Raw genomic sequence first — 106494 nt, forward strand, 5'->3', positions numbered from 1 at the left:
GTTCTACGACAAGCACGGCGGTAAAACCGTGACCCTGGCGCGTTTCCTGCCGATTCTGCGCACCTTCGCGCCCTTCGTCGCCGGCATCGCCAAAATGCCTTACCCGCGCTTCTTCGGGTTCAGCGTGTTCGGCACCGTGCTGTGGGTCGGCGGCCTGGTGACCCTGGGTTACTTCTTCGGCAATGTGCCGTTCATCAAGAAGAACCTGTCGCTGCTGGTGGTCTTTATTATCCTGCTGTCGCTGATCCCGATGATCATCGGTGTGTTCCGCAGTCGCTTTGGCCGCTCGTCCTCCGAAGCCAAACCGCAGTAACCGGCGATGTGGTCCCTCAGCGCCTGGCGTCGCCGGCGCCTGCTGGCCAAGCACCCGATTGCCGACGACACCTGGCAACGGGTGCGCCACCACCTGAGCTTTCTCGACGGCATCAGCGCCGAGCAAGACCAGTGGCTGCGCGAAGCCTGCGTAGTCTTTCTCGCCGAAAAACACCTCACCGCCCTGCCCGGCGTCGAGCTGCATCAGGAACAGCGCCTGCTGCTTGCCGCCCAGGCGCAATTGCCGTTGATGAACCTGGGCGACCTCGACTGGTACCAGGGCTTCCACGAAATCGTGCTGTACCCCGACGACTTCGTCAGCCCGCAACGCCATCGCGACGCCAGCGGCGTGGAGCATGAGTGGGACGGCGAACACAGCGGCGAAGCCTGGCAGCAAGGCCCGGTGATTCTCGCCTGGCCCGGCGTCCTGGCCAGCGGCCAGTGGGAAGGCTACAACCTGGTGATCCACGAGCTGGCGCACAAACTCGACATGCTCAACGGCGACGCTAATGGCCTGCCGCCGCTGCACCACGACATGCGCGTGCAGGAATGGGCCAGCGTGATGCAAAGCGCCTTTGATGACCTCAATCGCCAGCTGGACGCCCACCCGGACGCCGACACCGAGATCGACCCCTACGCCGCCGAAAACCCGGCGGAGTTCTTTGCCGTCACCAGCGAATATTTTTTCAGCGCCCCGGATTTACTGGTCAGCACTTATCCACAGGTGTACGCGCAACTGAGCCGCTTTTATCGCCAGGATCCCCTGGCCCGCCTGCATCAACTGCAGGCCAGCGATGCGCGCTATCAGACGGAACGCCACGCGCCGTACGACGTCTGACGCATGGCATCGGCGTCAGAATATGCCTATAATCGCCGCCACTTTTAGGCCAATCCGGCCATGTTCCATGGCCAACTACGGGGGCACCGCCCAATGAGCTACAGCAAGATTCCGGCTGGCAAAGACCTGCCGAACGACATCTACGTCGCCATCGAAATTCCGGCCAACCACGCGCCGATCAAATACGAAATCGACAAAGACAGCGACTGCCTGTTCGTTGACCGTTTCATGGCCACCCCAATGTTCTATCCGGCCAACTACGGTTTCATCCCCAACACCCTGGCTGACGACGGTGACCCCCTCGACGTGCTGGTCGTAACCCCTTACCCGGTTACCCCAGGCTCGGTTATCCGCGCGCGCCCAGTCGGCATCCTGAACATGACCGACGACGGCGGCGGCGATGCCAAAGTTATCGCGGTACCCCACGACAAGCTGTCCCAGCTGTACGTGGACGTGAAGGAATACACCGACCTGCCGCCACTGCTGCTGGAACAGATCAAGCACTTTTTCGAGAACTACAAAGACCTCGAAAAAGGCAAATGGGTGAAGATCGACGGTTGGGGCAATGCAGACGCCGCCCGCGCCGAGATCATGAAGTCGGTGGCTGCCTACAAAGGCTGATACCCGCTCCTCATTGCCTAGGCAATCAAAAAAGCCCCGACTATTCGGGGCTTTTTTTGTGGGAAAAATTAAACTCCAAGTGCAATGTTTAATGCGCCATGTTTAACAGCATTAAGACACTGACATATCGACCTACAACTAAGTAAATCCCTACACGCGCAATTCAACGCATAGTTTATTTGATGTCTTTTTTCGGCCAGTAAACTCTGCGTTTATGAATACATCAGGTGATCGACTAAAAGCGTTATTACGGGAAGTTCATCTTTCCGCCTCCGACTTCGCCAAAAACCGCGGCGTCACGCCTCAACACGTGAACAACTGGTTCAAACGCGGCGTGCCCATGGGCCGACTCAACGAGATCGCAGAACTGCTCTGCGTCTCCAGCCGTTGGCTGCGCACCGGCGAAGGCCTCAAACACCCACCGGCCAACTTCCTGCTGGAAGGCCCCGGTACCACCAAAGGACTGCCTACCCGCGAAGACAGCGGCAAGTACCTCACCGGCCCCACCCGCCTCCCGGAAAAAATCGACGTGGAGATTGCCCTCCACCCCACCTTCACCTTAAGCGAACGCATCCGCGTCTCCCTGCACACTCTGGAAACCCTCAACGTAAACCCCGACCGCGCCATAGGCGCCTACATGGTCGACAACAGCATGATCGACATCATCCAGCAAGGCGCCACCCTCGCCATCGACCGCGGCCGCAGCCAAATCACCGACGGGGAAATCTACGCCGTCGAACACGACGGCATGCTGCGCATCAAATACCTCTACAACCGCCCCGGCGGCGGCCTGCGCATGCGCAGCCACAACGCCAGCGAACACCCCGACGAATACCTCACCCACGAGCAACGCTTCGAACAGAACTTTCAGATCGTGGGCTGGGTGTTCTGGTGGTCCACCCTCAACAACCGCCGACCGGTCCCACTGGACGAACACCTGCTGGGCTGGGAAGGCTCTAAATCGGACCCGGAGGTAGGCATTTGAGGTGAATGTGGGTATCATCCGCCGCACATTTGGCAGGGGATGGCTTTGCGCTATCTATCCTGCCTGGCGATGCGGAGGAGTTCCCGCTGATGCCCCTACTATTCAGCCCGACGTGATGTGGGCTGAGCGATTTGAAGGCTGGTGAGGTTTGTCAAAAACAAGCTGAAGCGGTCCCCGAGAAGCCGGCCACAAGCCGGCTTTTTAAACCCATTAATTATTGATTTTATTGGATATTTTTTAGGGCGGCATGCCCAGCCCATATTACAGCCCACAACCAGGTCATCCCTAAGGTAGCGTCTGTTAAACTGCTGTTATGGATAGGCTTACTCCCGAACGCCGAAGCCGGCTCATGAGCCAGGTGGGCTCCAAAAATACCAAACCCGAACTCGTCGTAAGACGCTTGGTCTTTTCTATGGGTTACCGGTATCGTCTGCACTGCAAGACCTTGCCGGGCACACCTGACCTTGTCTTTCATGGTCGAAAAAAGGTTATTTTTGTCAACGGCTGCTTTTGGCATGGTCACTCAGGCTGTCGATACGGCCGTCTTGCAAAATCTCGCATCGCATTCTGGCAGGCGAAAATCGACCGTAATCGTGAGCGAGATGCCGAAAATATCGAAAAGCTTCAAACCATCGGTTGGCGAGTGCTTACCGTGTGGGGATGCGAGCTGAAAGAAATCGAAACGATGATGAGTAGGTTAAATGAATTCATACAAAGCGACTAACAAACGCCCTATAGGCATAGACCTTTTTGCTGGAGCTGGCGGCTTGTCTCTGGGCTTCGAGCAAGCCGGTTTCGACGTCGCGGCGGCAGTGGAAATCGACCCTATCCACTGTGCTACTCACGAATTTAACTTCCCCAAATGCGCGACGATCTGCGCAAGCGTCACCGACCTTAGCGGAGAGGAAATCCGGCAACGGGCGGGGATAGGTTCGAGCGATATCGATGTGGTGTTTGGCGGGGCTCCCTGCCAGGGTTTCTCCATGATAGGCAAACGTGCGCTGGACGATTCTCGTAATCAACTTGTTTTTCACTACGTTCGTATCGTCGAAGAGCTGCAACCTAAATATTGCGTATTTGAAAACGTGAAGGGCCTAACCCTTGGTAAGCATGCCGAGTTTCTAAAAGAGCTGATTGCGGCCCTAGCAGAAGCAGGCTATGACGTCACCCTGCCCTATAAGGTACTTAATGCTGCGGATTACGGGGTTCCTCAAGATCGAAAACGCCTTTTTCTCCTCGGAACGCGCCGGGGGCTTAACACCCCAACGTATCCAGAGCCATTGGCTGAACGCGTGACTGTAGCGGAGGCCATCGCAGATCTGCCTGATGCTAATGCGTTTGATGTGTTACGTGACAGCGATCAAGTTGAAGTGCGGTGGAATACTAAAGCGACCTACGCACGCCGATTAAGAGGTCTGGAGTTGGATAACCAAGACTTTGGTTACGAACGGCAATATGCAAGAAATTTGCTTACTTCAAGTGCCCGTACAGAGCACACTGCTCTCTCGCAGAGCCGTTTCCTCGCCACCGAGCCTGGAAGAACCGAGGAAATCAGTCGTTTTCGAAAGCTGCCAATGGACGGCCTCTGCAATACTCTTCGTGCTGGCACCGACAGCGCGCGTGGAGCTTTTACTTCGCCCAGACCTATTCATCCTAACCTGCCAAGGGTGATCACGGTTAGAGAGGCGGCGCGCTTGCACTCTTTTCCGGACTGGTTCCGTTTTCACGCGACTAAATGGCATGGATTCCGTCAGATTGGCAACAGTGTTCCTCCACTCTTGGGGCGAGCGGTAGCTAGCTCAATCATCGCGGCGCTGGGGTTGACACCGAGCAAGCCACTAGAGTCTCTACAGCTCGGTAATCCTAAGCAGCTTAATTTAGATATGAGTAGGGCAGCTCTATATTTTGAGGTGCCTCATGACACTATCGCGCAGCGCACCCGAAAAGCTGTAGATAAGAACGTGTTTCTGGAAGTGCTAGATGTCTGACGTCAAGGTAGCTCGGAAGGCCAACCGTTATTCCGCGATCATTGAAAGTATCTTTTTCGCCCACTACAAACCAGGCGATAGAGAGTTTCAGTTTGCTCGAGATGAGATCGTGCAGGTCGCCCAGAAGCTAGAAATAGAATTGCCAAAGAACATTGGCGATCTTATCTATTCGTTCAGGTATCGGTATGATCTACCAAGTCGTATTCTCGAGACTGCGGAGGGCGGGCTTGAGTGGATTATCGAAGGGGGCGGCCAAGCCCTTTATCGATTTCGCCTAGCTAAACTAAGTCGCATCATCCCTAACGAAAACCTGGTAACAGTCAAAATTCCAGACTCGACGCCAGAGATTATTACTGCGTACGCTTTGAGTGATGAACAGGCGCTACTTGCAAAGGTCCGCTATAACAGGTTGATTGATATTTTTTTAGGGGTCACGGCGTACTCCTTACAAAACCACCTACGCACCAATCTCAAAGGTATCGGTCAGCTCGAAATTGACGAGGTTTACGTCGGAGTGGACCGCCACGGCCGCCAGTATGTAATACCTGTGCAGGCTAAAGGTGGGTCGGACAAACATGGGGTTGTTCAAACGCATCAGGATATAGCCTTCTCAAGAGCGAAATATCCCGACTTGCTATGCCGTGCTGTTTCTGCACAGTTCATGAGCGATGAGCGGATCGCGATGTTTGAACTTACTATTCAAGATGGAGAGGTAAAGGTAGTGGAAGAAAAGCATTACCGCCTTGTACCTGCAAGCGATATAAAAGCTTCAGACCTAGCTATCTATAATCTTCGCGACGACTGACGCCATGCCTAACGATAACCAGATGCATCCGTTCACGGCGTAGGGAAAGTTATTCTTTAAAAGAGGCGGCGAGCCGCCGCCCTCGCTTTTATCAACTAGCATCGCGCCCTCAAAATGAATTTTGCCAGACCAATGTTAGAGCCTCATACAGAACATTCATTTCCCCCTCGAATGATTCTCGGCTAATCTCGTCGCCCACAAGCTTTGACATTTGTTTTTTCTGATAGCCGGATAAGTCCTTTGTTTCGGCTTCGGTCTTTTTCCAGGGTGACGGATAACACTCTTCCAGGCTACCATGAGGAAGAACAATTATTTGGTTACGCTCCGTAAGATCTGCGTTGGCCGCAATGAAATGGTCAAATCCAGCTTGGGCTTTAGCGGTTGGTCTGTCACAAAGAATGATGACCTTGTTTCCATATATGCTGGTCCCCATTGGCGAGTACGCCTTTGAGATCGCATTTATAGAGCGCTTAGCTTGGTGGGTATCGCCCTCTGCTGAAATTATCTGAATCGGCGGCTTATCGCGGTAATGCCTTTTTATAACCCGGGTTAGCAATTCGAATTCACTAGGCCCTTCTACAATCAAGAAGTTACGCGGAAGCAGCAAATCTGCCGGGCTACCCCCAAGCAGCTCATAAATTATGTAAGGCTTATCTACTTCATCGGTACGGAATATCTCAGTTCGGCAATCATTTTTCTCAGTTTTGAAAACGCTCTCACCCTCACTTGTATCTGCGACAAACACCGACGAGTGCGTACTTATAAAAACCTGATCGAGTTGCGTACTGAGTTCCAGAAGGACGTCCTTAAGCTTCCTCTGAGCAGTCGGATGTAAATGAAGCTCAGCTTCATCAATAAAAAATAAAAATGACTTTCCTGCGTCTTCTCTTGCTTTCCTGTACTCCGCGTACGCTTGTATGATTGCAAGCATGAGTGCTCTTTGCATCCCATCGCCTTTCTCGCTCGCATATGTTTCGATCCCATCATCAACCACTGTCTCAAATTTTTTCAGCAGATCGTTAAACTCAGGCGAAAGCACTTCAAAATAAACTTTTGAACATTCGGAAAACTGTTTTTCCAAGTGAATCTTCACGGACTCGCCAAGAGCCCTGAAATGACCACTCACGGCAGAGTCTTCCGAATTAAACAAATCTTCAAAGGTATTTCTAAACGCCCGATACTTGGGATCATCATTTAAGATCTCTTCAATCACTGAAGAAAGCATAATCCCCACCGCACTCTTTTGGTTGTACTTCGTAAAGTCTTCGAAATATTGCCTTGTATGGATATATTCAAATTTTGGTAAAAAGTCATTGAGCGCAGTGTCAAATCCAGTTGGATTCTTTATCGCCTCACCACCGATGCTTACAACTCTCTTTTTTAGATCGTTGCTTCGACGAGTCACCTTGATAACGTCAGACCCTTTGAGTACATTTTGGATTTTGGTCCTATTGCCCTCGTTGATCATATTTTCAGCGCCGTGCTGTGCTCCATAGAACTCGACACTTACAATAATTTCTCGATTTGGATCTCGCTGAAACCTCATATCCTGCGATAAGCCTGAGCCTGTATAGAACCAGTCAAGCGCCTCAAAAAAGTTAGTCTTCCCTGTATTATTTTGACCTATCAGAATGTTGAAATCAGTGAATTCGAGAGTGGCCTCTTCAATTGAGCGGAAATTCACGACATGTACGCTTGCGATTTTCATATGAGCCTCCTTGCGGTTAGATAAATGCTGCTCACCCACTATAGCCTCGTGAGCGCATTCGGCCAGCGTTCCACGCCTGCGCAATGTGAACGTTGATCTGCCGCAGTGTGCCCTTGAAAGAGATAAGAACGACAAATCCATTCGGGGCTGGAAAAAGATGATGAAGGAGCAACCCGAACTGGCCAAACGGGAAACGACTTGATCATCAAGAACACGTACCGGACCTTGATGACTCGAGGAATGAAGGGCTGCTATCTCTACTGCACAGATCCTGAAACTGCTCAGTACTTTGCGGGCCGGCTTACAAATCAAAGCCACGATTGATAGCTCGTTTGCGCTTGCTTCAATTACATGAAGCAAGCGCCTCGTATCACCTCAGCTGCAAACACTCCACAGCCCGATCCGCCACCATCTTCGCCATCTCCACCAAATGCATCACTGCCCTATGCGGCGCCCCCAGCGGTTCACCAAGCACTTGCGACGTGGCCACCGCACACTGCAGCAACTCCGCAACACGCACCCAGGCATCTTCAAAGCTCAGCTCTTCGTTAACAGTAAATGGCTTAGTCGCAGCCGATGATGGCAAATCCGAAACAACGTTATCCATAGAAAACCTCTAGCGGTAAGTGATTACCACCGTCCTTTCGCGACTAAACGAGCAGAGGTGGCGGCTGTACGCAGGTTAGTCGACCGGCCGCTAGGCACCGGCGCACCCGAAGGTGCCCTGCGCACAGCCACCATAAAGTGCAGGTGAGGAGACACCTGGCTTTGGGATGGCGCGTGCGCCTAGCGAAGTCCGGGCGACTAAACCCGATCACTGAAAATGCAGTGACGGTCCGCAGCCTAGTCGCGGGATTTTGCTGGCGCAAGCCGCTGGGATTCTCTAGGAAACGTCCTGCAAATGAAAGGGACCGGTACTGCTGGCCCTTAAACAATTGTCACCTTTGGGTTGACAGTATTACCCCTCCCACCCGATTTATCCCCCACGCCCCACCCATTAATCTGTGCCCATGTTGAACGCAACGCCCAACCCAACCTAAACAAAAAGGATTTCAACCATGAGCACTCCAACCCTCAGCCGCTTGAACAAAGACGACGCCGTAGTTCTGCTGGTCGACCACCAAACCGGCCTGATCTCGCTGGTGCAGGACTTCTCCCCCAACGAGTTCAAGAACAACGTGCTGGCCCTGGCCGACCTGGCGAAGTTCTTCAACCTGCCGACGATCCTTACCACCAGTTTCGAGCAAGGCCCTAACGGCCCGTTGGTGCCGGAGCTGAAGGAGATGTTCCCGGAGGCGCCCTATATCGCTCGCCCGGGTCAGATTAATGCGTGGGATAACGAGGATTTCGTTAAGGCGGTCAAGGCGACTGGGCGCAAGCAGATCATCATTGCGGGTGTGGTGACGGATGTGTGCGTGGCGTTCCCGACGTTGTCGGCGCTGGCGGAGGGGTTTGAGGTGTTTGTGGTGACGGATGCGTCGGGCACGTTCAATACCACGGTGCAGCAGGCGGCGTGGAGCCGGATGACGCAGGCCGGTGCGCAGTTGATGAATTGGTTTTCGGTGGCGTGTGAGTTGCAGGGCGACTGGCGCAATGACATGGAAGGGTTGGGGAGTTTGTTGTCCCAGCGGATTCCTAACTATCGGAATTTGATGAATGGGTATGCGGCGGTGACGGCGCGTCAGGGCTGAGGTTGACGGGATTTCCCCAAAAACCTGTGGGAGCGGGCTTGCCCGCGATGACGGTGAATCAGTCGATATATTCGGTGACTGATACACCATCTTCGCGGGCAAGCCCGCTCCCACATTTGATCTTCGCTGCCTTGAGTATTGGTGCAGACCCGCTCACCACAGAGGCGCTGTTTGCCCTTACTCAGTCGAGGATCAGGTGCGGCAAGAACCGGCTTGAGTCTTTGGTGATCAAGCTATTGTCTTCTCGCACGCCAATCCCCGCGGCTTGATCGCCAATCACCCACGACCCGATCAGCGTGTAGCTGTCGCCAAAGCGCGGCAGCGGCGCGAACTCCTGGAGGATGAACGGCGCGTCGGTGTAGGGGCCGTCTTCTTTTACGATCAGGCCGTCGGCGGTTTGCAGTTCGATGTTGGCGCCTTCGCGGGAGAAGAACGGTTTGCGCACCCAGCCCTTTGGCACGGCTTTGCCGGGGTCGGTATCCAGGTGGGACGCGAGCAGGTTGGGGTGGCCTTGGTTGAATTCCCACAGCAGCGGCAGGACGCCTTTGTTGGAGAGGATGGATTTCCAGGCGGGCTCGAAGAACTGGGTATCGCACTCGGCAATCGCGGCGCCGAAGGGCTCGTGGAAGATGAATTCCCAGGCGTGCAGTTTGAACAGGTGCGCAATCCAGCGATCTTCGAGGTCGACGAAACGGCCTTCGCTGGTGAGGCCAATGTCTTCGATGTCGATGTGGCGCGATTCGATGCCGACTTTTTCCGCGACCAGGCGCAGGTAGTCGGTGGTGCCTTTGTCTTCGACCGAGTCTTTCATCGAGGCGAAGTAGAACGGCTGGTTGACCTGCAATTGGGCGAAGGCCTGGTGCAGTTTGGTGTCGATGCTGTTGAACTGGTCGGCATGCTTGGGCAGCAGGCCGCGTTCGATGCATTGTTCCAGCCAGCCCCATTGAAACGCCGCCGCCTCGTAGAGGCTGGTCGGTGTGTCGTAGTTGAGTTCCAGCAGCTTGGCGGGCCCGGTGCCGTTGTAGGAGAAGTCCATGCGCCCGTACAGGTGCGGGTGGCCTTCGAGCCATGAGGTTCGGATCATGTCGAAGAACGACGCGGGAATGCTCAGCCGTTCCAGCAGCTCTTCGCTCTGCACTACACGGGCCACGAGGTCCATGCACATGTCATGGATCTCGGTGGTCGGGTCTTCGAGGTCGCGCTCGATTTGCTTGAGCGTGAACTGGTAGTAGGCGCTCTCGTCCCAGTAGGGTTCGTCGTCGATGGTGTGGAACAGAAAGCCGAGGCTGTCGGCGGTCTGTTTCCAGTCATGACGCTCTGCGCAGTGGATCTTTTTCATGGCCCGGTTTCCTTAACTGCTCGACCCGCCGCCGCCCCAGCCGCTGCGGGCGCTGGCTTTGCTGCCAAAGCCACCACGGGAGGTCGAGGACGCCACGGACACCGGCTTGCTGGAGGAGCGCAGCGTGTTCGTGTAGTTGCTGCTGCCGTACCTGGCCTGGTTGGACCGGCCAAACGTCGCCCCATTCGAGACCCGCTGGTTGAGCGTCGAAGAGCCGTAATCGCCGCGATCATCGCGGTAGCGGTAGACCGGCTCGGAGCGGTAGCTGTTGCGATTGTTGCTAAGCATGTTGCCGATCAGCAGGCCGGTGAGCAGGCTGCTGGTGGAGAAGCCTGAGCCGCCACTGTTCGCTTGGGCGCCGCCGGCTTGCGCGTTGGCCGCATCGACCTGGGATTGCGTCACCTGGCCGGCGGCGGTCAGTTCGAAACCGCCCAGTTTGGGGATGAACTTGCCGTTGGAGTCCTGCTGACACCAGTTGGCGACAAAGTCGGCATCGCAATCGGCTTGGCTGTCGTACACCGGGGCAATGCGCCGATGCTCGGCCATGGCCGTCATGTAGGCGTCCGAGCACACGTCCACCGGCAGTTTTTCATCGGCGCATTGCTGAACCGACTGGAAGTTGTACTTCTTTTGCAAATCGTAGGTTTTTTCGGTCGGCCCGCAGCCGGATATCGCCATCGCGACCGACGCTGCCAGCGACAACTGGACGTACTTGCTTCGTTTCATCGGGAGCTCCGTGCGCGATCAGTTCTGGGTAGGCGTCATGCACGCGGCATTCAACATGCCGACGCTGATGGACACGGCGGCCACGTAGATACCGGCGGCGAGTTCGCCATTCTTGATGCGCTCGGACGTGCCTTTGAGCACCAGGCTGGTCAGCAGAAACGCCAACAATTGGACGACGGCGGCGATCACCGCCCAGACGACGAAGTCGAGGAGGCTGATCGAATAGGCAATCACATTGCTGGCCGGAATGGCGAAGCCGATGATGGCGCCGCCCAGGGCGACCGCAGCCGACACGTTGCCCGCGCGGATCAGTTCGAACTCCTTGTGCGGCGTGATGCGGGTGTAGATGAACTGGAACAGTGCGAACAGCACGGCCGCACCGAGGATGTAGGTGACAAAGCCAAACACAGCGGCTTTGTTCAGAGAGATAGAGAGCGCTTCCAGCATGGGGTTTTCCTTTTTTTAAAGCGTAGTCAGGTCGGTTGTGTACAGCGAAATGCCCAGCGACGTACTCAGGCTGACGGTCCCCTCTGCGTCTTCTTCGACGGAAAACAGCAGAAACTCGCGTCGATCAGTCAGACCCGTGTCGCGGGCGTACAACATCGAACGGTGCTCGACGCTGTAGGCGTCCTCGGGGTTTACAACCTGTTCGGTCATCGCCACCAGCTCTGTCTGGCCAGCCTCGCTGCCCCACACACGGGCGTATTCGACGCCGTTGTGGGTGTAGGTTGGCAGCCCGATCAGACTCTGTGGCCCGGCCAGTCGACGCAGTTCCGCTTCACTGCTGATGGTGACGACACTGAGGTAGTTGAACAGGATCACCGACTCGACCTGCCCGGCGATCTCGCCGGTGGTGTGCACCTGCAGCCAGTAATCTTCGTCGTTCATGTAATAGCGCGACAGCCAGGTCGACTGGCCGAGGTCTACAGTGCCGTTGGCCCAGATTTCCTGGGAGCCGGGGATCACCACCGTGGTTTTTTCATCGAGCAACAATTTCAGGCTCGCGTCGAACATCACGCCTTTGCCGGGTGCCAGGCCTAGTGGCCCGGTGGCCGGCTGGGTGTTGCCGGCTGTCCATTGCGGCGCTGTATTCGCTTTCGGGGCCTCAAGCCCCATCAATTGTTTAAACCATCCCATTGGAGATTTCCTTGAGGCGAGCGGAGGCGATGCAGAAGCGGGGGAAAGAGGGAGGCGGCGCGCAGGCGCAACAAAAGAAACATCGACATTTGGCCCCTGACTCCCTGGGTATTTGATTGCGAATGACAAGATCGCCTCGGCGTGCGGAGGCTCAAGCGCGTTCACCGGGCATTAAACCTGCTGCGCGGCGAGGATAGAAGTACCTTGGCTGCAATAAACCCGGCGAACGCGCCAAAGAAGTGCCCCTCGAACGAGATTCCCTGACGAGGCAGGAAACCCACGACCAGGCCACCATACAGCACCGCTACAACACCGGCCGTTATCAGGTTGCTCCAGCTTCTGTGAAACCAGGCGCGAGACAGCAGGTAGGCCCAGAGCCCGAATACCCAGCCGCTGGCACCGATGTGTACGCCGCTGAAACCGAACAGCCAGACCAGCGAACCGCCCAGCAGAATAATGATCGCACTGACGGCAATGAACCGATGGACTCCTTCGACAATGACCAAGGTGCCCAGGACCAAAAAGGCGATCAGGTTTGCGCTCAGATGAGCAAACGACGCGTGCAAAAACGGTGAGGTGAGGATGCCGAGCAGCCCCTGCACCGTTCTCGGGATCAGGCCGAATGCCATGAGGCTGTAACCGGTCGCCACATTGACCAGTTGCAGCGCAACCATCAACAGGGCAAGGCCTGCGATTGTCTTGAAACCCTTCAGGGCATCCATCCTGACCTCGATGTAAAAAAAGAAGGGCAGAGCCTGCCCTTCTTGCTTCGGCGCGGCTTACTCGGCCGACTTTTGCTTCAGGCGTTCCAGAATCGCATTGGCGCTGCCTGTGTCCGGCGTGATGCCGGCGTCGCGCAGCTTGCGCTCCAGGTCGGTGCCCGTGGATGCCTCAGCCAGTTCATCCTGGGCTTGCAGCTCAGCGGCACGTTGCTGCTGTTTGGCCTGCAAGCGATTCAGGGTACCGACGGCGGTTTCCAGCTTGCCGTTGGCGCCACCACTGGCGATGGACGCGCTGACCTGGGCCTTCTGTACGCTTTCGCGCGCCTTGGCCATGTCCACTTGCTGGCGCAGGCTTTTAATCCGGCTTTCGGCTTTAGTGATGTCCTTGCGCATGCCGTCGGCGTACCCGCCAAACTCCGTGGCCTGCTTTTGCTCGACGTCACGTTCGTTGGTCAGGGTCGAAATGGCTTCGGCCACTTCCATGGCCAGGTCTTCACGATTGGCCTGGATAGCGGCCATGGCCTTGGACTCCAGGTCCTTGATCTTGGCGTCGTACTCACCGACGCGATCAGCCGCCAGTTTGTGCTTGGCCATGATGCTCACCAGCTCACGCTTGGCGTTGGCCAGCGCCGTGTCGGCGTCGCGAATTTCCTGGTCGAGGATGCGCAGGGCTTGTTGGTCGACGATCGATTCGCCGACTTCGCTGGCACCGCCACGCAGCGCGGTGAACAATTTGCTCCAGATGGACTGAGTCATTGGATACTCCCGAATACTTAATTGAAGAAACGTTCGAAGGCTTCGCTGGCGCGCTGCACGTTGTCGACCAGGGTTTTCACCTCAGTCACGATGTTGGTCAGGCTGGAGTCGGAGCTCAACGCACCGAACATGTTGTAAACAACTTGGCCGTTAGGCATGGACTCGATGCCGATCGAAGAAAGCGGGAACATCTCCCGGCTGCGCAGCACCGCATCATTGAAAGCCGTTACGTCATTGATGGACTCGACGTCGACCAGCACGGTGTCCACGATGATCTGTTCGCCGACCACCGCGATGTAAATCGGCAAGCCCCCGAAGTCGTTCATTTCCAGCTTGATGCTGGACTCGGCGCCCTGAACGAGAGAAAGCGTAATGTCGTTGGAAACCACTTCATCCAGAGCCTGAAGCGCTGTGAAGAGGCGATCGATATTCCAGTTAGTACCTGCGCTCATGAAATTCTCCGACATGAATGAGCCAGCCAGAATCGGTTGGCGAAGCTGTTTCTCCATTTGCTTGAGCAGGCTTCGGTTTTCGGGAAGCACCCAAGTCTCGTGTTTCACATAACCGGCGGCTGCCAGGCCCGCGCGCATCTGCTTCATGTAAAAGCTCGATGGTTTTTTCGCGGGCGACTTCAAGCGCTCTCCCTTGCGGCTTGCTGAATCAGGATCGGGCCCTGCTGGCGGGCTCGATGGAGAGCTGCTTTTCATGGTGCTGACCTCGTTGTGAAAAACTCACGCGTGAGAAAATCTACAGGCAATGTTGGCGATGCTCAATAGCTCACGCGTGAGATTTTTTCTGGTTCGTCGCACCTGTCAAAAAGCACCCTCTGCTTAAGACTGTCTCTGCCGTCATTGAAATCTGATGAACGGTTCTTCGACGGGAGCGGTGTACCACCACCCAGCTCGACGCGCTCTACGATAAGCCCGCGTTGAACGTCAGGCTATTTTGCCTATACGCGCCCTACTCCATAAATGTTCCGAAATAACCTCGCCGTTGTGAATTGTTGTGAAGGCTTTGCGAATTGACTAAAAGTCCGTGCTAAGTTCCGTCACGTCATCTTTCACAGCAGCAACGCCCAGCGGCCAACCAACTAAGGCCGCCCTCTCGTTATTCAATAAACCGCCTCGGGTAAGTTACCTAGGAAGTTGTCCGGCCCTGCGCGTTTTAAAAGGGGCAGGCGTAATAATTAGATCAGGAGAAGTACCATGGTAGCGAAGGTAGAAACGACCCCAAAGGACGCAGCGGTCACTCAAAAAAGCTCCGTCGCTGCCTGGGAAAAATCCGTCGAAAAAGCGTCTGCACCCAAAGACGAGTTGGGTAAAGGGCAGAAACGCCCCGAAGGTGATACCCGCTCAGCCCAGCAAATTATTGATGACACCCCGCTGCTCGCCCAGCTCGGCAATCAAAGTGGCGTGAAAGACAACCTTAAAAAGCAGGTCGGCGATTTTGAGAAAGACGCGGACGCAGCCTATCGCGCCTCGAAAGTGCTGGAGCATGTCGAATACATCGACGAAAACGGCAAGCTGACCGATGGCAAAGATGTGGGCAATAGCAGCATCGACGGCTTCACCAAGGATGGCGAGGCGCGGCATGGCACTGAGGCGGGCCGGCTGCAGGATTTTGGCAAGTATGGCTATTCCAGCCTGCGCGGCGAGGTGATGAAGTCGGACTTGGGTGACCAGCAGAAGCGCCCCGACGGTGACACGCGCTCGGCCAAGGAGATTATCGACGCCACACCGCTGCTGAAAAACCTCGGCAACCAGAGCGACGTGAAGGACAACCTCAAAAAGCAAGTGGGCGATTTCGAGAACGACGCCGACGCCGCGTACCGCGCCACCCAGGTGCTGGAACATGTGGTGAGCATCGATGAAAACGGCAATTTGCTCACTGGCATCGACGCCAGGAATAAAGACAACGACAGCATCGACGGTTTCACCAAAGACAAGGAAGCCCGCCATGGCACCGAGGCCGGGCGCTTGCAGGATTTCGGCAAGTACGGCTATTCGAGCCTCAAAGGCGACCTGATGCACGTCAAAGACGCGACGCACACCGACAAGGCCGCGCCGCCCGATGAGCCCGAAGACGTGCAGGCCCTGCGCGACAAATACAACATCCCGACCTTCGGTGCCGAAGGGCTGATGGACATGGAGTTGCCCAACGACAAGACCGTGGGCGGCCAGACGGCCGAGAACTTTGTGCAGGGCATTCGCGATGACATCAAGAGTGGCAAGCTGGCCGAAGACTCGGATGAAGCCAAGATCGTCAAGCTGATGGACGCCCAGGCCGCGCTGGACAACGGCTACGACCTGTACGGCTACGCGGAGAGCATCAACCTGGGCAGCGGCACATACCGTGAGACGGATAAGACCCCGACCCAGTTGAACGGCAAAGACGTCAAAGAGATGGTCGACGAGGACAAACTTGCCAAAGAAATTTCCACGTTGATGGGCAAGGAAGGGATTAAGGACCGCTACGACGCAGAACTAAAGAAAAGTGTCGGTAATTTATCGGAAGATCGGTTGAATGAAGTTCGCGAACAAGTATTCCCGGCCCTCTTCAAAGACGGCACCCGTGATGCCAACTTGAACTTCGAAGAATATGTGATCGCGATGAATGACTCGGGTGATCCGAAGAAATCGGAAATGGCCGAGTTGGACGTCGACCGCTATTTCGAGTCGCTGCGTATTCTCGAACCGGACAGCTACACCGCGCGCAAACAGACGTTCGACCAGAACATGATGACGCACCAGCTCAACACGTACATGGAAAACCCCGACAAGGTCTCGCCGGAAAATACCGAAAGTGGGCTGAAGGCCTCGTTCACGATGATCAAGGGCGGTATCAACGCCGCCCTGGGTGGCCTGGACAAGGGCGACAAAGCCTACGACATGTACAAAAAGATGAAGGATGAGATCGACATCCTCGACGGCCATATCAAAGGGCTGACACCGGCAGAGAACAAACAGATCGCAGCGGCCATTCGTCTCGCGGCTGCCAGCGGCGACCCGAAAGCCATCGACAAGGTGGTCGACACCCAATTGAAGGGCCTGGGCGCCAATCGCGAAGCGGCCGCCGGTTCCTTGAAGACAGTGCTGCACACCGCCAGCTCCACCGGCGGGCTCAGTGCCATGGCGGGCACCATGAACCTGGTCAGCGGCGCGCTGCAGCTCGCCAATGGCGGCGGCAACATGACCGACGACCAGAAGATCGCCGCCGCGAAAGACTTGGTCGCCGGCTTGAGCTTCACCAACGATTTCCTCAAGTTCGGTTCGAACATTGTGGAAACCCTGGGTGGCACTAAACCCTATGAACCTGACGTGGACAAAGACGGTAAAGGCCCGGCAAAAATCAAAGCCACTGAATGGCTCGGCTTGATCGATGAGAACCTCCCGGACATCTGGGGCAAGAAAACCACAGAAAAATCTGACGCGCTGGCCGCATCCATCAGCACCCGCGTCAAGGAAGCTTCCGACACCCTCAAGAAACTCGACGTGGGCAACCTGTCGGCCGATGAGGTGAAGGAGTACGACAGCGCCGCCAAAACCCTGGGCGAGCACATGGGCGTCAAGGACCTTCCCGGCAAAGGTACGCCAGCGTCCAAATCCGAAATTGCGATCGCCTCGGGGCGTTCGTTTCTGCGGTTTATGGGCGGCTCCGGCCTGGACTTGACCGGCGGCGTGATGGACATCGTTTCCGGCGCGCGCAAACTGAAAAACGCCAAGACCGCGCTGGAAAAAACTGACGCGGCCTTCACGCTGGGCGGGGGTGCGTCCGGTACCGGCATGGCGATCGCCAATACCATCGCGATGTTCGCCCCCAAAGGTGCTCACCTGGCAGGCAAACTGGCCGGTGATGTTGCCGCGACGGTCATACGCGGGCTCGCCATCGGCGCGCGCGTGGCGGGTCCGATTTTCGCCGTGGCGGGTGTGATCTTCGGGGTCGCAGGCACCCTGATTGCCGAGGCGGTCGAGCATGCCAAAATGCAAAAACTCACCGATTCCCAAGGCAAGTTCTTCAAAGACCTCGCCGACGCCGGCGTGACCAAGGACGACTGGGGCGACAAGCTCGAATACGCGCGTTATGCCACCTACATGTACGGCGGCCGCGACACGCCGGACGACAAGTCGATGTTCGAGTATCAGTCGGATGAGTGGAAACACTTCCAGGAAACCGCAGACAAAAAAGGCAGCTCGCTCGCGCGACTGGCGCCCTATCTGCACAAAGACAGCGACCCGGACAGCAAAAACCTGTGGGAAAAATTCCTCGCGGGCGGCACCAGCTCCAGCGGGCCGCATGGCAGTGAACGGCACACCGACGATTGGCGGCCTTGGGGCAGCACGGACATGGAGACGGGGAGCAAGCACACGGCTTGATGTTGCGTAGGCATTTATCAGGCGACCCCATGCTGTTCAGTCAAGCGTAAATCCCTGTGGGAGCGGGCTTGCCCGCGAAAGCGGTGGTTCAGTCAACATCAATGTTTGCTGGGCTGACGTCTTCGCGGACAAGCTCGCTCCCACAGTTGATCTTCGATGCGTGGCGTATTGCGTTCGCTTAACTGCGCGGCCTTGAGGCGCGGCATGGTCCGGCGCTTGACTCTCCCCTATACGGCACACCCTACCCTGAAAGCCCCCTTTTCAGGACCTCATCCCATGCCCCAGCGTATCCTGGTCATCCTCGGCCACCCTTGCGGCACGAGCTTCTGCTCAGCCTTGGCCGATGCCTACATCCACAGTGCAAACCTCGCCGGCCACCAGGTACGCGTCCTACCCTTGGGCGACCTCTCTTTCGACCCTGTGCTTCACCACGGCTACACACAGATCCAAGCATTGGAACCTGACTTGCTCAGCGCCCAGTCCGACATCCTCTGGGCCACCCATCTGGCATTCGTTTTCCCGATCTGGTGGGGGGGTATCCCGGCGTTATTGAAAGGGTTCATCGACCGTATTTTCCTACCCGGCTTTGCCTTTAAATACCGCGAAGGCAAGTCATTTCCTGACAAGCTGCTGCTCGGCCGAACCGCGCACGTGTTGGTGACCCTGGACACGCCGCCGTGGTATTACCGTTGGTTCTACCGCATGCCCGGCATTCATCAGTTGCGCAGCACCACACTGGCGTTTTGCGGCATCAAGCCGACCAAGACGTTGATGTTCGGGCCGGTGTTGGCCTCTACGCCAGCGCAGCGGGCAAAGTGGCTGACTCAGGCTGGCGGACTAATGGGAAAAGGGAGTTTTCATGTACATCGGCAAAGCCGCGCAACTGTCGGGCACGACCATCAAGGCGATTCGTCACTATGAGGCGATAGGCCTGTTGCCTGCGCCGCAGCGGGAAGGGCGTTACCGGGTCTATTCGGTGCAAAGTGTCGAGCTGCTGGCATTGATCAAGTGCGCCCAGCAGTTGGGGTTCAAGCTCAAGGAGTTGCAGGGAATTCTGCACGGGCACGAGGGCGATGCCTTGCCTTGGGAGCGTGCAGACCAGGCCATCGCCAGCAAGAAGCGCGAACTGGCCGGGAAAATTGCCGGGTTGCAGCAGATGCAGGCGGAGTTGATGGCGTTTGAAGCGCAGCTCAAGGACGCGCAGGGGCAGTGCCCGTCAATAAGCATTTTCGCCAGTTAAGGTAGCCTTTAGCCTCAAATTGACACCGATTTTTTCGTTCTCTACGCCGTCCCTTTCTGATTTTTCCAGCCGTTCATCCAGGCGCTTTTTCCTGCGGCATGCTCCGACGCCTTGCCATTTTGCCGAGACGTCACGGATGACCCACGCCGCCCACATTGCCTTTATCGAACATGAGCTCAATGGCTTCCATCAGAGCCTGGCGGAATATCGCCAGCAGATGGGCGCCTGGTATGCGCGGGCGCTGGACTCGGTCAGCCATGCGGCGGACATGCCGTCGTTGCTGGGGATGGATCGGGTGCTGCGGGTGGGGGATTCGCAACGTTCCTTCAGCATTTCCGATGCGGATTTTTCCACCGTTGCGCGCTGCCCAGCGGGTGGCGAGCTGAAGATCGAGAGCAAGTTCGAGTCGGTGTACGACGTGCCGATCGGCGAAATCCCGGTTGAGGTGATTCGCCTGGAAGACGGCAGTTCTACGCGGGTCATGCTGGATGAACATGGCAAGGCCTCCCACACCTGCGTGGCCGGTGGGCGCTATCAAGTGCGGGTACAAGGCGGCGTTTCCACGCAGCAGGTAGACGCGTTGTTTGCCTCCTACGCCGGGCTGACGGCGGACCTGGAGCAATGGCTGCGCGAGCAATGGAACGGCTTCAAACCGTCTTGGCAGCAATCCACCGCCAGCGCGATTGGCAGCGGCGTGCTCGCGGGCAGTTGGGCGGCAATCAAGGAGGTCTGGGACAGCATCAAGCTGGTCCAGGCGATTCTTGCAGACCCCATGAAGTTCGGCGAGCAACTGGGTGCCGAGGCCGCCAAGTTGGCGCAGTTGGCCACCGATGCGCCGCAGGTCATGGAAAAGGCCATGTTGCTGGCCAGTGACGAGGCGGCGCTGTACCTGATGGTGCGCACGGCGATGCTATGGCTCGACGCACTGCCGCCCGGCGATATTGCCGAGGCGGCGGCGGGGCTTATGGTGTCGCTGCTGATCGACTTGGTGATTGGCGCGGTGTTGATGATCGCGCTGCCGGCGGCGGGTGTGGCGTATCTGAGCTTGCGGTTGGTCAAGTATGGCGCGCGCATATTGAATGCCGCGGTTGGCTTTGTGCGTGGCCTGCTCGGGATTCTGACCAAGTTCATGCAGGCGGTGGATCGCTACAAGGCCGTGGCGGTTCGCGGCGTCGTCGGTGGGCTGAAGCAAGGCACGATGCAGATGCGCTGGCGGGCGCGGCAGAACGCGGTGCTGAAGCAGAAAGAACATGTGGATGATGTGCCGGCCTCTGCGAAGAACCCTCGTGGAGACGCGGCGGCGCCTGCGGATAAAACAGCCACCCATGGCTGCCCGGTGTCGATGGTTACCGGGGAAGAATTGCTCACCCTCACTGATGGCGCGCTGGACGGGATATTGCCGTTTGAGTGGACGCGGTTGTATCGCACCAGTGCGGTGGAAGTGGATTGTGGGTTGGGGTTTGGCTGGAGTCATGCGCTGGCGCAGCGGTTGGTGGTGACGGGTGATGTGGTGGTTTGGACGGATCATGAAAATCGATCGACTGCCCTGCCCTTGCCTACCGCCGCTCGACCGGCGATCACCAACAGCTTGGCCGAAGCGGCAATCTATTTGGGGGCTCTGCCCGATGAGTTGGTGCTGGCGCAGGCGTCGCGTTTCTACCATTTCCGCGACGGTGTGCTGACGGCGATCAGCGATGCGTATGACAACCGGCTGCGGGTTATTCGTGATCGTTTGGGGCGGATTGAGCGGCTGGATAACGGCGCGGGTCGGTCGCTGTTTTTGCGCTATGAACTCGGTCGCATTGTGGCGGTTGACTATCAGGTTCATCGCGCCAAAAGCCGTGAGCCCTACGTCTGGGTAACGGAGCAGAACGTCGTTTCCTACGCCTATGACGACGCTGGCCGATTGGTTTCGGCGACCAATGCTGTAGGTGAAAGCGAGGTTTATCGGTACGACGAACAGCACGTCATTCTTGAGCGGCAGTTGGCCGGTGGGGCGAGTTTCTTTTGGGCGTGGGAACGGGCTGGCAAGGCGGCGCGCTGTGTTCGGCATTGGGCCAGTTTTTCGCAGGTGGACACGCGCTATGTCTGGGATGACAACGGCAAAGTCACGGTTCACAACGCTGATGGCAGTCAGGAAGTGTATGTCCACGATCAGCGCGCGCGGCTGGTGCAGCGGATTGATCCGGACGGCGCGGAGCATTTCAAATCCTACGATGACAAGGGCCGGCTGACGGTTGAGCAGGATCCGCTAGGGGCGGTGACGGCGTATCAGTACGACGAAGCCGGACGTTTGGTGGCGCTGTTTCCGGGGGACGATGAGCCGACTTCCTACGAGCATGACAACGGGTTCGTACGGGTTGTTCGGCGGGGAGAGGCAGTTTGGAAGTATGAGCGCAATGACCAAGGCGACGTTACGCGTCAGACAGATCCTGACAGCCACGTTACGGACTACACCTACAACAAGCACGGGCAGTTGATTGGGGTTTGGTATCCGGATAACGGTTGTCATCGGCTGGTTTGGAATGAGCGTGGGCAGCTTGTCAAAGAGCAACTGCCGAATGGCGGGGTTAAGCGTTATCGCTATGACGACTTAGGGCGGCAAGTTGCGCGTGAGGATGAGCATGGCGCGCTGACGCAGTATCAGTGGGACGGTGTGGGTCGGTTGGTTCGTGTCGTACTTCCAGGCGGTGCCACGCGGGAATTCAGCCACAACCCCTACGGAAAAATCACCTCTGAACGTAATGAACTGGGCCACGTCACCCGCTACGAATACGCCGACGGCCTGCACCTGATCAGCCGTCGCATAAATGCTGATGGCACCCAGGTCAACTACCGCTACGACAACGTGCGGTTACTACTGACCGAGATCGAAAACGAAGTCGGCGAGACCTACCGACTTGATTACCACCCCAACGGGCTGATCCAGCAGGAAATCGGCTTTGACGGTCAGCGCACGACTTACGTGTATGACCTCAGCGGCAACTTACTGGAGAAAACCGAACACGGCGATGACGGCAGTCAGCTAGTCACCCGCTACGAGCGAGACCCTTCCGGCCGCCTCGTACGAAAAACTCTTCCAGACGGTGGAGTGGTCGATTACGCCTACGACCGCCAAGGCAACCTCCTCAGCGTCGACGACGGCCACTGGGCGTTAGCCTACGAATACGACAGCCAAAACCGCCTCATCGCCGACCACCAAGGCTGGGGCACCCTGCGCTACGGCTACGATGCCTGCGGCCAACTGAAAAACCTGCGCCTGCCGGACAACAACAACCGCCTCACCTTCAACCACGACAAAAGCGGCCACCTCGCCACCGTCGAGCTGAACGGCAAAACCCTCACCTCTCACCTGTTCAAAACCGGCAGAGAGCGCCAACGCCAACAAGGCCAACTGCTCAGCCATTACGACTACGACGACCAAAACCGCCTGCACGCCCACGCGGTGACGCAAGAGGAACACAAGCTCTACCGCCGTCACTACGACTACGACAAATCCGGCAACCTCACCCGCCTGCTCGATACGCGCAAAGGTGAACACCACTACCACTACGATCCCCTCGCCCGCCTGACTCGAGCGGATCACTCGCAAGACGTGCAAGAGCGCTTCGGCCACGACCCGGCCGGCAACCTGCTGATGCAGGACCGACCCGGTCCGGACATCGTGGCGGGAAATCGGTTGGTGATTCAGGGCGATCATCATTATGACTATGACGCGTTCGGCAACCTGATCCGTCAACGGCGCGGTAAAGACCACCAACTCGTCACCGAGTATCGCTACGACTGCCAGCACCGGCTTATCGGCATTACCCAGCCGAACGGGCAAACGGCCAGCTATCGCTATGACCCGTTCGGTCGGCGGATCAGCAAAACCGTTGATGGGATAACCACTGAGTTTTTCTGGCAAGGCGACAAGCTGGTTGCCGAACATCACGCGGACAGGCATCGCAGTTATATCTACGAGCCGGACAGTTTCCGCCCGCTGGTCCTGCTGGAGGGCTTTGGTCCAAAAAATACCCAGCCGTTCCACTACCAACTCGACCACCTCGGCACCCCGCAGGAACTCACCGCCCCCGACGGCGAAATCGTCTGGTCCGCGCATTACCGCGCCTACGGCCAGATCAGCCGCCTAGACATCAACAAAATCGACAACCCGCTACGTTTCCAAGGCCAGTACTTCGACCAAGAAAGCGGGCTGCACTACAACCGCCATCGCTACTACAATCCAGATATTGGTCGTTACCTGACACCCGACCCGGTGAAGCTGGCCGGTGGGATCAACACATACCAGTACGTGCCCAACCCTACGGGGTGGGTGGACCCTCAGGGCTTGCATAGCTGCCCGGGTGAGAACGGTTGCAAGCCCCAAACAGGTGCGGACGATACAGCCCAAATTAACCGGGTAGATGAAGGGCTCCCTCCCGCTCCTCTTATCCATGGAGTTGATGCAGAAACGTTGAGTCGGACACACAGCATTGAAGGGAAGCGTTCAACCAAAAAGGTTGAGGAGATTTCTGGCAATATGCGAAGCAATGGATACGATATTAACCAACCCATTGAAGTGCTTGAGCATAACGAACGGCGCTACATTATAGACGGCCACCATCGAGCTGCAGCCGCCAGACGAACACATACGATGGTCACCATAAAACTGATTGAAAATATAGAAAGCCACGAAAGCGTGTTTAATAACACCAAGGAAGTGGTGGATGCGTCAAATACAGCTGGGCTGGATAGGTTAAATAGGCCAAGACGATGAAAGCTCATACGCTTGAAAATTTGATCGCAGAGTATTTAGAGCACGTAAAGAAGGCAACTGATTTGCTTGAGTGCTCATTCGGCACTAAAAATATTCTCCGACTGTGGCGAACCAACAAAATCCCGCGGTGCGGGAAGGTTAATGGTGATGTAACCTACGAACTGCACGGAATTGGTTGCTGTGTTTACCTATCCGAAATATGTATCGACTTTGATTATGGCCCTGACGGAAGAGTCGACGGCTTCGACGCATGGCGGCTGTACATGTACGCATGTGAGTTACCATGCAAATACAAAAAATACACCAACAAAGAATCTTTGGAACGCGAATTCAACGAGTACCTAAAAAAGGGAAAAGCCAAGAAAATCGAAGGTTCCACATCTAATTTATACTTTATACAGCCTTGAAAGGTGTTGAAAGACTACCTCTAAATAGACCATTCGATCTTTAGCTGTGGCGAGCGAGCTTGCTCGCGCTGCGCAGAAACCCCAATAAGGGCAACGCGCTTTGAAAGCCAAAACCGCGCCGCCAGTTTCGAGGCTGCTGCGCAGCCGAACCCAGGGCAAGCCTGCTAATCACAATAAACCTACTCACTAGATACCAAGGTTCAACCTCAAAAAATGAGTGAACCCGGCGCCCCAATCAACTCGTCACCGAATATCGCTACGACTGTCAGCGCCGGCTAATTAGCATCACCCGACCCAACGGGCAAACAGCCAGCTACCGTTACCCATTTGGTCGACGCAGCAGTAAAACCGTCGACGACATAACGACGGAGTTTTTCTGGCAAGGCGACAAGCTGGTTGCGGAGCATCACGCGGATCGTCATCGCAGTTACCTCTACGAACCGGACAGATTTCGTCCGTTAGCACTGCTGGATGGCTTTGGTCCAAAAGACATTCAGCCGTTCCACTACCAACTCGACCACTTGGGCACGCCACAGCCCCCGTCAACCGCTCCAGGATTGGTATTGCACAATGAGTTACCTAGAAGCAGAGATCGACGAAAGCTTAGAAAACCTGGGTATTCAGAGTAGAAAACTTGCCCCCGAAGACCTAGATATATTAATCGCATCTCTTGGCAACGTGTTTTTCTGCGAGAGTGCCAACCCTCTTGATCCAATTCAATCACGGGTTAACCGCACGGAGTACAACCCTGATTTCTGGCAAGAGGTATCAAAACACATTGAAAGTGATCAGTTGATTTTCGTTGTGTTCGACACGTCCTATAGAGCATGGGAAATCGCCTCTCCCCAACACCTCGAGCGTATTTTATCTGATACCACTGGATACCCATTCTGGGTGACGGACATGAGCTTTAGATTTTTGATCTATATGGACGACCATAATTGCGTTAGCTGGGCTTATCCCTGAAAAAAAACTTCCCTCACGCGGCCATCAACAAACCCGACAACGAGCAAAACGGCTAATGAAAACACGTATCCAACCGCACCAACCTCCACCCGCCCAGTTTTTTAAACACCTCACCAGCACCGAATCGCTGTTCGCTCAGGCAAACATCAGCACTCCTATCGCGCGGCCCGCCAGCGCAGGGTTCATATGAGAACCGGCGAGAAATAAAACCGCCCGTATCCCCCTCCGTATGCCTAAAAGACTTCTGAAGGACGACAAATGATTACTCTACTGAAAAAGTCATCAGACCCTATAACAAACCACTATAAAAAAGGAAAAGTAATAGCACTCAACAAGCATGCAAATGATGATGTGATATTGCTCATTGAGGGAACAGCTGTAAACTGTTTGTCAGCTACTGCCCCTACACTATCGAAATTGGAGAAACCTACGACATAGAACTCACCCTAAACCTTTCCGACGACTACGAGATTGAACGGGTTAAACCGAGGAAAATACTGATTGAAAAGGCGAATTATGGTTATTGCTACTTCCTCTACGGAGAGCTACTCAATGAGACTTTTCTTACTTTCACTTCTCTGAGCGATGAAGATATACACTACGAACACCCCGAATGTAACGAGCACTTTATTAAATTAAAAGTTCAAAGAATTGACGCTAGCTTTCGCTGAGCCTGACAGTAAGATCAGCCCCCATCGCCTTTTTGTATTCATAAAAAAGCGTCCAGCGCAAAGCTCTAGATTTTGAAGCATATCCACGCCGAGGCTTGGAGCAAGCGGTCGATGACTCTCTCGAATAGTTTGAAAACAGCATAATCGGTCAGCGCCGGCCAACGTCGGTGCATGCCGGAGTCACCGGCGGTGAAAAGGACTCGGGTAGGCGATCAGCGCGCGCCGGTTACTGCAACGCATTGGAATCCAGCCAGAAGGCCACACTGGGTATCACCGATTGGCTGGAATGGTTCCTGAAAACCTTGCTGCTCAGCCTGGAGCAGGCGATGGCGCGAATTGACTGAGTTCTGGCCAAGACCCGGTTTTGGCAGCAGCACCGCGACCTCTCGTTATCTGTCGAACAGATCAAGGTACTCACCGGCCTGCCCGACGGCGGTGAAAAAGGCTTCGAACACGGCATCAACGCCGCGCAGTACCAGGCAGAGGCGAAGGTGTCCAAGGCGACCACAACTCGGCATCTTACTGATCTGCTGGAAAAAACTGCCTGGTCCGTTTCCCTGGCGGAGGCCGTAGTACCCGCTATCAAATCAAAGGCTGAAGCGACTGAGGCCACCCGCTCATTTGCCCACAATCCCCATGTCTGCTAGTGTCGCGCCGGTTTACCGTCTACCGGAATAGCCGCCATGGCCCGCAAAAAAGTTGCACTCGATTTCGAACAATCCCTCGCCGACCTGCAAACTCTGGTCGAGCGTCTGGAGAACGGCGAGTTGTCGCTGGAAGACTCGTTGACGGCGTTCGAGCAAGGCATCGGCCTGACGCGCGACTGCCAGAGCGCGTTGGCGCAGGCTGAGCAGAAAGTGCAAGTGCTGCTGGAACGGGACGGGGAGTTGGCCGAAGAACCTTTCGATGCGGAACAGCCGGAATGATCGACGCGTATCAGGCCAGTAGCCAAGCCCGGGTCAACGCGGCGCTCGAGCCCTTGTTTGTTGCGCCAAGCCCGGAAATGAAGCGTCTCTACGAAGCCATGCGCTACAGCGTGATGAATGGCGGCAAGCGTGTGCGCCCGTTGCTGGCGTATGCGGCGTGTGAAGCGCTGGGCGCGCCGGCCGAGCAGGCCAATGGTGCGGCGTGTGCGGTGGAGCTGATTCACGCCTATTCCCTGGTGCATGACGATTTGCCGGCGATGGACGACGACGATTTGCGTCGCGGCCAGCCGACTACTCATAAAGCCTTTGATGAAGCCTACGCCATTTTGGCCGGCGATGGCCTGCAGAGCCTGGCGTTCAGCGCCCTGCTGGACCCACGTTTAAATAGCGTGAACGCAGAAAACAGCCTGCGCATGGTGACCGCCCTCGCCCTGGCCGCAGGCCCGGCCGGTATGGTCGGCGGGCAAGCGATCGACATGGGTTCGGTCAGCCTCAAGCTGGATCAACAGGCCCTGGAACATATGCATCGCCACAAGACCGGCGCGCTGATCGAAGCCGCCGTGCACCTGGGTGCGTTGGCCAGTGGCCGTGCCGAAGCTGCGCAATTGGCCGCCCTGCAGACCTATTCCCGGGCTGTCGGCCTGGCGTTTCAGGTGCAGGACGACATTCTCGACGTCGAAAGTGACACCGCGACCCTGGGCAAACGCCAAGGCGCGGATGCCGCACGCGATAAACCGACCTATCCGGCCCTGCTTGGCCTTGAAGCGGCCAAGGCGTATGCCCTGGAACTGCGCGACCAAGCCCTGGATGCCCTGCGACCTTTCGACGCAGCGGCCGAGCCTCTGCGCGACCTGGCGCGGTATATCGTCGAACGCCGCCACTGATAATGGCGGCCATTGCAGCCGCATATCGGCCAAGTTCGGCGCTCTGCGTGGGCAGTTTGCACCGCTTGAGGTAAACTGCCGCCTCTTCTATACCTATAACGATTCGCCTGATGCCCACGACGTTTCAAGAGATTCCCCGCAAACGCCCGTCCACGCCACTGCTCGACCGTGCTGCCACGCCGGACGGCCTGCGTCGACTGGGTGAAGCCGAGCTGGAAACCCTGGCCGATGAGTTGCGCCTGGAATTGCTCTACACGGTCGGTCAGACCGGTGGGCATTTTGGTGCCGGCCTGGGTGTCATCGAGCTGACCATCGCCCTGCATTACGTGTTCGATACCCCGGATGACCGGTTGGTGTGGGACGTGGGCCACCAGGCGTATCCGCATAAAATCCTTACCGGCCGTCGCGAGCGCATGGGCACCCTGCGCCAGAAGGACGGTCTGGCCGCCTTCCCGCGTCGCGCCGAAAGCGAGTACGACACCTTTGGCGTCGGCCACTCCAGCACCTCTATCAGCGCAGCGCTGGGCATGGCGATTGCCGCCCGCCTGCAAGGCAGTGATCGCAAGGCGATCGCAGTGATTGGTGATGGCGCGTTGACCGCCGGCATGGCTTTCGAAGCCCTGAACCACGCGCCAGAGGTGAACGCCAACATGTTGGTGATCCTCAACGACAACGACATGTCGATTTCGCGCAATGTCGGTGGCCTGTCGAATTACCTGGCAAAAATTCTTTCCAGCCGCACCTATGCCAGCATGCGCGAAGGCAGCAAAAAAGTGCTCTCGCGTCTGCCCGGCGCATGGGAAATTGCCCGCCGCACCGAAGAATACGCCAAGGGCATGCTGGTACCCGGCACCCTGTTCGAAGAACTGGGCTGGAACTATATCGGCCCGATCGACGGCCATGACCTGCCAACCCTGATCGCCACGCTGCGCAACATGCGTGACCTCAAGGGCCCGCAGTTCCTGCACATCGTCACCAAGAAAGGCAAAGGCTTCGCCCCGGCTGAAGTTGACCCGATCGGCTATCACGCGATCACCAAACTCGAACCGCTCAACGCCCCCGCCGCCGCGCCGAAAAAGGCCAGCGGGCCGAAGTATTCCGGTGTGTTTGGCGAATGGCTGTGCGACATGGCTGCCGCCGACTCGCGCCTGGTGGGTATTACCCCGGCGATGAAGGAAGGCTCCGACCTGGTGGCGTTCAGCGAGCGTTTCCCGCTGCGCTATTTCGACGTGGCGATTGCCGAGCAGCACGCCGTGACGTTCGCCGCCGGCATGGCCTGTGAAGGCGCCAAGCCGGTGGTCGCGATCTACTCCACCTTCCTGCAGCGCGGTTATGACCAACTGGTTCACGACGTGGCGGTGCAGAACCTCGACGTGCTGTTTGCCATCGACCGCGCCGGCCTGGTCGGCGAAGACGGCCCGACCCACGCCGGTAGTTTCGATTTGTCCTACTTGCGCTGCATCCCCGGCATGCTGGTGATGACGCCGAGTGATGAGAACGAACTGCGCAAGATGCTCAGCACTGGCCACCTGTACAACGGCCCGGCGGCCGTGCGTTACCCGCGTGGTAACGGCCCGAACGCAGTGATCGAGAAAGACCTGGAGCCGATCGAGATCGGTAAAGGGATCGTGCGACGCCAAGGCAGCAAAACCGCGTTCCTGGTGTTCGGCGTGCAATTGGCCGAAGCGCTGAAAGTCGCTGAGAAGATCGACGCCACCGTGGTCGACATGCGGTTCGTCAAACCGCTGGACGAAGCCCTCGTACGCGACATCGCTGGCAGCCATGAGCTGCTGGTGACCGTCGAAGAAAACGCCATCATGGGCGGTGCCGGTGCGGCGGTCAGCGAGTTCCTGGCGCGGGAGAACATCCTCAAGTCGGTGCTGCACCTGGGCTTGCCGGATGTGTACGTCGAACACGCCAAGCCGGCGCAGATGCTGGCAGAGTGTGGGCTGGACGAGGCGGGTATCGAAGCGTCGGTGCGCGCGCGCATGGCGCTGCTCGGCCTGTAGAAACCGGCTCAAAAATGTGGGAGCTGGCTTGCCTGCGATAGCATCACCTCGGTCTTACTGACAAACCGATGTGCCTGCATCGCAGGCAAGCCAGCTCCCACATTGGTTTTGTATTGCTGATAAATGCTATGGACAGCCCATGAACCACCTTCGCTTTGCCCTGCCCTTGCTGCTGCTCCCCGCCACTGACCTGCTGGCCGACAGCTTCGAGCGCGACGACGCACTGAAACTTCCCGACGTGGTGATCAGCGCCAACCGCCAGGTCCAGGCGCGCAACGACAGTAGCGCCGCCAATACCGTATTCACCCGCGACGACATCGACCGCCTGCAACCCACCAGCGTGACGGACCTGCTCAGCCGCGTACCCGGCGTACAAGTGGCACCCACCGGCGGCCGTGGCAGTTTGCCGGGCATCTATATTCGTGGCACCAAATCCGCGCAAAGCCTGGTGTTGGTCGACGGCCAGCGCATCGCCAATACCACCTCTGGCGACAGCGGGCTGCAATACCTGAACATCGACCAGATTGAACGTGTGGAAGTACTGCGCGGCTCGCGCTCGGTGATCTACGGCAGTGATGCGATTGGCGGCGTGATCCAGATATTCACTCGGCGTAATGCCGAGCAAGGCCTGCAGCCACGCTTGAAACTGGGGTTTGGCAGCCACCAGACCTGGGAGCGCAGCATCGGTCTTTCCGGCGGCGATGAGCACACGCGCTTCAACCTTGGGGCGAGCCTGGATGACACGGCGGGAATCAACGCCACGCATGAGTCGTTTCAAAGCGATAGCGACCATGATGCCTATCGCAATCAGTCCATCAGCCTCAATCTCAGTCATGCGTTCAGCGATGAACTGGAGGTTGGTTTCAATCTGTTGGATAACCGTGGCAAGTCAGCGTACGACAACAGCTTTGGCCGCTACGACGCCGCTTCCGGGCAAACGGTCGGGCAGAAACCCTACACCGATTACACCGTGAGCAGCGCCAGCGGTTATGTCGACGCCCAACTCAATGAGCGCTGGCAATCGCGCCTGGAAGTGGGCCACAGCGAGAATCTCGACACCAAGCGCGATAAGCTCAGTGATGATTTCAGCGTGTTCAACACCTACCGCGACTCGATCAACTGGCAGAACGACCTGACGCTCAACGACCAGAACAGCCTGATTCTGGGCGGCGACTGGTACGAAGACCGCTTCCACGGCAGCACTACTTTTACCGAAAACAGCCGCTGGAACCGCGCCGCCTTTGTGCAGCATCGCTTCCATGGCGAGTGGTTCTCCACAGAACTGGGCCTACGCCGCGACCAGAACCAGCAATTTGGTGGGCAAAACAGCTGGAGCGGTACCCTCACCGTGCCGATCAACCCTGACAATGACGTGCTGCTCAGCTACAGCGAAGGCTTCCGCGCGCCGACTTTCAACGACCTCTATTACCCTGACACGAAGTACAGCAACCCCAACTTGCAGCCCGAAACGTCAAAGAGCTACGAGCTGCAATGGCGCAGCCAACTGAGTGACAGCACGCGCCTGGAAGCCTCGCTGTATCGCACCCAGTTAAGCAACGCGATCATCCTCGACAGCACCAGCAAGCCGCAAAACGTGGCGTCGGCGCGTGTCGATGGGTTTGAAGCGGCGCTCAAGCAGGAGCTGTTTGGTTGGCAGAGTAACCTGGGCGCCGCCTTCATCAACCCGCGCGACCGTGACACGGGCCACACCCTGGCCCGTCGTGCACGCCGCACGTTGAACCTGGACCTGGATCGACAATTTGACAAGTTGGGACTGGGGACCAGTTGGCAGGTCATCAGCAGCAGCTACGACGACGAAAAAAACCGCAACCGCCTGGGTGGATACGCACTGCTGGGGTTGCGCAGCAGTTGGGCGGTGAGCCGTGAAATCCAAATTTCACTAAAGGTCGACAACCTGCTGGACCGCCAATACGCCCGCGCCCGCTACAGCTATAACGCGTCGGACTTTTCCAACAATCAGGACTACCGCGAAGCGGGACAGACCTGGATGCTCGGGCTGACCTGGACCCCGACGCTGTAACCAACGCCCCGGCGCCTCGACCTATCGATTGACCTTTCAGGCAATGGCTCGCTGCCGGAACGAGCATTGCAGTGGCAGGGTCATGTGCGCCGCACCCCTTGGCGCCTCAACGACGCTCGCGCATGGGCTCATTCGTACTCAGATACCCGGCCTTGATGGCCTCGGCGCAGTCTATAAACCCATAGGCGTTAACACGGCCGGCCTCGGTAAAGCCGACGTAGAAGTCCTTTTTTTTGCCTTGGTTTTCCAGTTCAAAATCAAAACACTGTGAGCTGCCACTACGAATCGGGGTGATGCGCTTGGGCTGCTGGATAGCGAGAATGTCCTGCTTGGAGGTCCTTTCGCCTCGGCCAGCCTTCTCTACCAGCGGATCAGCCCAGAAATTCATCAACGTTGAGACACCTTCCAGCGTCGTGCAGCCGGTCAGCAAAAGGGCAGTAGAAACACCGATGATCAAACGACGCATGGCCACCTCCTGTAGTGGAATATCGCCATGCGGCACGCATCGCGGGCCATAGAGTAATCCGCTGCTGGCCGAGCCACTCAACGGAAGAATCTTATTAATCGGTAGGACAACACGCCTCTCGCACGCTAGCGTTGCGGGGCAATCAACGCGCAGAGCTTGGCCACCGCCTCGACCATCTGGCCGCTGGGCCGCTCCAGGCCTTTGTCCGGCACCAACAGCAAGCGTCCCTGCGCCACGGCGGCGATCTGCGGCCAGGCTTTCCAGGCCTCCAACTGCGGCTGATCCCCGGCCAGAATCACTTCGGGATTGCGCTGCAACACGGACTCGATGCTCACCTGCGGCGCAGGCAGCTTCAAATCAGCGAACACATTGCGTGCGCCGCACACGCTCAGCGCATCGCTGATGATCTGCCCGCCGCCTACGGTGTACAGCGGCTGGTTCCATACCTGGTAAAACACCCGCAGCGGCTCGGCGCGCTGATAGCGCTGGCGCAGTTCGGCCAGGCGCTGACGTAACTGCGCGGCTAAGTGTCGACCGGCGTCTTCGCGCCCCACTTGTTGAGCAATGGCTTGGACCTGGGCCGCCAACTGTTCAAGGCTATGAGGTTCAGCGACGTAGACGGGGATATTCAGGCGCTGTAACTGCTCGCGCTGGGCAGGGCCGACACTGCCGGGCCACAGCAGAATGAGGTCGGGCTTGAGGCTGAGCAGACGCTCCATGTTCAATTGGCCGTAATGCCCCACTGACGGCACGTTCGCCAATGCAGCTGGCCGCTCACCACCGTCGAGCACACCCACCAGCAGGTCGGTGGCGCCCAGTTCCACCACGATCTCAGAGAGTGAAGGCGCCAGACTGACCACGCGCTCGACCGCCATCGCCTGGGCACTCAATACCAGCAGCAGAAGCGTCAGCCAGCGACTTATCATCCCAACTGACGCGGGATGCGATAGAGGTAAAACAGCACCAACGTCGACAATGCCAGCAGAAACAGCGGCACCGCTTCCAGGCCGACAAACACCGCCAGCGCGCCGATCCAGGCTGGCAGGGCCGCCACCAGCAGCGCCGTACGCCGACGTGCCGCGAGGGTGATCCAAGCCGCCGGTTCTTCGGGCGTATCAAGGGCTTTGGCGGTGGCGATCAGTGCGTGTTTATAGCCGTGAAAATAACGCAGGCTCAGAAACATCGAGGCCACGCCGGCGATAAACAGTGGCATGGCCAAGACGGGAAGCAGGGATTGGGCCTGGCCGAATACCAGGTTGATCACAAATAGCGGCAGCAATGCCAGGGCCAGGTGCTGCCACCAGTTAAAGGACAGTCGCCGTTTCACCTGGCCACGGGTCACGCGCGGTCGACCTCGCCCTGATGCTCGTTGCCCATCATGTGGTCGAGCTTGCTGGCTTTGGTGGCCAGGTAGAGCTTGTTGTGCGGGTTTTGCCCGGTGTGCAGCGGCACGCGCTCGGCCACGGTGATGCCCATCTCGGTCAAGGCTTTGACCTTGCGCGGGTTATTGGTCATCAGGCGCAGGGATTTCACGCCCAGGTGCTGCAGCATTGGCAGGCAGATCGCATAGTCACGCTGGTCGGCGGCAAAGCCCAGGCGCTCGTTGGCCTCGACGGTATCGGCGCCGCCGTCTTGCAGCTCGTAGGCGCGGATCTTGTTCATCAGGCCGATGCCACGGCCTTCCTGGCGCAGGTACAGCAGCACGCCACGGCCTTCGCGGGCGATGGCGCGCATGGCGGCTTCCAGTTGCGAACCGCAGTCACAGCGTTGGCTGAACAATGCATCGCCGGTCAGGCACTCGGAGTGCACGCGGCCAAGCACCGGCGCGCCGTCGGCGATGTCACCCAGGCTGAGCACTACGTGCTCGCGGCCGGTGGCCTCTTCAAGAAAGCCGTTCATGGTGAACGTGGCAAAAGGAGTAGGCAGCTTGGAAGCAGCGACGAAAACGACGGGCACCGTGTGCTCCTGATTTCAGATTTCACAGAGGGCGCCATTGTAACAGCAGGTTCCTACAGACGCTTAAGCTGAATTATCGCTGATAAAGATCAATAGGTTCGATTGGCCTTCGTCCCGGTTCTATGCAGGTCAGAACGGATAAGGCTGTTTCCAGTGTTCGAAAATCGGCTTCAGTTCGCCACTCTTGACCAAAGCCGCCATGCGCTGGTCATACACCGCCATCAAGGCCCGGCCGCGCTCAGTGTCGGCAAAGCCTATGTAAAGCGGCAGCTCGGCGATAGGCGTGAGCCTGAACTGCGAAGGATCGTGCGCCTGGCCCAGCACGTACCTGGCTTCGGTGAGGGAGTCGATGTAGAAGTCGGCGCGGGCGTGCTGCAGCATCGGCAGGATGCCATCTCGGCGTTCGATATGGTTGAAGTGGTGCAGGTTGGGCAAGTACTCCTCGTACTTGTAGCCGCGTACCCAGGCCAGGCGGTAATTGCCCAGCGTGGCAAGGCTTGGCGTCGGCGTCGTTGCCAGCCCGAGGGCGTAGATGTGGTCTGAATCGAAATGCCAGTACGGGTACAACACGCCGCTGGCCTCATCGCGATAGGAACCGACCCAGCCATCCACCTCGCCGCGCTGGGCCAGGCCGACCGAGCGGGTATAGGGCTCGCTGCGGGTTTGCAGCGTGATGCCGGCGGGTTCGAAGACTTGGCGCAATACATCCCAGGCCAGACCGCTGCCATCTTTGTTGGTGTAGTCGTTCCATTCCTCACTGGCCAGCGTGATTTTGCCAGGCACCGGGGCTTGATCCGCTTGCACCAGCAATGCAACGGCGCACAGCATACCCAGCAACCCTAGGCGCACATCCATGGTGGCAGCTTCCTACACGGTGAGAACCGTATAGAGGGTAGCGTAGGTGGCCGGCTTACGGCGTCTCGCGAAAATGCTGATAGCCGCGCACGGCCGGGGTGATGTCTTGCCCAGTGGCGTCGAGCAAGGTGACGCCATGCCCCGCCTCGACCCGACCGATCACGTGGATCGGCCAACCAGCAGCCTGCAACGGCGCCAGCTCGGCCGGCGGCAAGGTGAACGCCAATACGTAGTCGTCGCCACCGCTCAGGGCCGCCACGCGCGCCTGGTCATCACCCAGAAACGCCAGCAAGGCCGCGGACAACGGCAAGTGCTGACGCTCAATCACCAGGCTGACAGCCGACGCCTTGGCGATATGCCCGCAATCAGCCAACAGCCCGTCGGAGATATCCATGGCCGATGTAGCCTTTGCCCGCAGCGCCAGGCCCAACGCCAGTTGCGGTTGTGGCGACCAGTAGTGCGCCAGCAGCGGCTCGGCGATAGCAGCGTCGGCCGTGCGTTGGCCCAGCACCAGCGGCAAGGCACCTGCAGCATTGCCCAGCTCACCGCCTACACACAGCAAATCGCCCGGTTGCGCACCGCTGCGCGTCAACGCCTGCCCGGCCGGCACACGGCCAAACACGGTCAGGGTCAGGCTCAGCGGCCCGCGCGTGGTATCGCCGCCCACCAGGCCCACGCCGCAGCTTTGCGCCATGGCGTTCAAACCCTGGGCATAGCGTTGCAGCCAATCGGCATCGACCGTCGGCGTTGTCAGGGCAAGGGTAAAGGCAAGGGGATGGGCGCCCATGGCGGCCAAGTCGCTCACTGCCACGGCCAGCGAGCGCTGGCCGAGCAGGAACGGGTCACACGGGTCGGCAAAATGCACGCCGGCCACCAAGGTATCGGTGGAGATTGCCAACTGCTCCCCGGCGGGGAGCGCCAGCAAGGCGCAGTCGTCGCCGATCCCAAGAGCAATGCCTTCGCCGCCCTGCGCACAGGGCGCGGCGGCGAAGTAGTTGCGGATCAGCTCGAACTCACCCATTGGGAAGGTAAGCGCGACTTAGCGCTTGTGTTCCTTCACTTCGGCTTCACGCAGGCGCGGGGCCAGCTTGTCGAGCACGCCGTTGACGAACTTGTGGCCGTCGGTCGAACCGTAGACTTTGGCCAGCTCGATCCCTTCGTTGATCACCACGCGGTACGGCACGTCAACGCGCTTGAGCAGTTCCCAGGTGGACAGGCGCATAACGCACAGTTCAACCGGGTCCAGCTCTTCGATCGTCAGGTCCAGGCAAGGCGCCAGCGCCGTGTCGATCTCGGTCAGGTTGGCATGCACACCGTGCAGGATGTCGTGGAAGTAGCTCTGGTCGGCAAACGTGAAGTCGTTGTCGACGCGGAACTGCGCTTCGATTTCGTTCAACGAAGCGCCGGCCATCAAACGCTGGTACAGCGCCTGAGTCGCGAGTTGACGCGCTTTACGGCGCTTCTCGCTTTTGGACGGCTTGCCGGCATCCGCAGGGCGCGGGTCTTGAGGGTTGAACTGATCGCTCTCGTCGGAAATCACTTGGCCTCCAACTGCGACAGCAGGCTGACCATTTCCAGCGCGGACAGGGCAGCTTCAGCGCCTTTGTTACCGGCCTTGGTGCCGGAACGCTCGATGGCTTGCTCGATGGAATCTACGGTCAGCACGCCGAAAGCGACGGGCACGCCGAACTCCATGGACACTTGGGCCAGGCCCTTGGTGCATTCGCCGGCCACGTATTCGAAGTGCGGAGTACCGCCACGAATGACCGCGCCCAGGGCGATGATCGCCGCGTATTCACCCTGCTGAGCAACTTTTTGCGCAACCAGTGGAATTTCGAAGGCGCCAGGGGCACGGATGAGAGTGATGTCGCTCTCGCTCACACCGTGGCGAACCAGGGCGTCAACGGCACCGCTTACCAGGCTTTCAACCACGAAGCTGTTGAAGCGGCCAACCACCAGGGCATAGCGGCCTTTGGGGGCGATGAAGGTACCTTCGATGGTCTTCAGGGTCATTCGACAAATCTCTTAAAGAGCCGGGACGCGAAAAGTGCGTCCCTCAGTGATGATTTAACCGCGAACAAGGGGCAAAAATCGCCAGCCTTTATTCGGAGGGCACGTATTCTACAACTTCCAGATCGAAACCGGATATCGCATTAAATTTCATTGGCGCGCTCATCAGGCGCATTTTGCGTACGCCCAAGTCACGCAGGATCTGCGAACCGGCACCGACGATGCTGTAGGTGGTCGGTTTTTTCACCGGCACGTGGTCGGCGGTTTCGCGGATATGCGCCAGCAATACATCGCCGTCCAACGGGTGACCGAGCAACAGCACCACACCGCTGCCTGCCTCGGAGACCGCAGCCATGGCGGCGCGCAGGCTCCAGCGGCCCGGCTGCTTGACCATCAACAGGTCACGCAACGGGTCCATGTTGTGCACACGCACCAGGGTCGGTTCTTCAGCACAGATTTTGCCCAGGGTCAGGGCCATGTGCACGTCGCCCTCCACTGAATCACGGTAGGTCACCAAATTGAATTGGCCCAGTTCGCTGTCCAGCGGCTGCTCGGCAATCCGCTGAACGGTACGTTCGTGGATCATGCGGTAATGAATCAGGTCGGCAATGGTGCCGATCTTGATGCCGTGTTCGGCGGCAAACGCTTCAAGTTCAGTGCGACGGGCCATGGTGCCGTCGTCGTTCATCACTTCGCAGATCACCCCGCTCGGCTCGAAACCGGCCATGCGCGCCAGGTCGCAGGCGGCTTCGGTGTGGCCGGCACGCGCGAGGGTGCCGCCCGGCTGGGCCATCAGCGGGAAGATATGGCCGGGGCTGACGATGTCTTCGGCCTTGGCGTCTTTGGCGGCGGCGGCTTGCACGGTGCGCGCGCGGTCGGCCGCAGAAATACCGGTGGTCACGCCGGTGGTCGCTTCAATCGATACGGTGAACTTGGTGCCGAAACCCGACCCATTGCGCGGCGCCATCAAGGGCAGCTTGAGCAGCTCGCAGCGTTCGCGGCTCATGGGCATGCAGATCAGCCCGCGAGCGTGCTTGGCCATGAAGTTGATGTGCTCAGCCTTGCAGGCCTCGGCGGCCATGATGATGTCGCCTTCGTTCTCGCGGTCTTCGTCATCCATCAGGATGACCATCTTGCCTTGGCGGATGTCTTCAACCAGTTCTTCGATGCTATTGAGCGCCACGTGGCACCCCCTTGGTCAGGATTTAAGGTAGCCGTTAGCGGCTAAAAAACTTTCAGTGATGTTCCCGGCAGTAGGCTCTGCGGCCTTATCGCCCAACAGCAGGCGCTCCAGGTAACGGGCAAGCAAGTCGACTTCCAGATTCACCCGGCGACCTGGCTGGTACGAGGCCATGATGGTTTCGCTCAGGGTGTGGGGAATGATGGTCAGTTCGAATTCGGCGCCATTGACGGCGTTCACGGTCAGGCTGGTGCCATCGACGGTGATCGAGCCTTTGTGGGCAATGTACTTGGCCAGCTCTTTGGGTGCGCGGATGCGAAATTCCACGGCCCGTGCGTTTTCGCTGCGGGACACTACTTCGCCGACGCCATCAACATGGCCGCTGACCAGGTGGCCGCCCAGGCGCGTGGTCGGGGTCAGGGCTTTTTCCAGGTTGACCGGACTGCCGGCCTTGAGGTCGTTCATCGCGGTGCAGTCCAGGGTTTCCCGGCTGACATCGGCAGCAAAGCCGTTGCCAGGCAGCTCGATGACGGTCAGGCACACGCCGCTGACGGCGATGCTGTCGCCCAGCTTGACGTCGCCCAGGTCCAGCTTGCCGGTTTCAACCAGCAGGCGTACGTCGCCGCCTTTGGGAGTCATTGCACGGATGCTGCCGATGGATTCGATAATGCCGGTGAACATTTCGTTCTCCTGAAAACGAGGGGCTGTCGCTCAAGCGCGGGCCGGGAATTATACGCTCGCTGCTGGCATAGGGATGGCAGTGACTCGCCAGTCGTCGCCTACAGCGCGCATGTCAGTGATCTTGAGTTGGGGGGCGTCGGCCAGTTTCTCAAGCGGCCAGTCCAGCAGAGGCCGGGCGGCGGAGCCAAGGAACTTGCCGGCGACGAATATCACGTACTCGTCCACCAGCCCTTGCTGGGCAAACGCACCGGCCAGGCTCGGGCCGGCTTCCACCAGCACTTCGTTGACGCCACGGGCGGCCAGGGCCACCAGGGCCGAGCGCAGGTCGACCTGACCATCAACGCCCGGCACCACCAGGCATTCGGGGCCACGGGGGAATTGGTTTTCCGCCGTCACGCAGGTGATGACCAACGCCGGGCCGGCCTTGAAGAACGGCGCGTTGAGCGGCACCCGCAGGCGCCCGTCGATCAGCACGCGCAAGGGCGGGCGGGACATGGCAAGTGCGGTGGTTTCATCGTCCAGGCCCAACTCGGCGGCGCGTACAGTCAGACGCGCGCCATCGGCCAGCACCGTGTCGGCGCCGGTCAGCACCACACTGGCCTCGGCACGCAGGCGCTGTCCGGCGGCGCGGGCGGCCGGGCCGGTGATCCATTGGCTTTCGCCACTGGCCATCGCGGTACGGCCGTCCAGGCTCATCGCCAGCTTGACCCGCACAAACGGCAGACCGTGCTCCATGCGCTTGAGAAAGCCCGGGTTCAGCGCGCGCGCTTCGCTTTCCAGCACGCCGCTGCGGGTTTGGATACCGGCTTGCGCCAAGCGCTGCATGCCACGCCCGGCCACTTCCGGGTTCGGGTCCTGCATCCCGGCCACCACGCGCGCAACACCGGCCGTTACCAGTGCATCGGCACACGGCGGCGTGCGCCCGTGGTGGCTGCACGGCTCCAGCGTGACATACACCGTGGCGCCACGCGCCTTGGCACCGGCGGCGCGCAGGGCATTCGGCTCGGCATGCGGTTCGCCGGTGCGCTCGTGCCAGCCTTCGCCGACAATCTGCCCGTCACGCACAATCACGCAGCCCACACGCGGGTTGGGGTGGGTGGTGTACACGCCCTTGCGCGCCAATTCGAGGGCGCGGGCCATGTAATGGGCGTCGAGGACAGCTTGTTCGGCAGACGGAGGGTTCATTTTTTGGCAGGCTCACGGGCCAGGCGGTCGATTTCTTCGCGGAACTCATTGAGGTCCTGGAAGCGTCGATACACCGAGGCGAAACGGATATAGGCGACTTCGTCGAGCTTTTGCAGCTCGCCCATCACCAGCTCTCCAACCACCAGGCTCTTGACCTCGCGCTCGCCGGTCGCACGCAGCTTGTGCTTGATGTGCACCAGCGCCGCCTCCAGCCGCTCGACACTCACCGGGCGTTTTTCCAGCGCGCGCTGCATACCGGCGCGCAATTTGTCTTCGTCAAAAGGCTGGCGACTGCCGTCGGACTTGATCAGACGTGGCAATACCAGTTCGGCGGTTTCGAAGGTGGTGAAACGTTCACCGCAGCCAGAGGCCAGGCATTCGCGCCGGCGACGTACTTGATCGCCCTCGGCGACCAGACGCGAGTCAATGACCTTGGTGTCGTTGGCACCGCAGAAGGGACAGTGCATGGTGGCAGGCAACAAAAAAAGGGAGGGCCATGGTAGCGCATCCCTGTGGCAAGACAAGCCATAGCCTTTACGGTATATAGGCAGGCTTATATGTTTCTTTATTTTAAAGCCACGGATTTTGCCCTTTCTGGAGCCGTACATGCAGTTACGACCACTTGTTTTACTCACCCTGTTCAGTTTTCTGGTCGCCTGCAGCAGCGAAGCCCCCAAGCCTTCGGTGCCTCAACCGACGCCCGCCCAAGAGAAAAAAGTGCCCGGCATTGAAGACCTCGGCCCGCTGCCGGCTTACCAGCGCGAAATCAACGGCACCCTCAACGGCGTGCCGGCCAACGCCGAAGTCGAACTGGCCCTGCTGGTGATTGACGAGCGCAACCGCCCGCAACAACTGCTCGCCAGCAGCGTATTGACCGGTAACGGCAAGCCCCTGGCCTTCCGCCTGCGCTTTAACCCGGAAGCGTTCCCGGCCGGTGCGCGGGTTGAATTGCGCGGTCGCGCCAGCCAGTCCGGCCAGTTGATCCTGCACCTGCCCGCCGTGCGTATCACCCAGGCGATTACCCAGGCCACGGGCCCGCTGCAGCTCGTCCCGGCGCCATGACACCACCGCTGGACCTGCAACGCGCCCTGAGCGCGCTGATCGGCGACGCGCAACTGGTGCCCTGCCCGCTGCCGGGCACCGAGCTGTCGTTGTGGCTGCTGGACGCGGACAATATGGACCGCGCCTTCAGCCAGGAAGAAACCCGGCGCATCCTGCATGAACCGCCCTACTGGAGTTTTTGCTGGGCCAGCGGCCTGGCGCTGGCGCGTTACCTGGCGGCGAACCCTGAGTGGGTCGCCGGCAAGCGCGTGCTGGATTTTGGCGCAGGCTCTGGCGTCGCCGCAATTGCCGCCGTCAAGGCGGGCGCGCTGGAAGTGGTCGCGTGTGATTTAGACCCGCTGGCGTTGGCATCCTGCAGGGCGAATGCCGAACTCAACGGCGTGGAACTGCGTTATTCAGCCGACTTTTTCGCCGAAGCCGATCGCTTTGACCTGATCCTGGTGGCCGACGTGCTTTACGACCGCGCCAACCTGCCGCTGCTTGATCAATTCCTGACGCGCGGCCGTGAAGCACTGGTAGCAGACTCGCGCGTGCGCGACTTCCAGCACCCGGCTTATCAGCGCCTGGAAGTCCTTGATGCGCTGACCCTGCCAGACCTGGCCGAGCCTTGGGAGTTTCGCAAGGTGAGCCTGTACCATTCGCGGCGCGCTTGAGGCCATCGCGGGCAAGCCCGCGCCCACAAGGGAATGCGATCAAGTGTGGAAGCGGGCTTGCCCGCGATAGCGATCTGGACTCCATCACCTTATAGTTGCCCCATTCCCGCTTTATTCGAGACGCCCCATGAGTGAGCCCACGCCGTACATCTTCGACGTCACCACCGCCAACTTCGACCAGGCAGTGATCCAGAACTCCTTCGAGAAACCCGTGCTGGTGGATTTCTGGGCGGAGTGGTGCGCGCCGTGCAAGGCGCTGATGCCAATGTTGGCGAAAATTGCCGAGAGTTATCAGGGTGAGTTGCTGCTGGCCAAGGTCGATTGCGAGGCTGAGCAGGATATCGTCGCGCGCTTTGGCATTCAGAGCTTGCCCACCGTGGTGCTGTTCAAGGACGGCCAACCGGTGGACGGGTTTGCCGGCGCGCAGCCGGAGTCGGCGGTGCGCGCAATGCTGGAGCCGCACGTGCAGATGCCACCACCGGCGGCGGCTGATCCGCTGGAGCAGGCCCAGGCGCTGTTTGCCGAAGGCCGCATCAGCGATGCCGAAGCGGTGCTGGTGACGCTGCTGGGTGAAGACAACACCAACGCCGGCGCGCTGATCCTGTACGCGCGCTGCCTGGCCGAACGCGGTGAACTGAGCGAAGCCCAGGCCGTGCTCGACGCCGTGAAAAGCGACGACCACAAGGCCGCCCTCGCCGGCGCCAAGGCGCAAATCACGTTCCTGCGCCAGGCCGCCGAGCTGCCGGACGCCGCCGACTTGAAAAGCCGCCTGGCGCAAAACCCGCAGGATGACGAGGCGGCCTATCAGCTGGCAATTCAGCAATTGGCACGCCAGCAATACGACGCGGCGCTGGAAGGCCTGCTCAAGCTGTTTATCCGCAACCGCAGCTACAGCGAAGGCTTGCCGCACAAGACTTTGCTGCAGGTGTTCGAACTGCTCGGCAATGACCACCCGCTGGTCACCGCGTACCGCCGCAAGTTGTTTGCTGCGCTGTACTAATCGCCGATCCAGCTGTACAGCGGCGTATCCCCGCCGCTGGTCACTTTCACGCGGGCGCTATGGCGCAAACGCACCAGCAGGCGCTTGCCTGATGCGGCGTCACCGGCCAAGCCTTCCAGCTGATCGAGCAATTCCAGCCCGTTGAGTTGCCCGGCCTTGCGCAACAGGTCCTGGGCGTTCTGCCACAGATCATCAGTGTGTTTGACCGGCGCGACAGCGGGCGCGCTCGGCGTGGGCGCGGCCTGCAACTGGGCGCCCAATCGCGCCCAATCGCCGTCGTCCAGCTCCAGGGTCAAGTCCACCGGCATGTCGCCGACAGTTCCACGAATTCGCAACATCGTCCTTACTCCTGCACTTTTCTGACGGGCATGCTCCCACGCGGCTTGCGCAACGCCAAGCGGGCGGTCAAACTCTGGCACTATTGTTATAAGATCACATAACAAAACTTTCATGTTCTGGAGCCTTCTCATGCGCCGTCTGCTGCTTGCTTTGCCGTTTGCCCTGCTGCCACTGGCAGTTGCCCATGCTCACGATGATCACGAACATGAGCACGGCAGCCTCGGCGCCCACGAGCATGGCGTTGGGCGTCTCAATGCGGTACTCGACGGTCAGGCACTTGAGCTGGAATTTGACAGCCCGGCCATGAACCTCGTGGGTTTTGAACACCAGGCCAGCACGCCCGCCGACAAAGCCAAGGTTGCCGCAGCCCGCAAGTCACTGGAAAACCCACTGGCCCTGTTCAATGTGCCCAAGGCCGCCGGTTGCGTGATCAGCACCCAGGAACTCAACAGCCCGCTGTTCGGCGACAAGCCGGAAGCCGACCATGACGACGATGATGATGATGATGACCACGCCACCGACGGCAAAGGCGCAGCCGCCCACGAACATCATCATGACCACAGCGAAATCCACGCCCACTACCAGTTCACCTGCGCCACGCCGACGGCCTTGAGCAACCTCGACCTGACCCAGGTGTTCAAGACCTTCCCCGCCACTCAGAAGATTCAGGTACAACTGATCGGCCCAAGCGGCCAGCAAGGTGTGGAAGCCACGGCACAGGCAGCTACCCTGACATTCTGATTTGAAAACCCAATCACTGTGGGAGCTGGCTTGCCTGCGATGCAGACGACTCGGTCAGTCAGATGCACCGCGTTGATGCCATCGCAGGCAAGCCAGCTCCCACATTGGATCGGCGCCACGCTCCACAACCAGGCGATATTGATTTCACATGACCCAAGCACTGATCGAACTGTCTGACCTGGGCTTCAACTGGCCCGGTCACCCACAGTTATTGGACATCCCCGCGTTTAGCCTGCAAGCAGGCGAAACCCTGTTTCTCAAAGGCCCGAGCGGCAGCGGCAAAACCACGTTGCTCGGCCTGCTTGGCGGCGTGCAGAAACCCAGCCGGGGCAGCATCCGCCTGCTCGGCCAGGAGCTGACCGAACTCTCGGCAGGCGCCCGCGACCGCTTTCGCGTGGACCACACCGGCTACATCTTCCAGCAGTTCAACCTGCTGCCGTTTCTGTCAGTGCGCGAGAACGTCGAGTTGCCTTGCCACTTTTCCAAGCTGCGCGCGCAACGCGCGGTTCAGCGCCACGGCAGCGTCGACCAAGCCGCCGCGACCTTGCTGGCGCATTTGGGCTTGAAGGACAAAGACCTGCTGGAACGCCGCGCCGACTCACTGTCCATCGGCCAACAACAACGCGTCGCCGCCGCCCGCGCGCTGATCGGCCAACCGGAACTGGTGATCGCCGACGAACCCACCTCGGCGCTGGACTACGACGCCCGCGAGGCTTTCATTCAATTGCTGTTCGCCGAATGCCGCGACGCTGGCGCCAGCCTGCTGTTTGTCAGCCATGACCAGAGCCTCGCGCCGCTGTTCGACCGCCACCTGTCGCTGGCCGAACTCAATCGCGCCGCCACGCCCGCAGAGGTTTGAGATGTATTTGTTTCGTCTAGCCATGGCCAGCCTGGCTAACCGCCGCTTTACCGCGATCCTCACCGCCTTTGCCATCGCGCTGTCAGTCTGTTTGTTGCTCGCGGTGGAACGCGTGCGGGTTGAGGCGCGCAACAGTTTTGCCAGCACCATCAGCGGCACCGACCTGATCGTCGGCGCGCGTTCGGGCTCGGTCAACTTGCTGCTGTACTCGGTGTTCCGTATCGGCAATGCCACCAACAACATCCGTTGGGACAGCTACGAGCACTTCGCCGCCAGCCCGCAGGTGAAATGGGCGATCCCGATTTCCCTCGGCGACTCGCACCGCGGCTATCGGGTGATGGGCACCAACCAATCCTACTTCGAGCATTACCAATACGGTCGCAAACAGAACCTCGAACTGGCCAGCGGCCGCGCCTTTGCCACCGACCCGTTTGAAGTGGTGCTCGGTGCCGAAGTCGCCGAGGCGCTGCATTACACGCTGGGCGACAAGCTGGTGCTGGCCCACGGTGTCGCGGTGGTCAGCCTGGTCAAACACGATGACAAACCGTTCACCGTGGTCGGTATTTTGAAACGCACCGGCACGCCGGTGGACCGCACGCTGCACATCAGCCTGGGCGGCATGGAAGCCATTCACATCGACTGGCACAACGGCGTGCCGGCCCAGGGCAAAGGCCGCATCAGTGCCGATCAGGCGCGCAACATGGACCTCACGCCACAGGCCATCACCGCGTTTATGCTCGGCCTGAACAACAAGATTTCCACCTTCGCCCTGCAACGCGAAATCAATGAATTCCGTGGCGAGCCGATGCTGGCGATATTGCCGGGCGTGGCCCTGCAAGAGTTGTGGAGCATGATGGGCACCGCCGAAAAAGCGCTGTTCGTGATCTCGCTGTTCGTGGTGCTGACCGGTTTGATCGGCATGCTCACAGCGATCCTCACCAGCCTCAACGAGCGCCGCCGTGAAATGGCAATTTTGCGCTCGGTGGGCGCGCGGCCGTGGCACATCGCAACGCTGCTGATCTTTGAAGCCTTCGCCCTGGCCTTGTCCGGCGTGGTCGCTGGCGTCGGCTTGTTGTACGTGTGCATCGCCGCCTCGCGCGGGTATTTGCAGGCCAATTACGGCCTGGACCTGCCGATGTCATGGCCGAGCGAATATGAATGGACCTTGCTCGCCGGCATCCTCGCGGCGGCGCTGTTAATGGGCAGCGTGCCCGCGTGGCGCGCCTATCGACAATCACTGGCCGATGGCCTGTCCATACGTTTATGAGGAAGGCTTCGATGCGTCGCGCCCTGTTTGCAATGTTGCTGTTGGTGGCAGTGCCCGTCTGGGCCGAAGACCAGCCCAAGGATCTGTCATGGCAGGAGATGATCCCCCCGGACGCGCCGCCGGAAATCCCCAACATGAAACCGCTGCACGACCTGTCGAACATGGCCGATGCGCTGTCGGTCGAGTCGGCGCCGGCCGCCAAGCAGGATTTGCCCAATGCGCCGGTGGTGCAAAGCCTGGACGGCAAGCACATCCGTTTGCCGGGTTACATCGTGCCGCTGGAAGTCAGCGAAGAAGGCCGCACCACCGAGTTTTTGCTGGTGCCGTATTTCGGCGCGTGCATCCACGTACCGCCGCCGCCCTCGAACCAGATCGTGCATGTGAAAAGCGAAGTCGGGGTGAAACTCGATGAGTTGTATCAGCCGTACTGGATCGAAGGCGCAATGCGGGTCAAGCCGTCATCCAGCGAACTGGCCGACGCCGGTTATCAAATGGATGCCGACAAGATTTATGTCTACGAGCTGCAGGAATAGGGGCTTATCGCCCTTTCATTGAGCTGAGTCAAAGGATCGAACGGAACGATCTTTACCATTGGACGTACAACTTTTAACGTCCTTTTGGAGCTCCCATGAACAAGTCTCTGCTCGGCGCGTCCCTCTTCGCGCTCGCCCTCGCCGCCCCTGCCGTCCACGCTCACGAAGCGGGCGACATTCTGATTCGCGCCGGTGCAATTACCGTGAATCCGAAAGCTGACAGCGGCCATGTGAAGGTTGATCAGGGCCCATTGGCGGGCACCAACCTGGGCGGCAAGGCGACCATGAGCAGCGACACCCAACTGGGTTTGAACTTCGCCTACATGCTGACCAACCACGTCGGTATCGAGCTGCTGGCGGCCACGCCGTTCGAGCACGATGTGAAGATCAAGAACACCGCCCTCGGCGCCGCCAATGGCAAGCTCGGCACCCTCAAGCACTTGCCGCCAACCTTGAGCGTCGTGTACTACCCGCTGGATAGCAAATCCGCCTTTCAGCCGTACGTGGGCGCCGGCATCAACTACACCTGGATCTACGACGAGCACGTCGGCAGCCGCGCCGAACAAGCCGGTTTCAGCAACTTCAAGGCCGAAAACTCCTGGGGCTGGGCCGCGCAGATCGGCGCCGACTACATGATCAATGACAAGTGGATGATCAACGCCCAGGCGCGCTACATCGACATCAGCACCAAGGCCACCGTCGATAACAACGCGCTGGGCCAAGGCACACGCGCCAAGGTCAATGTGGACGTCGACCCGATGGTTTACATGGTGGGTATCGGCTACAAGTTCTAAGTCACACGGCATAACCCATGTGGGAGCGGGCTTGCTCGCGAAAGTGCAGGGTCAGTCGACTGATGTATTGACTGACCTTGCGCATTCGCGAGCAAGCCCGCTCCCACATCTGGTTTTATAGCGTGTCAGCCGTGGCGGTAGAACCTGTCGGGCATCGCAGGCAGGCCAGCTCCCACACAAAACCGGCTCCCACATTCCGGTTTTGTGTGGTGTCAGCTGTGGCGGTAGAACCGATCCAGCAACGCCGGTAACCCGGCCCGCCACGCCCGAGGCTTGATGCCAAAGGTGTGCAGGATTTTCTTGCAGGCCAGCACCGCGTGTTGCGGTTCATCTGCCGCATCCGGGCGTGCCGCGTGAGCCTGGGCGGTAGGCGACTCGATCGCCAGCGGGTGGAAATTACGCGCTTCGGTAAGGATCGCCTGGCCCAGCGCCAACGGTGTGGTCGCCTCGTGCCCGGCGTAGTGATACGTGCCCCACAGCGGCGCCGCGCAATCAAGTTGCTTGAGCACCGAGATGATCACCCGCGCGGCATCGTCCACGGGCGTCGGGTTGCCCCGGCGATCATCGGCCATCAGCAACTCGTCCGGCTTCTCGGCCCGCGCCAAAAAGCGCCCGAGCGTGCCGTCGACGCTGTCATCCAGCAGCCAACCAAAACGCAGCAGCACATGCTGCGGGCAGGTGGCGCGCACGCTTTGTTCGATGCGCCACAACGCCTGGCCGCGCAGGCCCAGGGGCACCGGCTCGTCTTTCTCGCTGTAGGCGGTGGCGCGGGAGCCATCGAACACGCGGTAGCTGGACGGTTGCAGCAAGGTGATGTTGTGGTGCTGGCACAGCTCGGCCAGGCGCTCGATGGCGAATTCCTGAGCGGCCAAACGGCTTTCGCTGACCGCTTCGGCCTGAAACCAGTCGAAATAGTAGGCGAGGTTGATCAACGCATCGGGACGGGTGTCGTCGAGCAATTGGGTCAGGCTCGCGGCATCCCAGCCGTCTTGGGGCGGTTTGGGTGCGAGGAAACCGATGTCTTCCTCTGCACCGAGGCGAATCAGCGCTTGCCCGAGGGCATTCCCGCCGCCCAGTAACATAAGGCGCATTCGCATAGAGTGTGCAGGCCCGGTCTGTTTGGAACGATGGTTATTGTCGGCAGGCGGATGAAGCCGGCCGTAGGTTTATTCCAGAATCGTTGCATTTTGCGGGTTTGTAGCGCAACCGTCACGGATAAAGTGCGGGGTTGCAACTTGGCACCGCCGGTTGCATATAAGGGGTATGAACCTTCCTGAAACCACGGACACGGTCTTGAACGGCTTTCACCCCGCTGTCAGCGCCTGGTTCCGCAGCTCTTTCCCTTCGGTCACCAGCGCCCAGGCCCAGGCGTGGCCGCTGATTCGCCAGCGCCGCTCCACCCTGATCGCCGCGCCCACCGGTTCGGGCAAGACCCTGACGGCGTTCCTCGCCGTGCTGGATGACCTGGTGCACCAGGGCCTGGCGAATGGCGGGCAACTGCCGGATGAGACGCTGGTGGTGTATGTCTCGCCGCTCAAGGCACTGTCCAACGACATCCAGATCAACCTGCAAAACCCGCTCACCGGCATCACCGAGCAGCTGCAGGCGATGGGCTTGCCGCCCTTGGTGATCCGCACCGCCGTGCGCACCGGCGACACCCCGCAAAAAGACCGTGCGCAGATGCGCAAGCGCCCGCCGCATATCCTGGTGACCACCCCGGAATCGCTCTACGTGCTGCTGGGATCGGACTCCGGTCGGCACATGCTCGCCAGCACGCGCACGGTGATCGTCGACGAAATCCACGCCATCGCCGCCAGCAAGCGCGGCAGCCATATGGCCCTGAGCCTGGAACGCTTGCAAGGCTTGTGCGCCGAACCGCTGACCCGCATTGGCCTGTCTGCCACGCAAAAGCCCATCGAGGCGGTGTCGCGCTTTTTGGTCGGCACCGACCGCCCCTGCGCAATTGTCGATATCGGCCACGCCCGCCCGCGTGACCTGGATATCGAAGTGCCGCCGGTGCCGCTCTCGGCGGTCATGGCCAACGACGTGTGGGAACTGGTCTACAACCGCCTCGCCGACCTGGCGCGCGAACACCGCACCACGCTGATTTTCGTCAACACCCGGCGCCTGGCCGAACGCCTGGCGCGGCACTTGAGCGAGCGCCTGGGCAAAACCGCCGTGGCCGCGCACCACGGCAGCCTGGCCAAAGAGCTGCGCCTGGACGCCGAACAACGGCTCAAGGCCGGCGAGCTGCAAGTGCTGATCGCCACTGCGTCCCTGGAGCTGGGGATTGATATCGGTGACGTCGACCTGGTGTGTCAGATCGGCTCACCCGGCTCCATCAATGGTTTTCTGCAACGCGTCGGCCGTTCCGGGCACCAGGTCGGCGGCACGCCCAAGGGGCGCTTGTTCGCCACCACCCGCGATGACCTGATCGAGTGCGCCGCCCTGCTCGACTGCGTGCGCCGGGGTGAGCTGGACACCTTGCAGATCCCGGTCGCGCCGCTGGATGTACTGGCCCAGCAGATCATCGCCGAGGTGAGCGCCCAGGAATGGTCGGAACCGGCATTGCTCGATCTCATTCGCCGCGCCTCGCCCTACGCCGCGCTGGATGTGCGCCATTACCAGGCGCTGTTGCAGATGCTCGCCGAGGGCTATAACGGCCGCCAGGGCATCCGTAGCGCCTACCTGCACCGCGACGCCGTGACCCACACCCTGCGCGGGCGTCGTGGCGCCAAGCTGACGGCCGTGACCAGCGGCGGCACCATCCCCGACAACGCCGACTACAGCGTGCTGCTCGAGCCCCAGAGCCTGAACATCGGCAGCGTCAACGAAGACTTCGCGGTGGAAAGCATCGCCGGGGATATCTTCCAGCTCGGTAATACCTCCTACAGAATCTTGCGGGTCGAAGCCGGCAAGGTGCGGGTTGAGGACGCCCATGGCCAGCCGCCGACCATTCCGTTCTGGCTGGGCGAAGCGCCAGGGCGCAGCAACGAATTGTCGGCGGCGGTGGCGCGGTTCCAAGGCCAGCTCGACGCGCTGCTCAGCGCCACGCCCGGCGACTTGCAAGCGGCCCTCGACTGGCTCACCGGCACCCTTGGCCTGAACCACGCCAGCGCCGAGCAGATCCTCGATTACCTGGCCCGCGCACGCCTGGCCTTGAGCGCGCTGCCGTCCCAGGACACGTTGATCATGGAGCGGTTTTTCGACGAGTCCGGCGGCACCCAACTGATCATTCACACGCCGTTCGGCAGCCGTATCAATCGCGCCTGGGGCCTGGCGTTGCGCAAGCGTTTTTGCCGCACGTTCAATGTCGAATTGCAGGCGGCGGCCAGTGAAAATGCAATTGTGCTGTCGCTGTCGACCAGCCACAGTTTCGAGCTGGATGACGTGTGGCGTTACCTGAACAGCAACAGTGCCGAGCACGTCCTGATCCAGGCCGTGCTGGACGCGCCGTTGTTCGGCGTGCGCTGGCGCTGGAACGCCGGTGTGGCACTGGCGTTGCCGCGTTATACCGGCGGGCGCAAAGTGGCGCCGCAGATCCAGCGGATGAAAAGCGAAGACCTGATCGCCAATGTGTTTCCCGACCAGATCGCCTGCCTGGAAAACCTCGCCGGCGAGCGCGAAGTGCCCGAGCACCCCTTGGTGGAGCAGACCCTCGACGACTGCCTGCACGACGCCATGGACAGCAACGCCTGGCTGGCGCTGCTGCGGCGCATGGAAAGCGGCGAAGTGCGGCTGATCAGCCGCGACCTGCCGGCGCCCTCGCCCATGGCCGCGGAAATTCTCAGCGCGCGCCCCTACACCTTTCTCGACGACGCCCCCTTGGAAGAACGCCGTACCCAAGCCGTGCTCAACCGGCGCTGGAGCGACCCGCACAGCACCGACGACCTCGGCGCACTGGATGCCGAGGCCATCGCCGGCGTGCGCGAGGAAGCCTGGCCGGCGCCCAATGGCGTGGACGAAATGCACGAAGCGCTGATGAGCCTGGCCTGCATTGCCACTCATGAGGTCACGCCGCAATGGGCCGAGTGGCTGCAGGCCTTGGCCAAGGGCGGGCGCGCCTATGCATTGAGCAATGGCCTGTGGGTGGCGGTGGAACGCTTGAGCTGTTTGCAGGCTATCTATCCCAACGACTTGCCGTTGCTGCCGGGCTTCGATGAACCCTGGACCGTTGATGATGCGCTGGTGGAAGTGCTGCGCGCCCGCCTCGGCGGGTTCGGCCCGCTGAGCCTGATCGAGATCGCCGCGCCGTTGGCCCTGCCGGTGGCAGACGTAACCCAGGCACTCGCTCGCCTGGAGCAGGAAGGCTACGTGCTGCGCGGCCGTTTCAGCCCTGGCGCCAGCGAAGAACAGTGGTGCGAACGGCATTTGCTCGCGCGCATTCATCGCTACACGGTCAAGCGCCTGCGCCGCGAAATCGAGCCCGTGGCGCTGCAGGATTTCATGCGCTTCCTGTTCGATTGGCAGCACCTGTCCGACGGCACACGCGGCCAGGACAGCGCCATGTTGCCGCAGATTGTCGCGCAGTTTGAGGGCTACGCCGCCGCCACCTCGGCCTGGGACAGTGACTTGCTCAGCGCGCGCCTGAAGGATTACTCATCCACCTGGCTTGACGACCTGTGCCGCAGCGGCAAGCTGGTGTGGACGCGGCTGAGCAACAAGGCCGGCGCGATGGCCCTGCGCAGCACACCGGTGGTGTTGCTGCCGCGCAGCCAAGTGCCGCTGTGGAGCGGGCTGACCGAGATGACCGACAGCACCACGCTGTCGCCCAAGGCGCAGAAAGTCCACGTGGCGCTGCGTGAACATGGCGCGCTGTTTTTCGACGAACTGGTGCACGAAGCCCATCTGCTGCGCAGCGAACTGGAGACGGCGCTGCAGGAACTGGTGGGCGCAGGGCTGGTGAATGCCGACAGCTTCGCCGGCCTGCGCGCGCTGACCACACCGGCCAGCAAACGCCAGGCGCGCAGCAGCCGACGCGGACGCGGGGCGTTTGTCGGCGGCATGGACGACGCCGGGCGCTGGGCTTTGCTGCGCCGTTCACCGAGCGCCGCCGGGCCACATTCGGCCGAGACGCTGGAGCATGTGGCGATGACCTTGCTGCGCCGCTATGGCGTGGTGTTCTGGCGATTGCTGGAGCGTGAGGCGGATTGGTTACCGAGCTGGCGCGAGTTGCTGCGCACTTTCCATCGGCTCGAAGCGCGCGGGGAGATCCGCGGCGGGCGGTTCGTCAGTGGGCTGGCGGGCGAGCAGTTTGCGTTGCCGGAGGCAATTGGGTTATTGCGCGAAGTCCGCCGCCGGCCGCATGACGGCAGTTTGATTGCGGTGTGCGGGGCTGATCCGCTGAACCTGGTGGGCACGCTGCTGCCGGGCAGCAAAGTGCCGGCGGTGAGTGGCAATCGGGTTGTGTACCGCGATGGGCTGCCGGCGGCGGTGATGGCCGCTGGCAAGCAACAGGTATTGCTGGAGGTGGATCAGTTGGCGGTGCAGGAGAAGTTGATCAGGCATTGACGCCTGGATTGACCTCACCGGCCTCATCGCGGGCAAGCCCGGCTCCCACATGGGAACGCACTCCCACCGTGGGAGCGGGCTTGCCTACGATGAGGCCCACACAGCCACGCAAATTATTGAGGCCTGGGCTGTTCCGTCAACACCACCGACGCCGGCACTTCCTCATCCGGCTCATCCACATGCGCCGTGCGTTTGGGCAGCCAGATCTGCTGTGGATAAGTTTGCGCGAAGTGCACCTCATCACAGTTATCCACAAGCTTTTTCAAGCGCTGGTTGAACGCGCGGCTCACCGCGTACTGCCCGCCTGACACCGTGCGGAATTGCGCGGTCAGCACCACGCCGTTGAGGTCCATCTTGTCGACGCCAAACACCTCCAGCGGCCCTTGCAGGTTGTACTTGAGGAACACATCGTCGCGAATCGATTGCCCGGCCTCGCGGATCAGGTCCACGGCCTTGTCCACATCGGTGTCGTAGGTGAACTGCACCGAGAAGAACGCATAGGCAAATTGCCGCGACTGGTTGGTGACCGCCTTGATCTGCCCGAACGGCACCGAGTGCACAAAACCCTTGCCGTCGCGCAGGCGCAACGTCCGGATGGTCAGGCCCTCTACGGTACCGGCGTGGCCAGAGTCGAGCACGACCCAATCGCCGATGGACAGCGTGTCCTCGATGATGATGAACAGGCCAGTGATCACGTCCTGCACCAATTGCTGCGAGCCAAAACCGATGGCCAAACCGACCACACCGGCACCGGCCAGCAGCGGCGCGACATTGATGCCAAGGTTGGCCATGGTGGTGATCGCGCAGATCACCACTAGGATGATTTTCACCGCGTTACGCAGCAGCGGCAGAATGGTTTTGACCCGCGTACTCGGCTGACGGCTGGAGCGCTTATTGACCGGTGGTTTCAGCGCTTCCTGAATCGCGGTGTCGAGCACCACCCAGAACAGCCAGGTCACCAGCAGGATCAGGCCGATGCTGCTCAGGGAGTCGCTGATCGCGCGGCCCACCGAGTTGCGCTGGGCAAATTCGAACAGCGAGACGCCCCAGATACGCCCCAGGATTTCGATAAACGCGATGGCCATGGCGATGCGCAAGATCGCGTGCAACAGGCTGAGGAAGCGCTCCTTGTAGGCGCTGCTGCGCTGGATCGCCACCTGGCTGCGGGACTTGAACAGGTGTTGCAGCACGGTGCTGAGAAACACCGTGCCGATCAGCAAAATCGTGGTGAACAGCGCGCAGCGCAGCGCCTTCTGGTTATCGTCGCCCGCGCCGATCAGGTTGATCGCCGAGACCAGCACCATCAACAGAATGGGCCAGTACCACAGCCCGGAAAACACCCGCAGCGATTGCTGCAGCGCAGGGTGTTTGAGGCGCTGGGCCAGTGGCCGATTGCGGATCAAATGCGCCACCGGCCGGCGCAGGCGCACCACCAATACACCGAAAATCACCGCCGCGAACAGGCCGGTGAAAACCGCAATGCTGCTGGTGATATTGCCACCCAACTGTCGGGCGATCTGCGGACTGGTCAGCGCGTCGCTGAGGGCGGCCAGGAAGCCGATCAGGAACAGCGGCTTGGGGCAGTAGTCGCGAATGATCTGCACCGCCGGACGCTTGTGGCCCAGATTGAACATGACGATCACGCACAACAACATCGACGTAGAAAAGATGCCGCTGCTGGTGGCGTAGGCAAAACACAGCGCCAGCGCGCGGCCTACCGACGAGGCCAGGAAGTGGCTGACGTAGAGGGTCAGCGGCAGACAGATGAGCGCGGGGATTGTGTAGGGCACCACGTACCCCAAGACTGCCAGCAAGCGTTCGCGCCGTTCGACGAACGGCCGACGACTCAAGCGCTGCACAACAAAGCGCCCCAGCAGGGTCAACACCACAAAGGCGCCAACCCAGACGCCGGACAGCAACAGGAAGTCGCCGGCCACGCTCCACGGCGACCGTTCGGCCGTCTGGTCGACCAGGCGCCCCACTTCGTCCGCCGCGCGATCGGCACGCAAGCGCCAGGCGTCGATGAGGTTCTGGTTAAGGTCGAGCTTGTCTTGTACATCGTCAATGCTGGAACTGATGGCGCCCAGCAGGCCGCCCTCGACCAGCAACTCCGGCTTAGCGGGCGCCGCCGCTGCGGCAGGCGCGGCCGGCGCTGCGGCGGCCGCCGGCGTAGCAGCTTGCAATGCGCCATTGCCACACAACAGCAGCGCACCAAGCAGTAATGCAGTCTTTAAATTCAGCAAAACACCGGGCTCCATCAGCAGGGTCTGTAAGGAACTGACGGGTTTGAGCCTTGATCGTTCCCCGCCATTGGGCATCTTTGCCTCCCGGTCAAATATCAAATGCCGATCACTGTCTTTTTCCGCACAAGCAAAATCCCGACACTGCGCTCCTGAATCACACCCATCGGAGTTGCAGCCATGCCCATTGCCCTGCTCGCGCTGACCCTCAGCGCTTTTGCCATCGGGACGACCGAGTTCGTCATCGTTGGCCTGTTACCCACCATCGGCGCCGACCTGGGCGTCGACCTGCCGTCCGCCGGTTTGCTGGTCAGCCTGTACGCCTTGGGCGTTGCCATTGGCGCGCCGGTGCTCACCGCCCTCACCGGCAAAGTGCCGCGCAAACTGCTGCTGTTGTCGCTGATGGTGCTGTTCACCCTCGGCAACCTGTTGGCCTGGCAGGCGCCGAGTTATGAATCGCTGGTGCTGGCGCGGATCGTCACCGGCCTGGCCCACGGGGTGTTTTTCTCGATTGGCTCGACCATCGCCACCAGCCTGGTGCCCAAGGAAAAAGCTGCCAGCGCGATTGCGATCATGTTTACCGGCTTGACCGTTGCACTGGTCACCGGCGTGCCGCTGGGCACGTTTATCGGCCAGCACTTCGGCTGGCGGGAAACGTTCCTCGCCGTCTCGGCCCTGGGGGTGATCGCGTTTATCGGCAGCCTGATCTATGTGCCGAACAGCATCGCCCACAGCAAACCCGCCTCGTTGCTGCAACAACTGCAAGTGCTCAAGCAGCCGCGCTTGCTGCTTGTGTACGCCATGACCGCCATCGGCTACGGCGGCTCGTTCATCGCGTTTACCTTTCTGGCGCCGATCCTTCAGGACATTTCCGGCTTCAGCGCCGGCACCGTCAGCCTGGTGCTGCTGGTGTACGGCATCTCGGTGGCGGCGGGGAATATCTGGGGCGGCAAGCTGGCCGATAAACGCGGCCCGATCAGCGCGTTGAAAATCATCTTCGCCCTGCTCGCGGCGGTGCTGTTCATCCTTACCCTGACCGCCAGCAACCCCTGGCTGGCGCTGGCCACCGTGCTGGTGTGGGGCGCGGTTGCCTTCGGCAATGTGCCGGGCCTGCAGGTGTACGTGGTGCGCCAGGCTGAACATCACACCCCGCAGGCGGTGGATGTGGCGTCGGGCTTGAACATTGCGGCGTTCAACCTCGGAATCGCCGGCGGCGCCTGGGCCGGGGGCTTGATCGTGGCGCACATGGGCTTGATCCATACCGCGTGGATCGGCGGCTCAGTGGTGTTGGTGGCCCTGGCGCTGACGGCGTGGAGTGGCCGATTGGACCGGTTGGGGCCGGTGTATGCCGACAGCTCGACGCGCACGGCAGTCGGACACTGATTCGGCCCCGACGCACATCCAATGTGGACGCTGGCTTGCCTGCGATTGCGGTACGCCAGCGTCGCATTCAGCGCCGGCCCCATCGCTATCGCAGGCAGCACGCTCCCACATTCCTTACCTTGTACCGTCTGTAGGAACGGCGAAACTTTCCGACAAAAACCGCAGTCATCCCAAAACGGAGGTCACTTGGCCCTACATCCACGGGAGTAATCATGGCGGCGATTTACATCGGCATTTCCGGCTGGCGCTACACGCCCTGGCGGGGGGATTTCTACCCCGAGGGCCTGACCCAGAAACGCGAATTGCAATTTGCGTCACGCGCCGTCAACAGCATCGAAATCAACGGCTCGTTCTACGCCCTGCAAACACCCAAGCGTTATGCCGAGTGGTACGCCGACACGCCTGAGCATTTCGTGTTCAGCGTGAAGGCACCGCGCTACATCACCCACATTCTGCGCTTGCGCGATGTGCACAAGCCGATGGCCAATTTCTTTGCTTCCGGGGTGCTGGAACTGAAAGAAAAGCTCGGGCCGATCCTCTGGCAATTCCCGCCCAGCTTCACATTCGACCCGCCGCTGTTTGAAGCCTTTCTTCAACAACTCCCCACCGAAACTCAACAGGCCGCCGCCCTCGCCCGCGAGCACGAGCCGCGCCTGAACGGCAAGGCGAGCATGCAAGCCCATGGCAAAAAGCCGCTGCGTCATGCGGTGGAAATTCGCCACAAGAGTTTCGCAGTACCGGAGTTTGTGCAGATGCTGGACAAGCACGGTGTGGCACTGGTGGTCGCCGATACCGCCGGCAAGTGGCCGTATATCGAAGACGTCACCGCCAACTTCCTGTACCTGCGCCTGCACGGTGACAAAAAGCTCTACGCCAGCGGCTACACCGCCGAGGCGATCAAGCGTTGGGGTGACCGCATCGATCGCTGGCGCCAGGGCAAACAGCCGGAGGATGCGCATTTGGTCGACCCGAAACACACGCCACGCGCGCGCAAGCAACGCGATATTTTTTGCTATTTCGACAACGACATCAAAGTGCGCGCGCCCTTCGATGCGCGCCAACTGTTGCAGCGCTTCGAGCTGGATAAACACTTGGCCACCGAGCCCGGCACGTTGCCAGCACCCGGGGTGCTGCCATGACCCATCCGGAATTGATCCCCGCCACGCCCACTACCGCCATCACGCGCTTCAAAGTGCTGACGGTGAATATCCACAAGGGTTTCACCGCGCTGAATCGACGCTTCATCCTGCCCGAACTGCGTGAAGCGGTGCGCAGCGTGGGCGCCGACATGGTGTTCTTGCAGGAAATCCACGGCACTCACGAACGCCATCCCCAGCGCTACCAGGACTGGCCGAAGATGCCGCAATACGAGTTCCTGGCCGACAGCATCTGGCCGCAGTTCGCTTACGGGCGCAACGCGGTCTACCCGCACGGCGACCACGGCAACGCGTTGCTGTCCAAATTCCAGATCGTGCGCTACGACAACCTCGACATCTCGCAAAGCGGCCATGAAAGCCGCGGGCTGCTGCATTGCGTATTGCGCCTGCCAGGCACCGGCCAAGAGGTGCATGCGATCTGCATGCACTTGGGCCTGCGCGAGGTGCATCGTCAGCAGCAATTGCGTTTGCTGGAACAGCGCATCAGCGAAATCCCGGCCGACGCGCCGCTGGTGGTGGCCGGTGATTTCAACGACTGGCGCCAAAAGGCCGACCTGAGCCAGAGCGGTCTCAGAGAAGTGTTTGTTGAAGCCACTGGTAAGCCCGCGCGCACGTTTCCGGCGCGCCTGCCGCTGTTACCGCTGGACCGCATCTATGTGCGCAACCTGAAAATTCACAACCCCAAGGTACTGACTACCCGGCCGTGGTCGCATCTGTCAGACCATGTGCCGTTGTCGGTGGAGATCGAGTTATGACCGTCGCGGTAGAGCACATTGCCACCGACCAGCCGCCAGATGACGCCAAGGCGCGTGATGTCGATTACGGCTGGCAGAGCGGCAACCGTCTTGAGTTGCTGGAGAACGGCGAGGCTTACTTCCCCAGGGTGTTTGAAGCGATGCGCGAGGCCCAGCGGGAGATTTTGCTGGAGACCTTTATTCTGTTCGAAGACAAGGTCGGCCATGAGCTCAAAGGCATCTTGATTGAGGCGGCGCAGCGCGGCGTCAAGGTGGTGGTCAGCCTCGACGGGTTTGGCTGCGGCGAGCTGAGCCCGGCGTTTCTGGGTGAGCTGGCCGAGGCTGGCGTGCTGGTGCAGATGTTTGACCCGGCGTCGAAAATGCTGGGGATTCGCACCAACTGGTTCCGTCGCCTGCACCGCAAGATCGTGGTGGTGGACGCCACCGTGGCGTTTATCGGCGGGATCAATTTTTCTGCCGACCATCTGGGCGATTTCGGCCCCGAAGCCAAGCAGGATTACGCCGTGCGAGTGACCGGCCCTGCGGTCGCCGACCTGCATCATTTTGCCCTCGCCCAAAGCGGCCGCCAGGTGCGCACGCGGCGGGGCTGGCGACGACGCCAGCAACGACCGTCCCTGTGGACAACGGCCAATGAGGAAGGTCTGGTTCGCCTGATTTACCGCGACAACGTGCAGCACCGCGACGATATCGAAGAGGCCTATATCCACGCCTTGAGCAAGGCGCAAAAACGCGTGGTGATAGCCAACGCCTACTTCTTCCCCGGCTACCGCCTGCTGCGCGAGATTCGCAATGCCGCGCGCCGTGGCGTGCACGTGCAACTGATCATGCAAGGCCAGCCCGACGTGCTGTTGGCCAAGCTGGCGGCGCGCATGCTCTATGACTATTTGCTCAAGGACGGCGTGGTGATCCATGAGTATTGCCAGCGCCCGCTACACGGCAAAGTCGCGTTGGTGGATGACGAGTGGAGCACCGTAGGCTCAAGCAACCTGGACCCATTGAGCCTGTCCCTGAACCTGGAAGCCAATGTGTTGATTCGCGACCGCGCGTTCAACCAGCAGCTGTACGAACGCCTGGAACTGCTCGCCCGCGAGCACTGCCGGACCATGCCGGAAAACCGCAAGCCCCGCCTGTGGCTATGGCGGTTGACCGTGGGTTTTTTGGTGTTTCATGTGATGCGCCACTTCCCCGTGCTGACGGGCTGGCTGCCCGCGCACAAACCGCGTTTGAAACCCTTCGAGAGCCAGGCCCATGACCTCTGAAGCCGGTGGTTCACGACTCAAACGCTGGAAGAAGCCGCTGACCGTTGTCTTCTTCCTGGTGTTGATCGCGCTGTTCACCCTGCTGGCACGGCGCATCGACTGGAGCGAAGTGCTGCAGACGCTCGGCGACTTCAAGCTGCGCACGTTGCTGATCGCCAGCGCGCTGACCCTGTGCAGTTTTCTCGTCTACGCCAGTTTCGACCTCATCGGCCGCACTTACATTCGCCAACCGCTGGGTTGGAAGCAAATCCTGCCGGTGGGGATCATCAGCTACGCGTTCAACCTTAACCTGAGCGCGTGGGTCGGCGGGATTGCCATGCGTTACCGGCTGTATTCGCGGCTTGGGGTGAGCACCGGCAATATCGCCAAGATCCTTGGGCTGAGCCTGGCCACCAATTGGTTCGGCTATATGGCGCTGGCCGGTGTGGTGTTCAGCAGCGGTTTGGTGACGATGCCGCCCGGGTGGAAAGTCAGCACCCTGGCGTTGCAGGGCATTGGCGTGGTGCTGGTGTTGGCCAGCCTCGGCTACTTGGCGGCGTGCCGGTTCTCGAAGAAGCGTGCGTGGTCGATCAAGGGCATCGAGATCAATCTGCCGTCGTTGCGCATGGCGTGTTTGCAGTTGGCCCTGGGCGCGTTGAACTGGTCGTTGATGGCAGCGGTGATTTTTACCTTGTTGCCGGCCAAGTTGGACTATCCACTGGTGCTGGGGGTGTTGCTGATCAGCGCGATTGCCGGTGTGGTTACGCATATTCCAGCGGGGCTTGGGGTGTTGGAGGCGGTGTTTATTGGCTTGCTGCAGCATGAGGCGTCGCGCGGGAGTTTGCTGGCCGGGTTGATTGCCTATCGGGCGGTGTACTTTATTTTGCCGCTGGTGATTGCGTTGGTGATGTACCTCGCGGTGGAGGCCAAGGCCAAGGCGTTGCGGGTTAAAAAGACACCGGCTTGATGCAGGTTGGCAGGACCGGCGCCATCGCGGGCAAGCCCGCTCCCACCGTTGGAATGCATTCCACTGTGGAAGCCGGACTTGCCTGTGATGGCGCTTGAGGGGGCAACGCTTTATCGGGCCTGGATGATGCTCAGCCGTTCGCCCACCACCATCTCGGTAATCCAGTCCACCAGGATTGAGGTGTAGGCCTGCTGCGACACCGGGTCGCTCAACGAGTGGTCGGCGCCGTCGATGATGCGGTGGGTCAAGGAGTGAGTCTGCTGGCACGCCGCGCGGTAACTCATGATGGTGGCGTGGGGCACATGGTCGTCGGTTTCCGATTCGACAATCAGCACATCGCCGGTGAATTTCGCGCAGGCATGCAGGGCGCGGTTGGTTTCGGCGTGCACCAGGGTGCTGCGGTAATCCATCAGGTCGACCTTATCCAGATCGCGTTTGGGCTTGAGCCATTCCTGGTCGCGGTACAGCGCCGGCACGCGCAGCGCCAGCCAGCGCACCGGGCGCAATGAGGTGAGGATCGCCGCCAGGTAACCGCCGTAGCTGGTGCCCACCACCGCCACGGCCGAGGTGTCGATGGCCGGGTGCGACAGCAAGCGGTCGTAGGCCGCCAGCAAGTCGCGCAGGTTGTCTTCGCGGGTAACGCGCGACAACGGAATACCGGTGCCGGCGTGGCCGCGCAAATCAAAAGTCAGGCATACGCAGCCCAGGCCGGCAATGCCTTTGGCGCGCTCAAGGTCGCGCTCCTGGCTACCGCCCCAGCCGTGCACAAACAACACGCCTGGCACTTTGGATTTGGGGCTCAGGAATGTCCCGCTCATTTGCTCGTCGTCGATGTCGATCGCAATGCTTTCACTTCTAGCCGTCATAAGATTTAACCGTCACGTACTTGAGAAGAAAGTCGCTGTTGTCTGCAGGGCCGCGGTACACCTCGATGGCGTCCGCCGGCAGCGGTTGGTCCATGTACGTTCCACAGATGAAACGTGGATGGCACGCAGGCTCGGGTTATTGATGAAGCTTTGCAGCGCAGCGACTTCCGCGCTGCTGGCGCCGCCCATGCGCCAGGATTGTTCGAGCACGCCGCTGCGGCGTTGGCCGTCACTGTCCAGGCCTTGGGCAATGTCGTAGTTGCGGCGCGAAGCGTAGAAACCAGGGTAGGCCCCATCGGCGGCCGTGTCGAAAACCTGGGCTTGTTCGATGGCCTCACGCACATCGTCGGGCAGGTCGAGCTTCAACAGGTCGGCGTAGTGGCCAGGCACGACGAGTAAGTCGGAGCCGCCGTAGACCGCTTCGCCCTGCCCGTCCTCAGTGAGGTACTGCTGGCCGCAATAGCTGATGACGTGTTCGCCGATAAAACTCTGGCCCACGCTGTGGGTGATCACCTCGTGCAAGTCCTGCTCAAGCACCACGCCTTCCGTAAACAGCGTCGCCATGTCGGGTCGCGCCAGCAGCGCTTCGAACTCATCGAGACTGTGGATAACTTCCTGTCCCCGACCGGCGCAGGCATGCACAGGCTTCAGGCGGATCGGCCCGCTGTAGAGCAAGCGCGTGGCGGCGGGCAATGCGTCTTTAAAGGCAAAGACGCTAAGGCCATCGAGGACGACCGGGCGCACCCGCTCGGCAAACGCCGACGACCAGCCTTGCGGCGCCGTCGCTTCGGGGCTCAACAGGCCATGAGTGATGGCTTTGGTGCAGATGAAATCGTAGTCGACGTAACCGCCCCACACATCCTCTGGGCCCTTAACCTTCAGCGCCAGCGCCTGGGCGGCGCCCACCAGGGTTTGCGTTGGCAGCACATACACGTCACGCCCGGCATGTTGCTGCGGGTCGTAACTGCCGCCGAATTTCAGCCCCAGAATCTGTGCCAGCCACCGCGCCAGCGCCCGGTTAGTTTCAACCTCGTGCTGCGGCGCGCCCGCTCGCGTGGAATGTGCAACCACCAGCTTCTTGCGTTGAGTTGGGGTCATGCGTCCCCCTTGGCTATCCCGCCATGTGTGTACACCAATGGTTGCAGGGATCAGGCCAAGACGATTTCAGGAAAGAGCGTCTCTAAATCAATCAGTTGCTTAAAAAGCGATGGCAGTTGGCCTGTCTTATTCTGCACGACAGGCCGTTGAACAGGCGGCGTTCTGCACGATTCCTCCCGCCGCTGCGGCTGGCGCCAGCTAAGATACGGGGCCCTTCACTCTGCAACGAGACATCACCCATGGCCAAGCAAGCGCTCATCCTGATCGACATTCAGAACGACTACTTCCCTGGGGGCAAGTGGCCGCTCGACGGCGTGGACGCGGCGGCCAACAAGGCCGCGCAGGTGCTGCAGGCCTTTCGCCAGGCGGGCGACGCGGTGATTCACGTTCGCCATGAGTTCACCTCCGAGGACGCACCCTTCTTTACACCGGGTTCCGAGGGCGCGCACTTGCATGCCAAGACCGTGAACGAGGCGAATGAACCGGTGGTGCTCAAGCACGTCGTGAATGCATTTCGCGGGACGGATCTGCGGGCGTTGCTGGAGCAACGGGCCATCACCGAAGTGGTTGTGGTGGGCAACATGAGCCACATGTGCATCGACGCCGTGGTGCGGGCTGCGGCGGACCTGGGCTACAAGGTCACGCTGTTGCATGACGCGTGTGCGACACGGGACCTGGAATTTAACGGGCAAGTGATTCCGGCAGCCCAAGTGCATGGGGCCTATATGGCTTCACTGGCTTTTGCCTACGCGGACGTGGTGTCGACGGCGGAGTACTTGAAGGCACAAGCGGCAGCGGCATGACCGCCACTTGTGTAACGAGCGTTAACGGGTCGCGATGATGAAAAGGCGAGGGAACGGCAGCAACACAGTGCCATCGCCCAGTGCTGGATACGCCTGGGTAATCCGCGTCTGATATTCATGCAGGAAGGCGACTTTTTCGCGCTCGGTCAACGGTGCGAGGAAGGGCCGTAATGCCGACCCCTTGAACCATTCCACCACGGCGCCGTGATCCGCCAGCGGGTGCAGGTAGGTGGTGCGCCACACATCGACAGTGCTGCAGTGCTTGCTCAACAGCTCGTAGTAATAGCTCGCCGTGTGCCGTTCATTGTGTTTGACCGAACCGATCTTCGCCGCCCATGGGCCCTGGGCAGCGACTTCGCGCGCCAGCCGGTGGGCTGGTTCGTCGAGGTTATCCGGGGTCTGCACCGCCAGCGTACCGCCAGGCGTCAGTTGGCTGACCAGGTGCGGATACAGCGTGGCGTGGTCCGGCAACCATTGCAGCGAAGCGTTGGCCAGAATCACATCACATGGCTGTGCCGGTGCCCAGGTGCCGATGTCGGCCAATTCGAAATTCAGCGCCGGCAGGCGTTTGCGTGCGTCGATCAGCATGTCGCCGGAACTGTCCATGCCGGTGACATGCGCCTTAGGGAAACGTTCGGCCAGCACTTCGGTGGAGTTACCGGGGCCACAACCGAGGTCCACCGCCGTGTTTACCGGGCGATCTGGAATGGCCGCGACCAGGTCACGAACCGGACGGGTGCGCTGCTGTTCAAACATCGTGTACTGCTTGGCTGACCAGGTCATCACGGCTTTCCTTCTTTTTCGAGAGTGGCCACAGCCTAAATCTTGTGAGCCATGAGAACAAATGCCAGGATTGGCGACCTCCCATACCTTGAAAGTATCCCTATGCTGGAACTTCGCCAACTCAGAGCCTTCGTGGCGATTGCCGAGGAAGGCTATATCACTCGCGCGGCGCAACGCTTGGGCATGCAACAACCGCCGCTGACCCGAATGTTGCAAAGCCTTGAGGCCGAGCTAGGCGTGACATTGATGGAGCGCCTGCCGCGCGGCGTGCGCCCCACGACTGCCGGCCTGGCGTTGCTGGATGAAGCACGAGAAGTCTTGGCGCGTGCCGATGGTATCGCCGATATCGTGCGGCGCGCCGCCCGCGGTGAGCGTGGCCGGCTGGCTATCGGTTTTACCAGTTCGGCGGCATTGCACCCGTTCGTGCCCAGCGTTTTGCGCGTGTTTCGCGAAACATTTGTCGGCGTCTTGGTGGCCCTGGAAGAAGCGGGTACCGGCGAGCTGCTGGACGCGCTGGCCCATGAAAGACTCGACGCAGCGTTTATCCGCTCGCCGCTCAGCGGCAGTCAAACGTTGCAGGACCAGCCCATTCTGGTGGAGCCAATGCTGCTGGCGCTGCCTACCGATCACCCGCTGGCAAATGACGCCGCAACTCCCCTGCCCCTGGCGGCACTGGCCACCGAAGCCTTCGTGCTTTATCGGCGTCGCGTCGGTCTGGGTTTGTATGACGCGATTCTGGTGGCCTGCCGTGAAGCGGGTTTCAGCCCGCAGGTGGTCCAGGAAGCACCGCGCATGACCGCGACATTGAGCCTGGTGGCGGCGGGCCTTGGCGTCTCCATCGTGCCAGCGTCCATGCAGCGGTTACGGGGGGATGGCATCGTTTATCGCGAACTGACGGACTGCCAAAGCCTGGTGGCGCCATTGCATTTGGCGACGCGGGTCGGTGACGGCTCGGCGGTGTTGCAGCGCTTCAAGCAAATGGTGGTCAGCGCCGCCGCGAAGGATGCCTGAGCGTTGGCGGCAGAACCTTTGCCGCCAGGCAGCTTGGGATCAGTTGTTGAGGGCCGCGGGTTTCACGCGCGGCCACTTACTCATGTACGGTTCGCCGTTGAGGGGAGTTCTTCGCCCAGGCTGCCATTGGGCATGGGCGTCAGCACGGTTGGGGTCAGCCATTTTTGCTTGGGCAGGCGAAGCAAGAAGCGTGTTCGACACAGTGTTCATCCATGGCTGTGTGATCGACAGGCCTGAGTACGAACCGGGCTCTGGCGCGCACGTCAGCCATCTAACGCGGTATGACAGCCGATCGGTGCTAGTGGCATTTGAGCGTCCCGCCCCATTTCCGAGAGGCACCGCAGTTTCTGTAGGCAAAGAAAAAGCCCCGAGAGCATGGCTCGCGGGGCTTTGAGCGAAGACGTTACCGATTAGAACGGGATATCGTCATCAAAGCTGTCGAAATCCGGAGCAGGCTGTGGAGCGGCCTGTTGTGGAGGTGGCGCCTGACGCGACTGCTGCGGTGCCGACTGCTGCGGACGCGGAGCCTGCTGGCGTGGGGCCGGAGCGGACTGCTGGTAGTTGTTGCCCCCGCCTTGTTGGTCGCCCTGCTGTGGACGGCCGCCGAGCAGTTGCATGGTGCCTTGCATGTCGACCACAATTTCAGTGGTGTAACGCTTGATGCCGTCTTTTTCCCACTCGCGGGTTTGCAGTTTGCCTTCGATGTAAACCTGCGAACCTTTACGCAGGTACTCGCCGGCGATCTCTGCAACCTTGCCGAACATCGACACGCGGTGCCATTCGGTTTTCTCGACCTTCTGGCCGGTCTGCTTGTCAGTCCACTGTTCGCTGGTCGCCAGACTCAGGTTGGTCACGGCGTTACCGTTAGGCAAGTAGCGAACTTCGGGATCCTGGCCGCATGTACCGACCAATATGACTTTGTTAACCCCACGGGCCATAACGTTCTCCTAAGCTGGGCGCGCTGTCGGCACTGGGTTGACCAGTTGCTCGAGCGTCGCGCGATCCAATAATTCGGTGTCCAATTTGATGTAGATGGCGGCTTCTTCAGCAATAACCACAGCATCCGTAACCCCAGCGACGGCCTTAAGGCGCTCAACCAGACCGGCTTCGCGGATCGCTTCTGGCGATAACGGCAAACGCAGGCTCGTCACATAGGGAGGTTCGCGCATGGTAACAGCAAAGGCTAGCCAGAGGGCAGCCAGACCTGCGCATCCCAGGAACACAACCGACAAACCGCCATGCTGGAACATCCAGCCGCCCATGATGCCGCCAAGCGCAGAGCCGAGGAACTGGCTGGTGGAATAAACCCCCATCGCCGTGCCCTTGCCACCGGCCGGTGAAACTTTACTGATCAGCGAAGGCAGCGAAGCCTCCAGCAGGTTGAACGCGGTGAAGAACACCACCGTACCGATTACCAGCGCCCGCAGGCTGTCGCCGAACTCCCAGAAGAATAGCTCAGTGAGCATCAATGTCGCGACGGCGCCCAGGAGAACTCGTTTCATTTTGCGTTTCTTCTCGCCGTAGATGATGAACGGGATCATGGCGAAGAACGAAATCAGCAAGGCGGTCAGGTAGACCCACCAGTGCTGCTCCTTGGGCAGGCCGGCTTTTTCGACCAGGGCCAGGGGCAGTGCGACGAAGCTGCACATCAGCATCGCGTGCAACACGAAGATACCTAAATCCAGACGGAGCAGGTCCGGGTGCTTGAGCGTCGGCAACAATGCCTTGCGTGCGACGCCGGACTCACGGTGCTGCAAGGTGCCGGTGGAGCGCGGCACCATGAAGGCCACGATCACGATCCCGAACAACGCCATGCCGCCCGTGGCCAGAAACAGCCCGTGCAAACCAAAGGCGCGCGTCAGCAATGGACCCACCACCATGGCCACCGCGAACGACAGGCCGATGGTCATGCCGATCATGGCCATGGCCTTGGTGCGATGTTGTTCGCGGGTCAAGTCCGAGAGCAGCGCCATGACGGCTGCGGAAATTGCGCCGGCGCCCTGCAGCACGCGCCCGGCGATCACGCCCCAGATCGAATCCGACTGCGCGGCAAGCACGCTGCCGAGCGCGAACACGATGAGACCCAGGTAAATCACCGGGCGACGGCCGATGCGGTCGGAAATAATCCCGAACGGAATCTGGAAAAGCGCCTGGGTCAGGCCATAGGCGCCAATCGCCAGGCCGATCAGGGCGGGAGTCGCGCCTGCGAGATCCATTCCATAGGTCGCCAGCACCGGCAACACCATAAACATGCCAAGCATACGGAAGGCGAACACCAGGGCCAGACCGCTTGCTGCTCGGGTCTCGCCGCTACTCATGCGTTCGCTGTGGGGATCGTGCATGGAAAAACCTCGTGTGAACCGGCGGCGATTCTACCAGTCCCATCGATTGAGAGGGTATATGCGGCGCTTTGCCGCGCAGCTTTCATGTAAGGCTGCAACCGGCACTTTGACAGTGTATATTCATCCAGTCTTTAGCCGTATACTCCTGCATTATTTACGCCCGCCGTGCGAGGCCATCTTGGACAAGATCCTGATTCGTGGGGCTAGAACCCACAACCTGAAGAACATCGACCTGACCCTGCCCCGGGACAAACTGATCGTCATCACCGGCCTGTCCGGCTCCGGCAAATCGTCCCTGGCGTTCGACACGCTGTATGCCGAAGGTCAGCGTCGCTACGTGGAATCGCTGTCGGCCTATGCCCGGCAATTCCTGTCGATGATGGAAAAGCCTGACGTCGACACTATTGAAGGCCTGTCGCCGGCAATTTCCATCGAGCAGAAGTCGACCTCCCATAACCCGCGCTCTACCGTGGGCACCATCACCGAAATCTACGACTACCTGCGTCTGCTGTATGCGCGTGTGGGTATTCCGCGCTGCCCGGACCACGATATTCCCCTGGAAGCCCAGACCGTCAGCCAGATGGTCGACCTGGTGCTGGCCCAGCCGGAAGGCGCCAAGCTGATGTTGCTGGCGCCGGTGATTCGCGAGCGCAAAGGCGAACACCTTTCGGTCTTCGAAGAGCTGCGTGCGCAAGGTTTTGTGCGCGCGCGCATCAACGGCAAGCTGTATGAGCTGGATGAAGCGCCGAAGCTCGACAAGCAGAAGAAGCATTCCATTGATGTGGTGGTCGACCGCTTCAAAGTGCGCGCCGACTTGCAGCAGCGCCTGGCCGAATCGTTCGAGACCGCGCTGAAGCTGGCGGATGGTATTGCGCTGGTCGCGCCGATGGACGACGAACCGGGTGAAGAGGTTATCTTCTCCGCGCGCTTTGCCTGCCCGATCTGCGGCCATGCCATCAGCGAGCTGGAACCCAAGCTGTTTTCCTTCAACAACCCGGCCGGCGCGTGCCCGACCTGCGATGGCCTGGGCGTTAAACAGTTCTTCGACATCAAGCGCCTGGTCAACGGTGAGCTGACTTTGGCGGAGGGCGCGATTCGCGGCTGGGACAGGCGCAACGTCTACTACTTCCAGATGCTGGGGTCATTGGCCTCGCACTATAAATTCAGCCTGGAAGTGCCGTTCAACCAGCTGCCGGCCGAGCAGCAGAAGGTCATCCTGCACGGCAGCGGCTCGCAGAATGTCGACTTCAAGTACCTGAACGACCGTGGCGATATCGTCAAACGCTCGCACCCATTCGAAGGCATCGTGCCGAACCTGGAGCGTCGTTACCGCGAGACTGAGTCGGCAAGCGTGCGTGAAGAGCTGGCCAAATTCCTCAGCACTCAGCCTTGCCCGGATTGCCGCGGCACGCGTCTGCGTCGCGAGGCGCGGCATGTGTGGGTGGGCGAGAAGACACTGCCGGCCGTGACCAACCTGCCGATTGGCGATGCCTGTGAATATTTTGGTGTACTCAAGCTGACCGGCCGCCGTGGGGAAATTGCGGACAAGATCCTCAAGGAAATCCGTGAGCGCCTGCAGTTCCTGGTTAACGTTGGCCTGGACTACCTGTCGCTGGATCGCAGTGCAGATACGTTGTCTGGCGGTGAAGCTCAGCGGATTCGCTTGGCCAGCCAGATTGGTGCTGGCCTCGTGGGCGTGTTGTACATCCTCGATGAACCGTCGATTGGCTTGCACCAACGGGACAATGACCGCCTGCTGGGAACCCTGAAGCACCTGCGGGATATCGGCAACACCGTGATCGTAGTCGAGCACGACGAAGATGCGATTCGCCTGGCGGACTACGTGGTCGACATCGGCCCGGGTGCGGGTGTGCACGGTGGCCATATTGTTGCCGAGGGCACGCCTGCCGAGGTGATGGCCCACCCGGACTCTTTGACCGGCAAGTACCTGTCTGGCCGCGTGAAGATTGAAGTACCGGCCAAACGTACGCCACGCAACAAGAAAATGGCGCTGCACCTGAAGGGCGCACGCGGTAACAACTTGCGCAACGTCGACCTGGAAATTCCGCTGGGTCTTTTGACCTGCGTGACCGGTGTATCCGGCTCGGGCAAGTCGACACTGATCAACAACACGCTGTTCCCGCTGAGTGCCACCGCCTTGAACGGCGCGACCACGCTGGAAGCAGCCGCGCACGACAGCATCAAGGGCCTGGAGCATCTGGACAAAGTCGTCGACATCGACCAAAGCCCGATCGGCCGTACACCACGCTCCAACCCGGCGACCTATACCGGCTTGTTCACCCCAATCCGCGAGCTGTTTGCTGGCGTACCGGAATCCCGCTCGCGGGGTTATGGGCCGGGCCGGTTCTCGTTCAACGTCAAGGGCGGGCGCTGCGAAGCGTGCCAGGGCGATGGCCTGATCAAGGTAGAGATGCACTTTCTGCCGGACATCTACGTGCCGTGTGACGTGTGCAAGAGCAAGCGTTATAACCGCGAAACCCTGGAGATCAAGTACAAGGGCAAAAGCATCCACGAAACCCTGGAGATGACCATCGAGGAAGCTCGGGTGTTCTTCGACGCGGTTCCAGCGTTGGCGCGCAAGCTACAAACGTTGATGGATGTGGGCCTGTCGTACATCAAGCTGGGGCAATCGGCGACTACCTTGTCCGGCGGCGAGGCGCAGCGGGTGAAGCTGTCTCGTGAGCTGTCCAAGCGCGATACTGGCAAGACTCTGTATATCCTCGATGAGCCGACCACGGGTCTGCACTTCGCCGATATCCAGCAATTGCTGGACGTACTGCACCGCTTGCGTGACCACGGCAACACAGTGGTGGTTATCGAGCACAACCTGGATGTGATCAAGACTGCCGACTGGCTGGTGGACCTGGGGCCGGAAGGCGGCTCCAAGGGCGGCCAGATCATTGCGGTGGGCACACCGGAGCAGGTTTCCGAGATGCCGCAGTCACATACCGGTTATTACTTGAAGCCGTTGCTGGCACGCGATAAAGCCTGATTTTTCGGGCGCATTAAAAAGCCCCTGTCACTTTGCGGTGACAGGGGCTTTTTTGTAGCCGGGAATCAGAACTGCGATTGCAGGTAATTCTCCAGGCCAACCAGCTTGATCAGGCCCAACTGCTTTTCCAGCCAGTAGGTGTGATCTTCTTCGGTGTCGTTAAGCTGCACACGGAGAATTTCGCGGGTCACGTAGTCATTGTGCTGCTCACAGAGCTCGATGCCCTTGCAGAGTGCGGCTCGCACCTTGTACTCAAGGCGAAGATCGGCTGCGAGCATGTCAGGCACCGTGGTACCCACATCCAGGTCGTCGGGGCGCATACGTGGCGTGCCTTCGAGCATCAGGATGCGGCGCATCAGCGCGTCAGCGTGCTGTGCTTCTTCTTCCATTTCGTGGTTGATACGCTCGTAGAGCTCGGTAAAGCCCCAGTCTTCGTACATGCGCGAATGGATGAAATATTGGTCACGAGCTGCCAGTTCGCCCGTCAGCAACGTGTTGAGGTAATCGATTACGTCGGGGTGACCTTGCATCGCCCTACATCTCCCTGCTTGAAAGTCTGTAGTTTGAACCATGATGACCCGAAGGTCACGGGACCAACGGCAGAAAAGTGAAGATTTCCGGAGAAAAGTAGCTGAAATAACGCAAAAACCGCCCAAATGAGGGCGGTTCTGCTTATCGTTTAGACTTAACTAAGCGTTACACCCAATGCCTTTGCGATTGCGTCTCCATAAGCCGGGTCAGCTTTGAAGAAGTGCTGCAGCTGGCGCTGCACCACATCGCTGGTGACGCCGGCCATTGCACCGGCAATGTTGCTGACCAGCAGGGCTTTCTGACTATCGTCCATCAAACGAAACAGTGCGCCGGCATGGCTGTAGTAGTCAGTGTCCTCACGGTGATCGTAGCGATCAGCGGCACCGCTCAAGGCCAAGGCGGGTTCTGCATACTGTGGCGCTTGTTTGGGCGCATCAGCGTAGCTGTTTGGCTCATAGTTAGGCGCTGCGCCACCATTGCTGCCGAAGGCCATCGAACCATCACGTTGGTAGCTGTTTACCGGGTTGCGTGGGGCGTTCACCGGCAATTGCTGGTGATTGGTACCCACGCGGTAGCGGTGAGCATCGGCGTACGCGAATACACGGCCTTGCAGCATGCGGTCTGGCGACAGGCCGACACCCGGCACCATGTTGCTTGGGCCAAACGCGGCCTGCTCAACTTCAGCAAAGTAGTTCTGCGGGTTACGGTTGAGCTCCAACTCGCCGACTTCGATAAGGGGAAACTCTTTCTGCGACCAGGTTTTAGTCACATCGAAGGGGTTCTCGTAGTGAGCGTTAGCTTGGGCTTCAGTCATGATCTGAACGCAGACACGCCATTTCGGGAAGTCTCCGCGCTCAATCGCACCGAACAAATCACGCTGTGCGTAATCAGGATCTGTACCGGCCAGGCGCGCGGCTTCAGCTGGCGCCAGGTTCTTGATCCCTTGCTTGGTCTTGTAGTGCCACTTAACCCAGTGACGCTCACCACGAGCATTGATCAGGCTATAAGTGTGACTGCCGAAGCCGTGCATGTGACGGTAGCCGTCAGGAATGCCGCGATCCGAGAAGAGGATGGTGACTTGGTGCAACGCTTCTGGAGAGTGCGACCAGAAATCCCACATCATCTGCGCACTTTTCAAATTGCTTTGCGGCAAGCGTTTTTGGGTGTGGATAAAGTCTGGGAATTTCAGCGGGTCACGGATGAAGAATACGGGCGTGTTGTTGCCCACGATGTCCCAGTTACCTTCCTCGGTGTAGAACTTCAGGGCGAAACCACGGGGGTCGCGCTCAGTGTCGGCCGAACCGCGCTCGCCGCCGACAGTGGAGAACCGCAGGAAGGTCGGTGTTTGTTTTCCGACGGACTCGAACAGCTTTGCACTGGTGTACTGAGTGATGTCTTGAGTAACGGTGAAGGTACCGTAAGCACCCGAGCCTTTGGCGTGCACGCGGCGCTCAGGAATGTTTTCACGGTTGAAGTGTGCAAGCTTCTCGATCAGGTGGAAATCGTCGAGCAGCAAAGGACCGCGCGGGCCGGCGGTACGGGAATTCTGGTTATCGGCAACGGGCGCACCGCTGGCGGTCGTAAGGACTTTACTCATGCTCAATCTTCCTCAGGTCAGACTCGGAACTGCCGGCTAATCGGCTTGGAGGAAGTATTGACTATCAAGATGACTCCATCAAATGCATTAAATCATGGTCTTTGATAGAGAATAACTAATGAGCCAGCCGCGCAAACGGCGATGGCTTAATAGCAGCACGGGCAGCGACGTAGGAAATACGGCTGTTTTTTAGACGCACACAAAAAACCGGGCACTAGGCCCGGTTCTTCGTTGCAGACTGTCGTCTTACTCGGCGGATACAGCTTCGCCGGCAGTAGCACGATCAACCAACTCGACGTACGCCATAGGCGCGTTGTCGCCAGCGCGGAAACCGCACTTGAGGATGCGCAGGTAGCCACCCTCACGGGTAGCGTAACGCTTGCCCAGGTCGTTGAAGAGCTTACCAACGATAGCTTTCGAACGAGTACGGTCGAAAGCCAGACGGCGGTTAGCCAGGCTGTCTGTCTTGGCCAAAGTGATCAGCGGCTCAGCAACGCGACGCAGTTCTTTAGCTTTCGGCAGTGTAGTTTTGATCAGCTCGTGCTCGAACAGCGACACCGCCATGTTTTGGAACATGGCCTTGCGGTGCGAGCTGGTACGGCTCAGGTGACGACCACTTTTACGATGACGCATGGTTCATTCCTTACCAAACTCACGTTCGGTGATTACGACGATCAGGCAGTCGCCTTGTCGTCCTTCTTAAGACTTGCAGGCGGCCAGTTGTCGAGGCGCATGCCGAGGGACAGACCGCGGGAGGCCAGAACGTCCTTGATTTCAGTCAAGGATTTCTTGCCCAGGTTCGGAGTCTTCAACAGTTCTACTTCGGTACGCTGAATCAGGTCACCGATGTAGTAAATGTTTTCCGCCTTAAGGCAGTTAGCCGAACGTACAGTCAGTTCCAGATCGTCAACCGGGCGAAGCAGGATCGGATCGATCTCGTCTTCCTGCTCGATTACCACTGGTTCGCTGTCACCTTTGAGGTCGACGAACGCAGCCAACTGCTGTTGCAGAATGGTTGCAGCGCGGCGGATAGCCTCTTCAGGATCCAGAGTACCGTTGGTTTCCAGATCAATAACCAGCTTGTCCAGGTTAGTACGCTGTTCGACACGGGCGTTTTCCACCACGTATGCGATACGGCGAACCGGGCTGAACGAAGAGTCAAGCTGCAAGCGACCAATGCTGCGGCTTTCGTCTTCATCGCTCTGACGCGAGTCGGCCGGTTCATAACCACGACCACGAGCTACGGTGAGCTTCATGTTCAGGGCGCCGTTAGACGCCAGGTTAGCGATTACGTGATCGGGGTTAACGATCTCGACATCATGATCCAGCTGAATATCGGCAGCGGTAACCACCCCCGAACCCTTCTTCGACAAGGTCAGCGTAACTTCGTCACGGCCGTGCAGCTTGATAGCCAGACCTTTAAGGTTCAACAGGATTTCAATTACGTCTTCCTGTACACCTTCGATGGCGCTGTACTCGTGGAGCACACCGTCAATCTCGGCCTCGACTACTGCACAGCCGGGCATTGAGGACAACAGGATGCGGCGCAGCGCGTTGCCCAGGGTGTGGCCAAAACCACGCTCGAGAGGCTCGAGAGTGATCTTGGCGCGGGTTGGACTGACAACCTGCACATCAATGTGGCGGGGTGTCAGGAACTCATTTACCGAAATCTGCATGGATGCACCTATTTTCTAGCCCTTACTTGGAGTAGAGCTCGACAATCAGGCTTTCGTTGATGTCGGCGGACAGATCACTGCGAGCAGGAACGTTCTTGAAAACGCCCGACTTCTTCTCAGTGTCTACTTCTACCCATTCTACGCGGCCACGTTGGGCACACAGATCGAGAGCTTGGACAATGCGAAGTTGGTTTTTTGCTTTCTCGCGAATCGCGACCACGTCACCAGCACGAACCTGGTAAGACGGGACGTTAACGGTTTGGCCGTTTACGCTGACGGATTTGTGCGATACCAGCTGACGGGATTCGGCACGAGTCGAACCAAAGCCCATACGGTATACAACGTTGTCCAGACGGCATTCGAGCAGTTGCAGCAGGTTTTCACCGGTTGCACCTTTCTTGCCAGCAGCTTCTTTGTAGTAGCCGCTGAACTGACGCTCGAGAACGCCATAAATACGACGGACCTTCTGCTTTTCACGCAGTTGGGTGCCGTAATCGGACTGGCGACCGCGGCGTTGGCCGTGGATACCAGGTGCTGCTTCAATGTTGCACTTCGATTCGATCGCGCGCACGCCGCTCTTCAGGAAGAGATCGGTGCCTTCGCGACGAGCGAGTTTGCATTTTGGACCAATGTAACGAGCCATTCTTTACAATCTCCTGGATTACACGCGGCGCTTCTTCGGCGGACGGCACCCGTTGTGCGGGATTGGCGTCACGTCGGTGATGCTGGCGATCTTATAGCCACAGCCGTTCAAAGCACGGACAGCAGACTCACGACCTGGACCTGGACCTTTGACGTTGACGTCGAGGTTTTTCAGGCCGTATTCCAGCGCAGCTTGACCAGCACGTTCAGCAGCTACTTGAGCAGCAAACGGGGTGGACTTGCGGGAACCGCGGAAACCCGAACCACCAGAGGTAGCCCAAGACAGCGCGTTACCTTGACGGTCGGTGATGGTCACGATGGTGTTGTTAAAAGATGCATGGATGTGGGCGATGCCATCAACCACTGTCTTTTTAACTTTTTTACGAGGACGAGCAGCAGGTTTTGCCATGATAATTTTCCTGTCGATTCGCTGGGGCGATTACTTGCGGATCGGCTTACGCGGACCTTTACGGGTACGCGCGTTAGTCTTGGTACGCTGACCGCGTACTGGAAGACCACGACGATGACGCAGACCGCGATAGCAACCGAGGTCCATCAAACGCTTGATTTTCATGTTGATTTCGCGACGCAGGTCACCTTCAGTGGTGAACTTCGCCACTTCGCCACGCAGCAATTCAATCTGCTCGTCGCTCAGATCCTTGATCTTAGCGGCTGGGTTTACCCCAGCAACTGCGCAAATTTTCTGCGCAGTAGTGCGACCAACACCATAGATGTAGGTCAGCGAGATAACAGTGTGCTTGTTATCTGGAATGTTAACGCCTGCAATACGGGCCATTCAGTGGGACTCCAATTGACAGCTACCTACGCCCCGGAAGCCAAGAAATAGGGCGCGAGATAATATCGCTGTAATAACAAATAATCAACCCGGCAGCGCACTAGCTGCCGGGCTTCAAGCGGATCACACTCAGCCTTGGCGCTGTTTGTGACGCGGTTCCGCGCTGCAAATTACTCGAACAACACCTTCGCGGCGAATAATCTTGCAGTTACGGCACAGCTTTTTCACCGATGCACGAACTTTCATCACCAACTCCTCGAACCTTATGGGTACTCAGCGCAACATGCCGCTGCCGTAACCCTTCAGGTTGGCTTTCTTCATCAGGGATTCGTACTGGTGCGAAACGAGGTGCGATTGTACTTGGGACATGAAGTCCATCACAACCACGACCACGATCAGCAACGAGGTCCCGCCAAGGTAGAACGGAACGTTTGCTGCAACCACCAGGAACTGGGGCAACAAGCACACGGCCGTCATATATAGAGCACCGAACAGGGTCAAACGAGTCAGAACGCCATCAATGTAGCGCGCAGACTGCTCACCTGGACGAATACCCGGAATAAAGGCACCGGACTTCTTCAGGTTTTCCGCTACGTCTTTCGGATTGAACATCAACGCCGTATAGAAGAAGCAGAAGAAAATAATCCCTGCACTAAACAGCAGAATATTCAACGGCTGACCAGGAGCGATCGACTGAGAGAGGTCCTGCAGCCAGCCCATGTTTTCAGACTGACCAAACCAGGTACCCAACGAAGCCGGAAACAGCAAAATGCTGCTCGCGAAAATTGCCGGAATAACACCGGCCATATTCACTTTCAGCGGCAAGTGGCTGGTCTGCGCAGCGAAGACCTTACGGCCCTGCTGACGCTTGGCGTAGTGAACAGCAATACGACGCTGACCACGCTCAATGAACACCACAAAACCGATAATCGCTACTGCCAGCAGACCGATAGCAACCAGAGCGAAGATATTGATATCACCCTGACGTGCAGACTCGAAAGACTGCCCAATTGCTCTCGGAAGACCGGCGACGATACCTGCGAAAATCAACATCGAGATACCGTTACCAACACCACGCTCAGTAATCTGCTCACCCAGCCACATCATGAACATCGCACCAGCCACAAAAGTGGATACCGCGACGAAATAGAAGCCAAAGTCACCAGTGAACGCAACGCCCTGCCCTGCCAGGCCAACGGACATGCCGATAGCTTGAACCAGGGCAAGGACGACAGTGCCGTAGCGGGTGTACTGGCTAATCTTGCGACGGCCAGCTTCACCTTCCTTCTTCAACTGCTCCAACTGCGGGCTGACGGCGGTCATCAGTTGCATGATGATCGATGCCGAAATGTACGGCATGATCCCCAGTGCAAAAATGCTCATCCGTTCCAGCGCGCCGCCGGAAAACATGTTGAACAAGCTAAGAATGGTCCCCTCATTCTGTCGAAACAGGTCTGCGAGTCGGTCCGGGTTGATACCTGGAACCGGGATGTGTGCGCCTATTCGGTAGACGATAATCGCCAGGAACAGAAAACGCAGACGAGCCCAGAGTTCAGACATACCGCCTTTGCCGAGCGCTGAGAGAGCACCTTGCTTAGCCATTTATTCCTCGAACTTGCCGCCAGCTGCTTCGATAGCCGAACGCGCACCTTTGGTGGCGCCGATTCCCTTGCCGATAGTGACAGCGCGAGTCACTTCACCGGACAGCATGATTTTCACACGCTGTACGTTGACGTTGATCACGTTGGCATCTTTCAGGGTCTGCACAGTAACGATGTCGCCTTCCACTTTAGCCAGCTCGGACAGACGCACTTCTGCGCGGTCCATGGCCTTCAGGGAAACGAAACCGAACTTAGGCAGGCGACGATGCAGCGGCTGTTGGCCGCCTTCAAAGCCTGGAGCGATGGTGCCACCGGAGCGGGAGGTTTGACCTTTGTGGCCACGGCCACCAGTCTTACCCAAACCGCTACCGATACCACGGCCCGGACGATGCTTTTCGCGACGGGAACCCGGCGCTGGACTCAGATCATTGAGTTTCATCGATTAACCCTCTACACGCAGCATGTAGTAAGCCTTGTTGATCATCCCGCGATTCTCGGGAGTATCCTGGACTTCTACAGTGTGACCGATGCGACGCAGACCCAAACCCTTAACGCACAGTTTGTGGTTAGGAATGCGGCCGGTCATGCTTTTGATCAGCGTTACTTTAACGGTAGCCATGATCAGAAGATCTCCTTGACAGTCAGACCACGCTTGGCAGCGATGGACTCAGGAGATTGCATAGCTTTCAAACCTTTGAAAGTGGCGTGAACCACGTTTACCGGGTTGGTCGAGCCGTAGCACTTGGCCAGAACGTTCTGAACGCCAGCAACTTCGAGGACAGCACGCATAGCGCCGCCAGCGATGATACCGGTACCTTCAGAAGCAGGCTGCATGTACACCTTCGAAGCGCCGTGAGCGGACTTCATTGCGTACTGCAGAGTGGTGCCGTTCAGATCAACTTGGATCATGTTGCGACGAGCAGCTTCCATTGCCTTCTGGATCGCAGCAGGCACTTCACGTGACTTGCCACGGCCGAAGCCAACGCGCCCTTTACCATCACCAACCACGGTCAACGCGGTGAAAGTGAAGATACGGCCGCCTTTAACGGTTTTGGCTACGCGGTTAACTTGAACCAGCTTCTCAATGTAGCCTTCGTCGCGCTTTTGGTCGTTATTTGACATAACTTAGAACTCCAGCCCAGCTTCACGAGCAGCATCAGCCAGCGCTTTCACGCGACCGTGGTACTTGAAGCCAGAGCGGTCGAAAGCCACTTGCGAGACGCCAGCGGCCTTAGCACGCGTAGCGACCAGCTGGCCAACCTTTGTGGCCGCGTCGATGTTGCCAGTGGCACCATCACGCAGTTCTTTATCCAAAGTCGAGGCGCTTGCCAGGACTTTGTTGCCGTCGGCCGAGATGACCTGGGCGTAGATGTGCTGCGACGAGCGGAACACGCAGAGACGCACGACTTCGAGTTCGTGCATTTTCAGGCGTGCTTTGCGAGCGCGACGCAGTCGAGTAACTTTTTTGTCGGTCATTTGCTATGCCCTACTTCTTCTTGGCTTCTTTACGACGGACGACTTCGTCCGCGTAGCGCACACCTTTGCCTTTGTACGGCTCTGGTGGACGGAAGTCGCGGATCTCAGCGGCCACCTGACCTACCAGCTGCTTATCAATACCCTTGATCAGGATATCGGTCTGGCTAGGGGTCTCAGCGGTGATGCCTTCCGGCAGTTCGTAATCCACTGGGTGCGAGAAGCCAAGGGCCAGGTTCAAAACCGTGCCTTTTGCTTGCGCTTTGTAACCAACACCGACCAGCTGGAGCTTGCGCTCGAAGCCTTGGCTTACGCCTTGGACCATGTTGTTTACCAACGCACGCGTGGTACCGGCCATTGCGCGAGTTTGTTGATCGCCATTGCGAGCAGCGAAACGCAGCTCACCAGCTTCTTCAACGATCTCAACGGACGAATGGATGTTCAGTTCAAGAGTGCCCTTGGCACCCTTCACCGAAAGCTGTTGGCCTGCGAATTTTACTTCGACACCGGCTGGCAGCTTAACGGGGTTCTTAGCGACGCGAGACATGCTTATCCCCCCTTAGAACACAGTGCAAAGAACTTCGCCGCCGACACCGGCAGCGCGCGCAGCACGATCCGTCATCACACCTTTGTTGGTGGAGACGATAGACACGCCCAGACCGCCACGAACTTTCGGCAGATCTTCAGCGGACTTGTACTGACGCAGGCCTGGACGGCTAACGCGCTTCACTTCCTCGATGACCGAACGGCCTTCGAAGTACTTCAGCTCGATGGACAGCAGTGGTTTTGTTTCGCTGCTGATCTGATAACCCGCAATGTAGCCTTCGTCTTTCAGGACTTTGGCAACAGCTACCTTCAACTTGGAAGATGGCATGCTTACGACGGACTTTTCAGCCATCTGGGCATTACGGATACGAGTTAGCATGTCCGCTAACGGGTCCTGCATACTCATGGGCTAGACGCTCCTAATACAAAAAAATTAGCCTTGCGGCTACATATGTCGCCGAGAATCTCCGAGCATAGAAAACACGGGCTCAGGCGAGCCGGATATTCTAGACACACTCCGGAAATGAAACAAGCCCCAAAAGGGGCTTGTTCCAGATTCAAGGTCACCGGTGGTCAGTATCTTGCGATGCAGGCCACCTGGACGTCGAAAGTACTTACCAGCTGGCTTTAACCAGACCTGGTACGTCACCACGCATTGCCGCTTCACGCAGTTTGTTACGGCCGAGGCCGAACTTGCGGTAAACGCCGTGTGGACGACCGGTCAGGCGGCAGCGGTTACGCATGCGCGAAGCGCTTGCGTCACGTGGCTGCTTCTGCAGAGCAACTGTAGCTTCCCAACGTGCTTCTGGACTTGCGTTCAGATCAACGATGATTGCTTTCAGTGCTGCACGCTTCTTGGCGTACTTGGCAACCGTGAGCTGACGCTTCAGCTCGCGGTTTTTCATGCTCATCTTGGCCATGGTCCTACTCCAATCAGTTGCGGAACGGGAATTTGAAAGCACGCAACAGGGCGCGACCTTCATCATCGTTCTTGGCAGTGGTGGTCAGGGTGATGTCCAGACCGCGGAGAGCATCGATCTTGTCGTAGTCGATTTCCGGGAAGATGATCTGCTCTTTCACGCCCATGCTGTAGTTACCACGACCATCGAAGGACTTGGCATTCAGGCCGCGGAAGTCGCGGACCCGAGGCAGGGAGATCGACAGCAGACGATCCAGGAATTCGTACATACGCTCACGGCGCAGAGTCACTTTGACGCCGATCGGCCAACCTTCACGGACTTTAAAGCCAGCGATGGATTTCCGAGCGTAAGTCACAACGACTTTTTGACCGGTGATCTTTTCCAGGTCAGCAACAGCGTGCTCGATGACTTTTTTGTCGCCGATCGCTTCGCCCAGACCCATGTTCAGGGTGATTTTGGTAACGCGCGGAACTTCCATCACGTTCCCGAGCTTAAGTTCTTCCTTAAGCTTGGGGGCGATTTCCTTCCGGTAAATCTCTTGTAGTCGTGCCATGGTCTTATCTACCTAGCAGTGTTCAAGCATCAACCGCTTTTTGGGTCGACTTGAAGACACGAATTTTCTTACCGTCTTCTACTTTGAAACCAACACGATCAGCCTTGTTGGTTTCGCCATTGAAGATGGCGACGTTAGAAGCGTGCAGTGGCGCTTCTTTCTCGACGATACCGCCCTGTACGCCCGACATCGGGTTAGGCTTGGTATGACGCTTGACCAGGTTCAGACCACCAACGACCAGACGGTCATCAGCAAGAACCTTCAGCACCTTACCGCGCTTACCTTTGTCTTTGCCGGCGATCACGATGATCTCGTCGTCACGACGAATCTTTTGCATGTCGGATCTCCTTACAGCACTTCTGGGGCGAGCGAGACGATCTTCATGAACTTCTCAGTACGAAGTTCACGGGTCACTGGCCCAAAGATACGGGTGCCGATCGGCTCTTGCTTGTTGTTCAGAAGAACAGCAGCGTTGCCATCAAAGCGGATAATGGAGCCATCTGCACGGCGTACGCCGTGACGAGTGCGGACTACAACAGCAGTCATCACTTGGCCTTTTTTCACTTTACCGCGAGGAATTGCTTCCTTGACGGTAACCTTGATGATGTCACCGATACCAGCGTAACGACGATGGGAGCCACCCAGCACCTTGATGCACATAACACGGCGAGCGCCGCTGTTATCGGCCACATCGAGCATGGATTGAGTCTGAATCATATAATTTCTCCGACCCCTAGTCCTTAGACTTCCACAGCGCGTTCGAGAACATCAACCAGTGCCCAAGACTTGGTCTTGGCCAGCGGACGAGTTTCACGAATAGTGACTTTGTCGCCGATGTGGCACTGATTGGTTTCGTCGTGCGCGTGCAGCTTAGTCGAACGCTTAACATATTTACCGTAGATCGGGTGCTTAACGCGACGCTCGATCAAAACGGTGATGGTTTTGTCCATCTTGTCGCTGACAACACGGCCAGTCAGCGTACGGACAGTCTTTTCGGCTTCAGCCATGATCACTTACCTGCCTGCTGGTTGAGCACAGTCTTCACGCGAGCGATGTCACGCTTAACTTGCGAGAGCAGATGAGACTGCCCCAACTGGCCAGTTGCTTTCTGCATACGCAGATTGAACTGGTCGCGCAGCAAGCCGAGCAGTTGCTCGTTCAGCTGCTGTGCGGATTTTTCACGAAGTTCATTCGCTTTCATCACATCACCGTCCGTTTAACAAAGGCGGTGGCGAGCGGCAGCTTTGCAGCAGCCAGGGCAAAAGCCTCACGCGCCAGCTCTTCAGTTACACCCTCGATTTCATACAGGACTTTGCCTGGCTGAATCTGGGCTACCCAGTATTCCACGTTACCCTTACCTTTACCCATCCGAACCTCGAGAGGCTTTTTGGAGATCGGCTTGTCCGGGAATACACGGATCCAGATCTTGCCGCCACGTTTTACGTGACGGGTCAGAGCACGACGCGCTGACTCGATCTGACGAGCGGTGAGACGACCACGAGCTACAGACTTCAGCGCGAACTCGCCGAAGCTGACTTTGCTACCGCGCTGTGCCAGACCACGGTTGTGGCCTGTCATCTGCTTGCGGAACTTCGTACGCTTAGGTTGCAACATTTGGCGTACCCCTTACTTAGCAGCTTTTTTACGAGGCGCTGGTGCTTGTGGTTTCAGTTCTTCTTGGCGACCACCAATTACTTCGCCTTTGAAGATCCAAACCTTTACACCGATCACACCGTAAGTGGTGTGAGCTTCGTAGTTGGCATAGTCGATGTCGGCACGCAGGGTGTGCAGTGGCACACGACCTTCGCGATACCATTCAGTACGTGCGATTTCAGCACCGCCGAGACGACCGCTCACTTGGATTTTGATGCCTTTGGCACCAATGCGCATGGCGTTCTGCACGGCGCGCTTCATAGCGCGACGGAACATTACGCGACGCTCCAGCTGCTGAGCTACGCTCTGCGCAACCAGCATACCGTCGAGCTCCGGCTTGCGGATCTCTTCGATATTGATGTGCACAGGCACACCCATTTGCTTGGTCAGGTCCTGACGCAGTTTCTCAACATCTTCACCTTTCTTCCCGATAACGATACCTGGACGAGCGGTGTGGATGGTGATACGTGCAGTTTGTGCCGGACGATGGATATCGATACGGCTTACGGACGCGCTTTTTAGTTTGTCTTGGAGATACTCACGCACCTTCAGATCAGCGAACAAATAGTCCGCATAAGTCCGACCGTCTGCGTACCAGACGGAGGTGTGCTCCTTGACGATTCCCAGGCGAATGCCAATGGGATGTACTTTCTGACCCATCTCTTCGACTCCGTTACTTGTCAGCAACCTTGACAGTGATATGGCAAGACCGCTTGACGATGCGATCAGCACGGCCTTTGGCACGTGGCATGATGCGCTTCAGCGAACGCCCTTCGTTGACGAAAACGGTGCTGACCTTCAGGTCATCAACGTCTGCGCCTTCGTTATGCTCGGCGTTGGCTACGGCCGACTCCAGCACTTTCTTCATGATCTCGGCGGCTTTCTTACTGCTGAAAGCCAACAGGTTGAGCGCTTCGCCCACCTTCTTCCCGCGGATCTGGTCGGCGACCAAGCGGGCTTTCTGGGCGGAGATTCGAGCGCCCGACAACTTAGCGGCTACTTCCATTTCCTTACCCCTTAACGCTTGGCTTTCTTGTCTGCCACGTGCCCACGATAAGTGCGGGTACCGGCAAACTCGCCTAGTTTGTGGCCGACCATGTCTTCGTTAACGAGAACTGGGACGTGTTGACGACCGTTGTGTACTGCGATGGTCAGACCGACCATTTGTGGCAGGATCATCGAACGACGCGACCAGGTTTTAACTGGTTTGCGATCGTTCTTTTCCGCCGCCACTTCGATCTTCTTCAGTAGGTGAAGATCAATAAAAGGACCTTTTTTCAGAGAACGTGGCACTGTCGTATCCCTCTATTTACTTGCGACGACGGACGATCATTTTGTCGGTACGCTTATTACCACGAGTCTTCGCGCCCTTAGTCGGGAAGCCCCATGGCGATACCGGATGACGACCACCAGAGGTACGACCTTCACCACCACCGTGTGGGTGGTCAACCGGGTTCATGGCAACACCACGAACGGTTGGGCGAACGCCACGCCAGCGTTTGGCACCAGCTTTACCCAGCGAACGCAGGCTGTGCTCGGAGTTCGAGACTTCACCCAGGGTCGCGCGGCATTCAGCCAGCACTTTACGCATCTCACCAGAACGCAGACGCAGGGTCACGTAGACACCTTCACGAGCGATCAGCTGAGCCGAAGCACCAGCGGAACGAGCGATTTGCGCGCCTTTACCTGGCTTCAATTCGATGCCGTGTACGGTGCTACCAACTGGAATGTTGCGCAGTTGCAGAGCGTTGCCCGGCTTGATCGGTGCCAGAGCACCTGCGATCAGCTGGTCGCCAGCGCTCACGCCTTTAGGGGCGATGATGTAGCGACGCTCGCCATCTGCGTACAGCAGCAGAGCGATGTGAGCAGTACGGTTTGGATCGTATTCGATACGCTCGACAGTGGCAGCGATGCCATCTTTGTCGTTGCGACGGAAGTCGACCAGACGATAATGCTGCTTATGGCCACCACCGATGTGACGAGTGGTAATACGACCATTGTTGTTACGACCACCAGTCTTCGATTTCTTCTCGAGCAGCGGTGCGTGAGGAGCGCCTTTATGCAGCTCCTGGTTGACCACCTTGACCACAAAACGGCGGCCAGGGGAAGTCGGTTTGCATTTAACGATTGCCATGATGCACCCCTTCCTTACTCAGCACTGCTGCTGAAATCGAGATCTTGGCCTGGCTGAAGGGAGATAACTGCCTTCTTCCAGTCATTACGCTTGCCCAGACCGCGAGCAGTGCGCTTGCTCTTACCCAGAACATTCAGGGTAGTAACACGCTCAACTTTCACGCTGAACAGGCTTTCGACGGCCTTCTTGATTTCCAGCTTGGTTGCGTCAGTTGCAACCTTGAAAACGAACTGGCCTTTCTTGTCAGCCAGAACCGTAGCCTTTTCGGAAACGTGCGGGCCAAGCAGAACTTTAAATACGCGTTCCTGGTTCATCCCAGCAGCTCCTCGAATTTCTTCACGGCCGACACGGTGATCAACACCTTGTCGTATGCGATCAGACTAACTGGATCGGAACCTTGCACGTCACGTACATCAACGTGAGGCAGGTTACGAGCAGCCAGGTACAGGTTCTGATCAACAGCTTCGGACACGATCAAAACGTCGGTCAGGCTCATGTTGTTCAGTTTGCCCAGCAGATCTTTGGTTTTTGGACTTTCAACAGCGAAGTCCTGAACCACGACCAGACGATCAGTACGCACGAGTTCAGCAAGGATGGAGCGCAGTGCTGCGCGATACATCTTCTTGTTGAGCTTCTGAGTGTGATCCTGAGGACGAGCTGCGAAAGTGGTACCGCCGCCACGCCAGATTGGGCTACGGATAGTACCGGCACGAGCACGGCCAGTACCTTTCTGACGCCAAGGGCGCTTACCGCCACCACGTACGTCGGAACGGGTCTTTTGCTGCTTGCTACCTTGACGGCCGCCGGCCATGTAGGCCACGACTGCTTGGTGAACCAGCGTCTCGTTGAATTCGCCGCCAAATGTCAGTTCGGAAACTTCGATCGCTTGAGCGTCATTTACATTTAATTGCATGTCAGCTTCCCCTTAACCGCGAGCCTTGGCCGCTGGACGTACAACCAGGTTGCCGCCAGTAGCGCCAGGAACAGCACCCTTGACCAACAACAGATTGCGTTCAGCGTCGACGCGCACTACTTCGAGGGACTGCACGGTCACGCGCTCAGCGCCCATATGACCGGACATTTTTTTGCCCTTGAATACACGACCAGGAGTCTGGCACTGGCCAATAGAGCCCGGGACGCGGTGGGAAACGGAGTTACCGTGAGTGTTGTCTTGACCACGGAAATTCCAACGCTTGATCGTACCCTGGAAGCCTTTACCTTTGGACTGACCGGTTACATCAACCAGTTGACCAGCGGCGAAGATTTCAGCATTGATCAGATCGCCAGCCTGGTAGTCGCCGTCTTCGAGACGGAACTCCATAACAGTGCGACCAGCTGCAACGTTTGCTTTAGCGAAGTGACCTGCTTGAGCAGCAGTCACGCGCGAAGCACGACGCTCGCCGACAGTGACTTGCACTGCACGATAGCCATCGGTTTCTTCAGTTTTGAACTGGGTGACGCGATTCGGTTCGATCTCAATGACCGTGACCGGAATGGAGACACCTTCTTCGGTGAAAATACGGGTCATACCGCATTTACGACCGACTACACCAATAGTCATGTTGTAAACCTCATGAGTGTACGGGGCTTTCACCCGCTATGGCCGCCCATTTCAGAGCGTTACACGACTAAGACCCAAGTCTTAGCCGAGGCTGATCTGTACTTCCACACCGGCCGCCAGATCGAGCTTCATAAGTGCATCAACGGTTTTATCCGTTGGCTGGACGATGTCCAGTACGCGCTTATGAGTACGGATCTCGTACTGGTCACGCGCGTCTTTGTTGACGTGCGGGGAGACCAGAACGGTGAACCGCTCTTTACGGGTAGGCAGTGGAATTGGACCACGCACTTGAGCACCAGTACGTTTCGCGGTTTCCACGATTTCCTGGGTGGATTGGTCGATCAGGCGATGGTCAAAAGCCTTCAACCTGATACGGATTTGCTGATTTTGCATTGGATTTCAGACTCCGGCTGCTATTCCCAGCGAGCGCAATACGCCCGTTAAAAGGAGGCGCAATTCTATAGACGGCCCAGATAGGTGTCAACCCAATAAAAAAGGCCCCCGCTGAGCGGGGGCCTCTTCAAAACATCAAGGCTATCTCGGAAGAGATAATTACTCGATGATTTTAGCTACAACGCCAGCACCAACGGTACGGCCGCCTTCACGGATAGCGAAGCGCAGACCGTCTTCCATTGCGATGGTTTTGATCAGGGTAACAACCATTTTGATGTTGTCGCCTGGCATAACCATTTCAACGCCTTCCGGCAGTTCGCAGTTACCAGTCACGTCAGTAGTACGGAAGTAGAACTGTGGACGGTAGCCTTTGAAGAACGGAGTGTGACGACCGCCTTCTTCTTTGCTCAGCACGTACACTTCAGCTTCGAACTTGGTGTGCGGCTTAACCGAACCTGGCTTAACCAGAACCTGGCCACGCTCAACGTCGTCACGCTTGGTACCACGCAGCAGAACGCCGCAGTTCTCGCCAGCACGACCTTCGTCGAGCAGCTTACGGAACATTTCAACACCGGTGCAGGTGGTGACGGTAGTGTCACGCAGACCAACGATTTCCAGTGGATCTTGAACCTTAACGATACCGCGCTCGATACGACCAGTTACAACAGTACCGCGACCGGAGATCGAGAATACGTCTTCGATTGGCATCAGGAACGGCTTGTCGATAACACGAACTGGATCTGGGATGTAGCTGTCCAGAGTTTCAACCAGTTTACGAACGGACGTGGTGCCCATTTCGTTATCGTCTTTGCCTTCCAGAGCCATACGAGCAGAACCGATGATGATCGGAGTGTCGTCGCCTGGGAAGTCGTAAGTGCTCAGCAGATCGCGCACTTCCATCTCAACCAGTTCCAGCAGCTCAGCGTCGTCTACCAGGTCAGCCTTGTTCAGGTAAACCACGATGTACGGAACGCCTACCTGACGGGACAGCAGGATGTGCTCACGGGTTTGTGGCATCGGACCATCAGCGGCCGAGCAAACCAGAATTGCGCCGTCCATCTGGGCAGCACCGGTGATCATGTTCTTCACATAGTCAGCGTGACCTGGGCAGTCAACGTGAGCGTAGTGACGGATCAGCGAGTTGTATTCAACGTGCGCGGTGTTGATGGTGATACCACGAGCTTTCTCTTCTGGTGCGCTGTCGATTTTATCGAAATCAACGATTGCGGAACCGAATACTTCGGAGCAAACGCGAGTCAGAGCAGCAGTCAGAGTGGTTTTACCGTGGTCAACGTGACCGATGGTGCCAACGTTGACGTGCGGTAGGGAACGATCAAATTTTTCTTTAGCCACGACAATTAACTCCTTGCCTAAAGGACTGAATCAGCCTTGTTTTTTGGATACAGTTTCAGCGATGTGCGCCGGAGCTGTGTTGTATTTTTTGAATTCCATAGAGTAGCTTGCGCGACCCTGAGACATGGAGCGAACGTCGGTCGCATAACCGAACATCTCACCCAACGGAACCTCGGCGCGAATCACCTTGCCGGAAACCGTGTCTTCCATACCCAAGATCATGCCGCGACGACGGTTAAGGTCGCCCATGACATCACCCATATAGTCTTCAGGTGTAACAACTTCTACCGCCATGATTGGCTCAAGCAACTCACCACCGCCCTTCTGGGCCAGTTGCTTGGTTGCCATGGAAGCAGCCACCTTAAACGCCATCTCGTTGGAGTCGACGTCGTGGTAAGAACCGTCAAAAACGGTTGCTTTCAGGCCGATCAGCGGATAGCCGGCAACAACACCGTTCTTCATCTGCTCTTCGATACCCTTCTGGATAGCCGGGATGTATTCCTTAGGAACAACACCACCAACTACTTCGTTCACGAATTGCAGACCTTCCTGACCTTCGTCAGCAGGAGCAAAACGGATCCAGCAGTGACCGAACTGACCACGACCGCCGGACTGACGAACGAACTTGCCTTCGATTTCACAGTTCTTCGTGATGCGCTCACGATAGGAAACCTGAGGCTTACCGATGTTGGCTTCGACGTTGAACTCACGGCGCATCCGGTCAACCAGGATGTCCAGGTGCAGCTCGCCCATGCCGGAGATGATCGTTTGACCAGTCTCTTCATCAGTCTTGACGCGGAAAGATGGATCTTCCTGAGCAAGTTTGCCCAGAGCGATACCCATTTTTTCCTGGTCATCCTTGGTCTTAGGCTCTACGGCAACCGAAATAACCGGCTCCGGGAAGTCCATGCGAACCAGGATGATTGGCTTAGCAGCGTCGCACAAAGTCTCACCCGTGGTGACGTCCTTCATGCCGATCAGGGCCGCGATGTCACCAGCGCGTACTTCCTTGATCTCTTCACGGGCGTTTGCGTGCATTTGCACCATACGACCCACGCGCTCTTTCTTACCTTTAACCGAGTTGATCACGCCGTCGCCGGATGCCAACACGCCCGAGTAAACGCGGACGAAGGTCAAGGTACCCACGAATGGGTCGGTAGCGATCTTGAACGCCAGGGCCGAGAACGGCTCGCTGTCGTCTGCATGACGCTCCATTTCTTCTTCCTCGTTATCAGGGTTGGTACCCTTGATAGCAGGAATGTCAGTTGGAGCAGGCAGGTAGTCGATCACAGCATCGAGAACCAGGGGAACACCCTTGTTCTTGAACGAGGAACCGCAAACAGCCAGGACGATTTCACCAGCGATAGTACGCTGACGCAGAGCGGCCTTGATTTCCGCGTTGGTGAGCTCTTCACCTTCGAGGTACTTGTTCATCAGCTCTTCGCTGGCTTCGGCAGCAGCCTCAACCATGTTGTTGCGCCACTCGTCAGCCAGTTCCTGCAGTTCTGCAGGGATAGGCTTACGAACAGGAACCATACCTTTGTCGGAATCATTCCAGTAAACAGCTTCCATGTTGATCAGGTCGATCTGACCTTGGAAGTTGTCTTCGGAACCGATAGCCAATTGGATTGGCACCGGAGTATGACCCAGACGCTGCTTGATCTGACCGATCACGCGCAGGAAGTTAGCGCCAGCACGGTCCATCTTGTTTACGTAAACAAGACGTGGAACGCCGTATTTGTTGGCTTGACGCCATACGGTTTCCGACTGAGGCTCAACACCCGAGGTACCGCAGAACACAACGACAGCGCCGTCGAGTACACGCAGGGAACGCTCAACTTCAATGGTGAAGTCTACGTGGCCTGGGGTATCGATTACGTTGAAGCGGTGCTCGTCTTTGTACTGCTTCTCGGAACCTTTCCAGAAGGCGGTAATAGCAGCAGAAGTAATGGTAATACCACGCTCCTGCTCCTGAACCATCCAGTCTGTGGTCGCGGCGCCGTCATGCACCTCGCCCATTTTGTGACTTTTGCCGGTGTAAAACAGTACGCGCTCGGTGGTGGTGGTTTTACCAGCATCCACGTGAGCAACGATACCGATGTTACGGTAGCGGCTAATCGGAGTAGTACGAGCCATAAAGCCCTCGCAAAATTAGTGAAGCTAAGATTAGAAGCGGTAGTGCGAGAAAGCTTTGTTAGCTTCAGCCATACGGTGCACGTCTTCACGCTTCTTAACAGCAGCACCTTTACCTTCAGCAGCGTCCAACAGTTCGCCAGCCAAACGCAGAGCCATAGACTTCTCGCCGCGCTTACGGGCGAAGTCTACCAACCAGCGCATTGCCAGAGCGTTACGACGGGACGGACGAACTTCGACCGGAACCTGGTAAGTAGCACCGCCTACACGGCGCGACTTCACTTCGACCAGCGGAGCGATGGCGTCGAGAGCTTTCTCGAAGATTTCCAGGGGGTCGCTGTTCTTGCGTTCTTTAACCTTTTCCAGCGCGCCATAAACGATACGCTCGGCAACGGCTTTCTTGCCGCTTTCCATCACGTGGTTCATGAACTTGGCCAGAATTTGGCTTCCGTATTTTGGATCGTCAAGCACTTCGCGCTTGGCTGCTACGCGTCTTCTTGGCATGGATAAGCCCTCAAACGGTCTTCAGGTTCGCTCGGAATCAGTGCCCTTTCGGGACGCCTCCGACCTTACTCTTATCGACTCAGAAAATAAGATGATTCAGTTTTACAAAAAGCCGCTACTACTTAGGCTTCTTGGTACCGTACTTCGAACGACCCTGGTTACGACCTTTAACGCCGGAAGTATCCAAGGAGCCGCGTACGGTGTGGTAACGAACACCTGGCAAGTCTTTTACACGACCGCCGCGGATCAGTACCACGCTGTGCTCTTGCAGGTTGTGGCCTTCACCGCCGATGTACGAGGAAACCTCGAAACCGTTGGTCAGGCGCACACGGCATACTTTACGCAGTGCCGAGTTAGGTTTTTTCGGCGTAGTGGTATACACGCGAGTGCATACGCCACGACGTTGCGGGCAGTTCTGCAGCGCAGGTACGTCGGATTTCTCGACGATACGCTTACGCGGCTGACGTACCAGCTGGTTGATAGTTGCCATCTACTAGCTCCACTGTTGTCTTGCGACGCTATTGTCTTGCAAGAAAAGCAAAATGGCAGGAACGAATTCCCGCCAAATTTAGGGGTACAAGAGTCTAAAGAGGATCTTGCCCCCAGTCAAGGCAAGGCCCCGACCTCCCCTCTCATCGAACCGGGGCAAAATTGCCTCGATCCGACGAATGGGGGCTGCCAGGGCCCAGACTTATTTACCGCAGAACTCAGTTACCGCTTGAGTTCAGCGCTTCGGTCAGTGCAGCTTCCACTTCACTGGCGCTTACGCGCAGCGGCTTGTCAGCATCACGGCGGCGTTTGCGCTCGCTGTGGTAAGCCAAACCGGTACCTGCCGGGATCAAACGACCCACGACCACGTTCTCTTTCAGGCCGCGCAGGTAATCGCGCTTGCCGGTTACCGCTGCTTCGGTCAGTACGCGAGTGGTCTCCTGGAAGGAGGCCGCCGAGATGAACGACTCAGTGGACAACGACGCCTTGGTGATACCCAGCAACACACGAGTGAACTTGGAGACAAATTTGTCTTCCGCGCCCAGACGTTCGTTTTCTACCAATACGTGAGTCAGTTCCATCTGGTCGCCCTTGATGAAACTGGAATCGCCGGATTCAGCGATTTCAACTTTACGCAGCATCTGACGCAGGATGGTCTCGATGTGCTTATCGTTGATCTTCACGCCTTGCAGACGGTAAACGTCCTGGATCTCGTTAACGATGTACTTGGCCAGCGCACTCACACCCAGCAAACGCAGGATGTCGTGTGGATCGCTCGGGCCGTCGGAGATAACTTCGCCGCGGTTTACCTGCTCGCCTTCGAAGACGTTCAGGTGACGCCACTTCGGAATCAGCTCTTCATACGGATCGCTACCGTCGTTCGGAGTAATAACCAGACGGCGCTTGCCCTTGGTCTCTTTACCGAACGCGATGGTGCCGCTGACTTCAGCCAGAATCGACGCTTCTTTCGGACGACGAGCTTCGAACAAGTCGGCAACACGCGGCAGACCACCGGTGATGTCACGGGTCTTCGAAGTTTCTTGCGGGATACGCGCGATAACATCACCGATCGCGATCTTCGCACCATCCGCTACACCGACCAGGGCGTTGGCTGGCAGGAAGTACTGAGCGATTACGTCAGTGCCTGGCAGCAACAAGTCCTTGCCGTTGTCATCGACCATCTTCACGGCAGGACGGATGTCCTTACCGGCAGCTGGACGATCTTTCGCGTCGAGTACTTCAATGTTGGTCATACCGGTCAATTCGTCAGTCTGACGCTTGATCGTGATGCCTTCTTCCATGCCCACGTAGGTCACGGTACCTTTCATTTCGGTAACGATTGGGTGAGTGTGCGGATCCCACTTGGCCACGATTGCGCCAGCGTCGACCTTGTCACCTTCTTTAACCGAGATCACAGCACCGTACGGCAGCTTGTAACGCTCACGCTCACGACCGTAGTCATCAGCGATTGCCAGCTCACCGGAACGGGATACAGCAACCAGGTGGCCATCCACTCGCTCAACGTGTTTCAGGTTGTGCAGACGGACGGTACCGCCATTCTTCACCTGAACGCTGTCGGCTGCGGAGGTCCGGCTTGCCGCACCACCGATGTGGAACGTACGCATGGTCAGCTGGGTACCCGGCTCACCGATGGACTGGGCAGCGATAACGCCGACCGCTTCACCGATGTTCACCTGGTGACCACGAGCCAAGTCACGGCCGTAGCACTTGGCGCAAATGCCGTAGCGGGTTTCGCAGCTGATCGGCGAGCGAACAATCACTTCGTCGATGCTGTTGAGTTCGATGAACTCGACCCACTTCTCGTCTACCAGAGTGCCGGCAGGAACGATAATTTCCTCGGTACCTGGCTTGAATACGTCACGGGCGATTACTCGACCCAGTACGCGCTCACCCAACGGCTCTACAACGTCGCCGCCTTCGATGTGCGGAGTCATCAGCAGACCGTGTTCGGTGCCGCAGTCAACTTCAGTCACAACCAAGTCTTGTGCAACGTCTACCAGACGACGCGTCAGGTAACCGGAGTTAGCGGTTTTCAACGCGGTATCCGCAAGACCCTTACGAGCACCGTGAGTGGAGATGAAGTACTGAAGTACGCTCAAACCTTCACGGAAGTTCGCAGTAATCGGCGTCTCGATGATGGAACCATCCGGCTTGGCCATCAGGCCACGCATACCGGCGAGCTGACGGATCTGCGCAGCAGAACCCCGTGCGCCCGAGTCGGCCATCATGTACATCGAGTTGAACGACTCTTGATCGACTTCTACGCCATGACGGTCGATAACCTTCTCTTTCGAGAGGTTTGCCATCATCGCCTTCGACACTTCGTCGTTGGCCTTGGACCAAAGGTCGATCACTTTGTTGTACTTCTCGCCCTGAGTTACCAGGCCGGAGGCGTACTGGCTCTCGATTTCTTTCACTTCATCGGTAGCAGCACCGATGATCTGAGCTTTTTCATCCGGGATAACGAAGTCGTTAACACCGATGGAAACGCCGGAAATAGTCGAGTAAGCAAAACCGGTGTACATCAACTGGTCAGCGAAGATCACGGTCTCTTTCAAACCAACCACGCGGTAGCACTGGTTGATCAGCTTGGAGATCGCCTTTTTCTTCATTGGCAGGTTGACGACGTCGTACGACAGGCCTTTTGGCACAACTTGATACAACAGCGCACGGCCGACAGTGGTGTCGACGATACGGGTGTTGGTCACGCTGCCGCCGTCACGGTCGTTGACGGTTTCGTTGATCCGCACTTTGACCTTGGCGTGCAGTGCGGCTTCGCCGGCACGGAACACACGGTCAACTTCCTGCAGGTCAGCGAACACACGACCTTCGCCTTTGGCGTTGATCGCTTCACGGGTCATGTAATACAGACCCAATACAACGTCCTGAGACGGAACGATGATTGGCTCACCGTTGGCTGGCGACAGAATGTTGTTGGTCGACATCATCAACGCACGCGCTTCCAACTGAGCTTCCAGTGTCAGCGGTACGTGCACGGCCATTTGGTCGCCGTCGAAGTCGGCGTTGTACGCAGCACAGACCAGAGGGTGCAGCTGGATAGCCTTACCTTCGATCAGTACCGGTTCAAACGCCTGGATACCCAGACGGTGAAGGGTCGGTGCACGGTTGAGGAGAACCGGGTGTTCGCGGATCACTTCAGCGAGAACGTCCCAAACCTCTGGCAGTTCGCGCTCGACCATTTTCTTGGCCGCTTTGATGGTGGTCGCGAGACCGCGCATTTCCAGCTTGCCGAAGATGAATGGCTTGAACAGTTCAAGTGCCATCTTCTTAGGCAGACCGCACTGGTGCAGACGCAGGGTCGGGCCTACGGTAATTACCGAACGACCGGAGTAGTCAACACGCTTACCGAGCAAGTTCTGACGGAAACGACCTTGCTTACCCTTGATCATGTCAGCCAAGGATTTCAGAGGACGCTTGTTCGAACCGGTGATAGCGCGGCCACGACGACCGTTGTCGAGCAAGGCGTCGACAGCTTCTTGCAACATACGCTTTTCGTTGCGCACGATGATGTCCGGAGCGGACAGATCGAGCAAACGCTTCAAGCGGTTGTTACGGTTGATCACACGGCGGTACAGGTCGTTGAGGTCGGAAGTCGCGAAGCGACCGCCATCCAACGGTACCAGCGGACGCAGGTCTGGCGGCAGAACCGGCAGAACGGTCAGCACCATCCATTCTGGCAAGTTGCCGGAACCCTGGAAGGCTTCCATCAACTTCAGACGCTTGGACAGTTTCTTGATTTTGGTTTCGGAGTTGGTTTGCGGAATTTCTTCACGCAGACGGCCAATCTCGTGTTCCAGGTCGATCGCGTGCAGCAGTTCACGGACAGCTTCGGCACCCATGCGGGCATCGAAATCGTCGCCGAACTCTTCCAGCGCTTCGAAGTACTGCTCGTCGTTCAGCAGCTGACCTTTTTCAAGGGTGGTCATGCCTGGATCGATAACGACATAGCTCTCGAAATAGAGAACGCGTTCGATATCACGCAGGGTCATGTCCATCAGCAAGCCGATACGGGACGGCAGCGATTTCAGGAACCAGATGTGGGCAACCGGCGACGCCAGCTCGATGTGCGCCATGCGCTCACGACGAACTTTAGCCAGCGCAACTTCAACGCCGCACTTCTCGCAGATCACACCACGGTGCTTCAAGCGCTTGTACTTACCGCACAGGCACTCGTAATCCTTTACCGGGCCAAAGATCTTGGCGCAGAACAGGCCGTCACGCTCAGGTTTGAACGTACGGTAGTTAATGGTTTCCGGCTTTTTAACTTCACCGAACGACCACGAACGGATCATCTCAGGCGATGCCAATCCAATACGGATGGCGTCGAACTCTTCGACTTGACCCTGGTTTTTCAGCAAATTCAGTAGGTCTTTCAAGGCCTTTCCTCCTGGCGGAGCAGAGAGCGGGCTAAACAGCCCCGCTCTCGATTCGCGTCACGTGTTATTCGGTTTCCAGATCGATATCGATGCCGAGGGAACGAATTTCTTTGATCAACACGTTGAAGGACTCGGGCATGCCCGGCTCCATACGGTGATCGCCGTCCACGATGTTTTTGTACATCTTGGTCCGACCGTTCACATCGTCCGACTTCACTGTGAGCATTTCTTGCAGAGTGTAAGCAGCACCGTATGCTTCCAGTGCCCAGACCTCCATCTCCCCGAAACGCTGACCACCGAACTGAGCCTTACCACCCAGCGGCTGCTGGGTAACCAGGCTGTACGAACCGGTAGAACGAGCGTGCATCTTGTCGTCTACCAAGTGGTTCAGCTTCAGCATGTACATGTAGCCAACAGTAACCGGGCGCTCAAACTTATTGCCGGTACGGCCGTCGAACAGCTGCATCTGGCCGCTTTCTGGCAGGTCTGCCAGTTTCAGCATGGCCTTGATTTCGCTTTCCTTGGCACCGTCGAACACCGGGGTAGCCATTGGAACGCCGCCGCGCAGGTTCTTCGCCAGGTCCAGGATTTCCTGGTCGGAGAAGGTGTCCAGCTCTTCGTTGCGACCGCCGATCTCGTTGTAGATCTCGTGCAGGAACTTACGCAGGTCTGCGACCTTGCGCTGCTCTTCGATCATACGGTTGATCTTCTCGCCCAGACCTTTGGCCGCGAGGCCCAGGTGGGTTTCAAGGATCTGACCAACGTTCATACGCGAAGGTACGCCCAACGGGTTGAGGACGACGTCGACCGGGGTGCCATTGGCATCGTGCGGCATGTCTTCAACCGGCATGATCACGGAGACCACACCTTTGTTACCGTGACGACCGGCCATCTTGTCGCCCGGCTGGATGCGGCGACGGATTGCCAGGTAAACCTTGACGATTTTCAGCACGCCTGGAGCCAGGTCATCGCCCTGCTGCAGTTTGCGCTTCTTGTCTTCGAACTTGTCGTCCAGCAGACGGCGACGATCAACGATGTAGGCCTGAGCCTTCTCGAGCTGCTCGTTCAGAGCATCTTCAGCCATGCGCAGTTTGAACCACTGGCCGTGCTCAAGACCGTCGAGGATTTCGTCGGTGATGTCCTGACCTTTCTTCAGACCTGCGCCGCCTTCGGCCTTGTGGCCTACCAGAGCGGAACGCAGACGTTCGAAGGTCGCGCCTTCAACGATACGGAACTCTTCGTTCAGATCCTTGCGGATCTCGTCGAGTTGAGTCTTCTCGATAGACAGTGCACGAGCATCACGCTCGACGCCGTCACGGGTGAAGACCTGTACGTCGATGACAGTACCCTTGGTACCGGTAGGTACACGCAGGGAGGTGTCTTTAACGTCGCTGGCTTTTTCACCGAAGATGGCACGCAACAGCTTCTCTTCCGGCGTCAGTTGGGTCTCGCCTTTCGGAGTGACCTTACCGACCAGGATGTCGCCTGCGCCAACTTCAGCACCTACGTAAACGATACCGGCTTCGTCCAGTTTGTTCAGTGCAGCTTCACCCACGTTCGGGATGTCTGCAGTGATTTCCTCTGGCCCAAGCTTGGTGTCACGTGCCACACAGGTCAGTTCCTGAATGTGGATCGTGGTGAAACGGTCTTCTTGAACAACACGCTCGGACAGGCAGATGGAGTCTTCGAAGTTGAAGCCGTTCCATGCCATGAACGCGATGCGCATGTTCTGACCCAGAGCCAGTTCACCCATGTCGGTGGACGGGCCGTCGGCCATGATGTCGCTACGCTGAACGCGATCACCCTTGCTCACCAGCGGACGCTGGTTGATGCAGGTGTTCTGGTTCGAGCGGGTGTATTTGGTCAGGTTGTAGATGTCGACACCGGCTTCGCCAGTTTCAACTTCGTCATCGGCAACACGAACCACGATACGGCTGGCATCAACAGAGTCAATCACGCCGCCACGACGAGCCACGACGCAAACGCCGGAGTCACGCGCTACGTTACGCTCCATGCCGGTACCTACCAGCGGCTTGTCAGCACGCAGAGTCGGTACAGCTTGACGCTGCATGTTGGAACCCATCAACGCACGGTTGGCGTCATCGTGTTCCAGGAACGGGATCAGCGACGCTGCAACAGAAACTACCTGCTTGGGCGAAACGTCCATCAAGGTGACGTCTTCCGGCGCCTTAACGGTGAACTCGTTCAAGTGACGAACAGCTACCAGCTCGTCGATCAGGACTTTCTTGTCGTTCATCGTGGCCGAAGCCTGAGCGATCACGTGATCAGCTTCTTCGATGGCGGACAGGAACACGATCTCGTCGGTGACCAGAGCGTCTTTCACTACGCGGTACGGGCTCTCGAGGAAACCGTACTGGTTAGTGCGCGCATAAGCGGCCAGGGAGTTGATCAGACCGATGTTCGGACCTTCCGGCGTTTCGATCGGGCAAACACGACCGTAGTGCGTCGGGTGAACGTCACGAACTTCAAAGCCTGCACGCTCACGCGTCAAACCGCCCGGGCCCAGTGCGGAAACACGGCGCTTGTGGGTGATCTCGGAGAGCGGGTTGTTCTGGTCCATGAACTGCGAGAGCTGGCTGGAACCGAAGAACTCTTTCACCGCCGCAGCCACTGGCTTGGCGTTGATCAGGTCTTGCGGCATCAGGCCTTCGCTTTCAGCCATCGACAGACGCTCTTTGACCGCACGCTCTACACGTACCAGGCCAACGCGGAACTGGTTCTCAGCCATTTCGCCTACGCAGCGAACACGACGGTTACCCAGGTGGTCGATGTCATCGACGATGCCTTTACCGTTACGGATGTCGACCAGAGTCTTCAGTACCGCGACGATGTCTTCCTTGCACAACACGCCCGAACCTTCGATCTCGGTACGACCGATACGACGGTTGAACTTCATCCGGCCGACCGCAGACAGGTCATAGCGCTCAGGGCTGAAGAACAGGTTGTTGAACAGGGTCTCGGCAGCGTCTTTGGTTGGTGGCTCACCAGGACGCATCATGCGATAGATCTCGACCAGCGCTTCCAATTGGTTGCTGGTGGAGTCGATCTTCAGTGTGTCGGAGATGAACGGACCGCAGTCGATGTCGTTGGTGTACAGCGTCTCGATGCGAACAACCTGGGCCTTGGCGATTTTTGCCAGGATCTCGGTGTTCAGCTCGGTGTTGCACTCAGCCAGGATTTCACCTGTCGCCGGGTGAACGATGACCTTGGCGGTGGTGCGACCCAGGACGTAGTCCAAAGGCACGTCCAGCGACTTGATACCGGCTTTTTCGATCTGGTTGATGTGGCGCGCAGTAATACGGCGGCCGGCTTCAACGATGACCTTGCCGTTTTCATCCTGGATATCCAGGACAGCAATTTCACCACGCAGACGCGAAGCAATCAGTTCCAGGCTGAGGGTTTCATCCTTCAGGCTGAACACGTTGGTGGTGTAGAAGGCATCCAGCACTTGCTCGGTGGTATAGCCGAGCGCGCGCAGCAGTACCGAGGCCGGCAGCTTGCGACGACGGTCGATACGCACGAACACGCAGTCTTTCGGGTCGAACTCGAAGTCCAACCACGAACCGCGGTACGGAATGATCCGCGCGGAGTACAGGAGCTTACCGGAGCTGTGCGTCTTGCCGCGGTCGTGGTCAAAGAACACGCCCGGGGAACGGTGCAGCTGGGAAACGATAACGCGCTCGGTACCGTTAATAACGAAGGTACCGTTTTCAGTCATCAATGGGATTTCGCCCATGTAGACTTCTTGCTCTTTGATGTCCTTGATCGCTTTGTTCGACGATTCTTTGTCGAAAATGATCAGACGGACTTTTACCCGCAAAGGTACGGCGTACGTAACACCGCGCAACACGCATTCTTTGACATCAAATGCCGGTTCGCCCAGGCGATAACCGACGTACTCCAGCGCAGCATTGCCGGAGTAGCTGATGATCGGGAAAACGGATTTGAAGGCCGCATGCAGGCCCACGTCGCGGAACTGATCTTTAGTCGCTCCCGCTTGCAAGAATTCACGATACGAATCCAGCTGGATAGCCAGAAGGTACGGGACATCCATGACGTCCGGCAACTTGCTAAAGTCCTTGCGGATACGTTTTTTCTCAGTATATGAGTAAGCCATCAGCGTTCCCCAGCTTGGTCACCTGCTTGTTTGGCCCCTCCCGACGGGAGCAGCCAGAAAATCTCGCAAACCCCATGGTTTGCACCACCGCATCGGGTGGCTACAGCGCGTTAGTGGCGGCGACCGAGTCGACAGCCAAGAACGGAAAAAGGCCGGTGGCAAGAGCCACCAGCCATCAGCCTTCAGCTTAACGCTTGGGCTGGAGACGCAAGGTCGATGCTTACTTCAGCTCGACTTTAGCGCCTGCTTCTTCCAGCACTGCTTTGGCTTTGTCAGCTGCGTCTTTGGACACTGCTTCCAGAACCTGGGCAGGAGCGCCGTCAACTACAGCCTTGGCTTCTTTCAGGCCCAGACCGGTCAGTTCACGAACTGCCTTGATCACGTTTACTTTCTTCTCGCCAGCTTCCAGCAGCATGACGTTGAATTCGGTTTGCTCTTCAGCAGCAACAGCAGCAACAGCTGGGCCAGCGGAAGCAGCGGCAGCGGAAACGCCGAATTTTTCTTCGAAAGCTTTGATCAGCTCAACAACCTGCAGAACCGACATTTCAGCTACGGCGTTGAGGATATCTTCTTGGGAGATAGACATTACTGTATTTCCTGAATTGGGGGACGGCCTACGCGGCCATCGAAATAAACAAAAATACGCGAAAGGAGGTGCTCAGCCTTAGGCTGCGGCAGCTTCTTTTTGCTCGCGAACTGCAGCCAGAGTACGAGCCAGCTTGCTGGTAGCGCCTTGAATCACGCTCATCAGCTGCGAAATAGCTTCGTTACGGGTCGGCAGTGTTGCCAGTACGTCGATTTGGTTAGCTGCGAGGAACTTGCCCTCGAACGCAGCTGCCTTGATCTCGAACTTATCCTGACTCTTGGCGAATTCCTTGAACAAACGGGCAGCAGCGCCTGGATGTTCTTTGGAGAACGCGATCAGAGTCGGGCCGGTGAACACGTCGTTGAGGACACTGTATTCAGTGTCAGCAACAGCGCGCTTGAGCAGGGTGTTACGTACAACACGTACGTATACGCCAGCTTCACGAGCCTCTTTACGGAGTCCGGTCATAGCGCCTACTGTCACACCACGGGCATCAGCCACGACAGCGGACAGAGCAGCTTTGGCAGCCTCGTTGACTTCAGCGACGATGGCCTTCTTGTCTTCGAGATTAATTGCCACGGGTTTAACTCCTGCTTGTTACCGTTTCATCTGGCCGAAGCCGGATGTCGTTTTGGTGTCTGATTCGGTAAGGAACCGGGAGCACCATCTGCGTAGGCTTGTGGTTTAAGACTTGCGCCGCCTACGGTCTTGGATAGCCCCCGCCAGGCAGGGACCCCAATTTTTTCAATCAGCGCGATCGCTCGCGCCAACTTGTGTCTTATACGTCCAGCGAGCCTTGGTCGATGACCAGACCTGGGCCCATAGTGGTGCTCAGGGTAACGCGCTTAACGTAGATACCTTTCGAGGAAGCTGGCTTGATACGCTTCAGATCAGCGATCAGGGCTTCAACGTTTTCCTTCAGCTTGACGGCATCGAAGCCGACTTTGCCAACGGAGGTGTGAATGATGCCGTTTTTGTCGGTGCGATAACGAACCTGACCAGCCTTGGCGTTTTTAACCGCGGTAGCTACGTCTGGCGTTACGGTGCCGACTTTAGGGTTAGGCATCAGACCACGTGGACCGAGGATCTGACCCAACTGACCTACAACGCGCATTGCATCCGGGGAGGCAATAACTACGTCGTAGTTCAGGTCGCCGCCTTTCATTTCGGCAGCCAGGTCGTCCATGCCAACGCGGTCGGCGCCGGCGGCCAGAGCAGCTTCAGCTGCCGGGCCTTGGGTGAAGACAGCAACACGTACAGTCTTGCCAGTACCGTGTGGCAGCACAGTAGCGCTACGAACGACCTGGTCGGATTTACGTGGGTCAACACCCAGGTTTACAGCAACGTCAACGGACTCGCTGAACTTGACAGTCGACAGCTCGGTCAGCAGGGCAGCAGCGTCTACAAAGTTGTAGGCCTTGCCTGCTTCGATTTTGCCGGCGATAGCCTTTTGGCGCTTGGTCAGCTTAGCCATTACACACCCTCCACGTTAAGGCCCATGCTACGAGCAGAACCGGCGATGGTACGCACGGCTGCATCCATATCAGCTGCAGTCAGATCCGCGTTTTTGGTTTTCGCGATTTCTTCCAGCTGAGCACGAGTTACGGTGCCAACCTTAACGGTGTTAGGACGAGCGGAACCGCTAGTCAGACCTGCAGCCTTCTTCAGCAAAACCGAAGCCGGGGTCGACTTGGTTTCGAAAGTGAAGCTACGGTCGCTGTATACAGTGATGATCACTGGAGTCGGCAGACCTGGCTCAAGACCCTGAGTACGGGCGTTGAAGGCCTTGCAGAATTCCATGATGTTCACGCCGTGCTGACCCAGAGCCGGGCCGACAGGTGGACTTGGGTTGGCCTGAGCGGCCTTCACTTGCAGCTTGATGTAAGCGGTAATCTTCTTGGCCATGAGGCACTCCAATTACGGGTTCAAACGCCTCGAAAGGCTCCCCGGTTACTTGCGCGTTTATCCCAGTGACGACAAAACCCCACAGCCTATGGCTGCGGGGTTGGGATGCTTGCTCAGCTAGACCTTTTCGACCTGGCTGAACTCCAGCTCTACCGGAGTAGAGCGACCGAAAATGAGCACCGCCACTTGGATCCGGCTCTTTTCGTAGTTAACTTCTTCGACAGTGCCGTTGAAATCAGCAAACGGACCATCTGTGACACGAACAACCTCACCCGGCTCGAACAACGTCTTCGGCTTAGGTTTGTCGCTGCCGTCAGCAACACGACGCAGAATCGCTTCTGCTTCTTTGTCGGTGATCGGAGCAGGCTTATCAGCAGTACCGCCGATGAAACCCATGACACGAGGAGTGTCCTTGACCAAGTGCCAAGTACCTTCATTCATGTCCATCTGAACCAGCACGTAGCCAGGGAAGAACTTGCGTTCGCTTTTACGCTTTTGGCCATTCCGCATTTCAACCACTTCTTCAGTGGGAACCAGAATTTCGCCGAAGCCATCTTCCATGCCTGCCAGCTTTACGCGCTCTAGCAAAGAGCGCATGACATGCTTCTCGTAACCCGAGTAAGCATGCACAACGTACCAACGCTTAGCCACGGGACACCCTTAGCCAACAATCAAGGAAACAAGCCAGCCGAGCAGGGAATCAAGCCCCCACAACAGCAACGCCATAACCAGAACAACAGCCACAACAATCAACGTGGTCTGCGTGGTTTCTTGGCGAGTCGGCCAAACGACTTTACGGATTTCTGTGCGAGCTTCCTTTACCAGGACTGCGAAAGACTTGCCTTTGGCAGTCTGCAGGCCTACAAAGGCAGCTACAGCAGCAAGGGCAAGCAAAGCGAGTACGCGGTACAGGATCGGCGAAGCAGAATAGTACTGATTGCCAACAACGCCTACGACCACCAATGCGACTACAGCAAGCCACTTGACCAGATCGAAACGAGAGCTTTGAGCTTCAGCCTTAGGAGTCATCTATGAAGATCCTGTGAAAAGAAAGCCAGACACACCACGTGAATCTGGCAGGTCAGGAGGGAATCGAACCCCCAACCTACGGTTTTGGAGACCGTCGCTCTGCCAATTGAGCTACTGACCTAAAACAAAATCAGGCCGACCATTATGCAGGCCTGAAAAAGACTTTACAACAACCAACCCCTAGAGACTTGAAATCACCCGACATTCACGCCAGGCAGAACACTATCAAGCCGAGTCAGCTGTTAAAACAAAGGCAGATATTTTCATATCTGCCTTGTTATATGGAGCTCTTGAGCGGATTTGAACCGCTGACCTCACCCTTACCAAGGGTGTGCTCTACCAACTGAGCTACAAGAGCAAAACACCGTGCACAACCTGCAAACTTGGAGCGGGTAGCGGGAATCGAACCCGCATCATCAGCTTGGAAGGCTGAGGTTCTACCACTAAACTATACCCGCGGAGCTTGCAGCTCACGCTAAAAATGGTGGAGGGGGAAGGATTCGAACCTTCGAAGTCGTAGACGTCAGATTTACAGTCTGATCCCTTTGGCCGCTCGGGAACCCCTCCTAAGCGAGCCGGCATTCTACATCACGCCGGCCTTCTGTCAAGCATTTTCTCATTAAAAATATGAGGTTAGCTGCGTTGACCTTCGCTTCACGCTGTAGACCGTGAAGGTCTTCACTGCGAAGCGGGCGCCATTCTATGCAAACTATTCGACACTTGCAACGCCTTCGCACAACATTATTTTATGTTTTAACTCATTGAATTCCTTAGCAAGGTTTTCAAAGGGCAGATCATCGGCCAGTCGCCTGCTTTCAGGGGACACGCGCAGCCAATAGCCGGTAGTGCCAGGTACATTGAGCAGTTGCACCTTGACCTTTATATCCAGGCTCATGAGACGCTGCTCAAGCAACTGCGCTTGTCGCTGATCAGCAAAGCCACCTATGTACAAGCATGTATTTTGCGGCTCAGGGGCGCTTGCCCGGTCACGGCGGACAACCGAATCAGAAGACTCACTCAACAGCCGGATGTCCTGCTGAGAGCCGCGATAGAGGCTCAGAGGCGTAACGTCCTTAGCGCGCAACGGCGCCTCTTGTTGATGCCAGATGTAATAGAAGGCATTGAGAACGAGCAAGAGCAAAAACAGCCAACGCATAAAAAACCTCAGTACAAAGGGCACGCCATCGCCAGTCCCACAAAGACCAGATCCGGAACAAAGCGAGCCTGTGGTACGGCATCCGAGACCAGGTCAGCATCCCCGCCCGTCAGGAAGACGGTGAAATCTTCCCCCCAATAACGCCGAGCCAACTCAAGCTGGGTTAATACAAACCCCCGAAGCATGAGCGTGCAGCCACGCTCAACGGCCTCAACGGTGGTTCGACCTGGGGAAAGATGCTCCATGGCCTGCTCTGCTGCGGCATCGTCGTAGCGAATCTTGCGGGTGTGTGTTCGCAGCTGACTGCGCATCAGGGGCATTCCAGGGCATATAAAGCCTCCTAGATGCTCACCGTCAGCAGCGATAAAGTCCGCAGTCGCGGCGGTACCGAAGTCGAGCACCAAGCAAGCACCCGGCGCCAACTTGAAACCGCCAAGCATTGCTAACCAGCGATCAAGCCCGAGGCGCTCGTACTCTTCATAACCGTTGCGCACTCCCGCCATTTCTCTCGCTGAGGCAGCGCAGGCCACTGTGACACCAAATGCCTCCTGCAATGCCTCAACCAACTTTCCCGTTTCCTCTGAAGCACGAACGCTCACCAGACGGCATCGCGTGAGCAGCAGACCCGGAATTGCGGTCAGACTTTCTATTAATGCGAGATCTGAACCGACAACACCCTCTGCGCAGGCGCTAATGCTCCGCGCATCGAGCACCCGCCACTTGATAAAGCTATTTCCACAGTCGAGCTCAAGAATCATCGCGCAGCCTCAGGCTTAACTCACCACCGCTATATATTTTCTCAACACCATCGACATTCAGACGCAGCGCGCCCTGGTGATCAATCCCCAGCACAATCCCATCAATCTGATTGACGCCTGCAATGAGAGTCACAGCCCTACCCTGCCACAAATGATTTCGCTCCCACTCCTCCTGCAACGCACTAAAGCCAAAGGCCTTATGGCGCTCCAAGTGGCTTTGCAGCTGCAGGCTTAGCTGCGCAACCAAGTAATTACGATCGACGGGCGCACCTGTTTCCAATTGCACTGAGGTCCACTGCTGATCTACCTCGGCAGCTTGCTGCATGTTCACGTTAATGCCTATCCCGATCACCACGTGACAGATGTCTGCAGGGTCACCCACCAACTCAAGCAAGATGCCGGCAATTTTCTTGCGCCCTACAAGGACGTCGTTTGGCCACTTCAGGGCCGCGCCCTGCACACCAGAATCACGCAGCGCTTGCATGACCGCCAATCCCACTACAAGACTAAGACCCTCCAGCTGCCGCAGCCCACCCTCGATGCGCAATACAAGGCTGTAGTAGACATTCTGAGCGAATGGACTCACCCACGTGCGGCCCCGCCTCCCCCTGCCGGCCGTCTGCTGCTCAGCAAGCACCAGAAATGGCGCAGCAACACCTGCGTCGACAAGACGCAAGGCTTCAGCATTAGTGGAGTCGATAGAGTCAGAGATGTGGACGGGCCATGCCAAAGAAGCGGCATTCACCGCAATCTCTTCCTTGCTCAGAAACACCAGCGGCGAAGCCAACTGGTACCCCTTGCCGCGAATTTTATGAATGGGCAAATTCAGCTCTGCCTCAAGGTGCTGGAGCTGCTTCCAAACAGCACTGCGGCTGACACCCAGGGCGGCACCCAGCGCTTCTCCGGAATGAAATCGGCCATCTTTCAGAAGTTCTAACAACGTCAGCATGCAAGTATCGCCTCACAATGAGGCACGCATGATAGCCATGCGCAAGGCCATTGCATAGAAAGGCCGGGATTTAGCGCCCATGGCCCGGAGGTAGCGGGGAGCTTGGGAGCTGGGCCTATCAGGAAAGCACACATTATCGTTGGCGCATCGCGATGCCTTCATACCTGCACTTTTCGACCGCCAAAAACAAAGCCCCTGTTTGCGTTAGCAAACAGGGGCTCTGGAATTTAATCTTGACGATGACCTACTCTCACATGGGGAAACCCCACACTACCATCGGCGATGCATCGTTTCACTGCTGAGTTCGGGATGGGATCAGGTGGTTCCAATGCTCTATGGTCGTCAAGA

Annotated in this window: 109 protein-coding genes, 4 tRNA genes, 1 rRNA gene and 4 pseudogenes (1 of these 118 only partly in view); 39 read left to right on the forward strand and 79 right to left on the reverse strand. The window is 58.2% G+C overall.

Annotated features, from left to right (window positions below):
• From AC19YS_RS17015 to AC19YS_RS17045, 7 genes are all read left to right on the forward strand, one after another.
• On the forward strand, window positions 1–313 hold the final stretch of the coding sequence (locus AC19YS_RS17015; RefSeq protein WP_106579396.1) for a DedA family protein. Its footprint begins 344 nt before the window's first position; only the last 313 of its 657 coding nucleotides appear in the window; its start codon lies beyond the left edge, outside the window; the stop codon is at window positions 311–313.
• Between the two features lie 6 nt (window positions 314–319).
• Window positions 320–1150, forward strand: coding sequence for a M90 family metallopeptidase (locus AC19YS_RS17020; protein ID WP_119741450.1), 831 nt, complete (start codon window positions 320–322; stop codon window positions 1148–1150).
• A gap of 93 nt (window positions 1151–1243) precedes the next feature.
• Window positions 1244–1771, forward strand: coding sequence for an inorganic diphosphatase (gene ppa, locus AC19YS_RS17025; protein ID WP_003176323.1), 528 nt, complete (start codon window positions 1244–1246; stop codon window positions 1769–1771).
• Window positions 1772–1985: 214 nt separating this feature from the next.
• Window positions 1986–2756 carry a LexA family transcriptional regulator gene (locus AC19YS_RS17030; RefSeq protein WP_500602274.1) on the forward strand — a complete coding sequence of 257 codons (771 nt, stop codon included), beginning with the start codon at window positions 1986–1988 and terminating at the stop codon, window positions 2754–2756.
• A 313-nt stretch (window positions 2757–3069) separates the two neighbouring features.
• Window positions 3070–3480: a very short patch repair endonuclease gene (locus AC19YS_RS17035; RefSeq protein WP_500602275.1), complete on the forward strand. Its 411-nt coding sequence runs from the start codon at window positions 3070–3072 to the stop codon at window positions 3478–3480.
• Window positions 3458–4744, forward strand: a complete 1287-nt coding sequence (locus tag AC19YS_RS17040; RefSeq protein ID WP_500602276.1) for a DNA cytosine methyltransferase — start codon at window positions 3458–3460, stop codon at window positions 4742–4744. The genes AC19YS_RS17035 and AC19YS_RS17040 overlap by 23 nt, the downstream gene beginning before the upstream one ends.
• Window positions 4737–5549 carry an endonuclease gene (locus AC19YS_RS17045; RefSeq protein WP_500602277.1) on the forward strand — a complete coding sequence of 271 codons (813 nt, stop codon included), beginning with the start codon at window positions 4737–4739 and terminating at the stop codon, window positions 5547–5549. Before AC19YS_RS17040 ends, AC19YS_RS17045 begins: the two co-directional genes overlap by 8 nt.
• 109 nt (window positions 5550–5658) lie before the next feature.
• On the opposite strand, the gene AC19YS_RS17050 is transcribed toward AC19YS_RS17045, so the two are convergent.
• Window positions 5659–7257: an ATP-dependent nuclease gene (locus AC19YS_RS17050; RefSeq protein WP_500602278.1), complete on the reverse strand. Its 1599-nt coding sequence runs from the start codon at window positions 7255–7257 to the stop codon at window positions 5659–5661.
• 115 nt (window positions 7258–7372) lie between these two features.
• Between AC19YS_RS17050 and AC19YS_RS17055 the strand changes: the two are divergent.
• Window positions 7373–7581 (forward strand): annotated as a pseudogene (locus AC19YS_RS17055) (DNA/RNA helicase domain-containing protein); the annotation flags it as partial.
• A 46-nt stretch (window positions 7582–7627) separates the two neighbouring features.
• Here the strand turns inward: AC19YS_RS17055 and AC19YS_RS17060 are convergent.
• Complete coding sequence (locus tag AC19YS_RS17060) at window positions 7628–7864, reverse strand: DUF6124 family protein (protein WP_500602279.1); 237 nt, start codon at window positions 7862–7864, stop codon at window positions 7628–7630.
• Window positions 7865–8315: 451 nt separating this feature from the next.
• On the opposite strand from AC19YS_RS17060, the gene ycaC reads away from it, so the two are divergent.
• Window positions 8316–8948, forward strand: a complete 633-nt coding sequence (ycaC, locus tag AC19YS_RS17065; RefSeq protein ID WP_500602280.1) for an isochorismate family cysteine hydrolase YcaC — start codon at window positions 8316–8318, stop codon at window positions 8946–8948.
• A 181-nt stretch (window positions 8949–9129) separates the two neighbouring features.
• Here the strand turns inward: ycaC and AC19YS_RS17070 are convergent, their stop codons facing one another.
• From AC19YS_RS17070 to AC19YS_RS17100, 7 genes are all read right to left on the reverse strand, one after another.
• Window positions 9130–10287, reverse strand: a complete 1158-nt coding sequence (locus AC19YS_RS17070; protein ID WP_500602281.1) for a glutathionylspermidine synthase family protein — start codon at window positions 10285–10287, stop codon at window positions 9130–9132.
• Window positions 10288–10299: 12 nt separating this feature from the next.
• Entirely contained in the window at window positions 10300–11013 is a 714-nt protein-coding gene (locus AC19YS_RS17075; protein ID WP_119741429.1) for a DUF1190 domain-containing protein, read from the reverse strand.
• A gap of 18 nt (window positions 11014–11031) precedes the next feature.
• Window positions 11032–11460, reverse strand: coding sequence for a DUF350 domain-containing protein (locus tag AC19YS_RS17080; protein ID WP_106580265.1), 429 nt, complete (start codon window positions 11458–11460; stop codon window positions 11032–11034).
• 15 nt (window positions 11461–11475) lie between these two features.
• Complete coding sequence (locus AC19YS_RS17085; protein ID WP_169367691.1) at window positions 11476–12150, reverse strand: DUF2491 family protein; 675 nt, start codon at window positions 12148–12150, stop codon at window positions 11476–11478.
• Between the two features lie 161 nt (window positions 12151–12311).
• Window positions 12312–12872, reverse strand: coding sequence for a rhomboid family intramembrane serine protease (locus tag AC19YS_RS17090; RefSeq protein ID WP_500602282.1), 561 nt, complete (start codon window positions 12870–12872; stop codon window positions 12312–12314).
• 57 nt (window positions 12873–12929) lie between these two features.
• Complete coding sequence (locus AC19YS_RS17095; RefSeq protein ID WP_106580262.1) at window positions 12930–13628, reverse strand: PspA/IM30 family protein; 699 nt, start codon at window positions 13626–13628, stop codon at window positions 12930–12932.
• Between the two features lie 17 nt (window positions 13629–13645).
• On the reverse strand, window positions 13646–14227 hold the full coding sequence (locus tag AC19YS_RS17100) for a YjfI family protein (RefSeq protein WP_119741422.1): 582 nt from the start codon (window positions 14225–14227) through the stop codon (window positions 13646–13648).
• Between the two features lie 606 nt (window positions 14228–14833).
• Here AC19YS_RS17100 and AC19YS_RS17105 point away from each other — a divergent pair.
• The 13 genes and pseudogenes from AC19YS_RS17105 to AC19YS_RS17165 all read left to right on the forward strand — a co-directional run bounded on the left by AC19YS_RS17105 (window position 14834) and on the right by AC19YS_RS17165 (window position 31904).
• Window positions 14834–18001 carry a type III effector HrpK domain-containing protein gene (locus tag AC19YS_RS17105; protein WP_500602283.1) on the forward strand — a complete coding sequence of 1056 codons (3168 nt, stop codon included), beginning with the start codon at window positions 14834–14836 and terminating at the stop codon, window positions 17999–18001.
• Window positions 18002–18277: 276 nt separating this feature from the next.
• Window positions 18278–18922, forward strand: a complete 645-nt coding sequence (locus tag AC19YS_RS17110; RefSeq protein ID WP_500602284.1) for an NAD(P)H-dependent oxidoreductase — start codon at window positions 18278–18280, stop codon at window positions 18920–18922.
• Window positions 18861–19241 (forward strand): MerR family transcriptional regulator, encoded by a 381-nt coding sequence (locus tag AC19YS_RS17115; protein ID WP_500602285.1) that lies wholly within the window; start codon window positions 18861–18863, stop codon window positions 19239–19241. Before AC19YS_RS17110 ends, AC19YS_RS17115 begins: the two co-directional genes overlap by 62 nt.
• A 136-nt stretch (window positions 19242–19377) precedes the next feature.
• Window positions 19378–24000, forward strand: a complete 4623-nt coding sequence (locus AC19YS_RS17120; RefSeq protein ID WP_500602286.1) for an RHS repeat-associated core domain-containing protein — start codon at window positions 19378–19380, stop codon at window positions 23998–24000.
• On the forward strand, window positions 23997–24407 hold the full coding sequence (locus AC19YS_RS17125) for a DUF6896 domain-containing protein (RefSeq protein ID WP_106580255.1): 411 nt from the start codon (window positions 23997–23999) through the stop codon (window positions 24405–24407). The genes AC19YS_RS17120 and AC19YS_RS17125 overlap by 4 nt, the downstream gene beginning before the upstream one ends.
• A 236-nt stretch (window positions 24408–24643) precedes the next feature.
• Window positions 24644–24973, forward strand: a pseudogene (locus AC19YS_RS17130) (RHS repeat domain-containing protein); the annotation flags it as partial.
• Window positions 24974–24977: 4 nt separating this feature from the next.
• Window positions 24978–25373, forward strand: coding sequence for a hypothetical protein (locus AC19YS_RS17135; protein ID WP_200623950.1), 396 nt, complete (start codon window positions 24978–24980; stop codon window positions 25371–25373).
• 383 nt (window positions 25374–25756) lie between these two features.
• Window positions 25757–26044, forward strand: coding sequence for a UCP019853 family protein (locus tag AC19YS_RS17140; RefSeq protein ID WP_500602298.1), 288 nt, complete (start codon window positions 25757–25759; stop codon window positions 26042–26044).
• A 218-nt stretch (window positions 26045–26262) separates the two neighbouring features.
• Window positions 26263–26642: pseudogene (locus AC19YS_RS17145) on the forward strand (DUF4172 domain-containing protein); the annotation flags it as partial.
• Between the two features lie 85 nt (window positions 26643–26727).
• Window positions 26728–26970 carry an exodeoxyribonuclease VII small subunit gene (locus AC19YS_RS17150; protein WP_003176346.1) on the forward strand — a complete coding sequence of 81 codons (243 nt, stop codon included), beginning with the start codon at window positions 26728–26730 and terminating at the stop codon, window positions 26968–26970.
• Window positions 26967–27854 (forward strand): (2E,6E)-farnesyl diphosphate synthase, encoded by an 888-nt coding sequence (gene ispA, locus AC19YS_RS17155; RefSeq protein WP_106580251.1) that lies wholly within the window; start codon window positions 26967–26969, stop codon window positions 27852–27854. The genes AC19YS_RS17150 and ispA overlap by 4 nt, the downstream gene beginning before the upstream one ends.
• A 110-nt stretch (window positions 27855–27964) precedes the next feature.
• Window positions 27965–29863, forward strand: coding sequence for a 1-deoxy-D-xylulose-5-phosphate synthase (dxs, locus tag AC19YS_RS17160; protein ID WP_106580250.1), 1899 nt, complete (start codon window positions 27965–27967; stop codon window positions 29861–29863).
• Between the two features lie 139 nt (window positions 29864–30002).
• The gene (locus AC19YS_RS17165; RefSeq protein ID WP_500602287.1) at window positions 30003–31904 is read left to right on the forward strand and encodes a TonB-dependent receptor domain-containing protein; all 1902 of its coding nucleotides are present in this window, start codon (window positions 30003–30005) and stop codon (window positions 31902–31904) included.
• A 106-nt stretch (window positions 31905–32010) separates the two neighbouring features.
• Here the strand turns inward: AC19YS_RS17165 and AC19YS_RS17170 are convergent, their stop codons facing one another.
• The 12 genes from AC19YS_RS17170 to nrdR form a co-directional block, all read right to left on the reverse strand.
• A complete protein-coding gene (locus AC19YS_RS17170; RefSeq protein ID WP_106580248.1) occupies window positions 32011–32370 on the reverse strand; it encodes a transcriptional regulator in 360 nt (119 codons plus the stop codon).
• A gap of 125 nt (window positions 32371–32495) precedes the next feature.
• A complete protein-coding gene (locus AC19YS_RS17175; RefSeq protein WP_200623953.1) occupies window positions 32496–33296 on the reverse strand; it encodes a cobalamin-binding protein in 801 nt (266 codons plus the stop codon).
• Window positions 33293–33712 carry an MFS transporter gene (locus AC19YS_RS17180; RefSeq protein WP_500602288.1) on the reverse strand — a complete coding sequence of 140 codons (420 nt, stop codon included), beginning with the start codon at window positions 33710–33712 and terminating at the stop codon, window positions 33293–33295. The genes AC19YS_RS17175 and AC19YS_RS17180 overlap by 4 nt, the downstream gene beginning before the upstream one ends.
• Window positions 33709–34326 (reverse strand): GTP cyclohydrolase II, encoded by a 618-nt coding sequence (ribA, locus tag AC19YS_RS17185; RefSeq protein WP_106580245.1) that lies wholly within the window; start codon window positions 34324–34326, stop codon window positions 33709–33711. The genes AC19YS_RS17180 and ribA overlap by 4 nt, the downstream gene beginning before the upstream one ends.
• 129 nt (window positions 34327–34455) lie before the next feature.
• Window positions 34456–35181 carry a substrate-binding periplasmic protein gene (locus AC19YS_RS17190; protein ID WP_200623954.1) on the reverse strand — a complete coding sequence of 242 codons (726 nt, stop codon included), beginning with the start codon at window positions 35179–35181 and terminating at the stop codon, window positions 34456–34458.
• A 55-nt stretch (window positions 35182–35236) separates the two neighbouring features.
• Window positions 35237–36202 (reverse strand): thiamine-phosphate kinase, encoded by a 966-nt coding sequence (gene thiL / locus AC19YS_RS17195; RefSeq protein WP_200623955.1) that lies wholly within the window; start codon window positions 36200–36202, stop codon window positions 35237–35239.
• 18 nt (window positions 36203–36220) lie between these two features.
• Window positions 36221–36721, reverse strand: coding sequence for a transcription antitermination factor NusB (gene nusB / locus AC19YS_RS17200; RefSeq protein WP_017135996.1), 501 nt, complete (start codon window positions 36719–36721; stop codon window positions 36221–36223).
• Window positions 36718–37194 (reverse strand): 6,7-dimethyl-8-ribityllumazine synthase, encoded by a 477-nt coding sequence (gene ribH, locus AC19YS_RS17205; protein ID WP_003194576.1) that lies wholly within the window; start codon window positions 37192–37194, stop codon window positions 36718–36720. The genes nusB and ribH overlap by 4 nt, the downstream gene beginning before the upstream one ends.
• Window positions 37195–37282: 88 nt before the next feature.
• Entirely contained in the window at window positions 37283–38374 is a 1092-nt protein-coding gene (ribBA, locus tag AC19YS_RS17210) for a bifunctional 3,4-dihydroxy-2-butanone-4-phosphate synthase/GTP cyclohydrolase II (RefSeq protein ID WP_119741401.1), read from the reverse strand.
• Between the two features lie 15 nt (window positions 38375–38389).
• Window positions 38390–39052 (reverse strand): riboflavin synthase, encoded by a 663-nt coding sequence (locus tag AC19YS_RS17215; RefSeq protein WP_119741399.1) that lies wholly within the window; start codon window positions 39050–39052, stop codon window positions 38390–38392.
• 48 nt (window positions 39053–39100) lie between these two features.
• Window positions 39101–40237 (reverse strand): bifunctional diaminohydroxyphosphoribosylaminopyrimidine deaminase/5-amino-6-(5-phosphoribosylamino)uracil reductase RibD, encoded by a 1137-nt coding sequence (gene ribD, locus AC19YS_RS17220; protein ID WP_500602289.1) that lies wholly within the window; start codon window positions 40235–40237, stop codon window positions 39101–39103.
• Entirely contained in the window at window positions 40234–40704 is a 471-nt protein-coding gene (nrdR, locus tag AC19YS_RS17225; protein ID WP_164487963.1) for a transcriptional regulator NrdR, read from the reverse strand. The genes ribD and nrdR overlap by 4 nt, the downstream gene beginning before the upstream one ends.
• Before the next feature lie 139 nt (window positions 40705–40843).
• Between nrdR and AC19YS_RS17230 the strand changes: the two genes are divergently transcribed.
• The 3 genes from AC19YS_RS17230 (at window position 40844) to trxA (ending at window position 42952) form a co-directional block, all read left to right on the forward strand.
• On the forward strand, window positions 40844–41299 hold the full coding sequence (locus tag AC19YS_RS17230; RefSeq protein ID WP_106580239.1) for a YbaY family lipoprotein: 456 nt from the start codon (window positions 40844–40846) through the stop codon (window positions 41297–41299).
• Complete coding sequence (locus AC19YS_RS17235) at window positions 41296–41952, forward strand: class I SAM-dependent methyltransferase (protein WP_200623956.1); 657 nt, start codon at window positions 41296–41298, stop codon at window positions 41950–41952. Before AC19YS_RS17230 ends, AC19YS_RS17235 begins: the two co-directional genes overlap by 4 nt.
• A gap of 127 nt (window positions 41953–42079) precedes the next feature.
• On the forward strand, window positions 42080–42952 hold the full coding sequence (trxA, locus tag AC19YS_RS17240) for a thioredoxin (RefSeq protein ID WP_169367699.1): 873 nt from the start codon (window positions 42080–42082) through the stop codon (window positions 42950–42952).
• On the opposite strand, the gene AC19YS_RS17245 is transcribed toward trxA, so the two are convergent.
• Complete coding sequence (locus tag AC19YS_RS17245; RefSeq protein WP_106580236.1) at window positions 42949–43290, reverse strand: hypothetical protein; 342 nt, start codon at window positions 43288–43290, stop codon at window positions 42949–42951. The two genes, trxA and AC19YS_RS17245, sit on opposite strands and share 4 nt — an antisense overlap.
• A gap of 130 nt (window positions 43291–43420) precedes the next feature.
• Between AC19YS_RS17245 and AC19YS_RS17250 the strand changes: the two genes are divergently transcribed.
• The 5 genes from AC19YS_RS17250 (at window position 43421) to AC19YS_RS17270 (ending at window position 47485) form a co-directional block, all read left to right on the forward strand.
• Window positions 43421–44032 (forward strand): DUF2796 domain-containing protein, encoded by a 612-nt coding sequence (locus AC19YS_RS17250; protein WP_500602290.1) that lies wholly within the window; start codon window positions 43421–43423, stop codon window positions 44030–44032.
• 148 nt (window positions 44033–44180) lie between these two features.
• Window positions 44181–44891, forward strand: a complete 711-nt coding sequence (locus AC19YS_RS17255) for an ABC transporter ATP-binding protein (RefSeq protein WP_119741391.1) — start codon at window positions 44181–44183, stop codon at window positions 44889–44891.
• A 1-nt stretch (window position 44892) separates the two neighbouring features.
• Window positions 44893–46158: an ABC transporter permease gene (locus tag AC19YS_RS17260; RefSeq protein ID WP_106580233.1), complete on the forward strand. Its 1266-nt coding sequence runs from the start codon at window positions 44893–44895 to the stop codon at window positions 46156–46158.
• Window positions 46159–46169: 11 nt separating this feature from the next.
• A complete protein-coding gene (locus AC19YS_RS17265) occupies window positions 46170–46691 on the forward strand; it encodes a DUF3299 domain-containing protein (RefSeq protein ID WP_500602291.1) in 522 nt (173 codons plus the stop codon).
• A gap of 95 nt (window positions 46692–46786) precedes the next feature.
• Complete coding sequence (locus tag AC19YS_RS17270; protein WP_106580231.1) at window positions 46787–47485, forward strand: OmpW/AlkL family protein; 699 nt, start codon at window positions 46787–46789, stop codon at window positions 47483–47485.
• A gap of 212 nt (window positions 47486–47697) precedes the next feature.
• Here the strand turns inward: AC19YS_RS17270 and AC19YS_RS17275 are convergent, their stop codons facing one another.
• Window positions 47698–48582: a sugar nucleotide-binding protein gene (locus AC19YS_RS17275; RefSeq protein ID WP_119741388.1), complete on the reverse strand. Its 885-nt coding sequence runs from the start codon at window positions 48580–48582 to the stop codon at window positions 47698–47700.
• 166 nt (window positions 48583–48748) lie between these two features.
• Between AC19YS_RS17275 and AC19YS_RS17280 the strand changes: the two genes are divergently transcribed.
• Window positions 48749–52996 (forward strand): Lhr family helicase, encoded by a 4248-nt coding sequence (locus AC19YS_RS17280; protein ID WP_500602292.1) that lies wholly within the window; start codon window positions 48749–48751, stop codon window positions 52994–52996.
• 113 nt (window positions 52997–53109) lie between these two features.
• Here AC19YS_RS17280 and AC19YS_RS17285 read toward each other — a convergent pair whose 3' ends face one another.
• Window positions 53110–55239, reverse strand: coding sequence for a mechanosensitive ion channel family protein (locus AC19YS_RS17285; protein ID WP_200623963.1), 2130 nt, complete (start codon window positions 55237–55239; stop codon window positions 53110–53112).
• 177 nt (window positions 55240–55416) lie between these two features.
• Between AC19YS_RS17285 and AC19YS_RS17290 the strand changes: the two genes are divergently transcribed.
• The 5 genes from AC19YS_RS17290 (at window position 55417) to AC19YS_RS17310 (ending at window position 60736) form a co-directional block, all read left to right on the forward strand.
• The gene (locus AC19YS_RS17290; protein ID WP_119741382.1) at window positions 55417–56619 is read left to right on the forward strand and encodes an MFS transporter; all 1203 of its coding nucleotides are present in this window, start codon (window positions 55417–55419) and stop codon (window positions 56617–56619) included.
• Between the two features lie 212 nt (window positions 56620–56831).
• Window positions 56832–57758 (forward strand): DUF72 domain-containing protein, encoded by a 927-nt coding sequence (locus AC19YS_RS17295; protein WP_200623964.1) that lies wholly within the window; start codon window positions 56832–56834, stop codon window positions 57756–57758.
• Window positions 57755–58531: an endonuclease/exonuclease/phosphatase family protein gene (locus AC19YS_RS17300; protein ID WP_169367705.1), complete on the forward strand. Its 777-nt coding sequence runs from the start codon at window positions 57755–57757 to the stop codon at window positions 58529–58531. Before AC19YS_RS17295 ends, AC19YS_RS17300 begins: the two co-directional genes overlap by 4 nt.
• Entirely contained in the window at window positions 58528–59790 is a 1263-nt protein-coding gene (gene clsB, locus AC19YS_RS17305; RefSeq protein WP_200623965.1) for a cardiolipin synthase ClsB, read from the forward strand. The genes AC19YS_RS17300 and clsB overlap by 4 nt, the downstream gene beginning before the upstream one ends.
• A complete protein-coding gene (locus AC19YS_RS17310; protein WP_106580223.1) occupies window positions 59780–60736 on the forward strand; it encodes a lysylphosphatidylglycerol synthase domain-containing protein in 957 nt (318 codons plus the stop codon). The genes clsB and AC19YS_RS17310 overlap by 11 nt, the downstream gene beginning before the upstream one ends.
• 110 nt (window positions 60737–60846) lie before the next feature.
• Here AC19YS_RS17310 and AC19YS_RS17315 read toward each other — a convergent pair whose 3' ends face one another.
• Both AC19YS_RS17315 and AC19YS_RS17320 read right to left on the reverse strand, forming a co-directional pair.
• A complete protein-coding gene (locus tag AC19YS_RS17315) occupies window positions 60847–61602 on the reverse strand; it encodes an alpha/beta hydrolase family protein (RefSeq protein ID WP_106580222.1) in 756 nt (251 codons plus the stop codon).
• A pseudogene (locus AC19YS_RS17320) lies at window positions 61592–62700 on the reverse strand (DUF3182 family protein). Before AC19YS_RS17320 ends, AC19YS_RS17315 begins: the two are co-directional and overlap by 11 nt.
• Window positions 62701–62939: 239 nt before the next feature.
• Here AC19YS_RS17320 and AC19YS_RS17325 point away from each other — a divergent pair.
• On the forward strand, window positions 62940–63503 hold the full coding sequence (locus AC19YS_RS17325) for a cysteine hydrolase family protein (protein ID WP_500602293.1): 564 nt from the start codon (window positions 62940–62942) through the stop codon (window positions 63501–63503).
• A 21-nt stretch (window positions 63504–63524) separates the two neighbouring features.
• Here AC19YS_RS17325 and tam read toward each other — a convergent pair whose 3' ends face one another.
• Window positions 63525–64286: a trans-aconitate 2-methyltransferase gene (gene tam, locus AC19YS_RS17330; protein WP_500602294.1), complete on the reverse strand. Its 762-nt coding sequence runs from the start codon at window positions 64284–64286 to the stop codon at window positions 63525–63527.
• 102 nt (window positions 64287–64388) lie between these two features.
• On the opposite strand from tam, the gene AC19YS_RS17335 reads away from it, so the two are divergent.
• Window positions 64389–65297 carry a LysR family transcriptional regulator gene (locus AC19YS_RS17335; protein WP_500602295.1) on the forward strand — a complete coding sequence of 303 codons (909 nt, stop codon included), beginning with the start codon at window positions 64389–64391 and terminating at the stop codon, window positions 65295–65297.
• A gap of 410 nt (window positions 65298–65707) precedes the next feature.
• Here the strand turns inward: AC19YS_RS17335 and AC19YS_RS17340 are convergent, their stop codons facing one another.
• The gene (locus tag AC19YS_RS17340; RefSeq protein WP_010467282.1) at window positions 65708–66235 is read right to left on the reverse strand and encodes a single-stranded DNA-binding protein; all 528 of its coding nucleotides are present in this window, start codon (window positions 66233–66235) and stop codon (window positions 65708–65710) included.
• 9 nt (window positions 66236–66244) lie between these two features.
• Window positions 66245–67639: an MFS transporter gene (locus AC19YS_RS17345; protein ID WP_106580217.1), complete on the reverse strand. Its 1395-nt coding sequence runs from the start codon at window positions 67637–67639 to the stop codon at window positions 66245–66247.
• Window positions 67640–67817: 178 nt separating this feature from the next.
• Between AC19YS_RS17345 and uvrA the strand changes: the two genes are divergently transcribed.
• Entirely contained in the window at window positions 67818–70652 is a 2835-nt protein-coding gene (gene uvrA, locus AC19YS_RS17350) for an excinuclease ABC subunit UvrA (protein WP_119742783.1), read from the forward strand.
• Between the two features lie 65 nt (window positions 70653–70717).
• Here uvrA and bfr read toward each other — a convergent pair whose 3' ends face one another.
• The 50 genes from bfr to rrf form a co-directional block, all read right to left on the reverse strand.
• Complete coding sequence (gene bfr / locus AC19YS_RS17355) at window positions 70718–71182, reverse strand: bacterioferritin (protein WP_015886133.1); 465 nt, start codon at window positions 71180–71182, stop codon at window positions 70718–70720.
• A gap of 155 nt (window positions 71183–71337) precedes the next feature.
• Window positions 71338–72786: a catalase gene (locus AC19YS_RS17360; RefSeq protein ID WP_500602296.1), complete on the reverse strand. Its 1449-nt coding sequence runs from the start codon at window positions 72784–72786 to the stop codon at window positions 71338–71340.
• 240 nt (window positions 72787–73026) lie between these two features.
• On the reverse strand, window positions 73027–73413 hold the full coding sequence (gene rplQ / locus AC19YS_RS17365; protein ID WP_003176402.1) for a 50S ribosomal protein L17: 387 nt from the start codon (window positions 73411–73413) through the stop codon (window positions 73027–73029).
• 41 nt (window positions 73414–73454) lie between these two features.
• Entirely contained in the window at window positions 73455–74456 is a 1002-nt protein-coding gene (locus tag AC19YS_RS17370; RefSeq protein WP_003176403.1) for a DNA-directed RNA polymerase subunit alpha, read from the reverse strand.
• Window positions 74457–74478: 22 nt separating this feature from the next.
• Window positions 74479–75099 carry a 30S ribosomal protein S4 gene (gene rpsD, locus AC19YS_RS17375; RefSeq protein ID WP_003210056.1) on the reverse strand — a complete coding sequence of 207 codons (621 nt, stop codon included), beginning with the start codon at window positions 75097–75099 and terminating at the stop codon, window positions 74479–74481.
• Between the two features lie 18 nt (window positions 75100–75117).
• Complete coding sequence (rpsK, locus tag AC19YS_RS17380) at window positions 75118–75507, reverse strand: 30S ribosomal protein S11 (RefSeq protein WP_002555466.1); 390 nt, start codon at window positions 75505–75507, stop codon at window positions 75118–75120.
• Between the two features lie 30 nt (window positions 75508–75537).
• On the reverse strand, window positions 75538–75894 hold the full coding sequence (gene rpsM, locus AC19YS_RS17385) for a 30S ribosomal protein S13 (protein ID WP_024077676.1): 357 nt from the start codon (window positions 75892–75894) through the stop codon (window positions 75538–75540).
• A gap of 129 nt (window positions 75895–76023) precedes the next feature.
• Window positions 76024–76140 carry a 50S ribosomal protein L36 gene (rpmJ, locus tag AC19YS_RS17390; RefSeq protein WP_002555468.1) on the reverse strand — a complete coding sequence of 39 codons (117 nt, stop codon included), beginning with the start codon at window positions 76138–76140 and terminating at the stop codon, window positions 76024–76026.
• A gap of 27 nt (window positions 76141–76167) precedes the next feature.
• On the reverse strand, window positions 76168–77496 hold the full coding sequence (gene secY / locus AC19YS_RS17395) for a preprotein translocase subunit SecY (protein ID WP_016969470.1): 1329 nt from the start codon (window positions 77494–77496) through the stop codon (window positions 76168–76170).
• A complete protein-coding gene (gene rplO, locus AC19YS_RS17400) occupies window positions 77497–77934 on the reverse strand; it encodes a 50S ribosomal protein L15 (RefSeq protein WP_003176407.1) in 438 nt (145 codons plus the stop codon).
• A 3-nt stretch (window positions 77935–77937) separates the two neighbouring features.
• The gene (rpmD, locus tag AC19YS_RS17405; RefSeq protein ID WP_003176408.1) at window positions 77938–78114 is read right to left on the reverse strand and encodes a 50S ribosomal protein L30; all 177 of its coding nucleotides are present in this window, start codon (window positions 78112–78114) and stop codon (window positions 77938–77940) included.
• 2 nt (window positions 78115–78116) lie between these two features.
• Window positions 78117–78617, reverse strand: coding sequence for a 30S ribosomal protein S5 (gene rpsE, locus AC19YS_RS17410; protein ID WP_003176409.1), 501 nt, complete (start codon window positions 78615–78617; stop codon window positions 78117–78119).
• A gap of 3 nt (window positions 78618–78620) precedes the next feature.
• Entirely contained in the window at window positions 78621–78971 is a 351-nt protein-coding gene (rplR, locus tag AC19YS_RS17415) for a 50S ribosomal protein L18 (protein ID WP_003186037.1), read from the reverse strand.
• Window positions 78972–78981: 10 nt separating this feature from the next.
• On the reverse strand, window positions 78982–79515 hold the full coding sequence (gene rplF / locus AC19YS_RS17420) for a 50S ribosomal protein L6 (RefSeq protein WP_003176412.1): 534 nt from the start codon (window positions 79513–79515) through the stop codon (window positions 78982–78984).
• Between the two features lie 12 nt (window positions 79516–79527).
• Window positions 79528–79920, reverse strand: coding sequence for a 30S ribosomal protein S8 (gene rpsH / locus AC19YS_RS17425; RefSeq protein ID WP_010566853.1), 393 nt, complete (start codon window positions 79918–79920; stop codon window positions 79528–79530).
• Between the two features lie 208 nt (window positions 79921–80128).
• On the reverse strand, window positions 80129–80434 hold the full coding sequence (gene rpsN / locus AC19YS_RS17430) for a 30S ribosomal protein S14 (RefSeq protein ID WP_003176414.1): 306 nt from the start codon (window positions 80432–80434) through the stop codon (window positions 80129–80131).
• Window positions 80435–80447: 13 nt separating this feature from the next.
• Window positions 80448–80987, reverse strand: a complete 540-nt coding sequence (gene rplE, locus AC19YS_RS17435; protein WP_003194642.1) for a 50S ribosomal protein L5 — start codon at window positions 80985–80987, stop codon at window positions 80448–80450.
• A 22-nt stretch (window positions 80988–81009) separates the two neighbouring features.
• Window positions 81010–81324 (reverse strand): 50S ribosomal protein L24, encoded by a 315-nt coding sequence (gene rplX / locus AC19YS_RS17440; RefSeq protein WP_007896770.1) that lies wholly within the window; start codon window positions 81322–81324, stop codon window positions 81010–81012.
• Between the two features lie 11 nt (window positions 81325–81335).
• Window positions 81336–81704 (reverse strand): 50S ribosomal protein L14, encoded by a 369-nt coding sequence (gene rplN, locus AC19YS_RS17445; protein ID WP_002555479.1) that lies wholly within the window; start codon window positions 81702–81704, stop codon window positions 81336–81338.
• A 23-nt stretch (window positions 81705–81727) separates the two neighbouring features.
• Window positions 81728–81994, reverse strand: coding sequence for a 30S ribosomal protein S17 (gene rpsQ / locus AC19YS_RS17450; RefSeq protein WP_003176419.1), 267 nt, complete (start codon window positions 81992–81994; stop codon window positions 81728–81730).
• A gap of 2 nt (window positions 81995–81996) precedes the next feature.
• Window positions 81997–82188 (reverse strand): 50S ribosomal protein L29, encoded by a 192-nt coding sequence (gene rpmC / locus AC19YS_RS17455; RefSeq protein WP_002555481.1) that lies wholly within the window; start codon window positions 82186–82188, stop codon window positions 81997–81999.
• Complete coding sequence (rplP, locus tag AC19YS_RS17460) at window positions 82188–82601, reverse strand: 50S ribosomal protein L16 (RefSeq protein ID WP_003232424.1); 414 nt, start codon at window positions 82599–82601, stop codon at window positions 82188–82190. The genes rpmC and rplP overlap by 1 nt, the downstream gene beginning before the upstream one ends.
• A 12-nt stretch (window positions 82602–82613) precedes the next feature.
• On the reverse strand, window positions 82614–83300 hold the full coding sequence (gene rpsC / locus AC19YS_RS17465; RefSeq protein ID WP_003176422.1) for a 30S ribosomal protein S3: 687 nt from the start codon (window positions 83298–83300) through the stop codon (window positions 82614–82616).
• Window positions 83301–83313: 13 nt separating this feature from the next.
• The gene (rplV, locus tag AC19YS_RS17470) at window positions 83314–83646 is read right to left on the reverse strand and encodes a 50S ribosomal protein L22 (RefSeq protein ID WP_003103908.1); all 333 of its coding nucleotides are present in this window, start codon (window positions 83644–83646) and stop codon (window positions 83314–83316) included.
• An 11-nt stretch (window positions 83647–83657) separates the two neighbouring features.
• Window positions 83658–83933, reverse strand: coding sequence for a 30S ribosomal protein S19 (gene rpsS, locus AC19YS_RS17475; protein WP_002555486.1), 276 nt, complete (start codon window positions 83931–83933; stop codon window positions 83658–83660).
• 16 nt (window positions 83934–83949) lie between these two features.
• Entirely contained in the window at window positions 83950–84774 is an 825-nt protein-coding gene (gene rplB, locus AC19YS_RS17480) for a 50S ribosomal protein L2 (protein ID WP_003210080.1), read from the reverse strand.
• Between the two features lie 14 nt (window positions 84775–84788).
• The gene (gene rplW / locus AC19YS_RS17485) at window positions 84789–85088 is read right to left on the reverse strand and encodes a 50S ribosomal protein L23 (RefSeq protein WP_002555488.1); all 300 of its coding nucleotides are present in this window, start codon (window positions 85086–85088) and stop codon (window positions 84789–84791) included.
• A complete protein-coding gene (gene rplD, locus AC19YS_RS17490) occupies window positions 85085–85687 on the reverse strand; it encodes a 50S ribosomal protein L4 (protein WP_017135963.1) in 603 nt (200 codons plus the stop codon). Before rplD ends, rplW begins: the two co-directional genes overlap by 4 nt.
• 12 nt (window positions 85688–85699) lie before the next feature.
• Window positions 85700–86335: a 50S ribosomal protein L3 gene (rplC, locus tag AC19YS_RS17495; RefSeq protein WP_003194649.1), complete on the reverse strand. Its 636-nt coding sequence runs from the start codon at window positions 86333–86335 to the stop codon at window positions 85700–85702.
• A gap of 81 nt (window positions 86336–86416) precedes the next feature.
• Complete coding sequence (rpsJ, locus tag AC19YS_RS17500; protein ID WP_003186070.1) at window positions 86417–86728, reverse strand: 30S ribosomal protein S10; 312 nt, start codon at window positions 86726–86728, stop codon at window positions 86417–86419.
• Between the two features lie 159 nt (window positions 86729–86887).
• Window positions 86888–88081, reverse strand: a complete 1194-nt coding sequence (gene tuf, locus AC19YS_RS17505; RefSeq protein WP_003176426.1) for an elongation factor Tu — start codon at window positions 88079–88081, stop codon at window positions 86888–86890.
• A gap of 30 nt (window positions 88082–88111) precedes the next feature.
• Window positions 88112–90217: an elongation factor G gene (fusA, locus tag AC19YS_RS17510; RefSeq protein ID WP_106580215.1), complete on the reverse strand. Its 2106-nt coding sequence runs from the start codon at window positions 90215–90217 to the stop codon at window positions 88112–88114.
• Window positions 90218–90247: 30 nt separating this feature from the next.
• Window positions 90248–90718, reverse strand: coding sequence for a 30S ribosomal protein S7 (rpsG, locus tag AC19YS_RS17515; RefSeq protein WP_002555493.1), 471 nt, complete (start codon window positions 90716–90718; stop codon window positions 90248–90250).
• A 118-nt stretch (window positions 90719–90836) separates the two neighbouring features.
• Window positions 90837–91208: a 30S ribosomal protein S12 gene (gene rpsL / locus AC19YS_RS17520; protein ID WP_002555494.1), complete on the reverse strand. Its 372-nt coding sequence runs from the start codon at window positions 91206–91208 to the stop codon at window positions 90837–90839.
• Between the two features lie 217 nt (window positions 91209–91425).
• Window positions 91426–95625, reverse strand: coding sequence for a DNA-directed RNA polymerase subunit beta' (gene rpoC, locus AC19YS_RS17525; protein ID WP_015886137.1), 4200 nt, complete (start codon window positions 95623–95625; stop codon window positions 91426–91428).
• A 64-nt stretch (window positions 95626–95689) separates the two neighbouring features.
• Window positions 95690–99763, reverse strand: a complete 4074-nt coding sequence (rpoB, locus tag AC19YS_RS17530; protein ID WP_053258275.1) for a DNA-directed RNA polymerase subunit beta — start codon at window positions 99761–99763, stop codon at window positions 95690–95692.
• 220 nt (window positions 99764–99983) lie between these two features.
• Window positions 99984–100349 (reverse strand): 50S ribosomal protein L7/L12, encoded by a 366-nt coding sequence (rplL, locus tag AC19YS_RS17535; RefSeq protein ID WP_010566858.1) that lies wholly within the window; start codon window positions 100347–100349, stop codon window positions 99984–99986.
• 78 nt (window positions 100350–100427) lie between these two features.
• Window positions 100428–100928, reverse strand: a complete 501-nt coding sequence (gene rplJ, locus AC19YS_RS17540) for a 50S ribosomal protein L10 (RefSeq protein WP_010174464.1) — start codon at window positions 100926–100928, stop codon at window positions 100428–100430.
• Between the two features lie 199 nt (window positions 100929–101127).
• Window positions 101128–101823 (reverse strand): 50S ribosomal protein L1, encoded by a 696-nt coding sequence (gene rplA, locus AC19YS_RS17545; protein ID WP_003232403.1) that lies wholly within the window; start codon window positions 101821–101823, stop codon window positions 101128–101130.
• Entirely contained in the window at window positions 101823–102254 is a 432-nt protein-coding gene (gene rplK / locus AC19YS_RS17550; RefSeq protein WP_003176435.1) for a 50S ribosomal protein L11, read from the reverse strand. Before rplK ends, rplA begins: the two co-directional genes overlap by 1 nt.
• Before the next feature lie 117 nt (window positions 102255–102371).
• Complete coding sequence (gene nusG / locus AC19YS_RS17555) at window positions 102372–102905, reverse strand: transcription termination/antitermination protein NusG (RefSeq protein ID WP_003176436.1); 534 nt, start codon at window positions 102903–102905, stop codon at window positions 102372–102374.
• A gap of 9 nt (window positions 102906–102914) precedes the next feature.
• Entirely contained in the window at window positions 102915–103283 is a 369-nt protein-coding gene (secE, locus tag AC19YS_RS17560; RefSeq protein ID WP_003194658.1) for a preprotein translocase subunit SecE, read from the reverse strand.
• 45 nt (window positions 103284–103328) lie between these two features.
• A tRNA-Trp gene (locus AC19YS_RS17565) sits at window positions 103329–103404 on the reverse strand.
• A gap of 161 nt (window positions 103405–103565) precedes the next feature.
• Window positions 103566–103641 (reverse strand) — tRNA-Thr (locus AC19YS_RS17570).
• A gap of 26 nt (window positions 103642–103667) precedes the next feature.
• A tRNA-Gly gene (locus tag AC19YS_RS17575) sits at window positions 103668–103741 on the reverse strand.
• A gap of 24 nt (window positions 103742–103765) precedes the next feature.
• A tRNA-Tyr gene (locus tag AC19YS_RS17580) sits at window positions 103766–103850 on the reverse strand.
• A gap of 142 nt (window positions 103851–103992) precedes the next feature.
• A complete protein-coding gene (locus AC19YS_RS17585; RefSeq protein WP_200623971.1) occupies window positions 103993–104439 on the reverse strand; it encodes a hypothetical protein in 447 nt (148 codons plus the stop codon).
• 8 nt (window positions 104440–104447) lie between these two features.
• Window positions 104448–105197: a pantothenate kinase gene (locus AC19YS_RS17590; protein WP_200623972.1), complete on the reverse strand. Its 750-nt coding sequence runs from the start codon at window positions 105195–105197 to the stop codon at window positions 104448–104450.
• Window positions 105187–106146 carry a bifunctional biotin--[acetyl-CoA-carboxylase] ligase/biotin operon repressor BirA gene (birA, locus tag AC19YS_RS17595; protein WP_124418574.1) on the reverse strand — a complete coding sequence of 320 codons (960 nt, stop codon included), beginning with the start codon at window positions 106144–106146 and terminating at the stop codon, window positions 105187–105189. Before birA ends, AC19YS_RS17590 begins: the two co-directional genes overlap by 11 nt.
• A gap of 231 nt (window positions 106147–106377) precedes the next feature.
• Window positions 106378–106493: ribosomal RNA gene (gene rrf / locus AC19YS_RS17600) — 5S ribosomal RNA — on the reverse strand.
• Between the last annotated feature and the right edge of the window lies 1 nt (window position 106494).

The organism is Pseudomonas sp. MF08831 (assembly GCF_059862645.1).

What these genes read in the sequence shown, in the direction of transcription:
- AC19YS_RS17035 (WP_500602275.1), top strand. Translation starts at nt 3,070, where the DNA reads ATGGATAGGCTTACTCCCGAACGCCGAAGCCGGCTCATGAGCCAGGTG.
- AC19YS_RS17290 (WP_119741382.1), top strand. Translation starts at nt 55,417, where the DNA reads ATGCCCATTGCCCTGCTCGCGCTGACCCTCAGCGCTTTTGCCATCGGG.
- rplV (WP_003103908.1), bottom strand. Translation starts at nt 83,646, where the DNA reads ATGGAAGTAGCCGCTAAGTTGTCGGGCGCTCGAATCTCCGCCCAGAAA.
- AC19YS_RS17085 (WP_169367691.1), bottom strand. Translation starts at nt 12,150, where the DNA reads ATGGGATGGTTTAAACAATTGATGGGGCTTGAGGCCCCGAAAGCGAAT.
- dxs (WP_106580250.1), top strand. Translation starts at nt 27,965, where the DNA reads ATGCCCACGACGTTTCAAGAGATTCCCCGCAAACGCCCGTCCACGCCA.
- AC19YS_RS17060 (WP_500602279.1), bottom strand. Translation starts at nt 7,864, where the DNA reads ATGGATAACGTTGTTTCGGATTTGCCATCATCGGCTGCGACTAAGCCA.
- AC19YS_RS17295 (WP_200623964.1), top strand. Translation starts at nt 56,832, where the DNA reads ATGGCGGCGATTTACATCGGCATTTCCGGCTGGCGCTACACGCCCTGG.
- rpsM (WP_024077676.1), bottom strand. Translation starts at nt 75,894, where the DNA reads ATGGCCCGTATTGCAGGCGTTAACATTCCAGATAACAAGCACACTGTT.
- AC19YS_RS17125 (WP_106580255.1), top strand. Translation starts at nt 23,997, where the DNA reads ATGAAAGCTCATACGCTTGAAAATTTGATCGCAGAGTATTTAGAGCAC.
- birA (WP_124418574.1), bottom strand. Translation starts at nt 106,146, where the DNA reads ATGCTGACGTTGTTAGAACTTCTGAAAGATGGCCGATTTCATTCCGGA.
- rplA (WP_003232403.1), bottom strand. Translation starts at nt 101,823, where the DNA reads ATGGCTAAGCTGACCAAGCGCCAAAAGGCTATCGCCGGCAAAATCGAA.
- rpsK (WP_002555466.1), bottom strand. Translation starts at nt 75,507, where the DNA reads ATGGCAAAACCTGCTGCTCGTCCTCGTAAAAAAGTTAAAAAGACAGTG.
- rplR (WP_003186037.1), bottom strand. Translation starts at nt 78,971, where the DNA reads ATGACCGACAAAAAAGTTACTCGACTGCGTCGCGCTCGCAAAGCACGC.
- rpoB (WP_053258275.1), bottom strand. Translation starts at nt 99,763, where the DNA reads ATGGCTTACTCATATACTGAGAAAAAACGTATCCGCAAGGACTTTAGC.
- secY (WP_016969470.1), bottom strand. Translation starts at nt 77,496, where the DNA reads ATGGCTAAGCAAGGTGCTCTCTCAGCGCTCGGCAAAGGCGGTATGTCT.
- rpsD (WP_003210056.1), bottom strand. Translation starts at nt 75,099, where the DNA reads ATGGCTCGTTACATTGGTCCAAAATGCAAACTCGCTCGTCGCGAAGGC.
- clsB (WP_200623965.1), top strand. Translation starts at nt 58,528, where the DNA reads ATGACCGTCGCGGTAGAGCACATTGCCACCGACCAGCCGCCAGATGAC.
- rplC (WP_003194649.1), bottom strand. Translation starts at nt 86,335, where the DNA reads ATGACTATTGGTGTAGTCGGTCGTAAATGCGGTATGACCCGTATTTTC.
- rplL (WP_010566858.1), bottom strand. Translation starts at nt 100,349, where the DNA reads ATGTCTATCTCCCAAGAAGATATCCTCAACGCCGTAGCTGAAATGTCG.
- rpsH (WP_010566853.1), bottom strand. Translation starts at nt 79,920, where the DNA reads ATGAGTATGCAGGACCCGTTAGCGGACATGCTAACTCGTATCCGTAAT.
- AC19YS_RS17230 (WP_106580239.1), top strand. Translation starts at nt 40,844, where the DNA reads ATGCAGTTACGACCACTTGTTTTACTCACCCTGTTCAGTTTTCTGGTC.
- AC19YS_RS17335 (WP_500602295.1), top strand. Translation starts at nt 64,389, where the DNA reads ATGCTGGAACTTCGCCAACTCAGAGCCTTCGTGGCGATTGCCGAGGAA.
- AC19YS_RS17050 (WP_500602278.1), bottom strand. Translation starts at nt 7,257, where the DNA reads ATGAAAATCGCAAGCGTACATGTCGTGAATTTCCGCTCAATTGAAGAG.
- AC19YS_RS17250 (WP_500602290.1), top strand. Translation starts at nt 43,421, where the DNA reads ATGCGCCGTCTGCTGCTTGCTTTGCCGTTTGCCCTGCTGCCACTGGCA.
- AC19YS_RS17115 (WP_500602285.1), top strand. Translation starts at nt 18,861, where the DNA reads ATGTACATCGGCAAAGCCGCGCAACTGTCGGGCACGACCATCAAGGCG.
- AC19YS_RS17245 (WP_106580236.1), bottom strand. Translation starts at nt 43,290, where the DNA reads ATGTTGCGAATTCGTGGAACTGTCGGCGACATGCCGGTGGACTTGACC.
- AC19YS_RS17070 (WP_500602281.1), bottom strand. Translation starts at nt 10,287, where the DNA reads ATGAAAAAGATCCACTGCGCAGAGCGTCATGACTGGAAACAGACCGCC.
- AC19YS_RS17040 (WP_500602276.1), top strand. Translation starts at nt 3,458, where the DNA reads ATGAATTCATACAAAGCGACTAACAAACGCCCTATAGGCATAGACCTT.
- fusA (WP_106580215.1), bottom strand. Translation starts at nt 90,217, where the DNA reads ATGGCTCGTACTACTCCGATTAGCCGCTACCGTAACATCGGTATCGTT.
- rpmJ (WP_002555468.1), bottom strand. Translation starts at nt 76,140, where the DNA reads ATGAAAGTTCGTGCATCGGTGAAAAAGCTGTGCCGTAACTGCAAGATT.
- bfr (WP_015886133.1), bottom strand. Translation starts at nt 71,182, where the DNA reads ATGCAAGGTCACCCCGACGTAATCGATTACCTCAACACGTTGCTGACG.
- rplP (WP_003232424.1), bottom strand. Translation starts at nt 82,601, where the DNA reads ATGTTGCAACCTAAGCGTACGAAGTTCCGCAAGCAGATGACAGGCCAC.
- AC19YS_RS17045 (WP_500602277.1), top strand. Translation starts at nt 4,737, where the DNA reads ATGTCTGACGTCAAGGTAGCTCGGAAGGCCAACCGTTATTCCGCGATC.
- AC19YS_RS17110 (WP_500602284.1), top strand. Translation starts at nt 18,278, where the DNA reads ATGCCCCAGCGTATCCTGGTCATCCTCGGCCACCCTTGCGGCACGAGC.
- rpmD (WP_003176408.1), bottom strand. Translation starts at nt 78,114, where the DNA reads ATGGCTACCGTTAAAGTAACGCTGATCAAAAGCATGACCGGCCGCATT.
- rplN (WP_002555479.1), bottom strand. Translation starts at nt 81,704, where the DNA reads ATGATTCAGACTCAATCCATGCTCGATGTGGCCGATAACAGCGGCGCT.
- AC19YS_RS17255 (WP_119741391.1), top strand. Translation starts at nt 44,181, where the DNA reads ATGACCCAAGCACTGATCGAACTGTCTGACCTGGGCTTCAACTGGCCC.
- rplB (WP_003210080.1), bottom strand. Translation starts at nt 84,774, where the DNA reads ATGGCAATCGTTAAATGCAAACCGACTTCCCCTGGCCGCCGTTTTGTG.
- AC19YS_RS17265 (WP_500602291.1), top strand. Translation starts at nt 46,170, where the DNA reads ATGCGTCGCGCCCTGTTTGCAATGTTGCTGTTGGTGGCAGTGCCCGTC.
- AC19YS_RS17095 (WP_106580262.1), bottom strand. Translation starts at nt 13,628, where the DNA reads ATGACTCAGTCCATCTGGAGCAAATTGTTCACCGCGCTGCGTGGCGGT.
- AC19YS_RS17345 (WP_106580217.1), bottom strand. Translation starts at nt 67,639, where the DNA reads ATGCACGATCCCCACAGCGAACGCATGAGTAGCGGCGAGACCCGAGCA.
- rplO (WP_003176407.1), bottom strand. Translation starts at nt 77,934, where the DNA reads ATGAAACTCAATGATCTGAGTCCAGCGCCGGGTTCCCGTCGCGAAAAG.
- ppa (WP_003176323.1), top strand. Translation starts at nt 1,244, where the DNA reads ATGAGCTACAGCAAGATTCCGGCTGGCAAAGACCTGCCGAACGACATC.
- AC19YS_RS17325 (WP_500602293.1), top strand. Translation starts at nt 62,940, where the DNA reads ATGGCCAAGCAAGCGCTCATCCTGATCGACATTCAGAACGACTACTTC.
- rpsE (WP_003176409.1), bottom strand. Translation starts at nt 78,617, where the DNA reads ATGTCAAATAACGACCAAAAGCGCGACGAAGGCTACATTGAGAAGCTG.
- tam (WP_500602294.1), bottom strand. Translation starts at nt 64,286, where the DNA reads ATGACCTGGTCAGCCAAGCAGTACACGATGTTTGAACAGCAGCGCACC.
- AC19YS_RS17150 (WP_003176346.1), top strand. Translation starts at nt 26,728, where the DNA reads ATGGCCCGCAAAAAAGTTGCACTCGATTTCGAACAATCCCTCGCCGAC.
- rplE (WP_003194642.1), bottom strand. Translation starts at nt 80,987, where the DNA reads ATGGCACGACTACAAGAGATTTACCGGAAGGAAATCGCCCCCAAGCTT.
- rplK (WP_003176435.1), bottom strand. Translation starts at nt 102,254, where the DNA reads ATGGCCAAGAAGATTACCGCTTACATCAAGCTGCAAGTGAAGGCCGCT.
- rpsN (WP_003176414.1), bottom strand. Translation starts at nt 80,434, where the DNA reads ATGGCCAAGATGAGCATGAAAAACCGCGAGCTGAAGCGTCAGCTCACG.
- AC19YS_RS17215 (WP_119741399.1), bottom strand. Translation starts at nt 39,052, where the DNA reads ATGTTCACCGGCATTATCGAATCCATCGGCAGCATCCGTGCAATGACT.
- ispA (WP_106580251.1), top strand. Translation starts at nt 26,967, where the DNA reads ATGATCGACGCGTATCAGGCCAGTAGCCAAGCCCGGGTCAACGCGGCG.
- AC19YS_RS17585 (WP_200623971.1), bottom strand. Translation starts at nt 104,439, where the DNA reads ATGCGTTGGCTGTTTTTGCTCTTGCTCGTTCTCAATGCCTTCTATTAC.
- AC19YS_RS17135 (WP_200623950.1), top strand. Translation starts at nt 24,978, where the DNA reads ATGAGTTACCTAGAAGCAGAGATCGACGAAAGCTTAGAAAACCTGGGT.
- nrdR (WP_164487963.1), bottom strand. Translation starts at nt 40,704, where the DNA reads ATGCACTGTCCCTTCTGCGGTGCCAACGACACCAAGGTCATTGACTCG.
- AC19YS_RS17170 (WP_106580248.1), bottom strand. Translation starts at nt 32,370, where the DNA reads ATGCGTCGTTTGATCATCGGTGTTTCTACTGCCCTTTTGCTGACCGGC.
- AC19YS_RS17270 (WP_106580231.1), top strand. Translation starts at nt 46,787, where the DNA reads ATGAACAAGTCTCTGCTCGGCGCGTCCCTCTTCGCGCTCGCCCTCGCC.
- trxA (WP_169367699.1), top strand. Translation starts at nt 42,080, where the DNA reads ATGAGTGAGCCCACGCCGTACATCTTCGACGTCACCACCGCCAACTTC.
- rpsJ (WP_003186070.1), bottom strand. Translation starts at nt 86,728, where the DNA reads ATGCAAAATCAGCAAATCCGTATCAGGTTGAAGGCTTTTGACCATCGC.
- AC19YS_RS17190 (WP_200623954.1), bottom strand. Translation starts at nt 35,181, where the DNA reads ATGGATGTGCGCCTAGGGTTGCTGGGTATGCTGTGCGCCGTTGCATTG.
- rpsC (WP_003176422.1), bottom strand. Translation starts at nt 83,300, where the DNA reads ATGGGTCAGAAAGTACATCCCATTGGCATTCGCCTGGGAATCGTCAAG.
- AC19YS_RS17075 (WP_119741429.1), bottom strand. Translation starts at nt 11,013, where the DNA reads ATGAAACGAAGCAAGTACGTCCAGTTGTCGCTGGCAGCGTCGGTCGCG.
- AC19YS_RS17175 (WP_200623953.1), bottom strand. Translation starts at nt 33,296, where the DNA reads ATGATAAGTCGCTGGCTGACGCTTCTGCTGCTGGTATTGAGTGCCCAG.
- rpsQ (WP_003176419.1), bottom strand. Translation starts at nt 81,994, where the DNA reads ATGGCTGAAGCCGAAAAGACTGTCCGTACGCTGACTGGCCGTGTTGTC.
- AC19YS_RS17590 (WP_200623972.1), bottom strand. Translation starts at nt 105,197, where the DNA reads ATGATTCTTGAGCTCGACTGTGGAAATAGCTTTATCAAGTGGCGGGTG.
- rplW (WP_002555488.1), bottom strand. Translation starts at nt 85,088, where the DNA reads ATGAACCAGGAACGCGTATTTAAAGTTCTGCTTGGCCCGCACGTTTCC.
- AC19YS_RS17080 (WP_106580265.1), bottom strand. Translation starts at nt 11,460, where the DNA reads ATGCTGGAAGCGCTCTCTATCTCTCTGAACAAAGCCGCTGTGTTTGGC.
- AC19YS_RS17020 (WP_119741450.1), top strand. Translation starts at nt 320, where the DNA reads ATGTGGTCCCTCAGCGCCTGGCGTCGCCGGCGCCTGCTGGCCAAGCAC.
- AC19YS_RS17105 (WP_500602283.1), top strand. Translation starts at nt 14,834, where the DNA reads ATGGTAGCGAAGGTAGAAACGACCCCAAAGGACGCAGCGGTCACTCAA.
- rpsG (WP_002555493.1), bottom strand. Translation starts at nt 90,718, where the DNA reads ATGCCAAGAAGACGCGTAGCAGCCAAGCGCGAAGTGCTTGACGATCCA.
- thiL (WP_200623955.1), bottom strand. Translation starts at nt 36,202, where the DNA reads ATGGGTGAGTTCGAGCTGATCCGCAACTACTTCGCCGCCGCGCCCTGT.
- AC19YS_RS17315 (WP_106580222.1), bottom strand. Translation starts at nt 61,602, where the DNA reads ATGACGGCTAGAAGTGAAAGCATTGCGATCGACATCGACGACGAGCAA.
- AC19YS_RS17165 (WP_500602287.1), top strand. Translation starts at nt 30,003, where the DNA reads ATGAACCACCTTCGCTTTGCCCTGCCCTTGCTGCTGCTCCCCGCCACT.
- secE (WP_003194658.1), bottom strand. Translation starts at nt 103,283, where the DNA reads ATGACTCCTAAGGCTGAAGCTCAAAGCTCTCGTTTCGATCTGGTCAAG.
- AC19YS_RS17030 (WP_500602274.1), top strand. Translation starts at nt 1,986, where the DNA reads ATGAATACATCAGGTGATCGACTAAAAGCGTTATTACGGGAAGTTCAT.
- ribH (WP_003194576.1), bottom strand. Translation starts at nt 37,194, where the DNA reads ATGACCCTGAAGACCATCGAAGGTACCTTCATCGCCCCCAAAGGCCGC.
- AC19YS_RS17280 (WP_500602292.1), top strand. Translation starts at nt 48,749, where the DNA reads ATGAACCTTCCTGAAACCACGGACACGGTCTTGAACGGCTTTCACCCC.
- rplX (WP_007896770.1), bottom strand. Translation starts at nt 81,324, where the DNA reads ATGCAAAAGATTCGTCGTGACGACGAGATCATCGTGATCGCCGGCAAA.
- AC19YS_RS17100 (WP_119741422.1), bottom strand. Translation starts at nt 14,227, where the DNA reads ATGAAGCAGATGCGCGCGGGCCTGGCAGCCGCCGGTTATGTGAAACAC.
- rplQ (WP_003176402.1), bottom strand. Translation starts at nt 73,413, where the DNA reads ATGCGTCATCGTAAAAGTGGTCGTCACCTGAGCCGTACCAGCTCGCAC.
- rpsL (WP_002555494.1), bottom strand. Translation starts at nt 91,208, where the DNA reads ATGGCAACTATCAACCAGCTGGTACGTCAGCCGCGTAAGCGTATCGTC.
- ycaC (WP_500602280.1), top strand. Translation starts at nt 8,316, where the DNA reads ATGAGCACTCCAACCCTCAGCCGCTTGAACAAAGACGACGCCGTAGTT.
- AC19YS_RS17340 (WP_010467282.1), bottom strand. Translation starts at nt 66,235, where the DNA reads ATGGCCCGTGGGGTTAACAAAGTCATATTGGTCGGTACATGCGGCCAG.
- AC19YS_RS17235 (WP_200623956.1), top strand. Translation starts at nt 41,296, where the DNA reads ATGACACCACCGCTGGACCTGCAACGCGCCCTGAGCGCGCTGATCGGC.
- AC19YS_RS17275 (WP_119741388.1), bottom strand. Translation starts at nt 48,582, where the DNA reads ATGCGAATGCGCCTTATGTTACTGGGCGGCGGGAATGCCCTCGGGCAA.
- AC19YS_RS17260 (WP_106580233.1), top strand. Translation starts at nt 44,893, where the DNA reads ATGTATTTGTTTCGTCTAGCCATGGCCAGCCTGGCTAACCGCCGCTTT.
- rpmC (WP_002555481.1), bottom strand. Translation starts at nt 82,188, where the DNA reads ATGAAAGCGAATGAACTTCGTGAAAAATCCGCACAGCAGCTGAACGAG.
- ribD (WP_500602289.1), bottom strand. Translation starts at nt 40,237, where the DNA reads ATGAACCCTCCGTCTGCCGAACAAGCTGTCCTCGACGCCCATTACATG.
- rplF (WP_003176412.1), bottom strand. Translation starts at nt 79,515, where the DNA reads ATGTCTCGCGTCGCTAAGAACCCCGTTAAGCTGCCAGCCGGTGTCGAA.
- AC19YS_RS17370 (WP_003176403.1), bottom strand. Translation starts at nt 74,456, where the DNA reads ATGCAGATTTCGGTAAATGAGTTCCTGACACCCCGCCACATTGATGTG.
- rplD (WP_017135963.1), bottom strand. Translation starts at nt 85,687, where the DNA reads ATGCAATTAAATGTAAATGACGCTCAAGCGATCGAAGTTTCCGAACTG.
- AC19YS_RS17120 (WP_500602286.1), top strand. Translation starts at nt 19,378, where the DNA reads ATGACCCACGCCGCCCACATTGCCTTTATCGAACATGAGCTCAATGGC.
- AC19YS_RS17090 (WP_500602282.1), bottom strand. Translation starts at nt 12,872, where the DNA reads ATGGATGCCCTGAAGGGTTTCAAGACAATCGCAGGCCTTGCCCTGTTG.
- AC19YS_RS17310 (WP_106580223.1), top strand. Translation starts at nt 59,780, where the DNA reads ATGACCTCTGAAGCCGGTGGTTCACGACTCAAACGCTGGAAGAAGCCG.
- AC19YS_RS17300 (WP_169367705.1), top strand. Translation starts at nt 57,755, where the DNA reads ATGACCCATCCGGAATTGATCCCCGCCACGCCCACTACCGCCATCACG.